Annotated in this window: 123 protein-coding genes, 1 other RNA gene, 1 riboswitch and 1 other annotated feature (2 of these 126 cut by a window edge); of the genes, 67 read left to right on the forward strand and 57 right to left on the reverse strand. The window is 40.6% G+C overall.

Translation table 11 applies throughout. The annotated features are described in order from the left end of the window. The 9 genes from argC to GPS65_RS10770 all read left to right on the forward strand — a co-directional run. Positions 1-915 carry the 3' portion of an N-acetyl-gamma-glutamyl-phosphate reductase gene (argC, locus tag GPS65_RS10730; RefSeq protein ID WP_144481831.1) on the forward strand. The gene continues 123 nt to the left of window position 1, outside the view, so only the last 915 of its 1,038 coding nucleotides appear in the window; its start codon lies beyond the left edge, outside the window; its stop codon occupies positions 913-915. Between the two features lie 20 nt (positions 916-935). After that, on the forward strand, positions 936-2,156 hold the full coding sequence (argJ, locus tag GPS65_RS10735; RefSeq protein WP_144481832.1) for a bifunctional ornithine acetyltransferase/N-acetylglutamate synthase: 1,221 nt from the start codon (positions 936-938) through the stop codon (positions 2,154-2,156). A gap of 14 nt (positions 2,157-2,170) precedes the next feature. Further along, positions 2,171-2,947 (forward strand): acetylglutamate kinase, encoded by a 777-nt coding sequence (gene argB, locus GPS65_RS10740; protein WP_088002082.1) that lies wholly within the window; start codon positions 2,171-2,173, stop codon positions 2,945-2,947. Beyond that, positions 2,944-4,095: an acetylornithine transaminase gene (locus GPS65_RS10745; protein WP_144481833.1), complete on the forward strand. Its 1,152-nt coding sequence runs from the start codon at positions 2,944-2,946 to the stop codon at positions 4,093-4,095. The genes argB and GPS65_RS10745 overlap by 4 nt, the downstream gene beginning before the upstream one ends. A gap of 69 nt (positions 4,096-4,164) precedes the next feature. Further along, positions 4,165-5,226 (forward strand): carbamoyl phosphate synthase small subunit, encoded by a 1,062-nt coding sequence (locus tag GPS65_RS10750; protein WP_144481834.1) that lies wholly within the window; start codon positions 4,165-4,167, stop codon positions 5,224-5,226. Further along, complete coding sequence (locus tag GPS65_RS10755; protein ID WP_144500195.1) at positions 5,219-8,299, forward strand: carbamoyl-phosphate synthase (glutamine-hydrolyzing) large subunit; 3,081 nt, start codon at positions 5,219-5,221, stop codon at positions 8,297-8,299. Before GPS65_RS10750 ends, GPS65_RS10755 begins: the two co-directional genes overlap by 8 nt. Beyond that, entirely contained in the window at positions 8,296-9,246 is a 951-nt protein-coding gene (gene argF, locus GPS65_RS10760; protein WP_088002074.1) for an ornithine carbamoyltransferase, read from the forward strand. The genes GPS65_RS10755 and argF overlap by 4 nt, the downstream gene beginning before the upstream one ends. A 102-nt stretch (positions 9,247-9,348) precedes the next feature. Next, on the forward strand, positions 9,349-9,528 hold the full coding sequence (locus GPS65_RS10765; protein WP_003211282.1) for a YjzC family protein: 180 nt from the start codon (positions 9,349-9,351) through the stop codon (positions 9,526-9,528). Between the two features lie 170 nt (positions 9,529-9,698). Beyond that, on the forward strand, positions 9,699-10,964 hold the full coding sequence (locus tag GPS65_RS10770; RefSeq protein ID WP_012009547.1) for an MFS transporter: 1,266 nt from the start codon (positions 9,699-9,701) through the stop codon (positions 10,962-10,964). Positions 10,965-11,079: 115 nt separating this feature from the next. Here the strand turns inward: GPS65_RS10770 and GPS65_RS10775 are convergent, their stop codons facing one another. After that, positions 11,080-11,274, reverse strand: coding sequence for a YjzD family protein (locus GPS65_RS10775; RefSeq protein ID WP_003211779.1), 195 nt, complete (start codon positions 11,272-11,274; stop codon positions 11,080-11,082). A gap of 211 nt (positions 11,275-11,485) precedes the next feature. Here GPS65_RS10775 and GPS65_RS10780 point away from each other — a divergent pair, with 211 nt between their 5' ends. The 4 genes from GPS65_RS10780 to GPS65_RS10795 all read left to right on the forward strand — a co-directional run bounded on the left by GPS65_RS10780 (position 11,486) and on the right by GPS65_RS10795 (position 14,138). Then, positions 11,486-12,226 carry an alpha/beta fold hydrolase gene (locus GPS65_RS10780; protein ID WP_144468760.1) on the forward strand — a complete coding sequence of 247 codons (741 nt, stop codon included), beginning with the start codon at positions 11,486-11,488 and terminating at the stop codon, positions 12,224-12,226. 75 nt (positions 12,227-12,301) lie between these two features. Beyond that, complete coding sequence (locus tag GPS65_RS10785; RefSeq protein WP_144468759.1) at positions 12,302-12,877, forward strand: nad binding enzyme; 576 nt, start codon at positions 12,302-12,304, stop codon at positions 12,875-12,877. Between the two features lie 90 nt (positions 12,878-12,967). Continuing rightward, the gene (locus GPS65_RS10790) at positions 12,968-13,930 is read left to right on the forward strand and encodes a BMP family ABC transporter substrate-binding protein (RefSeq protein WP_012009550.1); all 963 of its coding nucleotides are present in this window, start codon (positions 12,968-12,970) and stop codon (positions 13,928-13,930) included. Between the two features lie 10 nt (positions 13,931-13,940). Next, positions 13,941-14,138, forward strand: coding sequence for a ComZ family protein (locus GPS65_RS10795; protein ID WP_003211983.1), 198 nt, complete (start codon positions 13,941-13,943; stop codon positions 14,136-14,138). Positions 14,139-14,148: 10 nt separating this feature from the next. Here the strand turns inward: GPS65_RS10795 and GPS65_RS10800 are convergent, their stop codons facing one another. Then, entirely contained in the window at positions 14,149-14,382 is a 234-nt protein-coding gene (locus GPS65_RS10800; RefSeq protein ID WP_012009551.1) for a hypothetical protein, read from the reverse strand. A gap of 169 nt (positions 14,383-14,551) precedes the next feature. Between GPS65_RS10800 and GPS65_RS10805 the strand changes: the two genes are divergently transcribed. From GPS65_RS10805 to GPS65_RS10855, 11 genes are all read left to right on the forward strand, one after another. After that, positions 14,552-15,490, forward strand: coding sequence for a beta-ketoacyl-ACP synthase III (locus GPS65_RS10805; RefSeq protein WP_012009552.1), 939 nt, complete (start codon positions 14,552-14,554; stop codon positions 15,488-15,490). 21 nt (positions 15,491-15,511) lie between these two features. Beyond that, positions 15,512-16,753 carry a beta-ketoacyl-ACP synthase II gene (gene fabF / locus GPS65_RS10810; protein WP_012009553.1) on the forward strand — a complete coding sequence of 414 codons (1,242 nt, stop codon included), beginning with the start codon at positions 15,512-15,514 and terminating at the stop codon, positions 16,751-16,753. Between the two features lie 77 nt (positions 16,754-16,830). After that, positions 16,831-17,625 (forward strand): DUF2268 domain-containing putative Zn-dependent protease, encoded by a 795-nt coding sequence (locus GPS65_RS10815; RefSeq protein WP_144474130.1) that lies wholly within the window; start codon positions 16,831-16,833, stop codon positions 17,623-17,625. Between the two features lie 166 nt (positions 17,626-17,791). After that, positions 17,792-18,772, forward strand: coding sequence for an ABC transporter ATP-binding protein (locus tag GPS65_RS10820; RefSeq protein WP_144481835.1), 981 nt, complete (start codon positions 17,792-17,794; stop codon positions 18,770-18,772). Further along, positions 18,769-19,791, forward strand: a complete 1,023-nt coding sequence (locus GPS65_RS10825; RefSeq protein ID WP_144468756.1) for an ABC transporter ATP-binding protein — start codon at positions 18,769-18,771, stop codon at positions 19,789-19,791. Before GPS65_RS10820 ends, GPS65_RS10825 begins: the two co-directional genes overlap by 4 nt. Positions 19,792-19,874: 83 nt before the next feature. Beyond that, complete coding sequence (locus GPS65_RS10830) at positions 19,875-21,506, forward strand: peptide-binding protein (RefSeq protein ID WP_012009557.1); 1,632 nt, start codon at positions 19,875-19,877, stop codon at positions 21,504-21,506. Positions 21,507-21,734: 228 nt separating this feature from the next. Continuing rightward, complete coding sequence (locus tag GPS65_RS10835; protein ID WP_012009558.1) at positions 21,735-22,685, forward strand: ABC transporter permease; 951 nt, start codon at positions 21,735-21,737, stop codon at positions 22,683-22,685. 33 nt (positions 22,686-22,718) lie between these two features. Beyond that, a complete protein-coding gene (opp4C, locus tag GPS65_RS10840; protein WP_144468769.1) occupies positions 22,719-23,618 on the forward strand; it encodes an oligopeptide ABC transporter permease in 900 nt (299 codons plus the stop codon). A 129-nt stretch (positions 23,619-23,747) separates the two neighbouring features. Next, positions 23,748-24,488, forward strand: a complete 741-nt coding sequence (locus GPS65_RS10845; protein ID WP_225970061.1) for an SAM-dependent methyltransferase — start codon at positions 23,748-23,750, stop codon at positions 24,486-24,488. Between the two features lie 146 nt (positions 24,489-24,634). Next, positions 24,635-25,921 carry an MFS transporter gene (locus tag GPS65_RS10850; protein WP_224925151.1) on the forward strand — a complete coding sequence of 429 codons (1,287 nt, stop codon included), beginning with the start codon at positions 24,635-24,637 and terminating at the stop codon, positions 25,919-25,921. 72 nt (positions 25,922-25,993) lie between these two features. After that, positions 25,994-26,746: a YjbA family protein gene (locus GPS65_RS10855; protein ID WP_012009562.1), complete on the forward strand. Its 753-nt coding sequence runs from the start codon at positions 25,994-25,996 to the stop codon at positions 26,744-26,746. Positions 26,747-26,781: 35 nt separating this feature from the next. On the opposite strand, the gene trpS is transcribed toward GPS65_RS10855, so the two are convergent. Both trpS and GPS65_RS10865 read right to left on the reverse strand, forming a co-directional pair. Continuing rightward, positions 26,782-27,777 (reverse strand): tryptophan--tRNA ligase, encoded by a 996-nt coding sequence (trpS, locus tag GPS65_RS10860; protein ID WP_012009563.1) that lies wholly within the window; start codon positions 27,775-27,777, stop codon positions 26,782-26,784. A 53-nt stretch (positions 27,778-27,830) separates the two neighbouring features. Next, positions 27,831-28,049, reverse strand: a binding site (T-box leader). Between the two features lie 44 nt (positions 28,050-28,093). Further along, positions 28,094-28,357, reverse strand: a complete 264-nt coding sequence (locus tag GPS65_RS10865) for a DUF3899 domain-containing protein (protein ID WP_224925152.1) — start codon at positions 28,355-28,357, stop codon at positions 28,094-28,096. 449 nt (positions 28,358-28,806) lie between these two features. On the opposite strand from GPS65_RS10865, the gene GPS65_RS10870 reads away from it, so the two are divergent. The 8 genes from GPS65_RS10870 (at position 28,807) to spxA (ending at position 36,231) form a co-directional block, all read left to right on the forward strand. After that, positions 28,807-30,465 carry a peptide ABC transporter substrate-binding protein gene (locus tag GPS65_RS10870; protein WP_012009565.1) on the forward strand — a complete coding sequence of 553 codons (1,659 nt, stop codon included), beginning with the start codon at positions 28,807-28,809 and terminating at the stop codon, positions 30,463-30,465. A gap of 109 nt (positions 30,466-30,574) precedes the next feature. After that, positions 30,575-31,504, forward strand: a complete 930-nt coding sequence (gene opp3b, locus GPS65_RS10875) for an oligopeptide ABC transporter permease (protein ID WP_161985417.1) — start codon at positions 30,575-30,577, stop codon at positions 31,502-31,504. After that, positions 31,504-32,532: an oligopeptide ABC transporter permease gene (gene opp3C / locus GPS65_RS10880; protein WP_041816208.1), complete on the forward strand. Its 1,029-nt coding sequence runs from the start codon at positions 31,504-31,506 to the stop codon at positions 32,530-32,532. Before opp3b ends, opp3C begins: the two co-directional genes overlap by 1 nt. An 18-nt stretch (positions 32,533-32,550) precedes the next feature. Next, the gene (locus tag GPS65_RS10885) at positions 32,551-33,612 is read left to right on the forward strand and encodes an ABC transporter ATP-binding protein (protein ID WP_041816211.1); all 1,062 of its coding nucleotides are present in this window, start codon (positions 32,551-32,553) and stop codon (positions 33,610-33,612) included. A 10-nt stretch (positions 33,613-33,622) separates the two neighbouring features. Continuing rightward, complete coding sequence (locus tag GPS65_RS10890; protein ID WP_391509312.1) at positions 33,623-34,534, forward strand: ABC transporter ATP-binding protein; 912 nt, start codon at positions 33,623-33,625, stop codon at positions 34,532-34,534. Positions 34,535-34,639: 105 nt separating this feature from the next. After that, positions 34,640-34,927: a hypothetical protein gene (locus tag GPS65_RS10895; RefSeq protein WP_088003072.1), complete on the forward strand. Its 288-nt coding sequence runs from the start codon at positions 34,640-34,642 to the stop codon at positions 34,925-34,927. A 136-nt stretch (positions 34,928-35,063) separates the two neighbouring features. Next, the gene (locus GPS65_RS10900) at positions 35,064-35,642 is read left to right on the forward strand and encodes a GNAT family N-acetyltransferase (RefSeq protein WP_161985418.1); all 579 of its coding nucleotides are present in this window, start codon (positions 35,064-35,066) and stop codon (positions 35,640-35,642) included. A gap of 193 nt (positions 35,643-35,835) precedes the next feature. Continuing rightward, complete coding sequence (spxA, locus tag GPS65_RS10905; RefSeq protein WP_003211421.1) at positions 35,836-36,231, forward strand: transcriptional regulator SpxA; 396 nt, start codon at positions 35,836-35,838, stop codon at positions 36,229-36,231. A 40-nt stretch (positions 36,232-36,271) separates the two neighbouring features. On the opposite strand, the gene GPS65_RS10910 is transcribed toward spxA, so the two are convergent. Next, positions 36,272-36,937 carry a TerC family protein gene (locus tag GPS65_RS10910; RefSeq protein WP_012009572.1) on the reverse strand — a complete coding sequence of 222 codons (666 nt, stop codon included), beginning with the start codon at positions 36,935-36,937 and terminating at the stop codon, positions 36,272-36,274. A gap of 262 nt (positions 36,938-37,199) precedes the next feature. Between GPS65_RS10910 and mecA the strand changes: the two genes are divergently transcribed. The 4 genes from mecA (at position 37,200) to pepF (ending at position 42,836) form a co-directional block, all read left to right on the forward strand. Beyond that, the gene (gene mecA / locus GPS65_RS10915) at positions 37,200-37,865 is read left to right on the forward strand and encodes an adaptor protein MecA (RefSeq protein ID WP_012009573.1); all 666 of its coding nucleotides are present in this window, start codon (positions 37,200-37,202) and stop codon (positions 37,863-37,865) included. Positions 37,866-37,950: 85 nt separating this feature from the next. Then, a complete protein-coding gene (gene cls / locus GPS65_RS10920) occupies positions 37,951-39,471 on the forward strand; it encodes a cardiolipin synthase (protein ID WP_161985419.1) in 1,521 nt (506 codons plus the stop codon). A 163-nt stretch (positions 39,472-39,634) separates the two neighbouring features. Then, complete coding sequence (locus tag GPS65_RS10925) at positions 39,635-40,795, forward strand: competence protein CoiA (RefSeq protein ID WP_012009575.1); 1,161 nt, start codon at positions 39,635-39,637, stop codon at positions 40,793-40,795. A 214-nt stretch (positions 40,796-41,009) separates the two neighbouring features. Beyond that, positions 41,010-42,836 carry an oligoendopeptidase F gene (pepF, locus tag GPS65_RS10930; RefSeq protein WP_338014774.1) on the forward strand — a complete coding sequence of 609 codons (1,827 nt, stop codon included), beginning with the start codon at positions 41,010-41,012 and terminating at the stop codon, positions 42,834-42,836. A 103-nt stretch (positions 42,837-42,939) separates the two neighbouring features. On the opposite strand, the gene GPS65_RS19295 is transcribed toward pepF, so the two are convergent. From GPS65_RS19295 to GPS65_RS10950, 5 genes are all read right to left on the reverse strand, one after another. Further along, the gene (locus GPS65_RS19295) at positions 42,940-43,113 is read right to left on the reverse strand and encodes a hypothetical protein (protein ID WP_088003084.1); all 174 of its coding nucleotides are present in this window, start codon (positions 43,111-43,113) and stop codon (positions 42,940-42,942) included. Between the two features lie 297 nt (positions 43,114-43,410). After that, complete coding sequence (locus GPS65_RS10935) at positions 43,411-44,322, reverse strand: ClpXP adapter SpxH family protein (protein ID WP_012009578.1); 912 nt, start codon at positions 44,320-44,322, stop codon at positions 43,411-43,413. Continuing rightward, complete coding sequence (locus GPS65_RS10940; protein WP_008355333.1) at positions 44,319-44,717, reverse strand: globin domain-containing protein; 399 nt, start codon at positions 44,715-44,717, stop codon at positions 44,319-44,321. Before GPS65_RS10940 ends, GPS65_RS10935 begins: the two co-directional genes overlap by 4 nt. A gap of 276 nt (positions 44,718-44,993) precedes the next feature. Then, the gene (locus GPS65_RS10945) at positions 44,994-45,761 is read right to left on the reverse strand and encodes a lytic transglycosylase domain-containing protein (RefSeq protein WP_041815403.1); all 768 of its coding nucleotides are present in this window, start codon (positions 45,759-45,761) and stop codon (positions 44,994-44,996) included. 21 nt (positions 45,762-45,782) lie between these two features. Beyond that, positions 45,783-46,361: a CYTH domain-containing protein gene (locus tag GPS65_RS10950; RefSeq protein ID WP_161985420.1), complete on the reverse strand. Its 579-nt coding sequence runs from the start codon at positions 46,359-46,361 to the stop codon at positions 45,783-45,785. A gap of 236 nt (positions 46,362-46,597) precedes the next feature. Between GPS65_RS10950 and GPS65_RS10955 the strand changes: the two genes are divergently transcribed. From GPS65_RS10955 to GPS65_RS10970, 4 genes are all read left to right on the forward strand, one after another. Next, positions 46,598-46,963: a UPF0738 family protein gene (locus tag GPS65_RS10955; RefSeq protein WP_041815407.1), complete on the forward strand. Its 366-nt coding sequence runs from the start codon at positions 46,598-46,600 to the stop codon at positions 46,961-46,963. Between the two features lie 33 nt (positions 46,964-46,996). Next, positions 46,997-47,626, forward strand: coding sequence for a GTP diphosphokinase (gene yjbM, locus GPS65_RS10960; RefSeq protein ID WP_012009582.1), 630 nt, complete (start codon positions 46,997-46,999; stop codon positions 47,624-47,626). 65 nt (positions 47,627-47,691) lie between these two features. Then, positions 47,692-48,492: an NAD kinase gene (locus GPS65_RS10965; RefSeq protein ID WP_058014287.1), complete on the forward strand. Its 801-nt coding sequence runs from the start codon at positions 47,692-47,694 to the stop codon at positions 48,490-48,492. A gap of 44 nt (positions 48,493-48,536) precedes the next feature. Then, a complete protein-coding gene (locus GPS65_RS10970) occupies positions 48,537-49,403 on the forward strand; it encodes an RluA family pseudouridine synthase (protein ID WP_119124699.1) in 867 nt (288 codons plus the stop codon). Between the two features lie 42 nt (positions 49,404-49,445). On the opposite strand, the gene prpE is transcribed toward GPS65_RS10970, so the two are convergent. Continuing rightward, positions 49,446-50,189 carry a bis(5'-nucleosyl)-tetraphosphatase PrpE gene (prpE, locus tag GPS65_RS10975; RefSeq protein WP_012009585.1) on the reverse strand — a complete coding sequence of 248 codons (744 nt, stop codon included), beginning with the start codon at positions 50,187-50,189 and terminating at the stop codon, positions 49,446-49,448. Positions 50,190-50,351: 162 nt separating this feature from the next. Here prpE and GPS65_RS10980 point away from each other — a divergent pair, with 162 nt between their 5' ends. The 10 genes from GPS65_RS10980 to GPS65_RS11025 all read left to right on the forward strand — a co-directional run bounded on the left by GPS65_RS10980 (position 50,352) and on the right by GPS65_RS11025 (position 59,300). Next, positions 50,352-52,193, forward strand: coding sequence for a monovalent cation:proton antiporter family protein (locus GPS65_RS10980; RefSeq protein ID WP_119124700.1), 1,842 nt, complete (start codon positions 50,352-50,354; stop codon positions 52,191-52,193). A gap of 59 nt (positions 52,194-52,252) precedes the next feature. Continuing rightward, positions 52,253-52,362, forward strand: a riboswitch (TPP riboswitch). Positions 52,363-52,440: 78 nt separating this feature from the next. Beyond that, positions 52,441-53,151 (forward strand): thiaminase II, encoded by a 711-nt coding sequence (tenA, locus tag GPS65_RS10985; protein WP_012009587.1) that lies wholly within the window; start codon positions 52,441-52,443, stop codon positions 53,149-53,151. Then, complete coding sequence (gene tenI, locus GPS65_RS10990; RefSeq protein WP_041815410.1) at positions 53,126-53,743, forward strand: thiazole tautomerase TenI; 618 nt, start codon at positions 53,126-53,128, stop codon at positions 53,741-53,743. Before tenA ends, tenI begins: the two co-directional genes overlap by 26 nt. Further along, the gene (gene thiO, locus GPS65_RS10995) at positions 53,727-54,839 is read left to right on the forward strand and encodes a glycine oxidase ThiO (protein ID WP_012009589.1); all 1,113 of its coding nucleotides are present in this window, start codon (positions 53,727-53,729) and stop codon (positions 54,837-54,839) included. The genes tenI and thiO overlap by 17 nt, the downstream gene beginning before the upstream one ends. After that, entirely contained in the window at positions 54,836-55,039 is a 204-nt protein-coding gene (gene thiS, locus GPS65_RS11000; RefSeq protein ID WP_012009590.1) for a sulfur carrier protein ThiS, read from the forward strand. Before thiO ends, thiS begins: the two co-directional genes overlap by 4 nt. Positions 55,040-55,043: 4 nt before the next feature. Then, positions 55,044-55,811: a thiazole synthase gene (locus GPS65_RS11005; protein ID WP_012009591.1), complete on the forward strand. Its 768-nt coding sequence runs from the start codon at positions 55,044-55,046 to the stop codon at positions 55,809-55,811. Next, positions 55,808-56,821 (forward strand): thiazole biosynthesis adenylyltransferase ThiF, encoded by a 1,014-nt coding sequence (locus GPS65_RS11010; protein ID WP_119124701.1) that lies wholly within the window; start codon positions 55,808-55,810, stop codon positions 56,819-56,821. The genes GPS65_RS11005 and GPS65_RS11010 overlap by 4 nt, the downstream gene beginning before the upstream one ends. A gap of 16 nt (positions 56,822-56,837) precedes the next feature. After that, entirely contained in the window at positions 56,838-57,644 is an 807-nt protein-coding gene (gene thiD, locus GPS65_RS11015; protein ID WP_012009593.1) for a bifunctional hydroxymethylpyrimidine kinase/phosphomethylpyrimidine kinase, read from the forward strand. A 150-nt stretch (positions 57,645-57,794) separates the two neighbouring features. After that, positions 57,795-58,571, forward strand: a complete 777-nt coding sequence (gene fabI, locus GPS65_RS11020) for an enoyl-ACP reductase FabI (protein ID WP_003211867.1) — start codon at positions 57,795-57,797, stop codon at positions 58,569-58,571. Between the two features lie 114 nt (positions 58,572-58,685). Beyond that, positions 58,686-59,300, forward strand: a complete 615-nt coding sequence (locus GPS65_RS11025) for a spore coat CotO family protein (RefSeq protein ID WP_119124702.1) — start codon at positions 58,686-58,688, stop codon at positions 59,298-59,300. Between the two features lie 311 nt (positions 59,301-59,611). Here the strand turns inward: GPS65_RS11025 and csaA are convergent, their stop codons facing one another. Beyond that, positions 59,612-59,944, reverse strand: coding sequence for a chaperone CsaA (csaA, locus tag GPS65_RS11030; protein ID WP_003215734.1), 333 nt, complete (start codon positions 59,942-59,944; stop codon positions 59,612-59,614). A gap of 229 nt (positions 59,945-60,173) precedes the next feature. Between csaA and GPS65_RS11035 the strand changes: the two genes are divergently transcribed. After that, positions 60,174-60,653 (forward strand): site-2 protease family protein, encoded by a 480-nt coding sequence (locus GPS65_RS11035; RefSeq protein WP_012010229.1) that lies wholly within the window; start codon positions 60,174-60,176, stop codon positions 60,651-60,653. On the opposite strand, the gene GPS65_RS11040 is transcribed toward GPS65_RS11035, so the two are convergent. The 7 genes from GPS65_RS11040 to GPS65_RS11070 all read right to left on the reverse strand — a co-directional run bounded on the left by GPS65_RS11040 (position 60,643) and on the right by GPS65_RS11070 (position 66,664). Next, on the reverse strand, positions 60,643-62,274 hold the full coding sequence (locus GPS65_RS11040; RefSeq protein ID WP_144482117.1) for a YndJ family protein: 1,632 nt from the start codon (positions 62,272-62,274) through the stop codon (positions 60,643-60,645). The genes GPS65_RS11035 and GPS65_RS11040 overlap by 11 nt on opposite strands. Continuing rightward, on the reverse strand, positions 62,267-62,872 hold the full coding sequence (locus tag GPS65_RS11045) for a DUF4166 domain-containing protein (RefSeq protein WP_161985421.1): 606 nt from the start codon (positions 62,870-62,872) through the stop codon (positions 62,267-62,269). Before GPS65_RS11045 ends, GPS65_RS11040 begins: the two co-directional genes overlap by 8 nt. Continuing rightward, the gene (locus GPS65_RS11050) at positions 62,835-63,716 is read right to left on the reverse strand and encodes a hypothetical protein (RefSeq protein ID WP_012010232.1); all 882 of its coding nucleotides are present in this window, start codon (positions 63,714-63,716) and stop codon (positions 62,835-62,837) included. The genes GPS65_RS11045 and GPS65_RS11050 overlap by 38 nt, the downstream gene beginning before the upstream one ends. A 148-nt stretch (positions 63,717-63,864) precedes the next feature. Next, positions 63,865-64,437 (reverse strand): TetR/AcrR family transcriptional regulator, encoded by a 573-nt coding sequence (locus tag GPS65_RS11055; RefSeq protein ID WP_012010233.1) that lies wholly within the window; start codon positions 64,435-64,437, stop codon positions 63,865-63,867. A gap of 3 nt (positions 64,438-64,440) precedes the next feature. Continuing rightward, on the reverse strand, positions 64,441-65,160 hold the full coding sequence (locus GPS65_RS11060) for an MBL fold metallo-hydrolase (protein WP_119124993.1): 720 nt from the start codon (positions 65,158-65,160) through the stop codon (positions 64,441-64,443). A gap of 37 nt (positions 65,161-65,197) precedes the next feature. Further along, positions 65,198-65,671, reverse strand: a complete 474-nt coding sequence (locus GPS65_RS11065) for a GyrI-like domain-containing protein (protein ID WP_012010235.1) — start codon at positions 65,669-65,671, stop codon at positions 65,198-65,200. 54 nt (positions 65,672-65,725) lie between these two features. Further along, the gene (locus GPS65_RS11070) at positions 65,726-66,664 is read right to left on the reverse strand and encodes a helix-turn-helix transcriptional regulator (protein ID WP_161985422.1); all 939 of its coding nucleotides are present in this window, start codon (positions 66,662-66,664) and stop codon (positions 65,726-65,728) included. A gap of 118 nt (positions 66,665-66,782) precedes the next feature. Here GPS65_RS11070 and GPS65_RS11075 point away from each other — a divergent pair, with 118 nt between their 5' ends. Next, entirely contained in the window at positions 66,783-67,307 is a 525-nt protein-coding gene (locus tag GPS65_RS11075; RefSeq protein ID WP_012010237.1) for a CcdC protein domain-containing protein, read from the forward strand. Between the two features lie 32 nt (positions 67,308-67,339). Here GPS65_RS11075 and czrA read toward each other — a convergent pair whose 3' ends face one another. Next, positions 67,340-67,669, reverse strand: a complete 330-nt coding sequence (czrA, locus tag GPS65_RS11080) for a Zn(II)-responsive metalloregulatory transcriptional repressor CzrA (protein ID WP_119124995.1) — start codon at positions 67,667-67,669, stop codon at positions 67,340-67,342. A gap of 186 nt (positions 67,670-67,855) precedes the next feature. Between czrA and GPS65_RS11085 the strand changes: the two genes are divergently transcribed. Together GPS65_RS11085 and GPS65_RS11090 are read left to right on the forward strand one after the other, a co-directional pair. Next, entirely contained in the window at positions 67,856-69,181 is a 1,326-nt protein-coding gene (locus GPS65_RS11085; RefSeq protein WP_088004469.1) for an APC family permease, read from the forward strand. Between the two features lie 97 nt (positions 69,182-69,278). Next, positions 69,279-69,941 (forward strand): lysozyme family protein, encoded by a 663-nt coding sequence (locus tag GPS65_RS11090; RefSeq protein WP_012010239.1) that lies wholly within the window; start codon positions 69,279-69,281, stop codon positions 69,939-69,941. 233 nt (positions 69,942-70,174) lie between these two features. On the opposite strand, the gene prpB is transcribed toward GPS65_RS11090, so the two are convergent. The 4 genes from prpB to GPS65_RS11110 form a co-directional block, all read right to left on the reverse strand. Continuing rightward, positions 70,175-71,092, reverse strand: a complete 918-nt coding sequence (prpB, locus tag GPS65_RS11095) for a methylisocitrate lyase (RefSeq protein ID WP_012010240.1) — start codon at positions 71,090-71,092, stop codon at positions 70,175-70,177. A 12-nt stretch (positions 71,093-71,104) separates the two neighbouring features. Next, entirely contained in the window at positions 71,105-72,541 is a 1,437-nt protein-coding gene (locus GPS65_RS11100) for a bifunctional 2-methylcitrate dehydratase/aconitate hydratase (protein ID WP_119124997.1), read from the reverse strand. Between the two features lie 2 nt (positions 72,542-72,543). After that, the gene (mmgD, locus tag GPS65_RS11105) at positions 72,544-73,686 is read right to left on the reverse strand and encodes a citrate synthase (RefSeq protein ID WP_012010242.1); all 1,143 of its coding nucleotides are present in this window, start codon (positions 73,684-73,686) and stop codon (positions 72,544-72,546) included. Positions 73,687-73,854: 168 nt separating this feature from the next. Next, complete coding sequence (locus tag GPS65_RS11110) at positions 73,855-74,394, reverse strand: DUF420 domain-containing protein (protein ID WP_012010243.1); 540 nt, start codon at positions 74,392-74,394, stop codon at positions 73,855-73,857. A 198-nt stretch (positions 74,395-74,592) separates the two neighbouring features. Here GPS65_RS11110 and GPS65_RS11115 point away from each other — a divergent pair, with 198 nt between their 5' ends. After that, positions 74,593-75,105: a hypothetical protein gene (locus tag GPS65_RS11115; protein WP_238389092.1), complete on the forward strand. Its 513-nt coding sequence runs from the start codon at positions 74,593-74,595 to the stop codon at positions 75,103-75,105. A 153-nt stretch (positions 75,106-75,258) separates the two neighbouring features. Here the strand turns inward: GPS65_RS11115 and GPS65_RS11120 are convergent, their stop codons facing one another. From GPS65_RS11120 to GPS65_RS11155, 8 genes are all read right to left on the reverse strand, one after another. Continuing rightward, positions 75,259-76,050 (reverse strand): LysM peptidoglycan-binding and 3D domain-containing protein, encoded by a 792-nt coding sequence (locus tag GPS65_RS11120; RefSeq protein ID WP_012010245.1) that lies wholly within the window; start codon positions 76,048-76,050, stop codon positions 75,259-75,261. A 256-nt stretch (positions 76,051-76,306) separates the two neighbouring features. After that, positions 76,307-78,088 carry a DNA helicase RecQ gene (gene recQ, locus GPS65_RS11125; protein ID WP_119124998.1) on the reverse strand — a complete coding sequence of 594 codons (1,782 nt, stop codon included), beginning with the start codon at positions 78,086-78,088 and terminating at the stop codon, positions 76,307-76,309. 133 nt (positions 78,089-78,221) lie between these two features. Next, a non-coding RNA gene (gene ssrS, locus GPS65_RS11130) (6S RNA) lies at positions 78,222-78,407 on the reverse strand. A gap of 132 nt (positions 78,408-78,539) precedes the next feature. Beyond that, the gene (locus GPS65_RS11135) at positions 78,540-79,040 is read right to left on the reverse strand and encodes a TraR/DksA family transcriptional regulator (RefSeq protein ID WP_119124999.1); all 501 of its coding nucleotides are present in this window, start codon (positions 79,038-79,040) and stop codon (positions 78,540-78,542) included. Positions 79,041-79,131: 91 nt separating this feature from the next. Continuing rightward, positions 79,132-79,779 (reverse strand): SDR family oxidoreductase, encoded by a 648-nt coding sequence (locus GPS65_RS11140; RefSeq protein ID WP_119125000.1) that lies wholly within the window; start codon positions 79,777-79,779, stop codon positions 79,132-79,134. Between the two features lie 176 nt (positions 79,780-79,955). Next, on the reverse strand, positions 79,956-80,294 hold the full coding sequence (locus tag GPS65_RS11145) for a PH domain-containing protein (protein WP_012010249.1): 339 nt from the start codon (positions 80,292-80,294) through the stop codon (positions 79,956-79,958). A gap of 279 nt (positions 80,295-80,573) precedes the next feature. Further along, entirely contained in the window at positions 80,574-80,711 is a 138-nt protein-coding gene (locus GPS65_RS11150) for a DUF4025 domain-containing protein (RefSeq protein ID WP_223250615.1), read from the reverse strand. A 49-nt stretch (positions 80,712-80,760) separates the two neighbouring features. Next, positions 80,761-80,973: a DUF6501 family protein gene (locus tag GPS65_RS11155; protein ID WP_012010250.1), complete on the reverse strand. Its 213-nt coding sequence runs from the start codon at positions 80,971-80,973 to the stop codon at positions 80,761-80,763. A gap of 213 nt (positions 80,974-81,186) precedes the next feature. On the opposite strand from GPS65_RS11155, the gene GPS65_RS11160 reads away from it, so the two are divergent. From GPS65_RS11160 to GPS65_RS11175, 4 genes are all read left to right on the forward strand, one after another. After that, entirely contained in the window at positions 81,187-82,671 is a 1,485-nt protein-coding gene (locus GPS65_RS11160) for an aldehyde dehydrogenase family protein (RefSeq protein WP_012010251.1), read from the forward strand. 102 nt (positions 82,672-82,773) lie between these two features. Further along, on the forward strand, positions 82,774-84,648 hold the full coding sequence (locus tag GPS65_RS11165; RefSeq protein WP_012010252.1) for a terpene cyclase/mutase family protein: 1,875 nt from the start codon (positions 82,774-82,776) through the stop codon (positions 84,646-84,648). Next, positions 84,641-85,462, forward strand: a complete 822-nt coding sequence (locus tag GPS65_RS11170) for a superoxide dismutase (protein WP_119125001.1) — start codon at positions 84,641-84,643, stop codon at positions 85,460-85,462. Before GPS65_RS11165 ends, GPS65_RS11170 begins: the two co-directional genes overlap by 8 nt. A gap of 150 nt (positions 85,463-85,612) precedes the next feature. Beyond that, the gene (locus GPS65_RS11175) at positions 85,613-86,563 is read left to right on the forward strand and encodes a bile acid:sodium symporter family protein (RefSeq protein ID WP_119125002.1); all 951 of its coding nucleotides are present in this window, start codon (positions 85,613-85,615) and stop codon (positions 86,561-86,563) included. 34 nt (positions 86,564-86,597) lie between these two features. On the opposite strand, the gene odhB is transcribed toward GPS65_RS11175, so the two are convergent. The 7 genes from odhB to cdaS form a co-directional block, all read right to left on the reverse strand. Next, on the reverse strand, positions 86,598-87,854 hold the full coding sequence (odhB, locus tag GPS65_RS11180; RefSeq protein WP_119125003.1) for a 2-oxoglutarate dehydrogenase complex dihydrolipoyllysine-residue succinyltransferase: 1,257 nt from the start codon (positions 87,852-87,854) through the stop codon (positions 86,598-86,600). A 14-nt stretch (positions 87,855-87,868) separates the two neighbouring features. Then, entirely contained in the window at positions 87,869-90,703 is a 2,835-nt protein-coding gene (sucA, locus tag GPS65_RS11185) for a 2-oxoglutarate dehydrogenase E1 component (RefSeq protein WP_012010256.1), read from the reverse strand. 225 nt (positions 90,704-90,928) lie between these two features. Next, on the reverse strand, positions 90,929-92,845 hold the full coding sequence (locus GPS65_RS11190) for a vWA domain-containing protein (protein WP_012010257.1): 1,917 nt from the start codon (positions 92,843-92,845) through the stop codon (positions 90,929-90,931). A gap of 11 nt (positions 92,846-92,856) precedes the next feature. Next, on the reverse strand, positions 92,857-93,735 hold the full coding sequence (locus tag GPS65_RS11195) for an ATP-binding protein (RefSeq protein WP_003215912.1): 879 nt from the start codon (positions 93,733-93,735) through the stop codon (positions 92,857-92,859). A gap of 89 nt (positions 93,736-93,824) precedes the next feature. Continuing rightward, positions 93,825-94,403: a superoxide dismutase family protein gene (locus GPS65_RS11200; protein ID WP_119125004.1), complete on the reverse strand. Its 579-nt coding sequence runs from the start codon at positions 94,401-94,403 to the stop codon at positions 93,825-93,827. Between the two features lie 75 nt (positions 94,404-94,478). Continuing rightward, complete coding sequence (locus tag GPS65_RS11205) at positions 94,479-95,804, reverse strand: C40 family peptidase (protein ID WP_144468433.1); 1,326 nt, start codon at positions 95,802-95,804, stop codon at positions 94,479-94,481. A 405-nt stretch (positions 95,805-96,209) separates the two neighbouring features. Next, a complete protein-coding gene (gene cdaS, locus GPS65_RS11210; RefSeq protein ID WP_088003473.1) occupies positions 96,210-96,836 on the reverse strand; it encodes a sporulation-specific diadenylate cyclase CdaS in 627 nt (208 codons plus the stop codon). A 79-nt stretch (positions 96,837-96,915) separates the two neighbouring features. On the opposite strand from cdaS, the gene GPS65_RS19625 reads away from it, so the two are divergent. Then, on the forward strand, positions 96,916-97,041 hold the full coding sequence (locus tag GPS65_RS19625) for a hypothetical protein (RefSeq protein WP_260851547.1): 126 nt from the start codon (positions 96,916-96,918) through the stop codon (positions 97,039-97,041). Between the two features lie 58 nt (positions 97,042-97,099). Then, positions 97,100-98,461, forward strand: a complete 1,362-nt coding sequence (locus GPS65_RS11215) for an MATE family efflux transporter (protein WP_119125006.1) — start codon at positions 97,100-97,102, stop codon at positions 98,459-98,461. A gap of 44 nt (positions 98,462-98,505) precedes the next feature. Here the strand turns inward: GPS65_RS11215 and bshB2 are convergent, their stop codons facing one another. From bshB2 to rarD, 4 genes are all read right to left on the reverse strand, one after another. Beyond that, on the reverse strand, positions 98,506-99,171 hold the full coding sequence (gene bshB2 / locus GPS65_RS11220; RefSeq protein WP_119125007.1) for a bacillithiol biosynthesis deacetylase BshB2: 666 nt from the start codon (positions 99,169-99,171) through the stop codon (positions 98,506-98,508). Positions 99,172-99,189: 18 nt separating this feature from the next. Next, a complete protein-coding gene (locus tag GPS65_RS11225) occupies positions 99,190-99,540 on the reverse strand; it encodes a YojF family protein (protein WP_012010262.1) in 351 nt (116 codons plus the stop codon). Next, positions 99,537-99,818, reverse strand: coding sequence for a hypothetical protein (locus GPS65_RS11230; RefSeq protein ID WP_012010263.1), 282 nt, complete (start codon positions 99,816-99,818; stop codon positions 99,537-99,539). The genes GPS65_RS11225 and GPS65_RS11230 overlap by 4 nt, the downstream gene beginning before the upstream one ends. A 78-nt stretch (positions 99,819-99,896) precedes the next feature. After that, positions 99,897-100,802, reverse strand: a complete 906-nt coding sequence (gene rarD, locus GPS65_RS11235) for an EamA family transporter RarD (RefSeq protein ID WP_012010264.1) — start codon at positions 100,800-100,802, stop codon at positions 99,897-99,899. Between the two features lie 95 nt (positions 100,803-100,897). Between rarD and GPS65_RS11240 the strand changes: the two genes are divergently transcribed. Beyond that, positions 100,898-101,371, forward strand: a complete 474-nt coding sequence (locus tag GPS65_RS11240; RefSeq protein ID WP_012010265.1) for an Hsp20/alpha crystallin family protein — start codon at positions 100,898-100,900, stop codon at positions 101,369-101,371. Between the two features lie 40 nt (positions 101,372-101,411). Here the strand turns inward: GPS65_RS11240 and GPS65_RS11245 are convergent, their stop codons facing one another. Together GPS65_RS11245 and GPS65_RS11250 are read right to left on the reverse strand one after the other, a co-directional pair. Next, positions 101,412-101,630 carry a hypothetical protein gene (locus tag GPS65_RS11245; RefSeq protein ID WP_003215921.1) on the reverse strand — a complete coding sequence of 73 codons (219 nt, stop codon included), beginning with the start codon at positions 101,628-101,630 and terminating at the stop codon, positions 101,412-101,414. 75 nt (positions 101,631-101,705) lie between these two features. Next, positions 101,706-102,038, reverse strand: coding sequence for a winged helix-turn-helix transcriptional regulator (locus tag GPS65_RS11250; RefSeq protein WP_012010266.1), 333 nt, complete (start codon positions 102,036-102,038; stop codon positions 101,706-101,708). A gap of 139 nt (positions 102,039-102,177) precedes the next feature. Here GPS65_RS11250 and GPS65_RS11255 point away from each other — a divergent pair, with 139 nt between their 5' ends. The 3 genes from GPS65_RS11255 (at position 102,178) to GPS65_RS11265 (ending at position 104,729) form a co-directional block, all read left to right on the forward strand. Further along, a complete protein-coding gene (locus GPS65_RS11255; protein WP_012010267.1) occupies positions 102,178-102,795 on the forward strand; it encodes a nitroreductase family protein in 618 nt (205 codons plus the stop codon). 237 nt (positions 102,796-103,032) lie between these two features. After that, positions 103,033-103,236: a DUF3311 domain-containing protein gene (locus GPS65_RS11260; protein WP_003215965.1), complete on the forward strand. Its 204-nt coding sequence runs from the start codon at positions 103,033-103,035 to the stop codon at positions 103,234-103,236. Then, positions 103,236-104,729 (forward strand): sodium:solute symporter family protein, encoded by a 1,494-nt coding sequence (locus GPS65_RS11265; RefSeq protein ID WP_144482119.1) that lies wholly within the window; start codon positions 103,236-103,238, stop codon positions 104,727-104,729. Before GPS65_RS11260 ends, GPS65_RS11265 begins: the two co-directional genes overlap by 1 nt. A 194-nt stretch (positions 104,730-104,923) precedes the next feature. On the opposite strand, the gene GPS65_RS11270 is transcribed toward GPS65_RS11265, so the two are convergent. Then, complete coding sequence (locus GPS65_RS11270) at positions 104,924-105,838, reverse strand: class I SAM-dependent methyltransferase (RefSeq protein WP_119125009.1); 915 nt, start codon at positions 105,836-105,838, stop codon at positions 104,924-104,926. A 345-nt stretch (positions 105,839-106,183) separates the two neighbouring features. Next, entirely contained in the window at positions 106,184-107,569 is a 1,386-nt protein-coding gene (locus GPS65_RS11275) for a S41 family peptidase (protein WP_144482120.1), read from the reverse strand. A 151-nt stretch (positions 107,570-107,720) separates the two neighbouring features. Here GPS65_RS11275 and GPS65_RS11280 point away from each other — a divergent pair, with 151 nt between their 5' ends. Together GPS65_RS11280 and GPS65_RS11285 are read left to right on the forward strand one after the other, a co-directional pair. Further along, positions 107,721-108,419, forward strand: a complete 699-nt coding sequence (locus GPS65_RS11280; protein WP_119125011.1) for a class I SAM-dependent methyltransferase — start codon at positions 107,721-107,723, stop codon at positions 108,417-108,419. Positions 108,420-108,511: 92 nt separating this feature from the next. After that, a complete protein-coding gene (locus GPS65_RS11285) occupies positions 108,512-108,763 on the forward strand; it encodes a hypothetical protein (RefSeq protein WP_003216113.1) in 252 nt (83 codons plus the stop codon). Positions 108,764-108,813: 50 nt separating this feature from the next. Here GPS65_RS11285 and GPS65_RS11290 read toward each other — a convergent pair whose 3' ends face one another. From GPS65_RS11290 to GPS65_RS11335, 10 genes are all read right to left on the reverse strand, one after another. Continuing rightward, positions 108,814-109,644, reverse strand: coding sequence for a M15 family metallopeptidase (locus tag GPS65_RS11290; RefSeq protein ID WP_012010273.1), 831 nt, complete (start codon positions 109,642-109,644; stop codon positions 108,814-108,816). A gap of 68 nt (positions 109,645-109,712) precedes the next feature. After that, the gene (gene deoD / locus GPS65_RS11295; RefSeq protein WP_012010274.1) at positions 109,713-110,408 is read right to left on the reverse strand and encodes a purine-nucleoside phosphorylase; all 696 of its coding nucleotides are present in this window, start codon (positions 110,406-110,408) and stop codon (positions 109,713-109,715) included. Positions 110,409-110,521: 113 nt separating this feature from the next. Continuing rightward, positions 110,522-110,839: a YodL domain-containing protein gene (locus GPS65_RS11300; RefSeq protein WP_012010275.1), complete on the reverse strand. Its 318-nt coding sequence runs from the start codon at positions 110,837-110,839 to the stop codon at positions 110,522-110,524. Positions 110,840-110,893: 54 nt separating this feature from the next. Next, the gene (locus GPS65_RS11305) at positions 110,894-111,502 is read right to left on the reverse strand and encodes a phosphatase PAP2 family protein (protein ID WP_119125012.1); all 609 of its coding nucleotides are present in this window, start codon (positions 111,500-111,502) and stop codon (positions 110,894-110,896) included. Between the two features lie 48 nt (positions 111,503-111,550). After that, positions 111,551-111,721 (reverse strand): YozD family protein, encoded by a 171-nt coding sequence (locus GPS65_RS11310; protein ID WP_012010277.1) that lies wholly within the window; start codon positions 111,719-111,721, stop codon positions 111,551-111,553. Positions 111,722-111,971: 250 nt separating this feature from the next. Further along, positions 111,972-112,652: a hypothetical protein gene (locus tag GPS65_RS11315; protein ID WP_012010279.1), complete on the reverse strand. Its 681-nt coding sequence runs from the start codon at positions 112,650-112,652 to the stop codon at positions 111,972-111,974. A 144-nt stretch (positions 112,653-112,796) separates the two neighbouring features. Continuing rightward, positions 112,797-113,021: a YozE family protein gene (locus GPS65_RS11320; RefSeq protein ID WP_088001623.1), complete on the reverse strand. Its 225-nt coding sequence runs from the start codon at positions 113,019-113,021 to the stop codon at positions 112,797-112,799. Between the two features lie 78 nt (positions 113,022-113,099). Then, a complete protein-coding gene (locus GPS65_RS11325; protein ID WP_012010281.1) occupies positions 113,100-113,381 on the reverse strand; it encodes a YokU family protein in 282 nt (93 codons plus the stop codon). 2 nt (positions 113,382-113,383) lie between these two features. Beyond that, the gene (gene kamA / locus GPS65_RS11330) at positions 113,384-114,784 is read right to left on the reverse strand and encodes a lysine 2,3-aminomutase (protein WP_144482121.1); all 1,401 of its coding nucleotides are present in this window, start codon (positions 114,782-114,784) and stop codon (positions 113,384-113,386) included. Between the two features lie 117 nt (positions 114,785-114,901). Beyond that, a protein-coding gene (locus GPS65_RS11335; RefSeq protein WP_119125014.1) for a sigma-54 interaction domain-containing protein crosses the window boundary here: on the reverse strand, positions 114,902-115,343 show its final stretch. It continues 935 nt past the right edge of the window; 442 of the gene's 1,377 nt are visible here — the last part of the coding sequence; its start codon lies beyond the right edge, outside the window; its stop codon occupies positions 114,902-114,904.

Here is a 115,343-nt window from a genome sequence, read left to right on the forward strand (position 1 = left end):
AGTCAATCTTATCCGCATCTAACAACGATTACTGATCAAACATTAAAAGCCATTGATCCTGCTGCCATTGTGCGAGAAACAGATGCTGTGTTTTTAGCGACACCAGCAGGCGTATCAAGTGAACTCACACCGAAGCTCATGAACCAAGGAGTGCCTATCATTGATTTATCAGGTGATTTGCGCATTCAAGACGGTGCAACCTATGAAGCTTGGTATAAACGAAGGGCAGCTGATCAATCATCTGTTCAACAAGCTGTGTATGGGTTATCGGAATTGAATCGTGAAACGATTGAGAAGGCGGAAGTCATTGCAAACCCAGGGTGCTTCCCTACCGCAGTTCTTCTCGGCTTAGCACCACTGATGAAACAGAATCTAATTGATGAATCTATGATCATCATAGATGCAAAAACAGGAGTGTCCGGTGCAGGACGATCCGCCTCACTTGGAACGCATTTTTCAGAGCTAAACGACAACTTCAAAATTTATAAGGTAAATGAACATCAACATACACCTGAAATAGAGCAAATATTAAGAGAATGGAGTCCGCAAACGGCGAACATCACATTTTCAACACACCTTGTCCCGATGACAAGGGGGATTATGGCGACGATGTATACTCAGCTGAAATCAGATATCACAAAAGAGGAATTGATGAAGCATATGAAAGGCTTTTATGAAGATTCCTATTTTGTCAGAGTGAGAAATCACGAAGTATATCCGCAAACAAGAGAAGTATACGGCAGTAATTTCTGTGATATTGGCTTTCATTTAGATGAACGTACAGGCAGACTCACGATTGTGTCTGTGATCGACAATCTCATGAAGGGCGCAGCCGGCCAAGCGGTTCAAAACTTCAACATCATCAAAGGCTTAGATGAAGAGGCGGGCCTTACAATGACACCTCTCTATCCATAAGAACAGGGGAGACAACAAATATGATTGATTTGAATGAAAAAAGCATTGTTAAAATAAACGGTGACGTATCCTCACCAAAAGGCTTTGAAGCAAAGGGGATTCATATTGGATTACGGTATTCAAAAAAAGACCTTGGACTGATCGTCAGTGAAGTGCCGGCAGCGAGTGCGGCGGTTTACACACAAAGCCACTTTCAAGCTGCGCCTCTCCAAGTCACTCAGAAAAGCTTAAAAAAGACAGGGCAATTAAAAGGTGTCATTGTCAATAGTGCTATCGCCAATGCATGTACCGGTGAGCAAGGTTTGAAAGACGCATACGAAATGCAGGCAGCCTGTGCAGATATGTTAGGGGTAGAACCTGATTACATTGCTGTTTCTTCTACTGGTGTTATTGGAGAGTGTCTGGATATGGATAAAATCAAAAAAGGCATCACTCAGCTGAAAGAAGCAAAAGCAGGAAATGGTCATTTTGAAGAGGCCATCTTAACGACAGACACAGTCATTAAAAACACAACATACACCCTGACGATAAACGGCAAAGAGATTCTCATTTCAGGTGCAGCGAAGGGCTCTGGCATGATTCATCCGAACATGGCAACAATGCTGGGCTTCGTGACAACGGATGCAAATGTCGAACAAGAAGCTCTGCAAAACGCACTGCGTGATATTACTGATGTGACCTTTAATCAAATTACTGTCGACGGAGAAACATCGACAAACGATATGGTACTCGTGATGGCAAATGGTATGGCAGAAAATGAAGTTCTAAGTGAAGAGCATCCAGAATGGCCGTTGTTCAAAGAAGGATTAAAGCTAGCTTGTGAGGATCTTGCTAAAGAGATTGCAAGAGACGGAGAAGGTGCAACGAAATTAATTGAAGCGCAAGTTGCTGGTGCTAAAAATCATTTAGAAGCTGGTATCATAGCGAAGAAAATTGTCGGTTCAAGTCTAGTGAAAACAGCCGTATACGGTACCGACGCCAACTGGGGACGGATCATTGGAGCGATTGGGCATAGCGCAGCGTCCGTCACACCGCAAGAGGTAGAAGTGTATTTAGGCGGGCAATGTCTGTTTAAACATAATGAACCACAGCCTTTCTCAGAAGAGGAAGCAAAAGCGTATCTAGAACAGGATGAGATCACAATTTTGATTCAAATGAATGAGGGAAATGGTGAAGCAGCGGCATGGGGCTGTGACCTTACTTATGATTATGTGAAAATTAACGCGAGCTATCGCACATGATGAGGGAGATAGACATGGATAAAACGATCGTATTCAAGTGTGGAGGCAGTGTCATTCGAGAACTTTCAAATACCTTTTATGAAAATGTCCGATCACTTCAAGCAGCTGGATTTAAGCTGGCTATCGTCCATGGTGGAGGGCCTGAAATCACGAACATGCTTCAAAAATTAGATGTAAAAACAGAATTTGTTGACGGACAGCGCAAAACAACAAAGCCAGTATTAGAGGTAGCAGAAATGGTCCTTTCGGGCACGGTCAATAAATACTTTGTATCAGAGCTCGCAAAGCATGATATCTCATCTGTCGGTGTGTCTGGGAAAGATGGGCAGATGCTTGTCGCTGATTTTCTTGATCAAGACGTGTACGGGTACGTTGGTGAAATCAAAGAAGTGCATCCAGAGATGGCAGAAGCATTAATGGAAAAACAGTTTATTCCTGTGATTGCACCGTTGTCTATGACAGAAGAATGCCAAACGTTAAACGTAAACGCTGATTTAGCAGCATCAGCTGTTGCAGGAGCGATGAAAGCTGATAAGCTCATGTTTGTAACAGATGTGGAAGGCATTTTAAAAAATGGTGAATTATTAGATGTCGTCACCGAACAAGAAGCTCTCACGCTCATTGATGAAGGCATTATTTCCGGGGGAATGATTCCAAAAGTACAATCCGCTTTGAGTGCTTTATCAGGAGATGTGGATGAAGTCATGATCGTGAATGGCAAAGGCAGTATCTTTACAGGGGAAACTTTTAAAGGAACAAGAATTGTGAAGGAAAAGGAGGCGGTCCTGTGAGTCATCTCTTTCAAACATATGGACGGTGGAATGTTGAAATTAAAGAGGCAGCAGGTTCTTGGGCAGTTGATACAAATGGGAAAAAATATTTAGACTTTATCCAAGGCATAGCAGTCACAAATCTCGGTCACAATCACCCAAAGGTCAATCAAGCCATCAAGAAGCAGCTTAATCATGTCTGGCATGTATCGAATCTATTTGAAAATGGACTGCAAGAAAAAGCAGCAGAAAAACTGGCTGCAAATAGTTCAGGTGATCTCGTGTTTTTCTGTAATAGCGGAGCTGAGGCAAATGAAGGTGCGATCAAATTAGCACGTAAAGCAACAGGAAAAACAAATATCGTGACATTTTTGCACTCTTTTCATGGGCGCACGTATGCTGGTATGGCTGCTACAGGTCAAGATAAAATTAAAACGGGTTTTGGTCCTATGCTGGAAGGCTTTCATTATGTACCGTTCAATGATCCAGAAGCGATTGCCGCATGTGAAGTCGGTGATGTGGCAGCGGTGATGCTCGAAGTTGTGCAGGGGGAAGGTGGCGTCAATCCAGCAACAACAGAATTTCTAGAAGCCGTTCAAGCGTTTTGCCAAAAGCATGAAGCACTGCTGATCGTAGATGAGATTCAAACGGGTATAGGACGTACAGGAACAGCATTTGCATACGAACAAACGGGACTTGATCCTGATATTATCTCTTCTGCAAAAGGATTAGGAAATGGCTTCCCAGTTGGTGCAGTCATCGGGAAAAAGGCATTAGGAGACGCATTCTCACCAGGTTCACACGGAACAACCTTCGGTGGTAACATGCTTGCCATGGCCGCAGTGAATGCAACACTCGATGTGATTTTCAAAGATGAGTTTCTGACAGAAGTGAAAGAAAAAGGCGATTATCTACTAGAAAAGCTGCAAGATCTAAAACAACTGAATATCGTAAAAGAAGTACGCGGAAAAGGATTGATGGCAGGGGTTGAATGTCGTCAGCCAGTCGGGGATTATATCACAGCCCTAAGAGAACAAGGATTGCTAGTACTTCCAGCTGGTCCAAATGTGATTCGATTATTGCCTCCGCTGAATGTAGAAAAAGCAGAAATAGATCAAGCGATAGATGCGCTTACTCAGGTTTTAGCAAATGAAACAGTGACGGTATAAATTTTTTTACACCAAAACGCATAAAAATGCATTTATATTACTAATTATTCAATTTGGGGTGACACAAGCATGAAAGGTTATTTAAATTTAGAAGATGGAGCCTCTTTTGAAGGAGATCTGACAGGAGAAGCTGGCAAGACAGGTGAAGTGGTTTTCTTTACAGGGATGACAGGTTACCAAGAGGTACTCACAGACCCTTCCTATAAGGGGCAAATCATTGTTTTCACATATCCACTTATCGGAAATTACGGTATTAATCATGAAGACTTTGAGAGTAAAAAACCACAAGTGAAAGCTGTTGTTGTGTATGAAGCAGCCGACCATTTTTCTCACCATCTTGCAGCGGTTAGCTTAAAAGATTATTTGCAGAAGTGGAACATCCCGCTTCTGACACATACAGATACACGTGCAGTCGTGCAAAACATCCGGGCAAATGGGACGATGAACGCTGTGATCAGTTTAGATGAAAACGAAACACCGCCTGCCATGAAACAAGACAATGTGGTTGCACAGGTGACAGAGGACGAAATTTACACTCAAGGCAGCGGCGAGGAACATGTAGCGCTGATTGATTTTGGCTTTAAAAAATCAATAGCAGATTCGCTTGAAGCGCGCGGCTGTAAAGTAACCGTTATTCCGTACAAACAGCTGGAAAAGGTGTTTGAAATGAAGCCAGATGCAGTCCTGCTATCAAATGGTCCTGGAGATCCCAAAACAATGAAGCCATATTTAAAAACCATTCATGAGATCATGATGACTTTCCCGACACTTGGGATCTGCTTAGGTCATCAATTAATCGCTCTTGCACTTGGCGGGGATACGTATAAACTACCATTTGGCCACCGCGGGGCGAATCACCCTGTACAAGATACAGAATCCAAACGTGTTTTCATGACGAGTCAGAATCACAGCTATGTAGTGAATGAAAAAAGCATGAATGACAAAGAAGTGGACGTGAAATTCCTTCATGTCAATGATGGATCTGTCGAAGGGTTCATTCATAAAGAGAAGCTCATTATGTCAGTTCAATTTCACCCAGAAGCACACCCAGGGCCTGCTGAAAGTGAATGGGTATTCGATGATTTTATTGAGAAAGTGAAACAAGCAAGGAGAGAAGTCGCACATGCCTAAAGATCAAAGCATACAAACCATTCTAGTCATCGGGTCTGGTCCAATCATCATTGGTCAGGCAGCAGAATTTGATTACTCAGGAACACAAGGATGTATGGCCCTAAAAGAAGAGGGCTACAAAGTGATTTTAGTGAATAACAATCCAGCAACCATTATGACAGACGAATCATTTGCTGATGAAATCTATTTTGAACCGCTTTCAGTTGATTCAGTGACAAGAATCATCGAAAAGGAAAAACCAGATGGGCTTTTAGCCAACCTTGGTGGACAGACCGCTTTAAACCTTGCTGTCGAACTAGAAAAAGCTGGTGTGCTGAAAAAGCACGGGGTAACCCTGCTTGGAACGTCAGTTGAAACAATTGAAAACGGTGAAGATCGAGAGAAATTCCGTGCTCTCATGAAGCAGTTGAACGAACCTGTGCCAGATAGTGAAATTGTGGATAATGCACAGGATGCCCTTCAATTTGCAAAAGAAGTAGGCTTCCCAGTCATTCTAAGACCTGCCTATACACTTGGCGGTAAGGGCGGCGGAATCGCTTTAACAGAAGAAGCGTTTAAACCTCTTATTGAAGGAGCCCTTTTAGCGAGCCCAATTCATCAGTGTTTAGTTGAAAAAAGCATCGCAGGCTTTAAAGAAGTCGAATATGAGGTCATGAGAGACCGTCAAAATACGTGTATTACGGTTTGTAATATGGAAAATATCGATCCAGTTGGTGTGCATACAGGAGACTCGATTGTCGTTGCCCCTTCGCAAACATTAACGGATCAGGATTATCAAATGCTTCGTTCAGCGAGCCTGAAAATCATTTCTGCACTGGATGTAGTCGGGGGATGTAATATCCAATTCGCCCTTGATCCACTCAGTAAAGAATACTTTGTCATTGAGGTAAACCCGCGGGTTAGCCGTTCGTCCGCTCTTGCCTCAAAAGCAACAGGCTATCCGATTGCTAAAATGGCAGCAAAGCTTGCGGTAGGCTATACACTAGACGAACTCAAAAACCCGCTCACAGGCACAACTTATGCTAGTTTTGAGCCGGCACTCGATTATGTCGTCGTGAAATTCCCGCGCTGGCCGTTTGATAAATTTAAACAGGCAGATCGTCAATTAGGTACAAAAATGAAGGCGACTGGCGAAGTCATGGCGATTGATCGTAATTTAGAATCAGCCATCCAAAAAGCCGTTGCCTCCCTTGAAATTAAAACAAAGGGCTTCCACCTGCCAGAATTGAAAGATCAATCGACTGAACAACTGTTTGAGCTAGTCAAAACACCAGACGATCGACGTTTCTTCGCTGTCATGGAGCTACTTTCAAGACAGGAAACAGTTGAAGCGATCCATCAAGCGACGAAAATCGATCGATTCTTCTTACATGTGTTCAACAATATGATCACGCTAGTACAAGAATTAAAGAACCATGAGGGAACGCTCTCCAAAGACACCTTGAAAAAGGTAAAGGAAAAGGGCTTCCTTGATGAAACGATTGCTCTTCTAACAGGCAATAGTGAAGGAGCGATTAGGCAGCTTCGTCAAGAATATGGCATTACGGCTTCATTTAAAATTGTCGACACATGTGCAGCGGAATTTGATGCAAAAACGAACTATTTCTATTCCACATACTTTGGCAAAAGTGATGGAGAGCATCAAGAGAAAACAAAACAGCGTGCACTCATCATTGGCTCTGGTCCAATTCGAATTGGGCAAGGAGTCGAGTTTGACTATAGTGCGGTGCATGGCGTTCTTACCCTGCAAAAGCTTGGTTTTGAAACGATCATGATGAACAACAATCCAGAGACGGTCAGTACGGATTATGAAATCGCCGATCGTTTATATTTTGAGCCTATTACATTAGAGCACATCTTAAACGTTGTGGAAGCAGAGCAAATTGATTTTGTCATCGTGCAATTTGGCGGACAGACGGCGATCAATGTAGCAGAAGGCTTGGAAAAAGCGGGCATTACGTTGTTAGGTACATCCTTTGACACGCTAGATGCGCTAGAAGATCGTGATTTGTTCTATCAGCTTCTTGATGAACTGAACCTTCCTCATGCAAAAGGAGATACAGCTCATTCAAAAGAAGAAGCGCTCACGCATGCTAAAAGCATCGGTTATCCTGTGTTAATTCGCCCATCGTATGTCATTGGTGGAATGGGAATGATGGTTGTCCAGTCAGAAGCGCATTTGACGTCACTACTTGATCAGCCAGATCATTTGCCATACCCCATTTTAATTGATGAGTATGTCACTGGAAAAGAAGTCGAAGTGGATCTAATTTCTGACGGTAAAACGACCTTCATCCCAACGATCGTGGAGCATATTGAGAAAGCGGGTGTCCATTCAGGTGACAGCTTTGCCATCTTGCCAAGTGTCTCCATCAGTGAAGACATCAAACAGCAGGTGCATATTGCGTCCGAACAAATAGCGAAGAAATTAGCGTTTAAGGGCATTATGAATATCCAATTTGTGATCAAAGGGGATCAGGCGCTTGTACTAGAAGTGAATCCGCGGGCAAGCCGGACCGTTCCAGTTGTCAGCAAAGTAATGGGCATTGACATGATTCCGCTTGCGACTCAATTATTAGCGGGTGCGACGCTTGACGAACTGAACCCAGTAACGAAAAACAAAGGGGGAACAGCGGTCAAATTCCCAGTCTTCTCATCACATGCTATTCAAGATATTGACTTAAAGCTGACACCTGAAATGAAAGCGACAGGAGAAGGAATGTGTGTAGGCAAGAACGCCGAAAGCGCCTTGAAAAAAGTGTTTGCGTCGATCTGGCATCAGAAAGGCAGCTTATTTATAAAAGGCAATGAACAATTGGTAGATGAAGCAAAACATGCAGGCTTTGACGTCTGGACGGATAGCTTTGACACTTGGCTGCAAAACGAAGATAAAACCCTTCATATCCATTTAGGCGAAGATGAAGAGGCAAAAGAGCAACGCGTAAAAGCACTCACACATGGGGTCCAGGTCCTTACCGAATATGAAACAGTTCAAGCATTCCTGCAAGGGAAAAATGGAGATGTATCACCAGTATCGCTCCAAGAATTATACAAAAAGGAAGTGACGGCATGAGTCAAGTTGACCTGCAACCGACATTATACGGAAAAGACTTTTTATCATTAAAAGATTTCTCAATCAATGACATTGCTTATTTAATTGAAAAAGCAGAAGAAATGAAACAAAACCCATACCAAGATTTATTCAAAGGGAAAACGTTAGCGATGATTTTTGAAAAATCGTCAACGAGAACCCGTGTATCATTTGAAGCGGGAATGACGCAGCTGGGGGGACATGCGCTTTTCCTCAGCTCAAATGATTTGCAAATCGGCAGAGGAGAAACAATCAGTGATACAGCGCAGGTGCTATCTGGCTATGTAGACGGCATTATGATTCGAACCTTTGAACATGAGAAGGTCGAGGAATTGGCACAATATGCGTCCATTCCTGTCATCAATGGACTGACTGACTACTCCCACCCATGCCAGGCACTTGCAGATTTATTGACGATAAAAGAAGCAAAAGGAACATTAAAAGGAATCAAAGTCGCTTACATCGGTGACGGAAATAATGTAGCTCACTCCTTGATGGTTGGCTGTGCACAGTTAGGCTGTGATATTGCAGTTGCATCACCAAAAGGCTATGAACCACTTCAAGAAGTAACAGACACAGCACATGAGTTTGCAAAACAATCAGGCGCAGAAGTTATCGTTACAACAGACCCTGTTGCTGCTGTTCAAAATGCAGATGTCATTTATTCCGATGTATTTACAAGTATGGGGCAGGAAGCAGAAACAGAGAAACGCCTTGCTGAATTTAAAGAATATCAAGTCAATGATGAACTAATGCATCATGCAGCAAAAGATTATATTTTCCTTCATTGTCTCCCAGCACACCGCGGAGAAGAAGTGACAGCAGACATTATTGACGGACCGCACTCAAAAGTATTTCAACAGGCAGAAAACCGCCTGCATGTACAAAAAGCATTAATCAAAGAGCTCATGTATCAACCATCTAAATAAATATAAAAAGTCCCTGACTCATATGAGCAGGGACTTTTTGCATAAAGGATTGGAGAGGTAAGTCACGGGACATAATAAGATCAATGAGAAAGGAGGATGAAAATGGGTCAGCAGCATCAGTTTAAATCAGGGAATAAAGCACCAAATAATGGTGTGTACGTCGAGATCGGTGAAACCGGCAGTATGGTGAAAGATCCTTTAAAGATTAAGCTTCAAGCAGGCGATGTCTTTCCGGATAACTCGAACCATAACCGTGTTTGGACCTATCAGAGAAAGCCATAAGCAATTGACTAAGAGTCGGTTGGAATAAGTCTTTAGAGGCATGTGTCATGCCTCTTTTTTCTTTATAATAAAAAACAATTAAGTTCAAATTTTCAAATAAATAGTATGAATAAAAGAGTGTTTAAGGTAAAATATGTAAATAAGATTAAATTGTTGAAAGGATTTGTGTGATGGAAAAGACGAATCTCAGTGATAGTGTTTGGAATAAACGCTTCACCTCATTATTCATATCAAGACTCATCAAAAACACAGGAGAAAGTTTTGCTTTTACATCCGTCCTTTGGCTATTGATTTTGAGAGGGGATGGAGCGCTCGGTACAGGACTTCTCCTAGCAGTAACCGTACTTCCTTCATCTTTGCTAGCCCCTATACTAGGACCTCTTATGAAAAAGCACCATTTGTCTAAATGGATGTTCGCTTCAGATGTCGTTCGAGCAACCATTGTACTCATTATTCCGATACTGCATTTTTCGCATCTATTGCCATTATGGTTATTGATCTCATTAATGGTTATTCAATCGGCAACAGGTGCAGCGTATAACCCAGCCTCGGTGGCGATTTTACCGCAGATTGTACCGAAGCATCTCATTCAAAAAGCAAATGCCATTCTGCAATCTTCTTTTGAAATTGTCGCACTTGCAGCAGTCATGGTGGCTGGTCTCTTGGTCAAATTAATCGGACCTGCAGATACTCTGCTCATCACCACTGCCTTATTTATCATATCTGGCCTGTTTATTATCGGTGTGAAATTAAAGAAAACCGATGAGGGCAAAGCAGCAGGCATTAAACAAGCAAAGAATACATATTTGTATAACTTAAAAAGAGGGTTTCTCGTCGTCAAAAATCATCACATTTTATTTGCGTTGACGTTGTATTGTATTTTAATGAATGTCGCCGCAGCTCCGTGGCAGGCACTTTCTGCTGTATACGTAGCAGAAGCACTGCAAAGCGATTCCATGGTGTATTCCATTTTAAGAGGTGTTGCTGCAGTCGGCGCGTTTATGATGGGCTTTGCTCTAGCGAAAGTGAAAATTAAGAGATTTGGTTTGTTCTTTATTGTCGCTGGTATGATTGAAGGGGCTGCATTCTTTATTACAGGGATGAGTACATGGCTGCCGGTTGTTCTACTTGCTTCCTTTATATTCGGTGCCGCCGTTAGTGCGATCAATGTACCGGAAATGGTCATTATTCAAACGTCTGTTGACCAAGATGATCAGCCGCAAGTATACGCGGTGATCAATGCTTCATCAAATGTTTTCCTCCCACTTGCAGCTGTCGCATCAGGCGTCCTGGCAGAAAGATTTGGAGCGGGACCTGTCATTGCTGGCGGTGGGGTCCTTGAAATCTTATCAGGTATCGCAATCTTCCTGTTTACAGGGCTTGCGAAAAGCCATTTGACAGCAGACAAACAGAAGTCCGAAACCGTCGAAGTGTAAGCAATAAAAAAAACCCCCTGTGGCTACAGGGGGTTTTAGCGTACCGCATTTCAAGGAAAAAGAAAAAGAGCTAAAATCAAGATCATTTTAGCTCTTTCTCACATTCTCTTACGTATTAAGAGTGTTTTGTTGAACTTTCCGTTTCTTTCATTGGACTTACTTCAGCAAAGATGAATAAAATAACCGTAAACACCACTGCAAGAATAGAAGTCAAAGTAAAGTCATAAGCAGCGCCATTCATCGAAGCAACGATGTAACCAGCCATATGTGTCAGCAGAAAAGTCCAAATGAGGGTGATAATATAATGCATAATCCCACCGTCCTTTATGTAACAATCTATTGATTATCATACCATAGATACGAGTGAGGGGAAAAGACTGTTTTAGCCTTTATGTGACCATTTTTAGACCTTCTGCTATAAAAATAAAAAGAATTCTTCTGTCATTAGGGGATTTCCTTATTCCTACAAGAGTTGTTGTTCATATCATAGAAAGCAGAATCACTGAAAGGAGGCTGGCCATATGGGTGTAAGCGAACGGTTTTTCCAGCTTGGTTCCCAGTGGAACGTCATTCACCTTCCTCAAAAACCAAATGGCTTTGGCATTCTTATCCTCGGTGACCGAAATCACTTTGTGCAGGAAAATACATCATTCTGGCTTCAGCACTATGGAAGAAACCAGCTTTTAACTGCCTTAAAGGATGAAGGATATACATTGTTTAATAGTCATCTTCATGGGAATCACTGGGGATGCGAAGATGCTGTTTTTAGTGCAAAGCAGCTCGTTCATCACACATTAAAACAAGAAATATTAAACCGGGAAATTCATGTGCTAGCAGAGGGGATGGGGGCACTCGTTGCTATGAGCCTTGCGGAAGAGATGCCAGAAGTGCTAAGATCCATTGCACTCGTGAATCCATGCTTGCATCTCCATGCACAACGAGAAAGAGAAAAGGAACACAAATTCTTTTATAAACAGCTGATCAAAGAATTGGCGAAGAGCTACGGTTGTTCTGAAAAGGAAGCGGAAACGTATCCGCTCCCAGCTTGCCCTGATCATTCTGCTCATGTACCAATTCACATATGGCAAAGACTAAACGGTGCACCTTATGCATATGAACTGCATGCAAAGCCTTTTATTGATCAGCACATGAAGAATCCAGAGCATTGTCAGATCGATCTCACCTTGCATATGTTTGATCATCCGAGAAGAATCTTTCAATCCATTCACAAGTTTTATAAATCGCATGAAAGAGAATTGTGATGAATAGGATAATAACAGCCCTTCATGGAAAGGGCTCTTCTTTTTATTCGATAAGCTAAAAAAGGGGACATGAACATGGAAACAGGACTGATCATAGGGGCAGATGAATTTTTTGGCCTAGCACTGTGTGAATATATGATGAAAGAGGGCATGCAAGTGGATATCACATGTCCTCATCACCAAACAAAAGAGCAAAAGATGTTATTAGAAGAACGAATGATGTGGCTTGGCAGAAATGATCTTTTCCGTGTTATTGACCTGCAGGATGGGAAAGACACGTACGATCTGATCTTTATTCAATCAGAAGAACCAGAAAAAAGACAAGAAGGCTTGAAAGCGACGCATGGCATATACCGTGTTCTTTATGAAAAAACTGAAGATAAATCATCCAATCAGAATGTGCCGGTAGTTATTCTACCTCGCATGTTTGGACCATGGACACTTGATGAAGAAAGAAGGAAGCGTGAAGAAGCATTTTTTGTAGAAGATGTCGCAAGGGATTTGTTCAATTGGGCATCAGGCGCTGAACAAAGACAGGAAATAACACATGAATTGAAGGTGGAGAGACAAACAGATGACAAACAAGCAGAAGAAATGATAGCAGAATGGAAAAGACAAAACTCAACATTTTTCGACAAAAAGCAAGAATGATCTTCCATCTTATCTTTTTTCAGTATAAAATAAACCTATATTTAACATACAGGTTCATGCCTGCATGTGGCAAAGGGAGTTGAACATGGCATGAAGTATCAGCGGCTTGTCATGATCTTTTCGTTCCTTCTCCTATTATCTGCCTGCTCACAGGCACCTTTAAAAGGACAGATTGAGAAGGTGGGTTTACTCGTCCCCGATACAATTAATGATCAAGTTTGGGGAACGAAAGGTTATAAAGGCTTATTAAATATTCAATCGACATTTGGTGTAGATGTTTATTATAAGGAAGGAATGGTCGACAAAGAGAAAATCGTTGATGCCATTGAAGAATTTCACAAAAAAGGAGTCAATTTGATTATTGGCCATGGCAGTGAATACAGCGAAATTTTCAACTTAATTAGTGAAGATTATCCGAAAACACAATTTATCACGGTAAATGGAAACAAGCCTCAGGCGGATAATGTTGCGAATGTGACATTTAAAGGTGAAGCGATGGGCTTTTTTGGAGGCATGACAGCAGCACATATGTCAAAAACAAAAAAGATTGGTATTCTTGCTACATATGATTGGCAAAGCGAAGTAGACGGCTTTATCAAAGGTGCAAAATATCAAGATGAACATGTACAAGTGCTTGCCGAGTTTGTCGAAAACTGGGATGATGCGGACAAAGCCGTGGAGCTCTATCAAAAATTGAAAAAACAGGGCGTAGATGTTGTATATCCAGCAGGTGATGGTTATAATATCCCTGTCATTGAACAAATCAAAGCCGATAATTTATCAGCGATCGGATATGTCACCGATCAATCCAACCTCGGTAGCCATACCGTCTTAACAAGCACCGTTCAGCATGTGGATAAAGCGTACAGTATTATTGCGAAGAAATTTAATGAAGGCAAGCTAAATGAACAAGGTGAGTACTCCTTTGACTTTAAAGAAGGAGTGATCGAAATGGGGAAATTTAGTTCCACCATTGACCGTGCTTTTTTGAAAGACATTGAAAGTGATATTGCGACTTACAAAAAAACTGGCAAACTGCCAAATGAAAAGTGAGGATACGATGATGCAGCACGAAAAATCGATGGAATTTTTACAAATTGCCATGAAGTATTTTCCGCAAGCAAAAGAAGAATTAGATAAAGCAGGTATTCAGCTTGAGCCTGAAGCTCTTCAGCCGCTTTTATCATTGTTTACATCTGTTATGCAAGAGGCATATGAGCTTGGAAAAGCAGATGCAGAATCAGAAAAAGCCACAGAATAGTGGCTTTTTTTTATGATAATTTTTTCTTGAAGGCACTAATCATAGGGCCAACATCTTTAAACACAGGCTTCAGCTCATCAATGGAGTTCATAATGTTCCCAATTTGATTCATGACATGCATGTAGTCAATGGAGTCTTCACTTGAAGTTGTCTCCACGCGTTCCTCCTTTGTTTCTGTCTTGCTTTTCTCCTTTTCAAGCGGCTGACCAAACATCATCGCCGAAAAAATATCTTTTTGCGCCATATCAAATGCTCCTTTCTACTACTGGTATATCAATAATCTATGAAAAAAGTGAGTGGAAAGGTTAGACGTTTGTATTGCCAAGGAGAAAAAAATAAGGTAAAATTAGTACCAGATACTAATATAAGATCACAATATCACATGCTCGTATGAGTAAAAGGAGTCTTATTCAATGAATGCTGGAATTATTGGCCTTGGCCGCTATATACCTGAAAAAGTGTTAACAAATCTTGATTTAGAAAAAATGGTTGAAACTTCTGACGAATGGATTCGTACTAGAACAGGTATAGAAGAAAGAAGAATTGCTTCTGATGATGTCAATACATCACATATGGCGCTTGCTGCTGCAAAAAAAGCATTAGCTGACGCAGATGTAGCTGCAGAAGATATCGATATGATTCTTGTGGCGACAGTCACGCCAGATCAAGCATTTCCGACAGTCGCTTGTATGATTCAAGAGCAGCTCGGTGCACATAAAGCATGTGCAATGGATATTAGCGCTGCGTGTGCTGGCTTTATGTATGGGCTTGTTACTGGAAAACAATTTATCGAATCAGGTACGTTCAAGCACGTGCTCGTCGTTGGCGTTGAAAAACTTTCTCGCATAACCGACTGGGATGACCGCAATACTGCTGTTCTGTTTGGAGATGGAGCAGGGGCTGCTGTGTTAGGAGAGGTCAGCGAAGGGAAAGGAATTCTCTCATTTGAGCTTGGAGCCGATGGAAGAGGCGGTAAGCACTTGTACTTAGATGAAAAAGATCATACAATCATGAATGGACGAGAAGTATTTAAATTTGCTGTAAGACAAATGGGCGAGTCAAGCGTAAACGTTATCGAAAAAGCTGGACTATCAAAAGAAGACGTTGACTTCTTGATCCCGCATCAAGCAAACATTCGCATTATGGAAGCAGCCCGCGAACGCCTAGAGCTGCCAGTTGAAAAAATGTCGAAAACAGTCCATAAATATGGAAACACATCAGCAGCATCCATTCCAATTTCACTATGTGAAGAAATTGAAGCCGGAAAAATTCATGACGGCGATGTGATTGTAATGGTAGGCTTTGGTGGCGGATTAACGTGGGGCGCAATCGCTATGCGATGGGGCCGATAAAAGAGTGAGGTGCACAAATTAATGGATAAAAAACGAGTAGTTGTTACAGGATTGGGTGCTTTGACACCTCTTGGCAACGATGTAGAATCAACATGGAAAAATGCTTTAGCAGGTGTATCAGGAGTTGGACCAATCACACGTGTCGACTCAAGTGAATATACAGCAAAAGTGGCTGCAGAATTAAAAGATTTTAACATTGAAGATTACATGGAGAAAAAAGAAGCACGAAAAATGGCACGCTTCACGCAATATGCAGTTGTTGCTGCTCAAAAGGCGCTAGAAGACTCACGTCTTGAAATCACAGATGAAATCGCACCACGTGTTGGTGTATGGGTTGGATCTGGTATTGGCGGACTTGAAACATTTGAAGAGCAGTTTGAAGTGTATTCAAATAAAGGAGCAAGACGCGTAAGCCCGTTCTTCGTTCCAATGATGATTCCAGATATGGCAACAGGTCAAATTTCAATTGCACTTGGCGCAAAAGGGGTTAACTCTTGTACTGTAACAGCATGTGCAACAGGTACAAACTCAATTGGTGATGCATTTAAAGTCATTCAGCGCGGAGATGCAGATGCGATGATCACAGGCGGAACAGAAGCGCCGTTAACAAAAATGTCGTTTGCTGGCTTCTGTGCGAACAAAGCTCTTTCGACAAATCCTGATCCAGAGACAGCAAGCCGTCCATTTGACAAAAACCGTGACGGATTTGTTATGGGTGAGGGTGCAGGAATTGTCGTCCTTGAAGAACTTGAGCATGCATTAAAACGTGGCGCGACGATTTATGCAGAAATCGTTGGATATGGATCAACTGGTGATGCGTATCATATTACAGCACCGGCTCCAAACGGAGAAGGCGGCGTCCGCGCAATGAAAGAAGCAATTCGAGATGCTGGTTTGTCTGTGGAAGAAATTGATTATATCAATGCCCACGGAACAAGCACACCGTACAACGATAAATTTGAAACAATGGCGATTAAAGAAGTGTTCGGAGAGCATGCAAATCAGCTTGCGATCAGTTCGACAAAATCGATGACAGGTCACTTACTTGGCGCAGCAGGCGGAGTAGAAGCTATTTTCTCTGTACTTGCGATTAAAGACAGCGTCATTCCTCCAACCATTAACCTTGAAACACCGGATGAAGAATGTGATCTTGATTATGTGGCAAATGAAGCACGTTCAAAAGAAGTACAAGTGGCTCTAAGTAACTCACTTGGCTTTGGCGGACATAATGCGACAATTATCTTTAAAAAATACGAAGCATAATATTTCCTAAGAAGGCGGCGATCTATAATCAGATTGCCGCTTTTTTGCATATGATGAAAATGGAGGTGTTTAGCAGTATGGGTCTAGTCAATACACAATATCTCATTCATCAATCTTCATCATTTCAGGAGCTTGCGTCGCGCTTTGTTCCTTATTTTAAAGGGGCGGAGGAAAAAGAATGGTCCTCTATTCTCTCCCACCTGCAGCATCACGGCATGATTCGGTCTTTTAAATCATGCAAAGACATGATCGACCAGCTCAAAGAAAAAGGGTACTTCCAGCTCGTTATGAAAGAATACAGGGCGCTGCAAAAGCAGTGGAAAGGCCCTGACATTCCAGTCTTTATTTTGCCAGTCAATGAGAGCAGCAGAGAAATTAGAGAGCAATTTTATTATCAATCCGGCATGGCATTTGACGACAAGGTCTTTCTGTTTTTGTCGCCAAATACCCCGAAGGAACGCATCGGTACATTGCTGACTCATGAATATCACCATGTATGCAGGTTACATTTTCTCACGAAAGAAGAAAAAGATTTTACATTCCTTGATACAATCATGATGGAGGGACTCGCTGAATATGCTGTGTATCATAGATACGGAGAAAGCTATACAGCCAAATGGACCACTCTCTATGACGAATCGCAGCTTCAGCGTATGTATCAGAAATGGGTATCCAGTCATCTTGATCAAAAAGTGCAGGACGACGAAAGACTGATACAGAACCTCCTTTATGGAAAAGGGAACTACCCCAAAATGCTTGGTTACGCCACTGGGTATTATATTGTGAAAAAGTATTTCAATGAGCACAGATTCAGCGAGGAGTCTATGATTGCAGAGCCGTCCGAAACTTTTTTAAAGGCGATAGACTCATAAAGTGAATGATTCACATAAAAAGAGACATATTACAAATTTACTAAATTCTTCTTGATTTCGTCATAACAATGTAATAATATACAAATATAAATTTTGATAATTCTTTTTATTCAAAAAAGGCGCAATTTTTAGATCGATCTTGATTGATGGTGAAAGGGGCGAATACATGACCACGCTGCTTGAAGTGCAGAACTTAAAAACCTATTTTTTTCGAAAAAAAGAAGCGATACCTGCTGTAGACGGCGTTGATTTCAGCATCAACAGAGGAGAAACTGTCGCATTAGTCGGTGAGTCTGGATCTGGTAAAAGCATTACGTCCTTATCCATTATGGGCTTGATTAACGGCACTGGTGGAAGAATTATGGACGGTTCCATCAAGCTTGATGGCAAGGATCTCGTTACATATGGTGAAAAGGAATTATGCAACATTCGTGGTAATGACGTATCGATGATCTTTCAGGAACCCATGACCTCACTTAATCCCGTCCTAACCATCGGGGAACAAATAACAGAAATCCTCATCTATCACAAAAAACTTTCAAAAAAAGAAGCGACGAAAAAAGCGATTGATCTGCTGAAGCTTGTTGGTTTTTCCAGACCGGAACAAATCATCAAAGATTATCCGCACCGTTTATCAGGCGGCATGCGGCAAAGAGTGATGATTGCCATTGCGCTAAGCTGTGATCCGAAGCTTCTCATTGCAGACGAGCCGACAACTGCCCTAGATGTTACGATTCAAGCCCAGGTGCTCACATTGATGAAAGACTTATGCACGACATTTGGTACATCGATTCTCCTCATTACGCATGATCTAGGTGTCGTGTCTGAAGTGGCAGATCGAGTGATTGTCATGTATTGCGGACAGGTTGTTGAAAATGGGACCGTCGAAGAATTATTTGATCAGCCGCTTCATCCTTACACAGAAGGACTACTTGAATCAATTCCTGTCATTGACGGAGACATACAGCCGCTAGCGGCGATAAAAGGGAATGTCCCAGCACCAGATCAACTCCCAGCCGGCTGCCGCTTTGCTCCTAGATGCCCGCAAGTGAAGGAGCGCTGCCTAGGCGAGCTACCTAAGCTGAGGACTTTTGAAAATGGCAGAAGCGTCAGATGCTTCTTATATGAGGAGGCAGCCCAAACATGACCCTTGCTCAAAATCAACCACATGCAACAGATCTAATAGAGAAAGAAACCATTCTTGAACTGAGACAGATTAAAAAATATTTTCCGATTAAAGCAGGCGTCTTTCAGAAGAAAGTCGGTGCAGTCAAAGCTGTTGACGGCATAGATTTGAAGATTTATAAAGGTGAAACGTTAGGCATAGTGGGGGAATCAGGATGCGGTAAATCAACATTAGGCCGGACCATGATTCGTTTATATGAACCAACTGACGGTCAAATCCTTTTTAAAGGGCAAGACATCTCCCGTATATCGGAATCAAAGTTAAGACAATCAACACGAAAAAACATTCAAATGGTTTTTCAAGATCCCTTTGCATCACTCAACCCTAGAAAAACACTTCGAAGCATCATCAAAGAACCCTACAAAACACATCACTTATACTCCTTAAAAGAAAGAAATGAAAAAGTAGAACAGCTTCTATCAAAGGTGGGCCTTCATCCAAGCTTTGCAAATCGCTATCCCCATGAATTTTCTGGCGGGCAGAGGCAGCGAATCGGCATTGCTCGTGCGCTTGCCATGAATCCCGAAATGATTATCGCAGATGAGCCGGTATCAGCACTTGATGTATCCATTCAGGCACAGGTGATTAATCTGATGGAGGAGCTTCAGGAGGAATTTGACCTGACCTATCTGTTTATCTCTCACGACTTAAGTGTGGTCAGGCACATTAGTGATCGAGTCGGCGTGATGTATCTCGGCAAAATGATGGAGCTTGCTGATAAGCACAGCCTGTACGATGAACCGCTCCACCCATATACACAGGCACTGCTTTCTTCAGTCCCTGTTACCCGTAAAAAGGGTCAGGTCAAAAGAGAGCGGATCATGCTTCAAGGCGATCTGCCAAGTCCTGCGAATCCGCCAAAAGGGTGCGTATTCCACACAAGATGTCCGCATGCGAAACAAATCTGTAAAGAAAAAATACCATCATTTCAAGAATTAAAACCAAACCACTTCGTTGCCTGTCACCTTTACGACGCTTAATCGACTTGCATGATTTCATCTTTGAGAGGGGGGATGAAGCGGCATCTGTCGTCATTTTTAAAAAAGGATAGGGGGAATTGTATATGAATAGAAATAGAAAATCCATATTGATCAGTTTATTGCTGATCTTCACGCTCATGCTTGCGGCTTGCTCTAGTGGAAATAAAACCTCTGGAGACAATGAAAAGAAATCCACCGGTAAACCTGTACAGGGCGGAGATCTTGTCATCGGTTCCATTGCAGAACCAACTTTATTTAACTCGCTTTATTCAACAGATGTGGCGAGCTCTGATATTGAAGAAAGAATCTACAGTTTTTTACTTCAGACTGACGGAAAGTTGAACCCTCAGCTATCACTCGCAGAAGATATTAAAGAATCTGATGACGGGAAGCAGTTTGATGTGACCATTAAAAAAGGCGTAAAGTTTCATGATGGTGAGGAACTGACAGCTGATGATGTTGTGTTTACATACAGCATTCCGATCAATAAGGACTACAACGGGGAGCGCGGATCAGGCTTTGAAGTATTAGATTCTGTTAAAAAGACAGGAGATTACTCAATCGAATTCAAGCTCAACAAAAAAGATCCTTATTTCTATAATGTCACACTAGGAAGCTACGGCATTTTGCCCAAGCATATTTTAGGTGATGTGCCTGTAAAGGATCTCGGTGAAAATGAATTTAACCGAAAAAAACCAATCGGTTCAGGTCCATTTAAATTTGCCGAGTGGAAAGAAGGCGACTACGTGAAACTAGAAGCCTTTGACGATTATTGGGATGGACGTCCATACCTTGATACCGTCACAATTAAAACCATTCCTGATCAGAATGCAGCAATTGCCCAGCTTTCAGCAGGTGATATTGATTTCTTTGCTGTTCCGGGAGCAGAGCTGCAAACGGCTGAAAAAATCAGCAACATTAAAATTGAATCTGATCTAGGGCTCAATTATTCATACATTGGCTGGAATCAGAAAAATGAACTCTTTAAAAGTAAAAAAGTGCGCCAGGCGCTCACACATGCCATTGACCGCCAAACGATTGTCGATCAAGTGTTGGATGGAGACGGCAAAGTAGCCAACATTCCAGAGAGCCCGCTGTCATGGAACTATCCAAAGAATGATCGTGTTCCAGTGTTTGAGTTTGATCAAGAAAAAGCGAAAAAAATGCTGAAAGAAGAGGGCTGGGAGGATACAGATGGGGATGGCTATCTTGATAAGGATGGTAAAAAATTCTCCTTTGTCATAAAGACCAACCAAGGAAACAAAGTCCGTGAAGACATTGCTGTCGTTGTCCAGCAGCAGCTCAAGGAAATTGGTGTGGAAGCGAAGCCACAAATTGTGGAATTCAGCGCACTTATTGAACAGACGACACCGCCTAAATGGGATTATGATGCGCTACTGCTCGGCTGGAGCCTTGCGACATTCCCTGACCAATACAGCATCTTCCACTCAAGCCAGTCAGAAAAAGGCTTGAATAACATCTGGTATAAAAATAAAGAGGTCGATAAGCTGTTAGTGGATGCCAAGAATTTAAGTGATCGAAAAGAATATTCAAAGGCATATGAAAAAATTTATGAACTGATTGCAGAAGATCAACCATATACGTTCCTTTACTATGCTAACTCACATCGCGCGATGCCATCTAATCTCCAAGGCTACTCATACCACCCGAAAGATGAGTATTACAAAATCGAGAAATGGTGGATTGAACAGTAGGCTGTTAGTGAAAGAAGAGGAAAGTTCTCTCCTTTAACGTGAAGATAATCCCTTTCATTCCATGTCAGTCAGGCACGTTGGTGCTCACGATGATTACATTCACTGAGCACCAGTTAGATTGAAAGGGTTCCGATATCAAATTGTAATGAAGACAGAGGGCTAAAAGAAAGATCATTTTAGCCCTTTTTCATCACAGTATGGCGATCCGATGAAAAAGGAGTTGTGCATATGGTTACATATATCATTAGAAGGACATTGCTTTCCATTCCCATCTTATTTGGGATTACCATTTTGTCCTTCGCCATTATGAAAGCAGCACCAGGCGATCCAATGTCACTTATGATGGACCCAACCATTAGTGCGGCAGACCGGGAAGCTTTTATTGATAAGTACGGCTTGAACGATCCTGAATATGTGCAGTATATGAAATGGCTTGGCAATATGCTTCAAGGTGACTTTGGCACCTCCATTGTGAAAAAGGGAACGCCCGTGGCTGATTTGATTTTTGCTAGGCTGCCAAATACCCTCATCCTCATGATTTTTTCTACATTAGTCGCCCTGATTATCGCCATCCCATTCGGTGTTCTTTCAGCAAAACGTCCATATACAAAGCTAGACTACGGCATTACAGTTACATCTTTTATCGGACTGGCTATTCCGAATTTTTGGTTTGGACTCATTCTAATTATGGTGTTATCTGTGAATTTAGGATGGTTCCCGACAGGCGGCGTGTCTACCTTAAACACCGATTTTAATCTATTTGACCGGCTCCATCACATCATTTTACCAGCCTTTGTTTTAGCAACCGCTGATATGGCGGGGCTCACGCGGTACACAAGGTCGAGCATGCTTGATGTCATGAGGCAGGATTACATTCGGACCGCAAGAGCGAAAGGCTTTCGAGAAAACAAAGTCATTTTCAAACACGGATTAAGAAATGGTCTTATGCCTGTCATTACAATTTTCGGATTGATGATTCCATCCTTTATTGGCGGCGCAGTCGTGGTGGAACAAATCTTCACTTGGCCAGGATTAGGGAAGTTGTTTATTGATTCTGCCTTTTCGAGAGATTATCCGGTCATTATGGCGATGACTGTTATTTCCGCAGTGCTCGTGGTGGTTGGAAATTTAATTGCGGATATTCTCTATGCGATCGTTGATCCGCGTATTGAATATTAGAAGGGAGCTGAAGCACAATTGGCACAGCCTAATATGGGAACGCCTCCTGTTGATCTCAAATTAAAAGAGGGACTTCCGCCAAAGCCAGAGACGATGCTGCGTTTATTTTGTGAGAAATTTTTCAAAAATAAATTGGCGGTTGCCGGCTCCGTGATCTTATTGATCATTATCTTTTCAGCCATTTTCGCTCCTGTGATTGCCCCTTACGCACCAGAGCAGCAAGATTTATTAAAACGGCTCCAACCGCCAAGTGCAGAGCATTTGATGGGAACTGACAAGTTTGGCCGAGATATTTTCTCAAGGGTGCTTTATGGAGCGAGAGTCTCTTTATTAGTCGGTTTCGTCTCGGTGGTCGGTGCGATTACCATTGGCACTGTGGTCGGAGCGGTAGCGGGGTATTTCAAAGGATTTGTTGATTCCTTGTTAATGAGATTTGTGGATGTTGTGTTGTCGATCCCTGACATTTTTCTCTTAATCACGCTCGTCACCATTTTCAAGCCGGGCATTGATAAATTGATTTTCATCTTTGCTTTGACCGGCTGGACCACAACCGCGAGACTGATCCGCAGTGAATTTTTATCACTACGAACAAGAGAATTCGTACTCGCAGCAAGAACCATTGGAACGAAAAACCATGTCATCATCTTTTCACATATTTTACCGAACTGTATCGGTCCTATTATTGTGTCAGCTACCCTTAAAGTAGGTTCCGTCATTTTAGCTGAATCAACGCTGAGCTATCTAGGATTTGGCATACAGCCGCCAACCGCGAGCTGGGGCAACATGCTACAAGATGCACAAAACTTCTCGATTATGGTGCAAGCGTGGTGGTATCCGCTCTTCCCAGGTTTACTCATATTGCTGACCGTTTTATGCTTTAACTTCTTAGGTGATGGACTAAGAGATGCCCTTGATCCTAAAAAATTAAAGTAAATTGACGTACTTAAGTAACAAAAAAATGTATTTTAATATCAAAAGTGGTTGAAAAAGGAAATTTGATATAGTACCATAGATTTACAGTGAATAAGAGATTGAGAGGGGGGCTCCTGATTGTCTGTTAAAGTGGAAACACCAATTTCAGATGATGGTACAAACTTTTTTGGTTTCCAGTATAAAGAGATTTACTCACGTCTTTTATCTCAAAATGTGGATATGGAAATTGACTTTATTCAAAGAAAAATTCTTCAAAACTATGATCATCCGCACATTTTAGATTTTTGTTGTGGACATGGAAGACACCTGCTTAAACTTTGGCAGGCAGGTTTTCAAATAGATGGACTGGATATTAATCAGGATTTTTTGGCGCATATTGAAAAAGAGTCAAATCACCAAGTGACAACATTTTTAGAAGATGGAAGAGATTTTCATCCCCCTCGAACGTATGATGTTGTGCTTAATATGGAAACATCGATTGTCTATATGTCAGATGAGGAGAACATGAAAATGCTGAGGTCCATGTATTCATGTTTAAATGAAGGTGGAACATTACTACTTCACCTTGCAAATCGAGAATTTCTTATTAAGTATTTCCATCCACTTATCTGGTTTGGAGATGAAAAGACAGGCTATGCCTTAGAAAAAAGACAGTTAGATATAGTAAACAGCACTATTAAAATAGAACAAACAAGGATAGTGAATTACAAAACAACCAACCATGTCATCACAATGCGGTTATATAGTGTAGCTGAAATCACAAATATGCTAAAAGATGCTGGTTTTATCGTCAAACATATTTATGGAGATTTTGAAAGTAATTCATATAACGTAGAAGCTCACAACACGATACTTTTATGCACAAAATGAAGCATTAAAGGGGGTGAGTCATATGAAAACAAACGTTATTATCATCATCACAAAATAAGTGACTTTTATATTCATTCTGAGAAGTGCGTGTTCAATCACACGCACTTTCTTACGTAAATAAATAGTTCAGACGAGAAGATTAGAGGTTGATTTTATTGATCGCTATCCTGAAGCAGCCACAATTCCTTATGTTTTGTATGGGACAATTATTTTCCCGTTTTGGGGACGGTCTTACAACTATTGTCATCCTTTATGTGGTTGGAACTACATCGAATGATCCGTTATTAATTGGATTTGTGTTATTTTGTCAATATTCACCCATGTTTTTCTTTGGCTTATTTGGTGGTGTTGCGGCAGACCGATTCAAAAAACATCATATTATGATTGCAGCCGATTTATTTCGGTCTTTCATATTAATAGGAATGATCTTTAGTTTACATCATCCAGTGTATGTCATTATCCTCGTTTTTTTATCAGGTATAGGAAGTGCTTTTTTTTATCCAGCGCGCTCCTCGTATATTCCGGTTGTAGTGGGAGAAAAAAATATTACAGAAGCGATGGGGGTTTCTCAAAGTATTTATTCCGTTATGCAGATTGCGGGTCCTGGTATTGCAGGCCTACTTCTTCTTTTCTTTTCACCGACAGCTCTACTCATTATCGATATTTTTACTTATAGTCTATCCGCATGTTTTATCTTGCTGACGGCTGTACTTGTGAAAAAGAACAATAAGGAAGGGGAAGCGAGCCTTTCAACGTCTAAAGAAAAACAGTGGACGGCGATCAAGCAAGGATTGAAGGTCGTATTTCAATCAGCACCACTTGCCTTTTTAATCCTTTTATTAACACAAGTCATGTTTATCGCAGGAATTTTTAATACTACATCCAACTCTATTTTGCTGCACGAGTTTCAAGTATCAGGTTTTCATTTTGGGATGATTGAAGCATTTTCGGGTATCGGAGCCGTCATCGGTTCCATTTTAGGTCCTTACTTGCTTGGGAAATTCAAACCTGGTTATATATTAATGACAACGACGATCTTTATGGGAATTTGGATGATGGTCATCATACCGGTTGAGTTTCTAGAAGCACTGTTTGGGTTACCACCAGTCTACCTTTGGGTGTTTGGTATCGGCTTAATGAATGCTTTCTTGAATGTGCCGATTAGCAGTTTATTTCTAGGGCTTACTCCAAATGCTTATAGAGGACGTGCAATGTCCATCTTACAAATGTTCTCTAACTTCGGTATCATTCTTGGATTAATCATCGCCGGTATGTTTTCAAAATATATTGGTGTCATTTGGATTACAGCCATCTCTGGCTTAGTACTGCTCGCTATCAGTTTATTCTCAATGCGGATGAAAGGTTTTTCCGCCTTATTAACTGTCACGAAAAAAAATAAAGACAAACCGTCAGTTGCCCAGCTTGAAGTTTAATAAAGTTGGAATAATTTCTCTATCCCTTGCCCATACTGTGGACAACAGTTTTTATAAAGTGAGGGATTGGTTATGTTATTTCTTCATGACGTATGGGTGAATTGGTTTGAAGGGGAAGAAAATGGCTACAATGTGTGTCATTTTCATGAGTGGCGTAAGGAGGACAGTGTGGAGCTGTTAGATCAAGTACCTTTACTTAAGGTGCAGAGTCCTTTGTATGATTATATAGAGAATGATCTTTCAGAACTACCGAAGACGCTGCTAGAATCTGTATTTGAGAAATCATATATTCGAAAAAATCATGAACGGCGTAAACTAGAATATTGCTTTGTGGTCACGGACGGTATCCGAATTATTGCGGTGGATACGATTGGGTATTCCATTCCTGTGAGGAAAAGCCGCTTAATCCCAAGGCAGGAGCAATTGGTGTATGAAATGGTGAAAGATGTGAAGGCTGAGGAATATGAATTTTCTCAGGACAGTCTTGAGTCGTCGAAGGAGTATCATATTTTGTCTTTACCGCCGCAGCACATCAGCGGACTAACAAGAAAAGAAAGACAGTTGAAGCAGCTCATGTTTATGGCGCTCGATCAATTAAAAGGTCTTCAAAACAGGGCGGAGATTGCGTATTGGTATACGGAATGGAACCCGCGTATGTACAATCAAATTAAGCGAATGTCATTCGAAGAGATTTGGAACATGCTTTACAATGAAACCATCGATGGATGGTCAGAGAATCATTTAGCCTTCTGTGAAAAAATGATTAAGGGACAGCCGTTTTTTGAAAAGCTTTGGGAAATGGAAAATGAATCAAAGGTGAATTAGAAAAAGCTTGCAGCACATCACGCTGCAAGCTTTTTTTATTTGCGTTTTCTACCTAGACCCATTGCATTCTCCATTTTTTTCAGCATTTTATTTGCTGCGCGATTTGCTTTTTCAGCACCTTCGTCAAGAATGCGGTCAAGCTCATCTGACTCAATGAGTTCATAGTATCGATCTTGAATTGGTTTTAAAGCATCAACGACGACGTTCGCAAGATCTCCCTTAAATTCACCATACCCTTTGCCTTCATATTTTTGCTCAAGCTCTGCAATCGATATGTTGCCTAACACAGAATAAATCGTCAGTAAGTTCGCAATACCGGGCTTGTTCTCTTTGTCGTACTTAACGATGCCTTCTGAATCCGTCACAGCACTTTTGATTTTCTTTTCAAGCTGTTTTGGTTCATCTAATAAAGTAATGAAGGATTTTTGGTTCGGATCGGATTTGCTCATCTTTTTCGTTGGATCTGCTAACGACATAATCCGAGCGCCTTCTTTTGGAATCTTCACTTCAGGTACAGTGAAAATGTCATTGTATTTGCGGTTAAAACGTTCAGCAAGCGTTCTAGTCAATTCAAGATGCTGCTTTTGATCTTCTCCGACAGGGACTAAATCAGTACCATATAATAAGATATCACCAGCCATTAATGGAGGATACGTTAATAGTCCTGAAACAACCGCTTCCTTACCAGCGGATTTGTCCTTAAATTGGGTCATTCTCTCTAATTCCCCAATATAAGCAACACATTGAAGCATCCATCCTGCCTGGGCGTGGGCAGGTACCTCTGATTGGATAAACAATGTCGCCTTCTCTGGATCAAGTCCAACTGCCAAATAAAGAGCTGCTAAGCTTCTAATATTTTGGCGAAGAGCTAGCCTGTCCTGACTCACCGTAATTGCATGCTGATCGACGACACAAAAATATCCGTGATAATCATGTTGCAAATCGACAAATTGCTTCATCGCTCCGATATAGTTCCCCAATGTGACCGAACCGCTCGGCTGAATGCCTGAAAAAATTGTCTTCTTTGTCATACTAAAACCTCTTTTCCTCAATATAAAAAGGCTCACCCGTCACTTTTCAACAGAAAAGGGACGAATGAACCGTGGTACCACCCTTGTTATTTCACATGGAAATCACTCAAGACGTTGATATCGGAGACTGCTCCGTCTAAGCCTACTTACTTTCAAAAGTGTTCGGTTAGCTGCTCCAAAGCCCATTCCATATATGCCATTGACTGCTCGCACCGACCGCAGACTCTCTATAAATGGTGAATATATGTACTCTTCTTTTTCATCGCAACAGTATAATTGAATTCATTATAATGAAGCAAAAATCAAAAGTCAAAGCCTATATATAATAAATGAAGAGCAGAATAAACATTTCAATTAATAAGCTAAAACCTATTATTTTCATGAAGGGAAAATTACTTTGGAAAGATGATGATAAATGTTTGTTTAAATCATCGTCAATAGTGCCCTTTTGCTTGTTTAATGAATCAAATACCTTTCGAAAGCTGTGAGCTGTTTGATCAAAAAAACCACTTTTTAAAGTGATTAACGATAACCATATTAGCAAAGTGATCGATGCTAAATAAAAAGTGATGTTAATCATACTTAAGAGAGAGAGGTGCCCATAAAAAATGAAACTTAAAATAAATACAAGGCAATTAGAACTAATTAAAAGAATAAAAAATCTGATAACAATCACTCCTGTGCATTAAAACTTTACTGTACTAAAATAGCAATAAAAACATTTAATTCGAGACTTTCACTATATAAGAAAAACGAAACAAGGAATTAAGCAGTTGTTTTAACAAAATTCTTGATATCAGTTTACAATGAATCATGAAGATTGCCAATTGTATAGACAGGATTACTTCTGATTAGGTATTTCAGATCACAAAATTAAAGGGAAATACCCAATTTGTTTCAATTTTTTAATAAATTTATTAAAAAATCATCGAAATATGAAAATTTTCTTAAAAAAATGAATGCACAATTACTTATTTGCTAGTATAATAGTTCCTGTAGTTCATTTATGAAGGGGAGGTCAACAACTAGATGAAAAAGTCTAAATTTTCACTGCTTTTAGTTTTTTTATTGGTGCTGACTATTTTTGTATCTGCATGTTCAGGTAAACAAAGTAGCGACAAGGGCACTGCATCCAAAGATTCAAAACAAGAGGCTACAATTTTAGAATCACAGGAAATGCCTGCAATGGATACAATCCAAGCAAGCGATACAATTAGTTTCACAACTATGAATAACGTTTTTGAGGGTTTGTATCGATTCAATGATAAAGAAGAATTAGTACCTGGTATGGCAGATGGCGAACCAGTAGCTAACAAAGATAAAACAGTTTATAACATTAAACTAAAAGATGCCAAATGGTCTAATGGTGATCCAGTTAAAGCTCAAGACTTCGTTTATGCTTGGCAACGTGCTTTAGATCCAGATCAAAAGTCTGAGTATGGCCCATATATGATGGTTGGTAAAATCAAAAATGCTGATAAGGTTTACAACAAAAAAGCAAAGCCTGATGAACTAGGAATTAAAGCTGTAAGCGATAAAGAATTGCAAATCACACTTGAAAAACCAATTCCTTACTTCCAATCTCTACTTTCATTCCCAACTTTCTATCCAGTGAATGAAAAGTTCGTTAAAGAACAAGGTGATAAATATGCGAAAACTGCAAAGAACCTTGTATACAATGGACCGTATGAACTTTCTTCTTGGGATGGACCACAAGCAACAACTTGGGAATACAAAAAGAATGAAGAATATTGGGATAAAAAGAATGTCTCTATGACAAAACTTACTTTTAAAGTATCTAAAGATCCACAAGCAGCAGTTAACGCATTCGAAGCTGGAGAAGCTGATATTACACCTAAATTATCAACTCCTGCAATCATCTCTCAGTACGAAGGTGATAAGCGAATGAAAAGATTACTAGAACCTACTGTGTTCTGGTTGAAAATGAACCAAGGAAATAAATCATTAAAGAATGAAAATGTTCGTCGTGCAATTGCAACAGCAATTGACAAAGAAGCGTTTGTAAAAGATGTATTGCAGAATGGTTCAGTTGCTGCATACTATCAAATTCCAAAAGACTTTGTACATGATGAAAACGGAAAAGACTTCCGCGATGGAATGCCTAAATACTTAGAAACAAACAAAGATGAAGCTAAGAAACTTTTCGAAAAAGGTCTAAAAGAATTAGGAACGTCTAAAGTAACGCTTAATTACTTAGGTGATGATTCTGAGACTGCTAAAACAATCGGAGCTTTCATTAAAGATCAGCTTGAGAAAACTTTACCTGGCTTAGATATTAATATTCAAAGTGTTCCTTTTGCTACTCGTATTGATCGTGATAAGAAAGAGGATTACGATCTACAGATGGCTGGATGGGGCCCAGATTATCTTGACCCGATCACATTCTCTGACTTATTTATCACAGGTGGTGGGAACAACCACATGGGATACTCTAATAAGAAATATGATCAACTCTTAAAAGATGCATCTGGTAAGTTAGCTGCTAAACCTGAAGAACGCTGGAAAGCTTTACAAGAAGCTGAAAAAGTATTACTACAAGATGACGCAGGACTTTCACCAATCTATCAGAGAGCAACTAATTATCTGATTAGTAACAAAGTTAAAGGATTTGTCATTCACAAGGTTGGACCAGAATTCAGCTACAAATGGATGAAAATTGAAGGATAATTAACAATCTTATAGAAAAGAGAGTGTATTCTCTGAATATACTCTCTTTTTCACTGAAAGAAATATGTCGAAATATACAGAAAAGTCAGTTTTATCAGGAGGTGCAAGTATGCTGAAATACTTAATTAGACGGGTTGGCTTCATGGTCGTTACCCTCTTCATCATTGTTTCAATCACTTTTTTCTTAATGAAACTCATTCCGGGTTCTCCTTTTGTTAATGCTCAAAAATTGTCAGAAGCACAACAAGCTGTACTTAATGCAAAATATGGGCTAGATCAGCCTATTCCAATTCAATACTTTCACTACTTGATTAATACATTCACTGGAGATTTAGGTGTTTCATTCCAATTCAACAATACCTCCGTAACAGAACTTCTTTCATACCGAGTAGGACCATCTGCTGTCCTAGGCCTTCAAGCGATTATTATAGGAACGATTGTTGGTATCTTCTTGGGAGTAGTTGGAGCTTTAAGGCAGAACACATGGATAGATTATTCTGCTACTTTCTTGGCAGTTATCGGTAAATCAATACCGAGTTTTGTATTCGCGGGATTACTTCAGTACTTTATTGCGGTGAAATTAGGTTTACTACCAACTCAATTTTGGAATGGATTCGAGTATACAATTTTGCCCACAATAGCATTAGCTATGTTCCCTATCTCCATTTGTGCACGCTTTATGCGAACAGAAATGGTTGAAGTTCTTGAGACAGATTATATTTTACTAGCAAAGGCCAAAGGAGCAGGCTATTTCGAATTAGCATTTAAGCATGCAATGAGAAATGCGTTGATCCCTGTTGTTACAGTTCTTGGTCCACTAACTGTTAGTTTAATGACGGGATCTCTCGTAATAGAGAAAATCTTCTCAATTCCTGGAATTGGTGAGCAGTTTGTTAAAGCTATTACTGTAAATGACTATCCAGTTATTATGGGAACAACAATTTTATTCGCCGTTCTTTTTGTTGTGGTTGTATTTATTGTCGATATTCTATATGGAATTATCGATCCGAGAATTCGTGTAGCAGGGGGTAACAAATGATGAAACAGCAAGAAGAAAATATTGATAAAAGTCTATTTGAACCCGCTGGTGTTGATACATTTTCTGCTGAAAAAATTGAGAAACCTAGTCTGAATTATTGGCAAGACGCATGGCTTAGAATCAAAAAGAATAAAGCCGCAGTTGTAAGTTTAGTGATTTTATTTTTAATTGTATTCATGGCTATCGTCGGACCATTAATTAGTGGTAAAGATTTTAGTACTCAGACAACGTCTGAAGCGAACCTACCTCCTCGAATCCAAGGATTAGAGCATGTTAGCTTCCTTCCATTTACTGGGGAAAGAACGCTGAAAAGTGGTGATGTGGTCAACCCTTATGAACAAAAAGGAATTGATCATTACTACTGGTTTGGTACGGATAATCTTGGGAGAGATCTATTCACACGTGTGTGGAAAGGAACTCAAATCTCACTGCTTATTGCTGTTGTTGCAGCTGTGATCGATTTAATTATTGGTGTTGCTTATGGTGCAATTTCTGGTTATTTTGGCGGGAAAATTGATAATGCGATGCAACGTGTTCTAGAGGTTCTAATGGGTATTCCCAACTTGATCGTTGTCATATTAATGATTCTCGTCTTAAAGCCAGGGATTATTCCAATTATTATTGCTCTAAGTATTACCGGGTGGATCAGTATGGCCAGGGTTGTACGAGCCCAAGTCATGAAGCTGAAAGAACAGGAATATGTACTAGCCGCTAGAACTTTGGGATTAAGCAACTTTAAAATTATCTTTAAACACATGTTGCCTAACTTAACAGGTGTGATGATTATTAATACAATGTTCACCATTCCTAGTGCAATTTTCTTCGAAGCATTCTTAAGTTTTATTGGGTTAGGTCTCCAAGAGCCACAAGCTTCACTAGGGACGCTAATTGAAGACGGATTTAAATCAATGATTGCTTTCCCATATCAAATGGTTTATCCGGCAATTATCATTAGTGTTATCATGATCGTCTTTAACCTTGTTGCCGACGGTGTGAGAGATGCACTTGATCCAAAAATGAAAGATTAGTACGGGACGGTGATGATGATGAATAAACAAGAAACCATTCTAAAAGTAAATGATTTAAATATCTCATTTCACACGTTTGCTGGTGAAGTCAAGGCAATAAGAGGTGTGAATTTTGAATTAAAGAAAGGTGAGACGCTTGCCATTGTTGGAGAATCTGGTTCAGGAAAATCGGTTACTTCAAAATCAATCATGGGGTTGCTTCCTAAATCTAACTCTGAAGTGAAAAAAGGCGAGATTTTGTTTCAAGACAAAAACTTAACAAAACTTTCTGATAAACAAATGCAAAAAATACGTGGGAAAGATATTGCAATGGTCTTTCAAGATCCAATGACCTCATTAAATCCTACAATGACAATTGGCAAACAAATTATAGAACCAATTTTAAAACATCAAAATGCTAGTAAAGAAGAAGCTAGAAAAAGAGCACTTGAGCTACTCAGCCTTGTAGGTATTCCAAAACCTGAACAAAGGTTTAAGCAATATCCTCATCAATTTTCAGGTGGTATGAGACAAAGGGTTGTGGTGGCAATTGCTCTTGCTTGTAATCCTAAAATATTAATTGCTGATGAGCCGACAACAGCGTTAGATGTTACAATTCAAGCGCAAATTTTAGAACTGATGAAGGATCTACAAAAGAAAATTGAAACATCGATTATCTTTATTACGCATGATTTAGGGGTCGTTGCGAATGTAGCTGATCGTGTAGCGGTTATGTATGGTGGTCAAATTGTCGAGATTGGTACAGTTGATGAGATTTTCTATAACCCACAGCATCCTTATACTTGGGGATTATTAAGCTCTATGCCTAGTCTGGACGCAAAAGAGGAGAAATTATTTGCTATACCTGGTACGCCGCCAGACTTGCTAAATCCTCCAAAAGGTGACCCGTTTGCTGCTAGAAATCAATATGCGATGAAAATCGATTTTGAACAGCAGCCGCCTTTATATCAAGTGTCAGAAACGCATTATGCAGCTACATGGCTATTACATCCTAATGCGCCCAAAGTAGAACCTCCTGAATCGATTAAGCAAAGAATGCGACAATTTAAAGCGCAAAAAGGGGGGGATCACATTGAGTGAAAAAGATGTTATTTTACAGGTGAATAATCTTAAGCAATATTTTAATGTGGGCAAACCAAATGAAGTAAAAGCTGTTGATGATGTTAGCTTCGATATTTATAGAGGAGAAACTTTGGGGCTAGTAGGTGAGTCTGGTTGCGGTAAGTCGACTACTGGAAGAAGTATCATTCGTTTGTATAATGCAACAGATGGTGAGGTTATTTTTAATGGACAGAATGTTCATGATAAAAAATCGACTGCTGATCTGAAGCAATTTAATCGAAAAATGCAAATGATCTTTCAGGATCCATATGCCTCACTCAATCCAAGAATGAAAGTTGAAGACATCATTGCAGAAGGCATCGATATTCATGACCTAGCAAAAACAAAGCAAGCACGTAAAGAGCGTGTGTACCAATTGCTTGAAACTGTTGGCTTGAACAAAGAGCATGCAAACAGGTACCCGCATGAATTCTCTGGTGGTCAAAGGCAGCGTATTGGGATTGCCCGTGCATTAGCGGTTGAACCAGATTTCATTATTGCCGATGAACCAATCTCTGCATTAGATGTGTCGATCCAAGCACAGGTCGTCAACTTAATGAAAGAGCTTCAAGAAGAAAAAGGCTTAACGTACTTATTCATTGCCCATGACCTGTCTATGGTAAAATACATCAGCGATCGCATTGGCGTAATGTATTTCGGGAAATTGGTCGAGCTGGCACCAGCGAATGAATTATACGAAAACCCGCTTCATCCATATACAAAATCATTACTATCTGCGATTCCGCTTCCAGATCCAGATTATGAGCGTAACCGCAAACGAATCAAGTATGATCCATCTGTTCACAAAGGAACGAACACTGAGTTCCGTGAAGTGAAGCCAGGCCACTTTGTGAGCTGCACAGAGGAAGAATTCAAAGAGCTTCAGGCAAAACAATCATAAGAGAGAAGAAGCGCTGCTACGTCAGTGCTTCTTTTTTTATTTTACAAAAGAATGCGATAATGGTAATTTCTAGTTAACAACAAACGGGTTCTAGGAGGAAATCAGATGTCGATATGGAAGACGTTTCGCTATTCATTCTTTCACTTTCTCATTGTATTCATGCTTTTTTCAACGTCTTTTTTGAGAAAGCCAAATGGAGTGCAGTGGATGCTCATATTTATGGTGTTCATTGGCATTGCGTCTTTTTCCGTGGAATATATGCTTCACCGGAAATTAAGCAATCAGAAAGAGGAAGCACGCCGCAGAAAGTATCTTTATTTCATCATGTTTCAAACTGGGATGACACTCATCCTGTTTGTCTGTTTTCAATTACTCATGAATCGTTCGATATAAAACTTTTTTCTGTTGTTTGAAAAAAAGTGAAACTAGAGGAGACTTTTCTGCGTCTTACTAGTACAGGCGTTTAAATAGCAGGAAATCGGGAATATCTAAGGAAGTGATTCTTAACGATATCATAAGGAGCGGATCCATGAATTGGTATGAAAAGCTCAGTGAATACTTCCCGATAGAAGAAATGAAGTCAAAAGAGCATATGGAAGCTTTATTAAAGGAAAGAAGTGATGTTTATCATAAGGAGGAAGGACCTCATCATGTGATGATGTACGACGAATTTGATCATTTCATCTTTATTGATTATTTATTTGTTTCCAGAGATGCAAGAGGTGAAGGCCTCGGATCAAAGCTCATTCATAAGCTGAAGGAAAAAAAGAAACCGATCTTGCTTGAGGTTGAGCCTGTAGATGAAGATGATGCAGATACTGCAAAACGCCTAAAGTTTTACCAAAGAGAGCACTTCAAGCATGCAGAATCAATCGGTTATAAACGCAGGTCACTTGCAACAAATGAAGTGAACCGCATGGAAATCCTTTATTGGTCGCCTCTTATAGATAATGAGGAAGAAATGATGGAGGCTATGAGGAAGACCTATGAACGAATCCATACGTATAAAGACGAGGAATGGTATGGGCAGTCGTATGAAGATGTTGATGATGTATTAAAGGTCATTGAAAATAGAAAACAAAAAAATATTTTCGATCATCTCGACTAAATGAGAATGTTCAGACATCAAGCAACACTACAAAATGAATGAAATTGTCTAGTTTTTGTCACAAAAATTGCAAGAAAATCTGTTCACACTTACTTTTTTATAGTATAATCACTATAAAGATTACTTATTTAGAACAATTTTAATTTAAGAATACAGATCAATATTCATTCTACAAATTGAGGAGTGAAGATTTATGGTAACATTATACACATCACCAAGCTGTACATCATGTAGAAAAGCAAGAGCGTGGTTAGAAGAACACAATATTCCGTATCAAGAGAGAAACATCTTTTCAGAGCCTCTTTCAATCGATGAAATTAAAGAAATTCTTCGAATGACTGAAGACGGTACAGATGAAATTATCTCAACACGTTCAAAAGTATTCCAAAAGCTAAATGTGAATGTTGAGACAATGCCTCTTCAACAATTGTATAAACTAATCAATGAGCATCCAGGTCTTTTAAGACGTCCAATCATCTTGGATGAAAAAAGACTACAAGTTGGCTACAATGAAGATGAAATTAGACGTTTCCTTCCAAGAACGGTTCGTACATTCCAACTCAGAGAAGCTCAGCGACTTGCTAACTAATAGAAAAAACGAAAAGCTGCCGATCATTTGGCAGCTTTTTTTATTTGTTTTCAGCCGTTTGTTCGTAAAACAGGCTGGCTAAAATGACCATGATGACTGTTAAAAAAGGGAGCATCAATTCAAGAGTTGCGTGCTGTGCCATAAATTCATTCAATTTCACATCACGAACAATCATTTCACCGCCAGTAAAAGCCAAAAGAGCACTTCCTCCGTATAAAAGAAACGGGAATTTGGTTAAAGCCGCATGAATCAGCTTACTTCCCCAAATAATAATCGGTACTGAAATCATCAGCCCAAAGGCAGTCAGCAACATGTTGCCCTTTGCCGCTCCTGCAACAGCAATCACATTATCAAGTGACATAAAGAGGTCGGCAATCACAATGGTCTGTACCGCACGCCAAAGGGAGCCGCTGCTTTTAATACGAATCGATTCTTTTTTTTGTTCAATTAACAAATTGTATCCTATATAAAGGAGAAAAAGTCCGCCGATAAATTGCAAATAAGGGATGGTCAATAAATAAACTGCGGCACCTGTCATTGTAATTCTCATCAGCACGGCCAAAAGTGTGCCGATCCATATGGCTTTATTGCGTTTGTCATTTGACAAGCTGCGGCTAGCCATCGCAATGATCAACGCGTTATCACCGCCTAAAATCAGATCGATGCCAATAATCATCAGTAAGGATATGAGCCACTCTGTTTCCATCCATTTCACCTCATGTCTAATAGAGCTCGTACAACCAATATATGAAGACAATTCAAATATATGTTTCTGTAAGTTTTCTCTGCAAAAAATGCGTTTTTATTTCTTTTATTCATGTTTTATCATAAAATAGACAGTACGAAGCAATACCTCAATTCTTTAAAAGGTTAACATGTAGACGGAACGGGTAAAGTGTAGTAAAGTACTATTAATTGGGAGCTTGTATGTCCCTTCAACATCTTATATAGAAGGGAAGGTTGGCAAAATGGAAATCGAAAGAATAAATGAACATACAGTAAAATTTTATATTTCCTACGGTGATATTGAAGACCGCGGATTTGACCGTGAAGAGATTTGGTATAATCGCGAACGCAGTGAAGAGCTGTTTTGGGAAGTAATGGACGAAGTGCACGAAGAAGAAGAATTTGCAGTTGAGGGACCACTTTGGATTCAAGTGCAGGCACTTGACAAAGGTCTTGAAATTGTCGTGACGAAAGCCCAACTTTCTAAAGATGGACAAAAGCTCGAATTGCCGATTCCAGAAGATAAAAAAGATCAAACAGATGAAGAAAGTCTAGACGCACTACTTGATGATTTTCAAAAAGAAGAGCAGGATCAAGAAGACCATAATGAGAAGGACAAAAAACTTCAACTTCAATTTGTGTTGAAAATGGATGACTTTGAAGATTTGATTGCACTTTCTCAATTAAATATGCAGGATTTTACCACAAGTTTATATTCGTTTGAAAACCGTTATTATCTATATGTTGACTTCCACGAGGATTTGTCAGATGAGCAAGTGGAGAATAAGCTCAGCATTTTGCTTGAATATGCTCATGAATCAGTGGTCAGCATTTACAGACTGAAAGAATACGGTCAGCTGATTATCGAAGGAAATGCCCTTGAAACGATTCAACAGCACTTCTCGTAACCAACAAAAGTCGATTTCTATAGAGGAATCGGCTTTTTTATCTGAATGAATAGGTAAATAAAGAGAACGGCAAGGAGAAAATGAAATGAGAAATTTAGTCAAAGTTCTATTTTTTCTTATCATTACGATAGGTGCTTATTTAGTCATTCAATTAATTGCCGGAGATTTGGCGGTAAGTGTATTAAGTTCTGTCAGTGTTCTATTCACTTTATCGATTATCTTCATCGGGTTTGTCATATTCTTGGAAAACCGAAATCCATCTCAAACGATCACGTGGCTTGTCCTGCTTGGCAGCTTTCCGTTATTCGGTTTTTTGTTCTACATTTTCTTTGGACGCAATATCAAAAAGCGAAGGCTGTTTGAAAAGAAAGCGATTCTAGACGAACAGTTAATCCAGGAAGATGAACATATTCATAGAGAAGCAATTGAGAAGATGACGCATATGGGCGATCATCAGCAGCTCTTATTTAAGCTGGCTCACAGACTTGGACATACCCCTATTACGTATCGCACGTCCTCTAAAGTCCTGACCAACGGAGAAGAAACATTTTCTCATATATTTGAAGAAATCAAAAAAGCGACACATCACATTCATTTAGAATATTATATTCTCCGCCACGATGACCTTGGACAAGAATTAAAAGATATTCTCATTGATAAAGCGAAAAACGGCGTGATTGTCCGCTTTTTATATGACGATGTAGGAAGCTTAAAGCTTTCACGTCAATATATTGCTGACCTCGAAAAGGCTGGCGTTCAGATCGTTCCATTTTTACCTGTGAGACTACCCCTGTTAAATAATAAAATCAATTTCCGAAATCACCGAAAAATTGTCGTGATTGATGGAGAAGTTGGGTTTGTTGGCGGGCTGAACATTGGAGACGAATATCTGGGTAGAAGCAGACAATATGGATTTTGGCGTGACACGCATTTGATGATTAAAGGTGAAGCTGTTCGTGATCTGCAGCAGATTTTCATGCAGGATTGGTACTATATGACGAATGAAAGATGTGCAGGTGTGGACTACTTTAAAGATTTCAGTCACCTTGAAAGCACAACAGAAGGTGTACAAATGATCGCTGGTGGTCCTGATAAACAGTGGGAAGTCATTAAAAATCTCTTTTTCTCCATGATTATCTCTGCCAAAAAGTCTATTTGGATCGCTTCGCCATATTTTGTGCCGGATGATGATATTTTGTCTGCACTGAAAATTGCTGCATTAAGCGGAGTAGACGTACGGATTATTGCACCGAAAAATCCAGATAAACGAATCGTCTTCCATGCGTCCCGTTCATACTTCCCTGAGCTTTTAGAAGCAGGTGCAAAGGTGTATGAATATGATCAAGGCTTTATGCATAGTAAATTTATCATTGTGGATAGCGAGTTGGCTTCAATAGGAACGGCCAATATGGATATGAGAAGCTTTCATTTGAATTTTGAAGTAAATGCCTTCCTCTATAAAACGAAAAGCACTGAGAAGCTTGTAAACGACTTCTTAGGTGATTTAGATCAGTCTCACGAGATTGTCCCAGAAGAATTTGCAAAGAGACCGTTAAGGGTCAGACTCTTTGAATCAACAGCAAGATTATTATCGCCATTACTATAAAGATTGTATTTTCCCCCCTTTTTATCAAGGGGGTTTTTTCGTTTTCCTCAAGAAAACATCAGTAAAATTATATTTTCACACAACAAAAGATCATTTTGACGATTCGCTCTCTTTTAGACGAAAAAGCTATAATACGGTCATCAAAGACTAAGGGGCGAGCTGAATGAATACAGCGATTATGGATAATGGAAAGCTTATTCGTATTACACATCTTTTATCTAAAAACCGGCTGGAGCATGTCAGGGCGACGTGCAAGTTTTACTGCCCAGAATGCAGGGAAGAAGTGCAATTAAAGCTTGGTGAACAACGTGTCTATCATTTTGCACATAAACAGCTCACTGCATGTCCACTAGCCTCAGGCGAAACGGCTTATCATCAAGCGGGAAAAGAAGCCATTATGAATTGGCTTCAGCGGCTTGGGCATAAACCGGTGCTTGAAAAGTATGTGTCAAAGGTTCATCAACGTCCTGACGTGGCCGTCTCTATTGGAGGAACAAGCTATGCAATCGAATATCAATGCTCAAATATTTCACGGCAAGAGCTCCGTAAAAGGACAGCAGGACTCCGTCAAGCAGGCCACTTCCCTATATGGATCATAGGAGCAAATCGTTTAAAGCGAAAATCTGCCCAGCTCTTTTCCTTCTCCTCGATTCATTGGGGAATGTTGAGAGAATCACAGAAAGGGAGTCTGATTTTTTACTGTCCGCTACAGAATCGATTCATCCATCTTGCTCAATTCCTTGTATTTCAACCAACAAAAATATGTGCCGCTATAACTGTCAGATCGCCAACAGCATATCGCCAATTTTCAGATATCCTATCGCAGCCCTCAAGCAAGCGCCAAGTCTCTACACAATGGCTAAGATGTATACAGCAATTTAGGCAGCGACCTCCTCGTATTTTATCAAATGAAAGCAAACGATTAAGAGACGTTTTTTATGAGCATCATCAAACAGCTTTCCCTTTTTTGCCGGCTGAATTATTTATCCCACTACGCAAAGCGTACATCTTTACAAGCCCTGTTTATGTCTGGCAGGGGTGTCTATACGATTGGATGATAAGAAAAAAAGGAAGCAGTCCAGTGACGATTCAACTGTTGATGAAAGAAATCAAGCGGTGTATCGAGATGAAAGGAGTAAAGCTTCGTTATGGCGATGTTTCAATAGAAGAAATAAAAGAGGTCATCACATCATATGTTCATGCGCTTGTCAGACAAGGGTTTTTGCGCATGACGAAAGAGGGTAATTATGAAGTAGCATCAAATCAAAAGCCGATACAAACAGTAGATGAAGCGTTCAAACGAGATGCTTTCTTATTTCATTAGCATGTTTCATGCCCACTTTGATCATGATAAGAAAAAGGTGGTGCTGCGATTGAATAGAAAGAAACGCTTTTTTCTCATTTTTTTAGTCTGTTTGGTATTTATTTCTGCATATGATTTGACAAATATAGTTCAAAACAAAGAAGATAAATACAACACCAATTTCTTTCACTTTCCGAAAGGTTGGTTCAACACAACTTATGCAAGGGGGATTCATATGACTTCAGAAAGCAATAACAACCATTTACCGGACAGAAGCGAAGTAAAAGAAGAAAACAAATGGCGACTTGAAGATATTTTTGAAAGCGTCGATGCATGGAATAAGGAATTTGAAGCGGTCAAAAAAGAAATTCCTAAGCTCGCCCAATTTAAAGGCAAGCTCGCTCATTCTGCTGATGTACTGTATGAAGCCCTAACCTTTCAGGATCAGCTTTCTGAAAAGCTTGGTAAGCTTTATACATATGCGCACATGAAATACGATGAGGATACAACGAACTCATCATTTCAAGCGCTGAATGATAAAGCATCGAATTTATTTACACAGCTCTCTAGTACCTCTGCTTATATTGTTCCAGAGATTTTATCGATTCAAGAAGATAAATTGCAGCAGTTTATCTTGGAAAAAGAAGAATTAAAACTGTATTCTCATGCTCTTGAAGAAATTAATAAAGAACGTCCGCATATCCTAAGTGAGGAGCAAGAGGCCTTATTAGCTGAGGCATCTGAACCTCTCTCAACTTCATCTACTACTTTTAGTATGTTTAACAATGCTGATATTTCGTTCCCTTCTGTAAAGGATGAAAATGGGGAAGAAAAGAAAATTACCCACGGAAACTTTATCACATTTTTAAATAGTGATGACCGTGAAGTGAGAAAGAATGCCTTTAAAGTTGTGTATAAAACGTACGATCAGTATAAAAACACGCTTGCTTCGACACTGAGTGGCTCGATTAAAAAGGATAATTTTTATGCAAAAGTTCGAAATTATAAATCGGCAAGAGAATCAGCACTGTCTCGAAACAGTATTCCAGAAGAAGTATATGACAATCTCATTGATACCGTTCATCAATATTTACCGTTACTACACCGTTATATTGAATTACGTAAAAAGGTGTTAAAGCTTGATGAAGTGCACAATTATGACTTGTATACGCCACTTGTAAAAGATGCTGGAATGAAGCTAACCTACGATGAAGCAAAGGATTATATGCTAAAAGGGTTAGCGCCATTAGGAGAAGAATATGTCTCTGTGTTAAAAGAGGGGCTCAATAATCGCTGGGTAGACGTTTATGAGAATAAAGGGAAACGTAGCGGTGCTTATTCATCTGGAAGCTATGGCACAAATCCATATATCCTCATGAACTGGCAAAATAATATTGATAATTTATTTACACTGGCTCATGAATTTGGGCACTCTGTCCACAGCTACTATACAAGAAAACACCAGCCATATCCGTATGGAAACTACAGTATCTTTGTAGCTGAAGTAGCTTCCACGACAAACGAGGCGTTACTAGGTGAATATTTGTTGAATCATCTAGATGATAAAAAGCAGCGTTTGTATGTGCTAAATCATTTGTTAGAAGGATTTAGAGGAACAGTGTTCAGACAGACGATGTTTGCTGAGTTTGAGCATCTGATTCATGTGAAAGCACAAGAAGGAGAGGCTTTAACGCCAGAATTCATGACGAACCTTTATTACGACCTGAATAAGAAGTATTTTGGAGACGGCATGGTTGTGGATAAAGAAATCGGATTGGAATGGACGAGAATCCCTCACTTCTACTACAACTATTATGTCTATCAATATGCAACAGGCTATAGTGCTGCACAGGCATTAAGCAAGCAAATCTTAGAAGAAGGAAAACCTGCGGTGGAGCGCTACACAGACTTCCTTAAAGCAGGAAGCTCTGATTACCCAATTAATGTGCTGAAAAAAGCAGGTGTTGATATGGCTTCCAAAGAACCAATCGAAGCAGCATGTCAATTGTTCGAAGAAAAATTAAAAGAAATGGAAGAGCTCATCTCTAAAATGGGTGAGTAATGAAAAGACTTCTGTCAGACGTGTGAGTGCAAACTCATCTTTTGACAGGAGTTTTTTTATCATAAAAATAGACCTCTTCGTATGTAGAGGCCGCTCCTTATCATCAACCTTTAAATCCCTTAAAGGTCTTCCTGTGGTTCATTCGATAAAGTGTAAAAAGGATTGCAGCAAATAAGAGTGGTGAGGTGAGATAAAGAGGAAGCATTTTCATTAAGCCTAATATGTTTAAAAAGAAACAGAAGCCAATGGAAACAAGTCCAATGGTTGTGCTACGCATGCAGATCCCTCCATTTTTTCGTTACTTTCACTATATGAAAGTGACAACCCTCTTATGTTTTGTGACAAAAATATGAACATATAGTATATCTGTTGTCATAAGTCGACAAAATTTGATATACTACAGATGTGAAATTAATCACATACAAACATTACCCCTTTGTTTGACCGTGAAAAATTTCTCCCATCCCCTTTGTTGTCGTTAAGACATAGTGAAACCGCGCTTATCCCGGCGCGGTTTCTTCGTGGTTTCAAAAAGAACAAACGTTCCTTTTTAGAGGTAAAGAAAAAACATGGGTCAGCACCCATGTTCATTCTCACAACGATAGACATCAAGATCTGAATGATGATCATCTTCTTTATAGCGCCAAAACATTTCTTGATGCACTTGTACACGTTCGACTTTTTTAGCGAAAGCCAGCTTTTTCATTTCTCGTTCAACTTCTTCAAGTGTCAGGTCATAAACGACCGCAATTTCTTTAGCAGATGCAAATTGAAAGTAAGCAATAAACCATTCAATTGGAGGTCGTTCTGAAGGGGTTGGTTTTTCACCAATCATTTCAAAAAGGATTTCCTCGTATACATCATAAGAGTACGCACCTGAAATTTTTAATCCTTCATCTCCGTTTACTGTATTAAAAAAGGCAAAGGTCGGTAGTTCAGACACGTCCATTTCAGCGGCAATTTTCATATCACATTTTAATGCTTTGACAGCACTTTGAGAATGAATATCGCGCTGGAATTCCTCGATGTCTAGTCCAGCGCTTTTCGCATTTTCTAGTAGTACGTGTTCACTTGTGACATCTTGCTGATGGCAAAAAAGTGATTCTTGAATGAGACGCAGAAATTTCATTCCGCATTTTCTGCCTTGAAGTTCAGCCGCTTTTAATGCAAGCGAGGCGAGATAAGGTGAAGTTACAATTTGTTCAGACAGCATTTGTTCTTTTTTGGTCTGAGTTTTGGTCGCAAATTTCCCCCATGCTTCAGTTAGTAAATGCTTTTTTCGTTTTCGATTCAATGCATTAATACTAGAGCTTGTCACTGTTCGTAATGTGAAAAAACGGCCGTACTTCATTTTTAATTTTTTGATAGATGGCTCTAATAACCAGCAGTCTGGACTTAGAGGGTCAATGAATACATAGATTTCAATCGGCTTTTGAGGATGTCCGTGACAGTGTGAGAAATATTGATCATGCGTATTGCAGCTCAAGATCGTCCATCCTTTTCAGGTGTTTGATTGACCATATGACGAGCCGTTAAAGAAAGCCGCTCAAATAAAAAGTCACGAATATCGCCGGTTAATCCTACTTGATCCATTGCATCCTCCATGCATTCAAGCCATGCGTCAGCCCGCTCCTCAGTAATCGGAAAAGGGAGATGTCTCGCCCGTAGCATAGGGTGGCCATGCTCCTCTGTATAAAGCGGGGGTCCGCCTAAATATTGCGTTAAAAACTGTTTTTGTTTTCTTGCTGTTTCTTTTAAGTCATCCGGGAAAATAGGATGAAGCAAAGGATGACACTTTACATTTTCATAAAAAGTATCAACAAGTTGCGATAGAAGTTCCTCTCCAACCGCTTCGTAAGGTGCGTTAAACGATTGTACCATGTTGACTACTCCTTTTACTCGTAGTTAATAGGATGTCACACCCTATTGAAAATTCATTTATTTCAAAAGTGATATTCAGTTTGTTCTATTTGATTGTTTCTGTTCTTGTATACTTATTTTAACAACCTCAACTCAATTCCACAAACAAACCGCTTTGGGCTATTGGAAATAAGGGGAGAGGCGGGTTCCGTGATCAATTGACCATATCATAACACATTCAGTCAAAAAAGGGTGAAAAGCGACATACAAAAAACCGAAGAGGTTATTCTCTTCGGTTTAAGCGAAATATTGTGCTGTGATTTTCTTTACATAATTTTGTGTTTCTTTAAATGGTGGAATGCCGCCGTATTTATCAACATTTCCTGAGCCTGCATTGTAAGCAGCTAAGGCGAGTGAGACATTTCCATTATATTTTTGAAGCATTTGTTTTATATACTTCGTCCCGCCCTCAATGTTTTGGGCCGCATCAAAGGCATTATTCACGCCAAGTGACTTAGCTGTAGATGGCATAAGCTGCATAAGGCCAAGTGCGCCTGCATGGCTCACTGCATTCGTACGATAGCCAGATTCTTGCTTGATCACCGCATGAATCAGCTTTTCTGGAACACCATGTTTTTGAGCCATTTGTGACACAATTTGATTAATTTCTTTTGAAGATGAGCCGCTTGAAACAGCCTTTTGAAGGGGCGGCGTATAGCTGTTGTTTAAGACATTTCCAATACCATTCGCTGTATTTAATTGAGCGTCATTCGCAAATGAAGGTTGAGCTTGAAGCTCTTCACCGCCAGCGATAGCAGATAAGTATGGATTTGTACGTGCATATTGTGTGTTCGGAGCCGTTGATGGGTCCGTTCCCATAAATGCAGAAATGGATAGCGGGAGGCGTGATAATTCTGATCCGCCTAAAAAATCTTGCAACAGCGACTGAAATGAGGCCTGTGCATTCGATTCTTGGCCGCCCTGCATTTGCGTTTGTCCAGGGTCTGATTGTAACGTTTTAAGCGCTTGGAGCTGCATAAAGGATTGAAGTTGATTGACGTTCATCATGTTCCTCCTTCAAGGAATTCATCTATTCTGTGTTTTCATTTTTTCTTCATAAAAACGTACGACTTTGTTTTTCGTGTTTCGTACAGGGATTTGAAATTGTTGGAGCAATGCGGAGAATGCGGTTTGTCCGATTTCTAGGTCGCTCACTTCAAATTCAAGTTCGTAGTCCTCTACTGTTAAATATCGGCTGTGATCCAAAACAATTAAGCCTTCTTTGATCTTTTTTTCAGCTCTCGACGTTTCAAGTGAACCAAAATACACAATTTGATCCTTTTGAATGTTCAAATGGTCTAGCCTGTCAGCCACTTCACCTTTTGGCAACTGAAAATCATCAAGGTTTGAAGGAGGAGCGATCGTTTGGTGGGTTTCGAGCAAGCCTATCTCGTGTGGTTCCTTTAACGTGAGAACCCACTGACCGTTTTTTTCTCTCGTTCTTAATGCAGCGAATTGAGATTTTATATCAAATTGGGGTGTATCAAAGTAATAGTTGGTTTGCGTATGAAAATCAGAATCCTTCAATTGAAAATGTTGTTTCAACTGTTCAAATTCTTCTTTCATTAATAATTGCTTTAGTTCTATTTCAATTTCCTGTGCCATTTTGACATCAACCTTTCATTTAGAGGAAATATGATTATTGTACATGAAGTATGTTCATCATGTAAAAGACTGTTTTTATCTATTGTTTCTCTTTCCGTTTGTGCCAAAATCAAAGGGTAATGACGTGAAAGAGTCATTTATAAAAAGAAAATAGGATTTTCTCCAAAAGTTCGGTTTATCAATATTGAACTTGATATGATAAAATAAAGCTGTACTTTGTTGTAAAGGAGATCATGATGCAAAACCGAATTGAAATCGCAGAAGCAACTTTAAAAGAAGACAGGCTGATTTTGACGACCAAGTCAGAAGAGCAAATCCAAAAAGCAAAAGCATCAGGACAAATGCTTGTTGATTCTGATCACTTTGCGTTCGTTTACATACTTGAAAATGAGGAGTCCTTTTCATATCTTATCTTAGGGGAAGATACATGGGCTCCATTAAAAGAAGCAATGACACTTGACATCCCTGTCTATTTGGCAGCGGAAGGACATTCGTTAGAACTCATTCAGCTTCATCAAGAATTACATTATTTAATCGACAATATTAAAGACAATGCCAATTACGGAGATATGGAAGAGAAAGTGAAGAGCACATTCCTCTGAAATAATTAGGTATATGGAATTGGGGGAAGTTTCATGGACAAAAAACAATGGGATCAATTCCTCGCACCGTATAAACAAGCAGTCGAAGAATTAAAAGTGAAACTAAAAGGCATTCGAAAGCTGTATGAATTCGAGGATGACCATTCACCAGTAGAATTTGTCACAGGCCGAGTGAAACCCGTTGCCAGCATATTAGAAAAGGCAAAGCGTAAAGATATTCCAATGCATGAAATTGAAACGATGCAGGATATTGCTGGGCTTCGCATTATGTGCCAGTTTGTAGAAGACATACAAGTCGTGAAAAAAATGCTTCAGTCACGAAAAGACTTCGTGGTTGTTGATAAACGCGACTATATTGCAGAGCATAAAGAAAGCGGATACCGTTCGTACCACCTTGTTGTGTTATATCCGTTGCAAACGATCAACGGAGAGAAGCAGCTCCTTGTCGAAATCCAAATTCGTACACTTGCGATGAATTTTTGGGCGACGATTGAGCACTCTCTGAATTATAAATATAGCGGGAATATCCCGGAGAAAGTCAAGCTGCGCCTTCAAAGAGCTTCTGAGGCAGCGTCTCTTCTTGATGATGAGATGTCTGAAATTAGAGGGGAAATTCAAGAAGCACAAGTAGCATTTTCCCGGAAAAAGAAAAACGATAGCTGAGCCTGTGCTTGATCAAATATGAAGCTGCCCTCTCATAGCAGCAAGGTGGAAAAGGAGAAGAATTCATGAAATTTGCAGTTTCTTCAAAAGGGAATTCTGTATCTGACACACTCAAAAATAAAATTCAGACCTACTTATTAGATTTTGGGATGGAACTCAATGAAGAGGAACCAGATCTTGTCATTACGGTTGGTGGAGACGGCACCCTACTTTATGCATTTCACCGTTATAGTGACCGTCTGAATGAAACAGCTTTTGTGGGTGTTCATACAGGTCATCTTGGTTTTTATGCTGACTGGGTGCCAAGTGAAATTGAAAAACTCGTCTTAGCTATTGCGAAAACGCCTTATCACATTGTGGAATATCCGATCTTAGAAGTCATTGTCAGATACAACGACGGCGGCAGAGAAGAGAAATATTTGGCTATGAATGAATGTACGATTAAGAGTATGGAAGGGACACTAGTGGCAGATGTTGAAATTAGGGGTCAGCTGTTTGAAACATTCAGAGGTGACGGTCTTTGTCTGTCTACACCGTCTGGCAGTACAGCTTATAATAAAGCACTTGGTGGCGCTATTATTCACCCTTCCATTAGAGCCATTCAGCTGGCAGAAATGGCTTCCATCAACAACAGAGTGTTTCGAACGGTCGGTTCGCCGCTGATTTTACCGGACCATCATACTTGTGTCATTAAACCGAGGAATGATGTCGATTTTCAGGTAACCATTGATCATTTGACGCTGCTTCATAAGGACGTCAAATCCATTCAATGCCGGGTAGCAGACGAGAATGTCCGTTTTGCCCGATTTAGACCATTTCCGTTTTGGAAAAGGGTGCAAGATTCCTTTATCGGAAAAGGAGAATAAGAAAGAGGTCGTTCTCGCTGGAATACTTTACGTTAAACAAAACCATGACAGCCAAAGAAGAGGGGCTGCTTTTAAAGGATTATTTAATAGATCTTGGCATTTCGAAAAGAATGCTGACAGATATTAAATTTGATGGCGGTGATCTCCTCATTAATGGAGAGCATGTTACTGTGAGATACAAGCTGCATAATGGAGACAGGCTCACTATTTTATTCCCAAAGGAAAAAGTGAGTGAAGGGCTAAAGCCTGCTCCGATTCCGCTTGATATTTTATTCGAGGATGAGCATGTCCTTGTGCTGAATAAAAGGCCATATATCCCGTCCATTCCTTCCCGTGAGCACCCGGAGCACAGTATTGCAAATGGGTTGTTGCACCATTATGCAGAGCAGTCTGTTCGGCTGACAGTTCATTTGGTGAATCGTCTTGACCGTGATACATCTGGCGTCATGCTTGTGGCCAAGCATCGCTTTGCCCACAGCCTTTTATCAAAAGCGCAGAAAAGTGGAGCGGTTAAACGAACATACAGAGCGTTTACACATGGCATGATCAAAGAAAAGCATGGCACCATTCGAGCAAAAATTGCTCGAAAAGGAGATAGTATCATTGAGCGAATGGTCGATGATACTGGACAGGAAGCTGTGACGCATTTTACAGTTCGAGCAGTGGACGCTGAGTTGAACATGTCAGATGTGGCGCTAGCACTTGAAACGGGGAGAACCCATCAAATTCGTGTTCACATGCAGTATCTTGGTTACCCGCTCATCGGAGATACGTTATATGGCGGAACGAATGAGCGGATGAACCGGCAGGCACTGCATAGTGAGACTCTTGTCTTTCCTCATCCGATGACTGGGGAGGAAATGACATTCTCGGCTCCGCTTCCTGAAGACATGAAATCATTGCTGCTTTAAATAGAGAAACCCGGCTACCTGCAAGCGCAGGACCGGGTTTTTTTATGATGTGAAATGCTGAAACCTTGAATCGTCATAAGGCATAGAGGAAGGAACAGAAATCGTTTCAAGCTCAGGATATTTGAGGGCAGACAGCCGGTGGCCGAATACACAGCCTGTATCAATGTTGACGGTTCTGCCAACGAATCGCGGGTCTTTCACGGGTGTATGTCCGTAGACAATCCATGGTTTTCCGCGATATTCCTTTGCCCAATCCTTCCGCACCGGTCGTCCATCCGGCCACGTTTCTCCTGTGACTGCGCCAAATAATAAATAGGATCGCATCTGTTTGTTCGGCTTTCTACCAATGTCCTTTTCCTTCATCGCTGCGTGAGCAATCACCAGTTCATTAGGAATAAGTACATCGTAAAGCGGAGCCTTCTCAAATAGCTGCTTAAATTCATGTGACAATGTCGTTTGTTCATGAAGCGGCAGTTGTTTTATTTCATTTACGGTGGTTTCGATGCCATGAAGTAATTTCACAGGATTTCCTTTCAAATAGCGATAAAGCTTAAAGCAATGATTGCCAGGTACGTAGCGGATCGCGCCATGTGAGTAGGCATGAATGACAAAGCGCATGACATCTACTGACTGAGGACCTCGATCTGTTAAATCACCGACAAGTGCTAGCGTTCTCTTATCAGGATGGACGGGTAATCCATGTTTGAGTTCGTATCCTAGTTTGTGTATGAGGGTAAGCAGCTCTTCGTAGCAGCCGTGGATATCACCAATGATATCAAATTTCATAAGATTTCCTCCTGATCTTTCTCATCCATTCATCGGGGTTAAAGAAGTTTGAATTTTAGAACATATAACGAATGGCTTTCTTTTCATTTAGGCAATTGTTAGAATCAATGCTTTAACGTAAACCTTAAAAGATTAAACATCAATGTTAGGAGGCTTTAGCCAATGGAGCATACATCTGTTTCATCACTCGTTGTCGTCATTATTGTTGCCTTTTTCACCCCACTTTTATTGCACCGATTTAAGCTGACCATTCCGGTCGTTGTTGCTGAAATCATCATGGGGCTCATCATTGGAAAAAGCGGTCTTCAACTAGTAGTTGAGCATGATGCATGGTTAGATACGTTATCCATGCTCGGTTTTATTTTTCTGATGTTTTTAAGTGGACTTGAAATAGATTTTTCTTCTTTTGAGTCAAAGAAGAAAGCACGAGAACTACCAAATGGTCTAAAGGAACCAAATACGTTTAAAGCAGCCACTATTGTGTTTCTTGGCGTATTTAGTATTTCTTTTATTCTGTCCTATGCGTTTGTCCTTGCAGGGTTTATTCAAAATGCCTTTTTAATGACGCTCATTATATCGACGATCTCTTTAGGGGTTGTGGTTCCTACTTTAAAAGAGGAAAAGCTGATGCAGACAAATATCGGTCAAATCATCTTGCTTGTCGCTGTCATTGCAGATTTGGTGACGATGATTTTACTTGCTGTATTCTCCTCCATTTATGGCGATGGTACAGGGAATATGTGGCTTCTGCTCTTATTATTTGCTGCGGGCATCCTTCTTTATTTATTTGGTCGCGTATTTAAGACAAAGTCAATTTTTCAGTCCATGTCAAAAGGGACCGTGCAAATTGGGACAAGGGCGATCTTTACTCTCATTATAGTCTTAGTTGCCTTATCTGAATCACTCGGTGCTGAAAATATTCTTGGAGCGTTTTTAGCGGGCGTACTCGTGTCTCTTCTCTCGCCGAATAAAGAGCTTGTTCAGCAACTGGATTCATTTGGCTACGGATTTTTGATCCCTATCTTCTTTGTGATGGTCGGAGTGGATTTGAATATATGGGCACTATTCAAAGACCCAACCATTATGATCATGATCCCGCTGCTATTTATTGCCTTACTCATTAGTAAGCTCATCCCGATTCTTTATTTGAAAAAATGGTATGACATGAAAAAAGTGATCGGTTCTGGCTTTTTATTAACATCGACGTTATCACTCGTCATTGCAGCTGCGACGATCGGGGAGCGGCTCGGAGTCATTGACCATAAAATGTCTGGAGCGCTGATTCTAGTCGCGGTACTCACGAGTATTTTAACGCCGGTTTGGTTTAAAGCGCTGTTTAAAAAAGAACAAGCTGCGAGCCATAAAAAACGTGTGACCTTTATTGGTGCAAATCAGCTGACCTTACCTGTTACACTCGATTTACATCAGGATGAATATGATATTCGAATTTTGCATGTCTTTCAAGAAAATAAAGAAGCGCTGCTTGCAGACTCCATCTTTGAAGTTGAATCGATTGAAGAGTACAATGATGAGACGCTGCGAAAGGCAGGCGTTGGCCAGGAGGATGTCCTCGTCGTCGCAACTGGCAGTGAGACGAAAAATAAGGAAATTGCTTTATTTGCAAAGGAAGAAGGAGCGAAACAAGTCATTGCGAGTGTGAACAAAGCTGAGGCAGAGCTGGAATTGAAGGAAGCAGGAATTGATACGTTTTCTAATTTCCTATCATCTAAAACGGTGCTTAGAGCCTTGATTGAAGCACCAGATGCGATTCGATTATTAACAAATGAGGATACTTCCTTGTATCAAATTCAAATGAACAATCATCGCTATCACAATGTAATGCTGAGGGAATTTCCGTTTACTGGCGATTTGGTCTTTGTCCGTATTTTCAGAGGGATTGACAGTTTAGTCCCACACGGAGATACGACGCTTAGAAGCGGAGACCGTGTGCTTGTATCGGGCTCTCGTGAATATGTGGCAGGACTAAGAGCTCAATTAGAGTAACAATGAACCCTTGACCAATGAACAATTCCTGATTAAGATAGAAGTACAACATCATATATTTGATCCACTAGGGGAGTCCTTTAAAAGGGCTGAGATAAAAGTATTGACTTTTAGACCCTCATTACCTGAACAGGTTCATACCTGCGTAGGGAAGTGGTGCGGTTTTTGACTATGCTTTTGACAAATTCCAAGCCACTTTCCATGCGGAAAGTGGCTTTTTTATATGGAAAAACAGGAGGAGAGAAACATGACGTTTTCAACTGAATGTAAAGAAGCAGCAGCAACATGGTGGAATGGAAGCTTCACACACCCCTTTGTGAAAGGAATTGGAGATGGCACGCTGTCACTCGATCGTTTCACATATTACGTGATGCAGGATTCATATTATTTAACTCATTTTGCAAAGGTTCAAGCATATGGAGCGGCGATTAGTGAGGACTTACATACGACGGGCAGAATGGCATATCATGCGCAGGGAACGTATGAAGCGGAGCTATCGCTGCATAGAAAATTTACAGAGCTTTTAAAGATATCAGATGAAGCCATCAAGAACTTTAAGCCTTCTCCCACTGCTTATGCGTATACCTCTCATATGTACCGATCTGTGAAAAGCGGACGATTCGAAGAGATATTGGCTGCGTTATTGCCGTGCTACTGGCTTTATTATGAGGTGGGTGAAAAGCTAAAACAAACTACACCTGACCATCCGATTTATCAAGAATGGATTTTGACATATGGAGGGGATTGGTTTAAGGAGCTCGTCTTTGAACAGGTCAACCGCTTTGATGAACTAGCCGAAAAAGCACCAGAACATGTGCGGGCCAATATGAAAGAAAATTTTGTGATTTCTAGCTATTACGAATACCATTTCTGGGAGATGGCGTATCAAAAAGAAATGTGGCAAACAGCATGCTTAGATGGGGTTGGTGCAAATGGAACTCCACGCAGTGACAAATGATTCGCTTCCTGCAGAAGAGCTGATCAAACAAATAATAGCCATTGCATCTGAAGTCGATTTTATTCATATCCGGGAACGGTCTAAAACAGCAAGTGAGCTTGTTGATCTCGTGAAAAGTCTCCTTTTAGAAGGTGTTCCGAAAGAAAAGCTCATCATCAACGACAGAGTAGACGTTGCGCTACTCACTAATATTCACCGTGTACATCTCCCAGGTCATAGCTTTTCGCCAAAAGAGCTGCGGGAAAAATTCCCACACCTTCATGCGGGCGTCTCAGTTCATTCGATTGAAGAAGGGAAAGCAGCTGAGAAAAATGGAGCAGAGTATGTCATATTTGGGCACGTATATGACACCACTTGTAAACCAGGACTTCAGGCAAGAGGCGTACAGCTTGTGAAAGAACTGACATCTCTACTATCTATTCCAGTTGTAGCGATCGGTGGAGTGACACCTGAGCGCGTTCCAGAATTGAGACACGTGAATGTGAAAGGGATAGCGGTGATGTCTGGAATTTTTACTCATCATCAGCCGCGCAAAATGGCACAAGCATTTTCTAAACAAGTAAAGGAGAATCCTTATGAAGAAGCATTATGATGTGGCAATCATTGGTGGTGGAATCATAGGGATGTCCATTGCCTATCACCTTGCAAAAGCAGGAAAGCAGGTCGTCTTATTTGAAGCGAGTGAAGTAGGGAAGCAAACGACAAGTGCGGCTGCTGGAATGCTTGGTGCACATGCTGAAGGAGAGGGTTATGAGGATACTTTTTTTCAAGTAGGCAGAGCAAGCCAATCATTGTACGAGAAGTTAAAAGTCGATCTACGGCATGAATCTGGCATTGATATTCGAACATCAGCGGGCGGTATCATGAAAGTAGCTTTTACAGAAGAGGAGAAACAAGCACTTTGCCGGATGCAGCATTTGTCTACATTTGAGTGGATAGACGCAGGCAGCGTAAAAAAATGCATGCCTCAAATGGCAGAGAACATCTTAGGAGCAGGTTTGATTAAAGAAGATGTTCATGTTGAACCTTATGCCGTTTGCCGGGCATTTTGGAAAGCAGCGGTCATGTACGGTGCAGAAGTGAAAGAGTGTACACCCGTGATTGAAGTGAAGCGGGAGAAAGAAGCGTTAGCGATTAGAACAACAGTGGGAACATTCACATGTGATGACCTGACTGTTGCGAGTGGTGTGTGGTCTGGCCGTTTTTTTGAAGAGCTTGGATTATCTCATTCTCTTTATCCAGTAAAAGGAGAATGTGTGTCTGTATGGAATCAGGGTCCAGCACTCGAACACACCATTTACCATGATCATTGTTACATCGTTCAACGAGATAGCGGCAAACTGGTCGTTGGCGCAACGATGAAGCCAAACGAGTGGCAAACTGTTCCGACGCTTGGGGGCATTGAAGCTGTCATTCAAAAAGCTTCTCAGCTGATGCCCTCAATCAAGGAGATGCCGATTGATCAGTGCTGGGCTGGCCTTCGTCCGGCGACAAATGACCGGCATCCCTACATTGGTAGACATCCAGAAGATCAGCGCATCCTTTTTGCCGCAGGGCATTACAGAAATGGTATTTTACTTGCCCCGATTACTGGAGAGATCATTCGCGACCTGATAATAGGTAAACCGGTCAAAAAGGAATGGCTTCACGCATTTCGTATTGGCCGAAAGGAGGCACTATTTGTATGAAAATTCAATTGAATGGCAGAATCGTTGATTTCGATCAAGAGAATGGAACGATCTATGATCTGCTAACAGACTATCAGCTTGAAAATCGAGTAGTGATTGTAGAAAAGAACCAAGAAATTATTGATAAAGAAGCGTTTCAACAAGTGAAAATTCAACCTAATGACACGATCGAAATCGTTCACTTTGTAGGAGGAGGATGACAACATGCTACACATTGGCGGAAAAACATTCACATCTAGATTATTACTTGGTACAGGGAAATATCCATCATTTGAAGTTCAAAAAGAAGCCGTGAACGTATCAGAAGCAGAAATATTAACCTTTGCTGTGAGAAGAATGAACATTTTCGAAGCATCTCAGCCAAATTTTTTGGAGCAGCTTGATTTATCTAAATATACGCTGCTTCCGAATACAGCTGGTGCAAGTACAGCGGATGAGGCAGTTCGTATTGCTCGTTTAGCAAAGGCTTCTGGACTGTGTGACATGATCAAGGTAGAAGTCATTGGCTGCTCAAGGTCTCTTCTGCCAGATCCAGTCGAAACGTTAAAAGCATCTGAAATGTTACTCGAAGAAGGATTTATTGTGCTACCTTATACATCGGATGATGTGGTACTGGCAAGAAAATTAGAAGAGCTTGGTGTCCATGCTATTATGCCAGGTGCTTCACCGATTGGTTCAGGGCAAGGCTTACTAAACCCTCTGAATCTCTCATTCATTATCGAGCAGGCGAAAGTACCGGTGATTATTGATGCTGGTGTAGGCTCTCCAAAGGATGCGGCTTATGCGATGGAGCTAGGGGCTGATGCTGTATTATTGAACACAGCTGTCTCAGGTGCAAAAGACCCTGTGAAGATGGCTAAAGCCATGAAACTGGCGATTGAATCAGGAAGGCTAGGCTTTGAGGCAGGCCGGATTCCATTGAAAAACTACGGGACAGCAAGCAGTCCGCAGGAAGGAATGCCGGCATTTTGAGCACACGTTATTCACGCCAAGAGCTCTTTCAGCCAATTGGCACAGAGGGACAAAAGCGGTTAAATGACTCAAAGGCCGTCATTATTGGCGCAGGAGCGCTTGGAACAGCTAGTGCGGAAATGCTCGTTCGTGCTGGCGTTGGATCTGTCACCATTTTGGATCGAGATTATATTGAATGGAGTAACCTTCAGCGTCAACAGCTTTACACAGAGCAAGATGTGCAGGATCGGCTGCCAAAGGCCATAGCGGCTGAAAAAAGACTCAAACAGATAAATAGTGACGTGCAGGTCAAAGGAATCGTCGTCGATGTGACCGCTGAACAGATTGATGAACTAGTCAGCGGCGCTTCAATTATTGTCGATGCAGTGGATAATTTTGAGGTGAGAATGATCGCTAATGATGCGGCTGTCAAACATCAAATTCCATTCCTTTATGGAGCTTGCGTTGCCAGCTATGGTATTCAATTTACTGTCATTCCTGGAGAAACACCGTGTTTACACTGCCTGCTTGAACATTTACCTGCACAAGGCATGACATGTGATACAGCCGGTATCATTAGTCCAGTTGTGCAGCAGGTCGCATCATATCAAGTGGCAGATGCCCTGAAGTATTTAACCGGTCATCAAGTGACGCCGATTTTAAGATCCTTTGATTTATGGAGCAATGAGCGTTCTGACATTCGATCAGCCAGCTCCTTAAAGAAAAAACAATGTCCAAGTTGCGGAATGAAAACATATCCTTTTCTTTCCTATGACAAGAGAGCAAAGGCAGATGTACTATGCGGCCGCAATACGGTCCAAATCCGAAGTGCAGCCGAAACTCCGCCGTCATTAAAAGAAGTGGCTTTTCGATTAAAGAAAGCAGGGATGGATGTCCTTGAAAATCCGTATTTGCTTTCGTGTCAAAAGGGTGAATATAAGCTTGTCTTGTTTAAAGACGGTAGAGCACTTGTCCATGGCACAAATGATATTGCCAAAGCAAGAACCATTTATCATCAATGGATTGGCTAATGAGAGGTGTGAAGAAATGACGATCAAAAAAGCATTCACAATCGCAGGTTCTGATTCTGGCGGCGGAGCAGGCATTCAAGCTGATTTAAAAACCTTTCAGGAGCTCGGTGTGTTCGGAATGTCTGCGATCACAGCGATTACTGCACAAAACACATTAGGGGTTCACGGGGTATATCCGCTGTCAAACGAGGCGTTAGAAAGTCAAATTGATGCAGTGGCAGAGGATTTACTGCCAGATGCCGTCAAAACAGGGATGCTGTGGAGCGCAGACATGATCAAGATAGTTGCTGATAAAACGGTTCAATATGACATGAAGCTCATTGTCGATCCAGTGATGATCGCAAAAGGAGGCGCTTCTTTATTAAATGAAGATGCGGTCTCAGCGTTGAAAACACACTTGCTGCCTGTCAGCTATGCCGTAACGCCGAATTTACCTGAAGCAGAAGTACTGACAGGCATGCATATTCAGACAAAAGAAGATCGCTATCTAGCAGCGGAGCGTTTATATGAGCTAGGTACGAAACATGTCGTGATCAAAGGCGGTCACGGTCCATCTGGCGGGAAGATTACAGACCTGTTGTATGATGGAAAGGGCTTTATAGAAGTCACAAACGAACATATTGATACTCCGCATACCCATGGCACAGGCTGCACGTTTGCAGCGGCATTAACAGCTGAAATTGCGAAAGGATACTCCATGAGAGAGGCTTTTGACACAGCAGAAACCTTTGTCCATGAAGCCATCAAATTTCCTTTGAATATTGGAGCTGGACACGGACCTACCAACCATTTTGCATATCAGCAAAACCGGCTCAAACGATAAAAGAATCGAACCGTCTTCACTTGAGAGGACGGTTTTTTGATGAAAAAGAAACTTTCTTTCAGCGGAAATTGTCATTCTCTCATGATCTGTGATAATATTATGATCAGGTACTAATACTATGTCTTGAAAAAATAGGAGGCTTTATTACATATGAACTTTTCTTTAGAAGGCCGTAATATCGTGGTAATGGGTGTTGCCAACAAACGAAGCATCGCTTGGGGAATTGCTCGCTCACTTCACGAAGCTGGAGCTCGTTTGATTTTTACTTATGTTGGAGATCGTCTTGCTGAATCTGTAAAAGAACTTGCAAGCACACTTGAGCGCGATGATTCAATCATTCTTCCATGTGACGTGACAAGTGATGAAGAAATCGAAAAATGTTTCGCTACAATTAAAGAAAAAGTACAAGTCATTCATGGCGTTGCGCATGCGATTGCATTTGCAAACAAAGAAGAACTTGTCGGTGAATACTTAAATACAAATCGTGAAGGGTTCCTTTTGGCGCACAATATTAGTGCATACTCATTAACGGCTGTAGCAAAAGCAGCACGTCCATTGATGACAGAAGGCGGGAGCATCGTCACGCTTACATACCTAGGCGGAGAGCGTGTAGTTTCTAACTACAACGTAATGGGTGTAGCAAAAGCGGCACTTGAAGCAAGTGTGAAATACTTAGCAGCTGATTTAGGCGCAGAAGGTATCCGTGTGAATAGTATTTCTGCTGGCCCAATTCGTACGCTGTCTGCAAAAGGCATCAGTGGCTTCAATACCATTCTGAAGGATATTGAAGAGCGTGCACCGCTTCGCCGTACAACGACTCCTGAAGAAGTTGGCGATACAGCTCTATTCTTATTCAGCGATCTATCACGCGGCATGACAGGTGAGAATCTGCATGTTGATTCTGGCTTCCATATCATTGCTCGCTAAACAAATAAATGATTTGCAGCATACCGAATGAAGGTATGCTGTTTTTTTATTTTTCTTCTGATTTGAGGCGTCCGCTCATATATATAAGGAATGAATCATTCAGGAGGGATTAGTATGTCAAATAAAGGTGATGAGAACCAGAAGCCGCTTATGTATATTGTTCAGCCGAGCTATGATGAATCAATGCCAGCCATGCAAAATATCGTAAGAAAACGAAAGAAATCAGAAAAACCACAAGAAATGTCTAAGAGTAAAAAAGACAAGATGGAAGAAAGTACGCGCGAGGACCCCGTTGCTCAAGAAATCGAAAAGAAAAAAGAAGCCGAGCCGCCTGCGCGTCAGCAAGTGCAAGACATGATTCAAGAAACAGATCTTACCCAAGAAGAAGACATCACGAAAGAACCAGAGCTTATACAAGAACAAAAACCCGAGCGAGAAGAGGAAAAGCCGCCAGAAGGTGTATTTCATGAAACAAAAGAAGAACCTAGAAGAAAACGAGTGAAAAAGCCTTTAAGTCAGATGAGTATTGACGAAAAAGTCGATTTTCTCACAAGCCTGCCTCATAATATGCCAAGAGCCCTTTGCTTGATTGAAGCTGATGGTAAAACATATAGAGGGATTATTATGGATCGAAAAGAAGATACAGTGGTCATTCGAACAGCGGGCGGGGGAAATCCAGTTGAATTAGCAATAGATGACATTTCCTCGATTCATCCGCTTGGTTTTTAACAAATAAAAAAAGTCCCATAGAGGGACTTTCAGATTGTAGAGAAACTCATGTTTTTCTACAGGCTTTTTTATTTTCATCGTAATTATGATGGATGAGATTTAATGAAAAAGGCCTCCCACACACCTAGCCTAGCTTCGCTAGGTGTGTGGCAATCCTAAAGCCACTACTTCTAATTGATTTCTTCTTTCTTCTTCACGTTTCGATAACATGTTTATCCCCCACAGATTATTGTTATTACCCTTATTATACAAAAAAGCTTGTAGACTTTGTCTACAAGCTGAGACATCTTCTTAGGAAGATGTCTTTTTTCTTACCCTATTTTTGTTCCATTCTCAACCGGTTCATCTGTCGCTAGTAAAACCACGTCTTCTTTTGACGGCATGCCACCTAAGACAAGCACTTCTGATTTGAACCCAGCAATTCTTCTTGGCGGAAAATTCACGACCGCTACGATTTGTTTGCCAGTAAGATTCTCTGCTGTATAACGCTTTGTGAGCTGAGCACTAGATTGCTTTACACCAATTTCTTCACCAAAATCAATCTTTAGCTTCAACGCAGGCACTCTTGCCTCTGCAAAAAATTCTGCTTCTATGATCGTCCCAACGCGAATATCTAACGCCAAAAACTGTTCAATATCTGCCATCTGCCTCTCTCCCCTTCATAAAAGGTAACGTAATCTATTGATTATTCATTGTAGCACATTCATTTTGTCATCGAGGAGGTTCAAAAAGCCTACAAAGCGTTAAATCACTTTTTAGTTTACATAATAATTTTATGGTCATGTATTAAATATTTGCATCATAAAAATGATTTCGGTAGAATGGCAAATAATCCTACTGCTTCCTCTCGAATACTTTTGGGAGGGTTCACACTTGTTTACGTTATCAGATATGTGGACGTTTTGCTGGTCGTTTTTTGTTATTCTTCCTATTGTTGCCATCCTGCATCAACTTGGCCATATTTTGGTTGCGTGGATGTTTGGAGCAAAGGTTTCTTTTGCTCTTGGCAGAGGTAAAAAAGTGTTGAAAGTCGGCGTCGTTGAAATTAGACGAATCTATTTTTTAGATGCATTTTGCCACTATGAAGAAATGAGAAAAAACAACCGATTGTCTCACATTCTTGTCTACCTAGGCGGATCATTATGCAACTTGCTCAGTGTTCTCATACTGAACACAATGATCGCCAATGATTTCCTGCCAGAGCACCAATTTTTCTATCAATTTGCTTACTTCTCAGTCTACTATGTATTTTTTGCACTTCTGCCAGTCCAGTATGCAGATCATCATCCGAGTGATGGGCAAGCGATTGTGAACATTATTCGGCACGGTGAACCATGTGACATCATTGACTAACATGATGACTTTCACTGTCAATTTGATAATGAATCGTTAAAAAAGGAATACCGAAAAGCTTCATTTGATGTACCGCTGTGAGACTTTGATCCGTCTCCGGTTTCATATGAAAGCTTTCTTCCATTGGCAGTTGCATGGTGATAAAAGGCGTATGCAAATACAATCCTTCGTCACCGGTACTGCCTTTTGGACATGTACTTTTTAATATAAAATCTTCTTTCTCATTAAAAGGCCTTAAAATAGCTGTCAGTTGAGAATATGGAAGCGGCAGCGCAATATTCATATAACCCGTAGCTGCATCGTGATGAAGAGCATATAGTGCAAAAAAGACTTGCTCTCCTTTTACATTGTGCCGTATCCAAGCCCGAACATTTTTCCTTTCTTCCTTCGGATGTTGAAATCTAATCAGACGTCCCTTCATTTCATATGGATGACGAGATAACCCCAAAAAAAGCTGCCCTATTTGCTTAAATAGTGGTTGAAGTAAAAAGACGAACGGCCTTATCCACCAATGAAAGCTGACGGCCGCTTTTAATGTAAAAGCCATAGGATCTTCATAAAATCTGCGAATCACAGGTGACACCCTATCAGCTGAAAATGTCGTTCCATTTAATTCATCAAGCGAATCGACTAAACCCAGCTTCTCAGGGTTATGCACACTTTCCTCTTGAAAAGAAATCATTTGAAACCGGCCATGCACTTTCGAAATCGGAAAGTTCTTCTGCTTTAATTGATCCTTCGGCCCTTCAATCAGCCAGCCAATCAAACCTGGCAATATCACAAAAAAAGCATTGATACTGCCATGAAACCAAATCATCTGATCAATGCTAATGTAGGTCACACGCATCAGCATCCCAGCGGAATATAGAAGTGATAACACGATCGTCCCCATTAAAACTAAGCTAGAAAACACAACAAGACCTTTTGCCAAAGTTGACCGGAATCTTGTTTTCATACAAAGGATGCCATATATGTAGAGGGCCACCACATAAAGTATGACACTGAACGTATCAAATAGACGGGAAAAGCTAATCCCCACAGCAATCATTACAGGCGACAGCAAAATCACCCATCCCGCCGCTTTGTATAAAGCTCTTTCATTTGCTTGCTGCCGTCCTAAAAATCCATAAAAAAGCGGGATAAAAAAAGCAGAATAATGAAAATGAATAACGGTCAAAAGAACAATAATCGGCGAAAATGTCATCACCTGTATATCTGCTGTATAAAGCCAAAACCATAGCCCGCCTAAAGCAAGATACATCCATGCGCCATCAATCATCAGCTCATGTAGCGGGAAGATTCCTCTTTTCAGCAAACGAGAAAATCTAAATAACGCCAATAAGATTGTATATAAAAGCCATCCCGATGCGAACCAAGCAGAATGATAGATAAAAGCAGCAGTTGCACAAAGAGAAGCTAATGGAAAGGCTTTCATTAAAAACCCGATCAGCCTCTCTTCCTTGTGTTTCTTCCCTTCTTTCTCAAAAAAGTGTAAGGCGGTGGGAAGAAAAAATAGAATGGCCAAGAGAACAAAAAATTCTGCTATCAGACCTGTCATGAAACGAGTGGCGATAAAATAAGACATGAAGATCAGACTGGATGCCAAATGCCACTTATTCATCATGAGACATCCTTTCTGTAAAACGACCTTTATATGTAAAAAGAGTACCAAACAGGCGATTTTTCACGTGGACATAAATGGTATATTCACCTGCATACTCATCGTAGCCTTCTGTTACATCTGACACACCATAAAGCCATGAAGGCAGCGGACATTCTCTTCCGAACATCAAAAACTTCTGCCGGCCGGATTGGATGTGCAAGAAGCCATGCTTTGTTACTGTAAAATGAAGCTCTGACACAAGAAGTCTAGGCTTTCCAAAATAGTCTAGTACGGTATGACTCTCCTGATCAATGATCATATCTGCATCAAAGTGCCGCTCCTTCTTTGGGAAATAAAACGTTCGATACCAGTGCATCCCTTCCTCCCCCTTATTTGTCACAAAGGGCTCGTTGACAATTTGGAAAGGAATGTTTTCCCCTCTCTCTGGGAAAAAACAACGAAATAGTGGACCCATTCTGAAGATCAATCGAATGAGTCTTGACCCGCCGCCTATTTCTTCCATAGTACCTTCAGCAGTAAATGCGCGGTTGTATCTCTCTTTTAGTTTTGGATGCAGTTTATCGTAATCCTTTACTTGATGACGATGAACGACCATGTCTACCTCCCCTTTTTCGTTTGATGGAAAATACATCTACACAATCTTTTAAATTGAACATACCTGCAATCGACAAAATCAAAAATGCACTCATCACAAGCGGTTCATGAAGCGTCGTTTGCGGAGATAGAATTCCTATACAAAGCATCATGAGAAGAAACATACTTTGTAAAATGAAGAGATATTTCTTTGATAATTTGGGCATTAGCCATGCTACGCCTAAAAGCGCATAAAACAATCGAAAACTCATGCTATGATCAAAAGCCGAATGTGAAAAAGGAATGATCGCTTGGCATAGCCAGACGATGGCAAACAGCAAACAAATCCCGTAATGAGCAAGTGTTCTCTCTAGTAATAACCGGGGATGCGTTCCCTTTTCAAGCCACGTCTTTAATGCACCAAAACTAAAGGCTGTCATAAATCCAATCATTGGGCGAAAAAGAATCTTGTCTGCCCATGTCCATCCTTTTCCTTCTTTCGTTTTGTAATCAAATTGCGTTTGAAACACAATGTGGTCGCTTGTTTTTATATACTTCCAGTAACCGCTGCCTTCTTTGATAAAAGACAATGGGTGTGACGATTTGAAATTTAGTGAGGATGCCCGCTCATTCCGTTCATCCATCATTCTTGTTCGATAAGCTCCTGTCCCTGTGACACTTAAACCAAACCCAAGATGCTTTTCATACAAAAAGGATTGGGGTTGTTCGTTTTGAGGTTCATTTAATGAAATGGTTGAAAAACGCAAATCCCATTGTTCATGAAGCTTTGGATTTTGCGTATGTTCCCATACTTTCTCTATCGGTGCATGAATGGTTGTTTCCACATAAACAGGCTTTCTTTTCATCTGCCTCTACTCCTCTATGTGAATTGTTTCACATAATAATCATAACATGTTTCACAAAACTGTCAAATGTTTATTCTTTTTTTGACAAAAAATTGGTTCAAGATGGCCGCCTCTTTAACATATCGATTCACTACCAAAAAAAGACCTGTCAATAAGACAGATCTTCTTTTTGCAACACACCTGAGATATAAAGCTTGACCGCATAGCTCACACTCTCTTCAAGCTGTTCTTTTCGTTGAAATCCCTTTTTATTTGAAATATCACCAAAGCCGTGCAATAAGCTTCTTAATCCTCTGACCACATGTGTCATCTCTTCTTCTTTGACACCAAAACGGGTCATGATCGATTGGACAAATTCAACAAGGCGCTCGGCCTCACTTCTTACTTTTTTGTCCTCCATATGTGAAAAGGCTGCTTCATAAAGACCTGGATGTTCGCGGACAAATTGAACATACTGTTTGGCAAAGGCTAACACAGCTCCTTCTTTATCCAGCCCCTCTGTTACGTGTATGCCTTTTTCACGTAGCATGGTCAGTCCTTTTTCTGCGAGTGCCGCCTGAATTTCCTGAAGACCAGATACATGATTATAAAGGGAAGGTGGTCTGATGTTCAGTCTTTTAGACAATGTAGCAATGGTCAAAGCAGAAAAACCCTCTTCATCAACAAGTGCGGCTGCAGTATCAATGATTTTTTCTTGCGTGATTCCCATTCTTGGAGACACGGTTTACTGCTCCCCTTTCTTCAGCTGCTGCTGCCTTTTATGAACGGCAGCTTGAAGCTTTTCATGAGGTTCTATGATGAGATCGCCATGTCCTGCAGCAAGACAGGATAGGCGAAGTGCCAGTAATTTTTCGGCGCTTTTGAGTGCAGTTTCTGCATCCCATGTAGCAAAAGCCGGGAAAGGGAAAGTCCAGCGAAGTTCACCCGTGACCGATAAGCCGCCTTTTGTTACAAGGGCATCACCGGCTATCACAATTTTTGACCTTTCATCGTATAAAGAAATGCTACCAGGTGTGTGCCCTGGTGTCGAAATGACTTTCAGCGGTCCAATCTCATCCCCTTCTTCGACAAGCACATCCGGTTTTGTACGAATATGTTTCGAAAAACTGCCTTTGATTTTTTGATGGGGTTCGCCAGGAAGTAAGGACAAGTCACCCTCAAATAGGCGGGCATCGCGTTTTGATAAATAGACGACAGCCTCTGGAAAAACCTTTTTCACTTCATCTAATGCGCCGATATGATCCATATGACTATGAGTAAGAATAATTTTGTTAATAGGCTTGTTCTTTTGTCGAGCAAATTCGATGATCGGGTTTGCTGCCATTTTTAACGCAGCATCAATTAAGATCAGTCCATTCTCTTCCTCAAAAACATAACAGTTTACCGGGAATAATCTTGGCATTAATGTGAGCTGGTGCAGACGGTCAAAAGTTGTCAATCTCATCAAGTGTCCCCCTAAAACTAATATTGTTAGTTTTATATTAACTAATACTATTAGTTTTAGCAAGCATTTTTTCATCAACCGCAATATAAATATCAATTTGCGCTTCTTTTGGGTCTAAAGATCTTTCGTCATACCATTCAAAATCGCCTGTATATGTGCGGTAATGGCGCTCATCCCACGTCCAAATTTGCTGCCATGTTTCCAATACGACCTCTTCAATCGGTCCCTTTCTCGTTCGGAATTTTGCGTAGGTGGACGCAGGAATCTCTATAACTTGTTCTAACTGCTGATCCACGAATTGTCCAGCCGTAAATAAATAAGAGCCATGCTCATCTTTTTCATAATCTGAATACAATCCTATGACGGGCGCTTGCCCTCCGTGAAGCTGCTGCGCAAAAAATTGCTGCCAGAGTGGAGCAATCTTTCGCTCTTTTGTTTGCTCCATTTCGTTTGTTGTTCGAACAGATAACCCTTTTATCCATTTTTTCTCTAATGTCACGATATCGTACATACATTCTCATCTCCTTTTTTTCTATCATATAAAAAGAAACCTGACAACACTGTGTCAAGTTTCTAATCGTTTGAGAAATTGTTTCAACTGGAGATCAAATGCTTCTTTGACATGCTTCGGAGAAAGAATGTCGACTTCTGGACCTGAGTGGAATAGGAAACTATTTAACCAATCATCAAGAGGTACGGTGATGGTGGCAAGATAAGTGCCGTCTGAACAGACGTTCAATTCATTCTCATCTACCCATTCCTTTACTTTCCCCACTGATGCTTCTGTTAACCTGAGCGTGACAGGGCTGACTGATGGTTGTTCTTGCCAAGAGTCATTCCAAGGCTTCTCTTCGTTTTTGACTCTTTTCGGTTGAAAATACCCTGAAATGGCGACAAGACCCGTCATTCTAGTCAGCTTGAACAGGCGAAAAGCTTTTTTTACACAACAAAATGCATACAAATACCAATGCCAATGCCTCCCTTTTAAAACGAGTGTATAAGGTTCCACGTTGCGTGGAAGAGTTTCACCTTTCGCATTACGATAAGTAAACTGAATGTATTGGTGCGCTGACGCAGCTGTATGAATGAGCTGGAGCTTCTGCTCTGCCTGACTGTCTTTTCCCCAGGAGCTTAAATCAATGAAGACATGATGCTGTTTTTCGTTTTCACCTGTTTGCGTGGGAATAAGCGATTTGATTTTTTTCAGAACATGCTCACTTTCTTTAAAGGAGTACGCACTCATCATGCTTTCAAGGGCTGTTAAAATGACTTCAATGTCATCATCGGTAAATAATTTTTTCTCTAAACGATAGTCCTCAACAAGTGAAATGCCGCCACCTGCTCCTTGGGTTGTCACAACAGGGATTCCTGCTTGATTGATGGTATCAATATCACGATAAATGGTCCTCGTGCTCACTTCGTGAAGTTCAGCAAGATCTTTTGCCTGTACTTGCTTCTTGCTAATGAGCAACATCACAGTAGATAAAATACGGTCAATTTTCATGACTTTTCCTCTTTTTCATAAATGTAGGTTTTGTTTTGATAAAAAAAGAAAGAATGGTAAAGATAAGTAACAGCCAGCATTCGTTTACATCCCTGCACGTGCAGGAGGAGGTTGCATCATGACACATAACGTGTGGCAGTTGTTCATGATTGGGAGTATTATATTGATCTGCATCATGATTCGAATGAATCGAATGAGACGCTATCAGCTTGTACGCCCCATCAGGCTTTTGATGAGAATGTATCTCTTTGGTCTTTCAGCCCTTATTCTCCTATCAGAAGGATGGCAAAATCATAGTATCATCATCTATGCTGCTATTGGCATGCTTTTTGGAAGCAGCCTCGCTGTTCATGCCTATCAGACGATTCGTATGAAAGAAGAAAATGGCCGGTTGTATATGAAAACGAGTAAATGGATTGAAAGCTTCATTTTATGTTTGTTTTTATCTAGGCTTAGTTTTAAGCTGGTTGAGCTGACAAACCATTCGATCACCAAAATCAGTGTCGTTGAACTGTATCAGCACATCGTAAGCGATGATGCGATGACCATGCTCAGCTTTTTTCTTTTAGCGGCTTACTATGTTGTTTTTTCTTTTCACATGATGAAAGCAAGTAAACGATCGACACATGTGCATCATGCATAAAAACCTTCCTATTAACGTAGGAAGGTTTTTTATCAATCGTGCTGTGCATGGTGAATCATCTGTTCAAGCACTTCCATCACATGCTGATCTTCAGGGCTGTAAAAAATGGAAGTCCCTGCTCGTCTAGATTTCACGAGACGAAGATTTTTTAAAAAGCGCAGCTGATGAGAAACGGTTGATTGCATGAGATTCAGTGTTTCTGCTATATCATTAACCGAGTGTTCACCTTGAGACAGCAGGTGCAGAATTCGAATACGTGTCGGATCAGATAAAGCTTTAAAGGTTTGGGAGACAAGAAATAAACTTTCATCATCCAGCTCCATCCGTTCCTGTTCTTGATTTGTATTCAGTTCTTCCTTCATTTTGCTTCACCTTTCTTGTCCGTCAAATCACGACTTATTCTATGTATCATCATATACCAAAACGTCCGGCGTGCAAAGAGAGCACACTTTAGAAAAAAGATTTACTCAAATAGCATTGACACTTGGTAGCATTCTTTTTAAAATGAGCATTATTTATTCATTTTTTTAGAGGAGCTGATAGGCAAATTGACTGAGGAGCCAAGACTAAAACGCAGCCTGACCGTCTTTCCACTTGTGGTGATCGGGCTTGCTTATATGGATCCACTTGTCGTATTTGATTCATACGGCATTGTGGCTCAGCTGACGAAAGGACACGTCGCGGCAGCTTATATATTTACGTTACTTGCATTACTATTGACAGCGCTTAGCTATGGGAATATGGTGAAGGCTTTTCCAAAAGCAGGATCTGCTTATACATACGCGCAAAAAAGTATTCATCCTCATGTTGGCTTTCTTGTAGGTTGGACACTTTTACTGGATTATTTATTTTTGCCTATGGTGAATTTTGCGATTGGAAGTGCTTATTTAACCGCAGCCTTTCCTGATGTACCTCATTACATTTGGATCATCATACTTGCTATCGCCATAACGACTGTCAATGTAATCGGTATCCGGCTTACAGCCAACATTACGGCTCTATTTGTGACTTTTCAGGTCATTGTCGCCGTCACTTTTGTTGGATTTATTATTTATGGGCTCACGCAAAACGCAGGTAGCGGAGAATTACTATCCGCCCGGCCATTTTATTCGGCGAGCTTAGATCCAGCGCTTATTTTTTCAGGAGCAACGATTTTATGTTTTTCATTTCTAGGATTTGATGCGATTTCGACCATGTCTGAGGAAACTATTAAGCCAAAAAAGACGATCCCACTTGCCATCTTCTTAACTGTTGCCATTGGAGGCGTACTGTTTACCTTGACGTCTTATTTTTTGCAGCAAGTATTTCCAAATTTTCAGCAGTTCAACCATCCCGATGCTGCCTCACTTGAAATTGCGGAATTTGTGGGCGGCGCCTTTCTCCACTCGTTCTTTTTAGCTGGCACAATGGTTGCTGTTATCTCTTCTTCCTTATCATCACATGCAAGTGCAGCAAGGCTTTTATATGCAATGGGGAGAGATGAATCATTACCGAAGCGTTTCTTCGGATATATTCACCCGAGATTAAAAACGCCTGTTTTTAATATTTTATTAATTGGTGCTTTCTCCTTAACCGCAGTCGTTGGCGAACTTGAAGTCATATATTCCTTTATTAGCTTCGGAGCGTTGATTGGCTTCACATTTGTGAACTTATCGGTTTTTGCGTATTATTTCGTTAAACAAAAACAAAGAGGTGTACTCAATACATTGAGATACGCAGTGATTCCTCTATGCGGGACGGCCTTTTGTCTATGGCTGTTAACGAGCATCAGTACAAATGCATTAATCATTGGTATGCTTTGGCTGATTATCGGTTTTGTTTATTTCTGCTACAGACTGAAAACAAGACCCGAATTTACATTTGGATATGATTGATTATCAGGTTTTCACTTGGTATCTTGTGCAGGATATGGCATAATAAAAAGGCTGTACTTCCCTTTTAAAAGCGGGGCAAAACAGGGGTGAACTGACCTTGAAAAAGAAAAAAACAGGATGTTTTGCCATTTCAGGCTGCTTCACGATTTTTCTGTTTGTTTTCGTATTAGCAGCCATTGTCATGTCCTTTAATCAAAAGGAGTTAAAAAAGTTGCCGATTGATACGGAATCAATTGTTTTGTCGAGATTGGATGATTTCAAACCGCTTGTAGAAACAGAGTTAAGAGATCAAGATTTAGATCAATATACCGCGTTAATCCTCGGTATGATGTATCAAGAATCAAAAGGCAGAGGCGGAGATCCAATGCAGTCCTCTGAATCTCTTGGTTTGAAACGAAATGAAATCAATGACCCTCAGAAAAGCATTAAACAAGGAGTCCATCATTTTTCTACTATGTACAAGCATGGGAAGAAAAAAGGCGTTGATTTGGAAACCATTATTCAAAGCTATAATATGGGAATTGGCTATATTGATTTTGTTGCAAAAAACGGGGGAAAACATTCCGAGAAATTGGCAAAGCAATACTCTAAAAAGCAAGTGAAACGAAACCCAGAAGTCTATACGTGCGGAGGCAACAAAGATAACTTCCGCTACCCATATTGCTTCGGTGACTTCACTTATGCTGAAAAAGTAAAAGAAAAAACGAAAACAGTTGAAGAAAAGATGAAATTGGCTTCGTCATCCTCACCATCATCGTAAAAAAAGCACTTCCTAAATGGAAGTGCTTCAGATTGTTGACAAAGGGCTAAAATGATTTTTATTTTAGCCCTTTGTCTCCTTTTCAGCGTGATAGAAAACCTTTGCAGTCTAGGAAGGACGAGCACTGGCGCGGAGCGAATATAACATTCGTGAACACCAGCGCGCAGGACTGACAACGAATGCGAGGGTTTGTCTACACGCTGAGCACTTCCTAAATGGAAGTGCTTTTCATTTTATCGATGTTCTTTTCCGATTTCCGGCAGGATCGTTTTCGCTAAATGCTGATCCATCTCCTCATATTCATCATAATGAATCGTTTCATACAGCTCTTGTCTCGTTTGCATGTCCTTCAGCATTCCTTGCTGCGTCCCCTTCTCCATGATTTCTGTAAATAAACGCTCATATGATTTTGCAGCGACTCTGAGTGATGACACAGGGTATATAACCATCTGAAACCCAAACATTGAAAATTCGTCTGCATGATAATAAGGCGTTTTGCCAAACTCCGTCATGTTTGCAAGAAGCGGACCTTTAATATTGTTTGACGCATGCGTGAAGTCCTCTGCGGTGATGAGTGCCTCAGGAAAAATAGCGTCAGCTCCCGCTTCTACGTAAAGATTGGCCCGTCGAATGACATCTTCCATTCCGCTTACAGATTTTGCATCAGTTCTCGCAATCACCAAAAGCGTTGGTGCCGCTTGTTTAATGGCTTTGATTTTTGCGACCATTTCTTCTACTGGAACAAGTGATTTTCCGTTTAAATGCCCACATTTTTTCGGCATTTGCTGATCTTCAATTTGAACAGCTGCCACCTTGCTCTCTACCATTTCCTTTGCCGCCCTTGCAGCATTCAATACACCGCCATAGCCAGTATCCATATCGACCAAAAGCGGCAGCTGAGAAGCTCGAATGATTTCCTTCGCTTTTTCAGCCATTTCCGTTGAATGGATCATGCCGAGATCAGGCAACCCTTTGCTGGCACAAAAAGCGGCGCCAGATAAATAGAGCCCTTGAAAGCCCATTTTTTTTGCATAAAGCGCAGACATTCCATCGTGAACGCCTGGGATTTGAAATAAAGCTGATTTGTGCATTTGTTCTTGAAAGGCTGCGGCTAAATTTGCTTGACTTGATTCATCATTCACGATCCACACACTAGTTCCCCCTTATATGACGAATAAATCCATAAATGCTGGTACAGTCGTTGTTTTTAATTGATTTGGATTTTGACAGAGTGACACAATGTGATCCACTTGTTTTTGCGGAAATCTCGTCTTCAAATGATAGAACCATTTCTTTTCGAGCAGAGGAATACCTTCCTGCCTTCTTCTGCGATGACCAAGTGGATATTCAATTTCAATTCGGTCTGTCATCGTCCCGTCTTTAAAGAAAATCTGCACACTGTTTGCAATGGATCTCTTTTTCGGGTCTAAATAATCCGCTGTATATTGTGTATCTTCTTTGACGACCATTTGATCCCGGAGACGATCAATAGCCGGATTTTGCGCCGTTTCTTCTTCATAATGGTCAGCCGTGAGCTCCCCATAGATCAATCCAATCGCAGTAATATATTGCAAGCAATGATCACGATCTGCTGGATTATACAGCGGTCCCTTCTTATCAATAATTCGAATCGCCGATTCATGTGTTGTAATCTCTACCCGGTCAATTTCATCCAATCGATCTTTTACAGCGTCATGCAGGATCATAGCAGCTTCTGCAGCCGTTTGGGCGTGAAACTCAGCAGGATAAGCAATTTTGAAAAGCACATTTTCGATGACGTATGATCCTAGCGGCTGAGCAAGTGTGAGAGATTTTCCTTTCATCAGAACATCTTCAAAGCCCCACTTCTCTGCACTAAGCGGCGTTTGATAGCCCATTTCCCCTTTAAGTGTCATCATTGCAAGTCTCACTCCGCGGCTTGTTGCATCACCTGCTGCCCATGATTTCCTTGATCCTGTGTTCGGGGCATGACGATATGTTCTAAGCGGAGAATTGTCAACAAACGCTTGTGATAAAACGTGCTGCACGTCCTCCTTTGTTCCGCCAAGCAATGCACATACAACAGCACTTGTTGCTACTTTGACAAATAGCACATGATCCAAGCCATTGCGATTCAAACAATTTTCTAATGCCAGTACGCCTTGTATTTCATGTGCTTTGACGATCGCATGTAGCACGTCATTCATCGAAAGCGGCTCTTCTCCGTTTGCAAGCCGTGTTCTACTAATATAATCGCTTACAGCTAATATCCCGCCTAAGTTATCTGACGGATGTCCCCACTCCGCTGCAAGCCACGTGTCATTATAATCTAACCAGCGAATCATACAGCCTATATCAAAAGCGGCTTGAACAGGATCTAGCACAAAGGAAGTGCCTGGAACTCTTGCTCCGTTAGGTACAACAGTTCCAGGGACGATCGGTCCAAGATGCTTCGTACATTCAGGAAAATTGAGCGCCAGCATTCCGCAACCAAGTGTGTCTATCAGCACATAACGTGCCGTTTCAATGGCTTCTTTACTTGTAATTTCTCCGTCTACTGCGTAGGCTGCGATTTCTTCTAATAGCTGATCCGTTTGATTGGCGACTGCTGTTTTATTCATGTTCATTCCCCCTTTTTTCTATCATCATCTGAAACTTTTAATCCTCTTGGTCCTAAATACCGGACTCTCGGTCTGAAAATGCGATTATGCAAATGCTGTTCAATGACATGAGCAGCTAATCCGCTAGCTCTTGCAGCAAAGAAAATCGGTGTATAAAGTGAAATTGGAATCCCGAGCACGTAATAAATAGGTGCGGCGTAATAATCAAGGTTTGGATAGAGATTTTTCTTCTCTTTCATGTATGCCTCTCCTGCTACACACATGTCATACAGCGTTGTATCGCCCTTTGATTCGGTAAGCGTTTTCAATGATCGTTTTAAAAGAGCGGCTCTTGGGTCCATTTTTCTCATGTATACCCTATGGCCAAAGCCCATCATCTTTTCCTTTGCAGCTAATTTTCGCTCAATGAGCGCAAGGAAGCCTTCTGTTGTTTTTCCTTCGAGAAGCATATGCATGACGGCTTCATTCGCTCCCCCGTGCAAGTCACCTTTTAATGAAGAAATTGCTCCAGTAAAAGCACCATACATGTCAGAATGTGTGGAAGCAATGACTCTAGCAGCAAATGTTGAATTAGGTAGCTCATGTTCACTATATAATGTGAGTGTTTGGTCAAAAGCGGTGATTTCGTCTTGGGTTGGCGTGCGTCCGGTTAGCATGGTTAAAAAGGTTTCAGTGTAGGATTTGGTCTGATCTGGAGAAATAGCGGCGTCTTTTGTGAGAATATGATAGCTTCCAGCGACAATCGCCGGCAGCTGGCCGAGTAATCGAACAGCACGTCTTTGCTGGCACGCTTCTGATCGATCTTGTAATGCATCATCGTATCCACTAAGAGCAGATATGCACGTTCTCATGGCATCCATCGGATGGGTGGTTTTTGGCAGTTTTGTTAAAATGGTTTGAATGGTCGGATGTAAGTTGGTTTGTGAGGAAATGTCTTGCTGAAATTGATGATATTCCATGGCATCTGGTAATCTTCCATAAATAAGCAGATAGGCTGTTTCTAAATAGGTCTTTTTTTGTGCCAACTCGATGAGGTCATACCCGCGAATTACAATCTCTTCTTGCTGCACATCTAAGTATGAGATCGACGTTTCGCTTGCCACAATGTCTTCAAGCCCCGGTTTATACTGCAGTTGTTCAGTCATCATATAACCCCCGTTTCGTTCAATTGTTGTTCTCCAAACGAGCAAACGGCCAGAAATGATGTGAGTCTATAGATGGGAAGATACCGTGCAAGTCGGATACCCAATTCCCATTTTATCCAAAGCACTGCATCTTGTAAATAAAAGAACGTATGTCCAGTTGGACATACGTTAGCTGTAGTATGGAGAAATCATCATATAGACAATGACGCCAGTAAGGCTGACATAAAGCCATAGCGGCATTGTCCAGCGAGCAATTTTACGGTGGCGCTCGACTTGCATCTGTGCGCCTCTAAATAGCGTAATCAGGGCAAGCGGTACAATGACTGCTGATAAGACGATATGTGTGATTAAAATAAAGAAGTAAATTGGACGGATGATCCCTTCTCCTCCGAAATGGGTATCAGCTGCCATTGAATGATAGGTCACATACGAAATTAAAAAGACCAGTGTTGTTGAAAATGCAGCAAAGATAAATCGTCTATGCGCTTTAATGTTTTTTTGTTTAATCATGATGAGTGCTGAAAGTAAAAAGATAAACGTAAAGCTGTTCATCACGGCATTTAGTAACGGCAAAAATGTAATATCCAGATGACTAAATTTATCTGATTTTGGCATTAAAAATAATAAAGCGATTAATCCGTTTATGGCAATTGTTAAAATGATCACAATACCAGTAAAATTTTTCGGTTTTTGATTCTGTTCTTTCATGTTTGAAAACCTCTCTTTATTAGTTCCGACTAAGAGTATGTTATTTAAATTTCTCTATAAAGTCAATGAATTCGCTGTCTTCGTCGAATTTTAGACAAACTTGCAAGTTGCAGGCGTTCTAACGGCTTGAAAGATCCATTCACTTCCTTTAAAATTGGAATTTATGTGATTTTTATCATTTCTGATAGGAAAGGAGTAATGGACTTGTCAATCTTACAGGAAACAGCCAAAGATGTGAAGTCGTTAGAGCAAGAATTACAGCAATTGCAGTTCCAAATGTATCGAATGCAAGAAAACATGAAAGATATTTCGAAAAAAGCAAAAATCATTGGCATCGATCAAGCGAAAGAAGATGAATGGCTGATCGTCTCTGCCATTGAAAGTGCAGATACATGTAAAATTATGCTCAGCGATTGTGAAAAAGCTTTTCGCGGACAATCTGATTTTTCCTTAATTGCGGAATATCCTGAAGAAGGAAAGATTCATATTGCCGATATTAAAGGCCCGCCAGATAATGGGTACGGCTCCATCTGCATGAAGCATTTAAAAGAAATCGCTAGAGAGCAGAACATCCCGGTGATTACTGGTGACCTCGTCAAAAGAGACTGGGATCACGTGGATCGCTTGATTCATTTTTATGAAAAGCATCAATTTGATGTCCAGATCAATTGGAAAGAACAAAGCGGAGAAATTTATTGGGTGGACAGCTAACGACAAAAAACCAGCGTGTATCATATGATATGCGCTGCTTTTTGTCGAAAATGCAAATTTTTCAGAAAAATATGTGTATTTTTGACCAAAAAAAGGGTACAATAAAAGCATCAGGCCGCCACCTGATGCTTTCTTCCAAAAAACAATTTTTTACTAGTTAAGTACTTTTACTTTGACTGATTTTACGCCCCAATTTTTCGCTTGGGATTTGCTTGGTACATGTACATCAATTTTGTTACCTTTAATTGCGCCGCCAGTATCTGCTGCGATGGCTTCACCGTAGCCTTCAACATAAACCTTACTTCCTAATGGAATGACACTAGGATCTACTGCAATTACTTTTGCATTTGGGTTTTTGTTTAAGTTTACCCCTGTTGCAGTGATACCTGAGATGCCACCATCATTTGCTGTATAAGCCGTAGCCGTAACAGTCATTTCTTTTTGTACACTCTGACTAGCAGAAGATGATTCTGCTTTAGCTGTTTCCTTTTTAGGAGCAGCTTTTTTCGTTGTTTGCTCTTTTTGGACAGGTTCCTGTTTTTGAACAGGTTCTGAGCTTACCGGAGCCGAGCTTTGGCCAGCAACACTTAGTGTTGAACCAACCATAATTATATCTGAGTTTAAGTTATTCCAAGACTTAATATCGCTAATTGACACATTGAATTTTTGAGCGATTTTCCAGAGGCTGTCCCCCTTCTGGACTTTATACTGCTCCTGAGTTTTCTCTTTTGAAGAGATTGTCAATTTATCACCCACATAGATCATATCAGTAGATAAATTGTTCCAACCCTTTAGGTCCTTTAGAGACACATCATTTTTTTGTGAGATTCCCCAAAGTGTATCACCTTTCTGTACAGTGATTTCCTTTGCAGAAGCTTGCTGTGCTCCAAATGCTGTTGTTGAGATTGCTGCAACAGCAACCAAGGACATAATAGTCTTCTTCATAAAGTAAATCCTCCCTTGTTAGCTTTTTATGGCGGCTAACGAGTGCTATCGTAACATATGTAAATGTCAATTCAATAACAAAACGATATGTTTTAGATTACAGTTCCTTTACATGAAACATCTCTCTCCATTGGTAAATCAGACCACAAAACGGCTTGATTCCTTGCCATATCAAGGTTTTAAAAGGATCAAAAACGGCCTGATGAAAACGTGTCCAAATGCAGCGAAAAAAATTTATTTTTCTTTTTCAAACTCTTTATTTTTTCTCTTTTTCTATAAATAAACGAATTTCTTCTAAAAAAACATCTCCGTATTTCTCTCTTTTTTGAGCGCCAATCCCCTTAATTTGGAGTAATTCTTCATCTGTTTGAGGCTCTACCGCTGACATTTCCTTCAATGTTTGATCAGAAAAAACAACAAAAGGCGGAACACCTTGCTCTCTAGCTAGCTTCATTCTAAGCGATCTCAATCGCTCAAATAGTGCATCATTTTCTTGAATAGCTTCTGCTTTGATCGCCTGCTTTTTATACACTGCCTCTTGTCCAACTAGCACTTTCTTCCCTTTATGGGTCACCTTAAGTGTTGGGTAAGCCCCTTCAGACATGTGCAAATACTCTTCTGTAATTAAAAATTCAATGAAGTCACTGATTTGTTGAGCCGAATGTTGTTTCATTAAAGCATATGTAGGGAGGCGGTCAAAACCTAGCTCTAGCACTTTTTTGTTTTTAGAGCCTGCCAGTACTTGGGCGATCATCATTTTACCGAATCGCTCATTCATTCTCACTGTACAAGATAACACCATCTGCGCTTCTCTTGTGACCTCTTCACGCTCTCTTTCATCAAGGCAATTGCTGCATTTACCGCAAGGCGAACTAGCTGTTTGATCAAAATAATCCATCACAAATTGCTGCAAACATTGCTCAGTATGACAGTAATCCACCATTTGCCTTAATTTAAGCAACTCATGCTGGTAGCGCGTCTCATCTTCTATTGACTGTTCAATGAGAAAACGTTGCACCCTTACACCTTGAGGTGAAAACAGTAAAATGCATTCACTTTCAAGCCCATCTCTACCGGCACGCCCAGCTTCTTGATAGTAGCTTTCTATATCCCTTGGAATTTGATGATGGATCACAAAACGCACATTCGACTTATTGATCCCCATGCCAAATGCTGATGTGGCGACCATCACCTGGATATCATCATTTAAAAAGAGGTTTTGCTGCTCTTCTCTCGTATGATCATCCAAGCCACCATGATAAACACCAGCTTTGATCTTTTGTTTTTTTAGTCGATGATAAATTTGATCCGCTTCTTTACGAGTGGCAGTATAAATAATGCCAGACTCAAGACTGTTTTTCTTCATATATTGTGTGATAAAACGTTCACTGTTTTCTCCTTTGATCACTTGAAAGGACAAATTTTCTCTAGCAAACCCAGTAAAAATGGTTTCTTCTCCGTTTATACCAAGCTGTTCACATATATCTTGTTGGACCTTTTTCGTCGCTGTAGCTGTTAATGCGACAATCACCGGTCTTTTTGACAGCTTGTTCAAGCATTCTTGAATGAAGCGATAACTTGGCCTAAAATCATGTCCCCACTCGGATATACAGTGCGCCTCATCAATTGCAATTAAAGGAATCGTTAACCGATCTAGCAGCTGAAAAAAACGTTCATTTTGTAAGCGTTCAGGGGTGATATAAAGAAGTTCATATTCCCCTTTTTCGCATTTTTTCAGCCTTTCATTCATTTCAGATGCAGACAGGGTGCTGTTTAAAAAGGAAGAACGTATGCCCATCTCATTTAACGCATCCACCTGATCCTTCATTAAAGATATAAGCGGAGATACGACGATCGTTGTCCCTTCCATCATGAGCGCAGGGATCTGATAGCAAACTGACTTCCCTCCGCCTGTCGGCATAATGCAGACGGTATCCTTTTGTTTATTTACAATCGCTTCAATGGCTTGTTTCTGTCCATTTCTAAAGGCATCAAAGCCATAATATTGTTTCAGGAGTGCTTCTGCTTGTTCTAACATCCAATTCCCTCTCCGTCATTTGTTTTGTCTATTTTAACATAGATTCTTGCCTCTACAGGCATTCAATCCAATTTCGTCTTTTCGCAAAATAAAAAGCCATTTTCCGAAATGGAAAATGGCTTGAATCATCCTAGGAAAAGCTGCGGATGCCGTAATCTAAGTAAGAAAGTTTTAAACCACCACTCCTCAAAGTGGGTGTTTGCAGAAACGTTCCTGTCTTCCTCTCTAAGGAGGCATGACATTCCAGCTTCAATATAAAACTCCCTATTACAGCTTAAAGGTTAAAACTTAATTAACATTACGCACATCGCAGCCTTTAAACTATATTACACGAAAGTTTATTAAATTTCAAGAGATCTTTTTTCTATAAAAAACTCGTGTATACAAGAGATTTGTCCTTGCACACATAAGAAAAAATTATTCTGAAAAAATGTAAATTCCACTTATTATCCTATTTATCATCATCTATGTCAACATCCTGCTCTTCCTCTAATCGTTCATACGTATCTGAATGCATCTGATCCATTGTTTGTCTATTTGTTAAATCACGCATTTGATCAGAGAAATTACGGTCAAACTCATTTGGATCTTGAGTGGTTTCTTCGTTTTTCTTCGCATCAATTGAATAGCGTGTATAGGGAACTGCTTTTAAACGGTCATAGGGAATCTCTTTCCCTGTTTTCTCACAAATCCCATATGTTCCGTCTTCCATTCGTTTCAGTGCTGCATCAATTTCGGCTTCAAGCTGGTCATCAACTTGGTCCAGCGTTTGTTCGGTCATGCGGTCTAAATAGATGCTTCCATGATCAGCGATATGGTTCCCTACACCATTTGAAATCTCGCTCGATTCACTTAGCATAGATTCCTCTTTCTTTTTTGACCCTTTTACATCTTCCTTTAATTGATTCAATCTCTCGTATAAATCAGCTTTTTGTTCTTTCGTTAAGCCCACGGTCAATCACTCCTTTCTTAATACCTTCCCGCTACAAAGGAATTGAAAACATCAAAAAAGCCACCGCCTAATTGGCAGCAGCTTTCTTCTCTTACAAGGTGCGAAGTGCTTCTTCTACTGATTTATCGCCTTTAATCAAATCAAAGGACTTATTTTTCACATTGGATTCTGTTAAGCTTTCCACAAGAACAGTAGCTACGTCCTCTCTTGAAATCTCAATGTTTTGATCATCTGGAATATGCGCTGCAGCTTCAATCTTTCCTGTCTTTTCCTCATGCAGCAAGGCACCTGGTCGGACAATGGTATAGGAAAGCCCAGACTGTTTAAGGTGTTCATCTGCTTTTCTTTTTGCCTCATAATAAATTTCCATACTTCCTTGTCCTTTTCCTTGGTTTGGATCATCGGCATTATAGGAACTCAGCATCACAAAATGCTGAATATTTTCTTTTTTCGCTGTGTCAACAAGACGTTTTGCACCTTCTTGATCCACTGCAATCGTCTTATCTGCCCCCGTTTTTGAGCCTGAACCAGCTGCAAAGATGACAGCATCTGCTTGTTTCACAGCATCTGTCACATCCTGTTCAAGATCACCGATGACAGGTAATGCACCAAGTTCTTTTAGCGCATCCGCTTGTTTTTCATCTCGAATAAGAGCAAGCGGCTCATGTCCTTTTTCTTTTAAATAACGAATGACGAGCCTACCTGTATGTCCATTTGCTCCAGCAACTAATACTTTCATTGTTCATTCTCCTTTCTGTATCTGTTTCATCTTTATCCTTTTTTGCTATCATTCAAACACGTAAAAAAAAAGCCCTTCCCAGAAAATATGGGCAAGGGCTCAGGCAATGTGCGATCTATTAAAATAAATACGAAGAATGAGAAAAGTGCATGTGATCTATGTAATCGCAAGGTTGATCAGCAGAGATGTTTTGTTAAAATGGCTTGCACATCATTCAAATCCGTCTCTTTCGAAAAATCGAGTTCAAATACTTTTGAGCTTGTGACAAGCAACATACCTGTGTCCTGATCAAACACGCCAGCTTCTTGAATGGCAAAACTTTCAATTGATCGATACGGCAAGGAGACCCTGACTTTCTTTTTAGAAAATACGCGGTTATCGCCAAAGATCAGTCGTTTATTGGTGAAACAAATTTGGTCGTGACGCAGTCTGTAAACAGCTTCAATTCTTTCCCCTTCAATTAGTAAGGATTCGAATTTCTTATCATTTTGTTTACTGACAGAAAAAATACCCACGTAAACCCCCTCTTCCTCCATCAAATTCCTTTATGAAAAAACGGCCACACGCTCTGTGGATACGTTTTGTTCTCACTTATAGAATACGCTATAAATGGTCGTTATTCCATTACGAATAGATTAAATTTCATTTAACTTTTTCTTTTTGATTCGATGCTCTTTCCTCTACTTATTTAGACAGGTAAAGCAGGAAAAAAGTTTCAGTTCTTTTTGAGAAAATGGGTAAATTGTGACCAATAAAAAAAACAGTGATTTTTTCAAATCACTGTTTAAAAATGACTATTCGTCTTTTGGTGTTTCAATAGTTCCCTCTGCATACACATCGGAAATCTGCTCAAGTGTAATCGCCATATCAGCATCTTCGTTATCATGCCAAGCATTTTGTTGATTCTGCTCATCTGTTTGCTTCTTTTTCATCATCATCACCCTTTACTGTTTTTCTTAGTATGAGTGATGATCACCAAAATCATTCAGCAGAAATGTCTTCGAAATACTCTTTATAATACCCGCCGACTTTACCTGTATTATCAACGACAAACAGGAATTCTTCTGTTTCATTTTTCACTTCATATGTGCTGCCAACGGTTAGTGCACGGTCGACCATATATTTTTTCGCATTCGTATGTATACATTTTACTTGTTTTAACGTTTGAGCCGTTTGCCAGTTTTGATGGATCATGATTTAAAAACTCCTTTTTTCATCTATACATTTATTGTAGCCAATTTTTCATGAAATGCAATGAGTGTTATGGATTGCTTTCAAAGATGTCGTGTAATATGATGAATGTATACGTTTACATTCATGTGCGTATACTAGATCATTTGCTTCAAGTCCGCTTTTCCACCTAGAACTCGCAGAACAATCCATTTCTTTAAGGAGGTTTGTTTATTTATGAGCTCTACAACACTTCAAATTAGTTCAAAACTCGAATCTTTTCTCCAAGGGACGAAAAAACTCTACATTAATGGCCAGTTTGTCACAAGTCACGATAACAAAACCTTTTCAACTCCTAACCCAGCCACAGGTGAAACCCTTATTGATGTATATGAAGCAGGTGCAAAAGACATTGATGAGGCAGTAAAAGCAGCCAAAAAAGCCTTTCATGGTCCTTGGCGCTCCATGTCTGCCGCCGAACGCGCCCGCTTCATGTTTAAGCTTGCTGATTTAATGGAAGAAAACCAAGAAGAGCTCGCGCAGCTTGAAACTCTAGATAACGGGAAGCCAATTAATGAAACAACCAATGCAGATATCCCTCTCGCAATCGAGCATATGCGCTATTATGCGGGCTGGACAACCAAAATAAGCGGACAAACCATTCCTGTCAGCAAAGGATACTTTAACTATACCCGTCATGAACCTGTTGGCGTTGTAGGACAAATCATTCCTTGGAACTTCCCGCTACTTATGGCCATGTGGAAAATGGGTGCGGCACTTGCGACTGGCTGCACCATCGTGTTAAAACCAGCAGAACAAACACCCCTCTCTGCGCTCTATTTAGCTGAATTAGTAGATAAAGCCGGCTTCCCAGAAGGTGTGATTAACATCGTTCCTGGATTTGGTGAAACAGCTGGGAACGCTTTAACCGATCACCCTGATGTAAACAAGATTGCCTTCACGGGGTCAACAAGTGTTGGGAAACTCATTATGGAGAAAGCTGCCAAATCCATTAAGAGAGTCACATTAGAACTTGGCGGAAAATCACCAAACATTATTTTGCCAGATGCCGATTTAAAGAAAGCCATTCCTGGTGCTTTAAATGGGGTTATGTTTAACCAAGGTCAAGTATGCTGTGCAGGTTCTAGGGTCTTTGTTCACCGGAGTCAATATGATGAGGTTGTTGATCAAATGGCTGAATATGCAACATCCCTCAAACAAGGAGCCGGTCTTCATCAAGATACACAAATCGGGCCTCTTGTCAGTAAAGAACAGCATGAGCGCGTGTTAGGCTATATTGAAAAAGGTAAATCAGAAGGTGCAACAGCTGTTGTCGGTGGCGATTGCCCTTATGAGGCTGGTTATTTTGTCTCCCCTACTGTTTTTAAAGATGTAGAAGATGATATGACCATCGCAAAAGAAGAAATCTTTGGACCTGTCCTATCTGCGATTCCTTACGATTCCATTGAAGAAGTGGTCGAAAGAGCCAACCAGTCTGACTATGGATTAGCCGCAGGACTTTGGACAGAAAACTTAAAGCATGCCCATGATATTGCTGCAAGCCTTGAAGCAGGCACGATTTGGGTCAACTGCTACAACGTCTTTGATGCTGCCTCCCCGTTTGGAGGATACAAGCAATCAGGTCTTGGCAGAGAAATGGGATCATACGCCCTTAACAACTATACAGAAGTCAAAAGTGTGTGGATTAACCTCCAAGACTAATGACGCCTATTAAGCCGGTGACCAAGTCATCGGCTTTTTTGTGATTGCATGTGACAGGCAGGCTCCTGAATATAGTAATAAAGGAAAGGAGCATGGCAGAATATGCAAGATTTCAAAACGAAAGTAAACGTATATATGGATGAACTGCACATGCAAATGCAGCATAGACAACGAGAAGATGGCGCTTTTGTCTTCTGCTTTGAAGGGTCCATGATGACAAATGCTTTTTTAATTATGTTATTAAAGGCTGTCGGCGATACGGATCAGGCTTTGGTTCATCAATTGGCAGAAGCAATTCGCGAAAAGCAAAATGAGGATGGTTCTTTCTCTTTGTATCATGATCAGGCGGGACATGTAACCGCGACTGTGCAAGGCTACTGCGGAATGCTTGTGTCAGGCAGGTATCAACAAGATGAGCCGCATATGGAAAAAGCAGCACGATATATACGATCAAAAGGTGGATTAAAAGACGTTCATTTTATGACAAAGTGGATGCTTGCCGTCAATGGAATGCACCCTTGGCCATACTTCTATGCCCCACTTTCATTTTTACTCATCCCTACATACTTCCCGCTTCACTTCTATCATCTTAGTGCCTATGCAAGAATTCATTTTGTCCCAATGATGATTGCACTTAACAAACGATATACTTCCCATGAGCAGTTTCCAAGCTTATCACATCTTGATGCGAACATGTCTAAAAATCCTTTTGACTGGTTTATGGCAAGAGAAGAACGTTCCACTCACCACTTTCTAGCGTACATGCGGTCGTATACAGCACTCGACAGCAGGTTCGACTTTTTCGGGTATGAGGCAGCGAAGCGATATATGTTTGACCGTCTTGAAAAAGATGGCACGCTGTACAGCTATTTAAGTGCCAGTATTTTTATGGTCTATGCTCTCATGAGTCTTGGATACTCTCCGGGACATCATCTCATTTTAAAAGCAGTCAAAGGGATGAAACAGCTAGTCACTGACTGTGGGGGGAAGAAATACGCTGAGAATTCTACATCTACTGTTTGGGATACAGCGCTTGTCAGTTATGCTTCTCAGCGAGCGGGCAGAACACAAGATGATCCAGTTATTAAAAAGTCTTTTACGTACTTACTGAACCGGCAGCAAATGAAGAAAGCAGATTGGGCAATCCATAACCGGCATGCGGCTCCGGGAGGCTTTGGTTTTTCAGATTTGAACACAAATAACCCAGATTGTGATGATACGCAAATTGTGTTAAAAGCCATTCCTCAAACTTATGCTCCTGTTCAGTGGAAACGAGGATTTGATTGGCTTCTTTCCATGCAAAACCGGGATGGTGGCTTTTCAGCTTTTGAAAAAAATCAAGATCACTTCTTGCTTCGTCATCTCCCGCTCGAATCTGCTGAGGATGCGGCCATTGATCCTTCTACTCCTGATATTACAGGTCGTGTGCTCCACCTTATCGCTTCTGAAGAGAACGACAAGTCACCACTCATGCAAAGGCAAAAAGATCATTGTGTGAAATGGCTGCTTGATCATCAAGAGAAGGACGGATCATGGTACGGCAGATGGGGCGTTTGCTATATTTATGGTACTTGGGCTGCGTTAACTGGACTAAAGGCTAGTGGCATCCCCTCATCGCATCCTGCTGTTCAAAAAGCATGTCGATTTTTAAAAACCATTCAATTAGAAGATGGCAGCTTCGGAGAATCGTGTAAAAGTTCAGAGGTTAAAAGATATGTCCCGCTTCCATTTGGAACAGTGGTTCAAACGGCTTGGGCTGCTGAGGCACTTTTACAATACGTGCAGCCAGATGACAAATCGATTTTAAAAGCCATCTCGTTTTTGATTCAACATCAGCATTCGAGTAAAGCTTTGCACTATCCAGTAGGCATTGGTCTTCCAAAGCAATTTTACATTACCTATCATAGCTATCCATTTGTTTTTCCAATGATGGCTTGTTCCACATTTTTAGAAGAAATGAGGCGTAAAAATGAATAAGGAAGAATATCGTATGCAGCTTAAAGATTGGCTTAGCTCCATTCAAGATGCAATTCAAGATGACAACATCCGTCAAAAAGCAGAACATTTATCGTTCATCATGAATGATGAGCATTCCAGTGAAGAAGAGTGGTACACATTGGCTGAAAGTATTGCAGAGGATATAATTCCACAAGATGCAATGCGAGATGTAGCAGTTGGCGGTCATCAATTACCCCCTCTCCCTTACCGGTATGATGCACTAGAACCGTTTATTTCAAAAGAAATTATGTATTTGCATCACCAGAAGCATCACCAATCATATGTTGATGGTCTGAACCAAGCTGAGCTTGCCTTAAAAAGAGCGAGAAGAACCAATGATTTTAAGATGATCAAGCATTGGGAACGGGAGCTTGCCTTCAATGGTGCGGGACACTATTTACATTGCATTTTTTGGTTTTCCATGAGTCCTTCAGGGAAGCGAAAGCCCACTGGGCAAATGCTTCGCCAGATTGAACAATCGTTTGAAAGCTATGATGCATTCAAAGCCCAATTTTCTGCTGCAGCTAAACAAGTAGAAGGTGTCGGCTGGGCGATTCTCGTTTGGGCGCCCAGATCTCAGCGATTAGAGATTTTACAAGCAGAACGCCACCAATTTTTATCACAATGGGATGTGATCCCTCTTCTCGCTCTTGACGTATGGGAACACGCCTACTATCTGCAATATCTGAATGAAAAAGCGGCCTATGTAGATCGTTGGTGGAATGTCGTTGACTGGCATGAGCCAGAAGCACGGCTTAAGCAAGCTCAGCAAGTGAAATGGACCCCTTTTTAACAACGCTACTCCATGTAGGCATCCGCTTATATGGAGTATTTATGGTTTACATAATATAATTATAAACAACTTGATAAAGAATGGGTTGTTTTTTCAGAAAATTCATTTAAAATAAAAAAGATATGTATAGAAAGAGAGATGAAGCAATATATGAAGATTCTTTTAAGTATTAGTCAGTTTGCAGGTAGAACGTTTGCGATTTGGGTCATTGTCTTTGCATTTCTTGGATTCGCCTTTCCTGCGGAATTCTCTAAAATTGGATCTTATATTCCTTTTTTACTCGGTATTATTATGTTTGGGATGGGGCTTACTTTATCTGCTGAAGATTTTAAAGAACTGTTTCGAAAACCTCTTTATGTTCTGATCGGGGTACTGACGCAGTACACACTCATGCCGCTTCTCGCCTTTTTGTTAGCTTACGGACTAAGACTCCCGTCCGAAATCGCAGTAGGAGTTGTTCTCGTAGGCTGTTGCCCAGGCGGTACAGCATCGAACGTTATGACTTTTTTGGCGAAAGGAAATACAGCTTTATCTGTAGCTGTCACTACCATATCAACATTACTTGCGCCGTTTTTAACCCCTGTTTTCATTTTAATTTTTGCAAAATCTTGGTTACCTGTATCGCCAGAAGCACTATTTTTATCAATTGTACAAGTTGTGCTCATTCCTATTGTCTTAGGGGTCATCGTTAAATTATTTTTCAAAAAACAAGTAACCTATGCGGTTCAAGCACTACCGCTTGTGTCTGTCGCCGGAATTGTTATGATCATTGCAGCGGTTGTCAGTGCAAATAAAGAGCAGATTCTTCAATCTGGTCTGCTAATATTGGCCGTTGTGATCTTACATAATGGACTTGGTCTTTTATTTGGTTATCTTATTGCAAAGTGGTGCAAAATGGATATCCCTTCTCGAAGAGCCATCTCGATTGAAGTAGGCATGCAAAACTCTGGACTTGGTGCAGCTCTAGCAACAGCACACTTCTCTCCACTTGCAGCCGTACCAAGTGCCATTTTTAGTGTGTGGCATAATTTATCCGGTTCCTGGCTTGCGACATATTGGTCAAAAAGAGGAAATGCTGAAAGTGAAAAGAAAAAAAGCTAGCCCTTTAATAGGTGCTAGCTTTTCAAATTGAAGATTATCCTTCAAGCAATAGCTGCTCTGGATCTTCAAGCAAGTTTTTAATCGTGACAAGGAATCCAACTGCTTCTTTTCCATCGACAATCCGGTGGTCGTAAGAAAGAGCTAAATACATCATCGGACGGTTCTCAAAACGTTCTTCATCAATTGCCACAGGTCGAAGCTGAATTTTGTGCATCCCTAAAATTCCAACTTGAGGGCTGTTTAAAATTGGTGTTGAAAGCAGTGAACCGAATGTTCCGCCGTTTGTGATCGTGAATGATCCACCTTGTAGCTCATTTAGAGACAATTTGTTATCTCGTGCTTTTTTCGCAAGATGACCAATTTCCTTTTCAATCCCTGCAAACGACAATCTGTCTGCATCACGGACAACCGGTACGACAAGTCCTTCGTTAGCAGCAACAGCGATGCCGATGTCATAGAATTTCTTCAAGACAAGCTCATCACCTTGAATTTCTGCGTTAAGCAGCGGATATTTCTTCAGTGCTGCTACAACTGCTTTTGTGAAGAAGGACATGAAACCAAGCTTTACATCATTTTGTTCAAGGAAGGCATCTTTACGGCGCTTTCTTAAGTCCATCACAGCTGTCATATCTACTTCATTAAATGTCGTCAGCATTGCAGCCGTTTGCTGAACCTCAACTAAACGTTTGGCAATCGTTTGTCTGCGGCGCGACATTCTCTCACGTTCAACTGGCTTTCCTGGTTGTTCATTTTGCACCGCAGCATTTGCTTTTGGCGCGGCTTTTGGTGCACTTGCAGGTGCTTCATTCTTTTGATAAGAAGCAACATCCTGCTTTCGTACCCTGCCCAGCGGATCTACGGTTGGAATTTCAGATAAGTCTAGCCCCTTCTCTCTCGCTAGTTTTCTAGCTGCAGGAGAAGCGATGGTTCTGCCATTACCAGATTTCGGCTCTTCTTTCACTGCTTCTTCTTTTTGAGCAGCAGCCGGTTCATCTTTCGGAGCTGGTGCAGACTCTTGCTCAGGTGCTGGAGCTGCGGTCTCGCTTCCGCCAGCTTCACCCGCTGCAATTGTTCCGATGACTTCTCCAACTTGTACAGTGTCACCAGAATCTTTCAGCACTTCTTTGAGTACACCAGATTCTTCGGCTGTCAGTTCGACATTGACTTTATCTGTTTCAAGCTCTAACAGGTATTCTCCCTGTTCCACATAATCGCCCGGCTGCTTGAGCCATTGAGCTATCGTTCCTTCCGAGATCGATTCCGCTAATTCAGGTACTTTAATTTCCGCCATTTTTCATTTCCCCCTTAGTTTTTGCGAGTCAAGCTATCAGATACAATTCGTTCTTGTTCTTTTTTATGCACAGTTGGATCGCCCTCAGCCGTACTTGAACGTCTTCTTCGGCCGATGTAACGTACTTTTACTTTTTCAGGCGCAATTTCACGTAAATATGGCTCAATGTATCCCCAAGCCCCCATATTTTGTGGCTCTTCTTGCGTCCATACGATTTCTTCTAAGTTTGTTAGTTTTGATAAAATCGCTTTAATATCTTTGGCTGGGAATGGATATAGTTGTTCCACTCTCGCAATGTGAAGCCAATCTTTCGGCTCTTCCATTTGAGTAAAACGATCACTAATATCAATGGATACCTTCCCGCTAGATAGCACAAGGCGCGATACTTTTTCATGATCATGCACAAGGCCTGGTTGTTCAAGAACTGGTTGGAACTGTCCATCCGTTAATTCCTGGACTTCAGACAATGAGTTCGGGTTACGAAGCAGACTCTTCGGTGTCATGATGACAAGCGGACGAATCTCTTCGCGAAGCAGCATCTTCGCCTGTCTTCTTAGAATGTGGAAGTATTGCGCTGCACTTGTGAGGTTCGCCACTGTCCAGTTATTCTCAGCAGCTGATTGCAGGAATCGCTCTGTTCTTCCACTTGAATGCTCAGGACCTTGTCCTTCATATCCATGAGGCAAGAGCATCACTAGACCTGATTTTTGTCCCCATTTTGCACGTCCAGCCGAAATAAATTGATCGAAATACACTTGAGCCGCATTTGCGAAGTCTCCAAATTGAGCCTCCCAAATGACTAACGTTTCAGGAGAATAGACATTATAACCATATTCAAACCCGATGACTGAGCCCTCTGACAGTGGACTATTATGAACAGTAAATGATGCGTTTGCATCACTTAGCTCATGAAGAGCAATAAATTCATTTCCAGTTTGACTGTCGTGAAGAACAAGGTTTCTTTGAGCAAAAGTACCGCGCTCTGAATCCTGTCCGGTCATTCGAATTGGCGTACCGTCTTTTAATATAGATGCAAATGCAAGTGCTTCTCCAAGTGACCATTCTACTTTACGGTCATCTGTAAACACTTTTGCCCGTTTTTCAAGGATCCGTTTAAGCTTACCAAATACTTGGAAATCGTCCGGCCAGCTGATCAATTCTTCATTCAGCTTACGTAATACATCAAATTCTACCGATGTATCCACTGCTGGGAAGCCATTTGATACTGGTTCTGGCAGTTCAATTTCTTGAATCGTATGCTCTTTCTTTGAAGGCACCTTTTGATAGGCTTCTTCTATTCTCGTCGCTACAGCCTGCTCGATTTCTTCACGCTGTTCTTTCGTTAGAAGACCTTCTGAGACAAGTTTATCTGCAAAGATATTCTTGACCGTTTTGTGCTTTCTGACGGCATCGTATAGCATCGGCTGAGTCGTAGAAGGCTCATCCATTTCGTTATGACCATATCTGCGGTAACCGATCAAGTCAATTAAGAAATCCTTCTTAAAGCGTTTGCGGTATTCCACAGCTAATTGAACAGCTGCTAAACATGCTTCTGGATCATCTGCATTGACGTGAACAATTGGAATCTCAAACCCTTTTGCAAGGTCACTTGCATATTTCGTTGAGCGAGATTCATTGCTTTCCGTCGTAAATCCGATCATATTGTTTGCAATGATATGGATCGTTCCACCCACTTGATAGCCTACAAGTTGACTTAAATTTAATGTTTCTGCCACAATTCCTTCTCCAGGAAATGCTGCATCACCATGAATTAAGATGGCTAATGCCTTTTCAACGTCTTGAGCTGGATATCCCTTTTGAGTACGCAATTCCTGAGCGGCACGTGTGCTACCTTCAATGATTGGATCAATGAATTCTAGGTGACTTGGGTTATTAGCAAGCGTGACTCTCGCACTCTTTGTATCTTCGTCTTTAATTTGACGATCCGCTCCTAGATGGTACTTTACATCACCAGTCCATCCGTAGCTGATGCCAATAGAGCCTTCTGATGGAACGAGCTCTTTATTCGGCGCATGCTGGAATTCCGAGAAAATAATCTCATATGGCTTTCCTAACACATGTGCTAATACATTTAAACGGCCTCTGTGTGCCATTCCAATGTTAATATTTGAAGTCCCTTGTGTAACAGACTCTGAAATAATTTCATCAAGTACTGGGACAAGTGCGTCTAAACCTTCTATCGAGAAGCGCTTTTGCCCAACAAATGTTTTATGAAGAAACTGTTCGAACTGCTCAACTTCTGTTAATCTCTTGAATACAGAAACTAGTTTATCGGCTGGTTTTTTCTTAAATAATTCACCAGACTCGATTGATTTTGAGAGCCAGTTCCGCTCTTCGAAATCATGTACGTGATCAAACTCAAATGAAATCGTACGCTTATACGTATTTCTCAAATGGTTAATGGCTTCTATGCCGTTTGAAATGTGTTTTGGTGCGTCAGGACTAATAATAGATATTGGAATATTCTTGACGTCTTCTTCTGTTAAGCCGTACTCCTTTAAAGGAAACAGCTCTTGTAATTCCTTTTCTTTGCGAAGAGGATTGACGGAAGCATTTAAATGGCCATACGTTCTGATGTCTTCTGCCAGTTTAACGACTGATGCTATCTTTTGGATTTGTTCAGAAGTAACTACGCTATTTTCTTTTTTCCCAATTTCCTCCTTCATTTCACTCGGTGGTGCACCAAGTTCATCAAATATGCCTCTTAGATCTTCATCAACACTAGTAGGATCCTGGACATACTGATCGTAGAGCTCGAGCACATAGCCGAGGTTCGGACCATGAAATTCTTCCCAACTCAACGGTTGTTTCACATCATTTTGAAACATTTTGAACACTACCCCCAACTTTGATCATCAAGTGATTGAACACTATCTCGATATAACTTCCAGAACACAATGACCAAATTTATGTAATAAAACGCTTCCAATAATATTCTACCACTGTTTCGGATTACTTTCTACATTCTTTGTTCAATTAAAGATAAAAAATTCACAGAAAAACAAAAAATTTAAATCATTCCGAAAAATATTTTGAGGGAAAGGGGCAAAACCTTATGCCCCAATGCTTTTATGCAGTAATTTCTTCAGTAACGGATATAAAACATCTGGCAATGTATCGACATCTGGTACAAAAATGCTGAACTTGCCATACATATCTTGAATCGTTTTCATCTGCGCTTCTTCGATCGGTGAATTGGATAAAAACACATTGATGACCTCAATGCCTTTTTTCCTCGCCTCAAGAACTGCTTCATGTGTATCGACGATCCCATTTTGTTCGTAGCTGAATGCAGCCGGTTCTCCATCAGAAAATACAATGAGAAACTTTTGCTCTTCTCTTCTTTTTAATATCATTTTTGTCATTTGGCGAATCGCATAGCCATCCCGATTATCCTCTTCCGGTTCAAGAGACATGATGGAAGGGCCTGCATCAAATAAAGAATCTTTGAACGACACGACTGTGTTAAAATAGTTCGGCTGACTTGTTTCTGATGCATCGTTTGTATCTTCCCAAAACCCCACAATTTGATGTGGGACTTGAACGGACTTTAAGGCTTCATGAAATAAAACAATGCCTTTTTTCGTCTCGTCCATCTTGTCAAACATGCTGGCAGAACAATCCACTAATAAAGTGAACACAGCATCAATCTCCGTAGAAGGTGCCTGTTTTTTATAGAAGAGACGCGGATTTGACTCTGTAAAATAACGAATGAGCTTTTTACTCAGTCGTCCTGCATGAAGATCCGTTTTTGGCCATGTTTTTTTATGTTCGAGCGTTTTTTGAATCATCTGTTTTAGCCGTTTCTGATAAGGCTCAATCTCCTTGGCATGCTGTTTGTATACGTCGATTTGCTCTGGCGCGGGAGGTTCTGGTGAAATCATGACTGGAAATGCATATTTGTTCTCTTTTCCATTCTCATGAGCATCCGCCCCGCTTTCTTCGCCTTCAGCCTCTTCCAGCGCCTCAAGCTTTGAATAATCTTTTCGATGAGTCTGCTTGGCAGAGCCTTGGACAGTGCCAAGTGCTTGATCTCCGTCATCGCCTTCTCTTGCTGCATCCTTCCCGAGATCACTTTTCCCGCCGTGCTCTAAATCAAATTGAAGGAAGCTTTTTGATGGGGCCTCTGTTTCCCGGTGCCACACTTCCATATACTCTTCGTGGATGTCTTCATCACCCTCTTTTTCCCGGTCGACTTTGATGTCCTCACTTAATTTAGGTTTCCTTTTCAAGTCATGAAATAGCGGTTCTTTTGCCGCTTTTTCATAATCCAATTCGGGGAAGAAAAAGTACGTATTCAGCATATCTTTATCAAGAAGCTCATCAAAACCTTCCATTAATTCTTTGACAATGACTGCGATATCTCCGGTTGAATGCGCTTCATAAACACGCTCGAGACTTGATTCAATAAACGGAATCATTGGGTTGATTTGCTCGTGAAGAGGCGGAATTTCTTCCAGCGGCGAATCTGCTGTCAGCTTCACATACATTGCACAATAAAGTGCATCTGTTAAAATGCTCCGCTCTTGGTTAATCGTTAATTGCGTCTTAAAATGACGCCGGTACAGTTCTCTTCTTCGTTTAAATACCTTTTTTGTTCCTGGACGTTCACGTTTAATCCGCTCTTCAATCCGGATATCTTCAAAGAGCATAAATAACTGTTTACACAAATCTGGAATGGATATTGTGTGAGCATAGCGAATGATTTCTTGAAAGACACTCAGATCACTATAAACGGTACCTACTGCTCGGAGGAATACATCACTTTTCAGCCCAGCTGTCATGTCTTCTTGTTTACGGTCATCCCAAAAATGACTGATGAAAATTTTCTTTTCAAAAGGATCATAGTAGGACTGCACGCCATATTCAAGCTCGACATCATCACTTTTCGCTAACGTTTTGGCTAAATCCGTTAATTCCATAAATAAAAATGAATCGATTCTGCTGTCATTAAATTTGATGAATTTCAAAGCTCAGAACCTCACTCGAATAATGTTTGGGCAATATTTCTTACCGCTGCTTTTTCCCGGTCATCTTCTAGCTTTTCCACAATCCCTCGTTCAACTGCCCGAAGCGGCGGGATGTATTGCGCAAGATCACATGTGTCTAGCAGTGCGCGAATGGATGCTGCTTCTTCACTTACCTGCCCGTTGTGCGCCTGTGTAATGAGGTCTGATGAGAGCTGCACGAATTGATCAATCAAGCGTTCATCCTTTAATACAGATTGAGATTGCAGTACATCCTTTAAGATGCCACCGCCGATATATGGAACGTCAATGACAACAAAACGGTTTTTTAACGCTTCATTTAGTGGGACTGTGCCGACATAGCCTTCATTGATGGCCGCAATTACGCCAAAGCCTTCATCTGCTCGAACGACCTCGCCTGTAAATGGATTGGTCATCATTTTTCTGTAGTCGAGTACACCGTTTAAAATAGGCAAGGTTTCGGGCTTCGCCATGTTGATTTCATCAATATATAAAAGATGGCCTTTTTTCATTGCTTTTGTTACAGGTCCTTCTATAAATTCAATAGAAGCAACTTGACCATCATTGTGAATGGTTTTATAGCCAATCAGGCTTTCTGCATCAAGATCAACTGAGCAGTTCACACTGTGCATCGGCTGCTGAAAGAAAGCAGATAAAGTTTCTGCTAGTTTTGTTTTACCTGAACCGGTCGGCCCTTTTAAAAGAACATTTTTGCCAAGTGCCAGTGCAATCATCGCATCTTGTATGATAGACGTGTCCTGTGATTCATAGCCGCCTGTTCCAATAAGCGGACGGAATTCTTCTTCTAGTCCTTTTGCTTTTGCTTCAATCATTGCTTGAATTTCTTCTGGGAGTGATTGTTCGTTAAACATGTATGATTAATTCCTCTCTTCGATCATTTTCCTCACCAAGTATACTAAAAAAACCTTTATGCACTCAATACATAAAGGCTAGACATCTGTTATTTTACCATTTCTTTTGTGATTGCTCCGCAGGCGATGCGTTTCCCTGAGTTTCCAGAAGGGTTGCTTAAGTAATCATCTGCTTCTGCATGAATGATAAAGCTGCGCCCATTTTGATCGATTAATTGGTTCATTCCTCCCTTTAACGTCACATCTGGTACATTCACGACAACGTCAATTTGTCCATATGCCCCAACCTCTAAATTAGGCATATCTCCAGCATGGTGGCCCTTTGGGTTATCAAAGCCATGCTCCCGGTGTGTGGGATTAAAGTGAGCCCCTGCCGTTTCAAAATCTGGCGTTTCACATCTTCCTGTTTCGTGAATATGGAAGCCATGAGGACCTGGCGGCAGATTTTTTGCTTTCACATGTAAATCCAGCCCATTTTCTGAGGAGTCTCTTACTTCGATACTTCCTATTTTTTGCCCGCTTTCATTAATGAGTGGCGTGGTAACCGGTGCTTGTTTAGGTGCTGCAACTTCAATGGTTTCTTCTGTCGTTTCTTTTTTCGGCGGTGCATGACATGCTGTTGTGACAAAAACCAGACACATCATGATCAACCACACTGACTTTTTCATATGATTGCCCCCTTTTGATATCAGTATGGACAACCTGATCAATAGGCAAACAAAAAAAGCCGAAAATCGGCTTTTTTAGAAGAAACGTTTTGCACCTAAATAGGCTTTTTTCCAGTATGGATTGCTCAAGTTCGAGATCCCCACACCGCTGTCACTTGCATGAAGGAAATCTCCTCCGCCAAGGTATAGTCCCATATGAGATGGACCCGCTTTGTACGTTGTGAAATAAACAAAATCGCCAACTTGAGGTGTGCTCACAGGTGTCATCATACTCCAATAGCCTGCTGTGCTTAATCTCGAGACAGATGAAACCTTGTTAATGAGATAGTAAACAAAGCCGCTACAGTCAAATCCAGATGGTGTATTGCCGCCCCATCTGTAAGGGATGCCTGTCAGCTTTTTCCCTTCTTGAATCATCGTCGTGATTTTTGCATTCATTGGCACATTGTTTTTGTCATTGTTGACTGGAGTTGTCGAGCCGTTAGACGTCGAACCATTTGACCCAGTTGAGCCTGAAGCTGCACCATTAATTTTGAGAACTTGTCCAATTCTAAGCACATCGCTTTTTAAGCTGTTAGCTGTACGGATGGATTGAACTTGCACTTTAAATTGATTCGCAATCTTCCATAAAGAATCACCTGATTTTACAGTATAAGATGTCGCTTTCCCGCTTGAAGACTGGTTACCGTTTGAAGGTGGATTGCTTGGTTTTGCAGGTGCTTTAGGCTGACTTGGTTTTGATGTAGCCGTCCCTTTTACTTTTAAGACTTGATTCGGATAAATCGTATCAGATTTGATCCCATTCAATGTTTTGATTTCACCAATCGACATATTGAGCGAATTGGCAATTTTCCAGAGAGAATCCCCTAATTTGACCTTGTATGTACTTGATGAAGATGAACTATTTGAGTTCGTTGTCTTATTGTTTGAGCTGGAATTTGAAGAGGAGTTTGATGACTGACTCCCGCTTGTCTTTGTGCTTCCAGATACTTTTAGCTTTTGTCCAGGACGAATTAAGTCACTGTTTAAGCTGTTGAGACTTTTTAAGCTTGCGACTGACATTTTATGATTGTTTGCAATGAGCCATAAAGAATCTCCAAGCTTTACAGTGTAGCTTGATGTCGTTGAAGCATTTGATTTCGTTGCTTTTGAACCAGTTGAAGTACTTGATTTTGTGCTTTTTGCGCCAGGAATTTTCAAGCTTTGTCCTGCAAAAATCATCGTCGTTTTTAGTTGATTAAGAGATTGAAGCTCCGAAATACTTGTATTGTACTGTTCGGCAATCTTCCAAAGTGAGTCACCGCTTTTCACCTTGATCGTCTGTGCTTCTGCCGGTGCAGCAAACACAGCTGAGCCAGCGATCGCTGAAACTGTGAGGCCGGTTACTACTTTTTTCTTCATAGATAAATCTCCGCCTTTCATGATTTCATTCAATAAGACATATGTACTAGTTTTAAGTTTAGCATTTAATGATTCTGCTTCTCTTGCACTATTTTATCTTTATTTCTATTATATTACTCGACATGTAGACGTTGGGCAATAACAAATAGGCTAAAGCAGTCAACTCAAAATGCTAAAACAAAGCCATATCGTTTGTATCGGCAGATTACTGTATTTATAAACATTTTTTAAGGAATTTTTAAGTTGACGTTTAGAAATTTGTCAAAACAAGCACGTTGCTAGTTTCATAGTTCTATTCTACATGACAAATTTTTCTGTATCAAATGACTTTTTACTTAATTGCCTGTTTTTTCTCCTCGAATGAAAAAAGCATTCTTCCGAATGAAGAATGCAGCGAGTGCTTTTTTATTTTTTGATTTCAGGCTCTTTTACAGTGAGCGGATAAAGGACGCCTTCTTTCGCAAATGACATTTTCCCTGTTTCCTCTGAAACGACGAGAACAAGTGCATCGGTCATGCCAGAGAGTCCAATCGCAGCTCTGTGTCTTGTCCCGAGAGAAGGACTGACTTTTTTTGAAGTAAGCGGCAGCACATTTGCCGCAGATACGAGCGTATTTTCTTTGACTAAAAGCGCACCATCATGAAGTGGATTTCCTGGGTAGAAAATGCTTTCAATTAATGATGCACTTATTTTCGCATGAAGATTTGTCCCTCTTTGAATAAAATCCTCAACCTCATCCCGCCTTTGAATCACAATCAATGCCCCGTGTTTTTGTTTTGATAAGTTTTCAATGGCTAACGAAAATTGAGCAAATCCGGGTGTGTATTCTTCCATATACGATTGCAAATAAAACGAGGAAGCCTCTGCATGCATTTCATTAAACTCATCATGTAATGACTCAAGATCACAAAGTAGACATTGCTCAATTTCATCAAGAGAATCGATAATGTCACTTGCATCTTTCATAATTTTCATCAAGTGTGTTCTCATACCCACTTTAAATTGTGCTTCTTCATTTGTACGATTGATCATTTGATCTTTTCCCTCCTCCTTTTCGTTGTCATAAAATAACAAATGATGCGCATTCTATTGTTATGGAGGTGACTTAATAATGACCGTTCAGAAAGTGATTCAATATGCTTGCAGCATTTTAGGTGTTGTCAGTCTTTCCTTTATTTATGCCCAAATGTTTAAAAAAACGAAGCCATCAAAGAAAAATAATCCGACGGAGAATTGATTTTTTTACATAGCATGATATAATCCTCTCGTTATTTCTGTTCAGAGAGGAACTTATGATGAGAGAAACAAATAGCATTCGAGCTAAGGTGAGACTATTTTTAACTATGTTGATTCCGATTTTAATCACTCAAGCGGGTCTTTCGCTTATTACGTTTTTAGACACCGTCATGTCTGGAAAAGTGAGTGCAGAAGACCTTGCGGGTGTTGCGATCGGTTCAAGCATTTGGACACCCGTTTATACAGGACTTGCTGGTATATTAATGGCCGTTACGCCAATTGTCGCGCAGCTGATGGGCGCGGGGCATAAAAAAGATGTTCCAAAGGCTGTCTTTCAGGCGATTTATTTATCGTTTCTTTTAAGTATCTGTGTGATTACGATTGGAACAATTGGCATCCCTTACGTATTAGGGGGACTTGGACTGGAACAATCCGTAGAGGATATTGCCCGCCATTTCTTAAGTTTTCTTGCTTTTGGTATTATCCCGCTGTTTGGTTATTCGGTGTTTAGGTCATTTATTGATGCATTAGGAAAAACACGTGTAACGATGTTTATCACGTTAACAGCACTTCCGATTAACTTTGTGTTAAACTATGTATTTATTTTTGGGAATTTTGGCTTTCCAAAGCTTGGCGGTGCGGGAGCTGGCCTTGCTTCTGCGATGACGTATTGGGCAATTTTTATCATGAGTATTTGTATTGTCATGAAAGCAGAACCCTTTGCCTCATTTCATTTGTTTCAAAAACTGCCTCGAATCAATATCTCCCGTATGGGGCAAATACTGAAAATTGGTCTTCCTATTGGGTTTGCGATTTTTTTTGAAACGAGTATCTTTGCTGCTGTTACGTTATTAATGGGGCACTTTGATACTGTGACGATTGCAAGTCACCAGGCCGCGATGAACTTTGCTTCAATCTTATATATTTTACCGCTCAGTATCTCAATGGCTTTAACGATTGTCGTTGGGTTTGAAGCCGGTGCCAAGCGCTATAAAGATGCGCAAAGCTATAGCTATATCGGAATTGGAACGGCGGTATTATTCTCCTTGTTTACGGCAGCACTCATTTTATTATTTAGACCAGAAATTGCTGGTTTATATACAGCTGAATCGGCTGTTTTACAGCTGACACAGCACTTCTTGATTTATGCGATCTTTTTCCAGCTGTCAGATGCCATTGCTGCACCTATTCAAGGGGCGCTACGCGGCTATAAAGATGTGAACTATACGCTCATTGCCGCATTTGTTTCATACTGGGTGATCGGCCTTCCTTCCGGCTATCTGATTGGCACCTATACCTCGTATGGGGCATTCGGGTATTGGATTGGTCTCATTGCAGGACTTGCAGCAGGTGCTGTTGTCCTCTTTATCCGTCTCAGATTGATGGAAAAACGTTTGCTTCAGCAAGCGCCCAGTCACTAAATACAACACAAAAAAGCAGCTGATCGATGTCAGCTGCTTTTTATTTAGTCATTCCATTGGTATGTCCAGAAGATTTCTTCATCGAACCATTTTTGGACAACAGGTTCTTTGTTTTTTAGCTTTTGTTCAAGCTCTCTCAGCATGCCTTCTGTTTGCGTTCTATGTGCTCTTAAAGCATTTAATTTGATATCTGCTTCATCTGTAATGTCGATCGTAATATCTGCATTTCCGAGCACTTCTTCTCTATTTTTCGTAATCGCCATGCAGTATGTGACAGGACGATCTTCTTTTTTCTTACGGTAAAGAGCGCGGATTACTGCTTCCCCTGTCGCATCATGATCAGGGTGTACACCATGTCCAGGATAAAACGTGACAATCAGTGTAGGTTTGACTTCATCAATGATGGTTTCCATCACATCAGCTAAATACTCGTCGTCCTCAAATTCCAACGTTTTATCGCGAAGACCAAGCATACGTAAGTCTGTGATATCCATTTCTTTGCAGGCATTGATTAATTCCTGTTTTCTTAACTCAGGAAGTGTTTCCCGATTGGCATATGTTGGGCTGCCCATATTTCTACCCATTTCCCCAAGTGTCCCGCATGCATACGTGACTGGGATGCCGCGTTTTCTGCTTTGTGCAATGAGACCTGCAACCCCAAACGATTCATCATCTGGGTGAGGCAGCATCACTAGTACATGTTCATTCATGACTCGTCACCCTCTCTTCTACACCTGAAATGGTGTTTCACTAATTTGTAATGAGATCGCTAGCTTCCCGTCTGGCAAGTGCCCTGCTAACAGCAAGCGGCCTTGGTCATCAAATTCATAATCGGTTAAGCCTTCTGCGTAAATCCAACCATCTTCTGTTTTCATTCCAACACGGTACGGACCTTGTCCTTTTATTTTTGCCTGTGAATAGACGACTTTCGCATTGCGGATATAGGCAACGACCGTCATATTTTGTTCATTTACATGAGCTGAATAAGAACCAGTCGTCGTTTCAAGATGAACGAAGACTGGGCGATTTAAAAACGATTCAAGATGTGCTGTGACATCTTCCGTTTGAATTGGTTTCATGAGTGGTTCCTTCCTTCATTTTGAATTAATTCGCGCAGCTTTTTTGTATGTAAGCTGATCAGCTGCAGTTGATGATCATGCCCAAGCCCACTTTCTAATATTCTCTCTACAGCAAGTACATATTTTTGATGGAATGATTTTCTCGCCCTCGGATGAGTGCGCGCATCACTTAAATCATCACAAATTGCCTCGAGTAAAGAAGTCATATTGTCGACATCAAGCTGACGATTTTTCCATAAAGATTGATAAGCAGCTGTAAGCTCATTGGCTGATGACATGTAATCACCTCTACAGTTTTGGTAACAACTTATTATGACATGATCCGCCTTCAAAAAAAAGCAAACTGCTCGTCGAACTTAATGAGAATTCGCTGTTTTTTTCATGCGTAATTGAGAGGTCGTAAACAATAAAATCGCCACCCAGATACAAAGAAACGTCACAATTTTAGCTGAAGATAAATGCTCGTGATACACAAACAACCCCAAAAACAGCGTAATCGTTGGTGCAATGTATTGCAAAATACCCACTTGATAAAGAGGAATTCTTTTTGCCCCTTCAGAGAATAAAAGAAGCGGTACCGCAGTAAAGACCCCTGCGAAGAATAACAGACCAAGCGATCCGAAGCTGTTAGGATTCATTGTCACGACAGGTTCTTTTAAGAAGAACAATAAGTATACAAGAGCTGCCGGTGCGAGAAGCAGCGTTTCAATGGTCAAACCAATGGCACTCGTAAAGCTCATTCTTTTTTTAATCAATCCATAAAAACCGAAGCTAAAGGCAAGTAATATGGCAACAACAGGAAATGAACCGTACTGAATCGTAGAAAGAATCACTCCTGCTGCGGCAATTAAAATCGCAATGGTTTGTAATTTATTGAGCCGCTCCTTCAAGAAAATGATCCCTAGTAAAACAGAGACAAGCGGATTAATATAATACCCTAAACTAGCTTCTAGCATAAGATGATGGTTGACTGCCCAAATGTACACATACCAGTTAACCGATATTAAAATAGCAGATAGTAGTAATGAAAAAAGTGCTTTACCATCGAGCATGAGACCCTTCACTGTCTGCATGGCTGGCCGGACTTGTTTTAAATACAGAAGAATACCGCACATAAAAACAAATGACCATAAAATTCTGTGCGCTAAAATTTCGCCTGACGAAATATGTTCCATCAGTTTCCAATATAACGGGAATAACCCCCATAATGTAAAAGATGCTGCCGTATAGAGAACACCTTTTGATTGCTGTTGTTCGTTCAATCTAACCATTCCTTTCTAAACCTATCGTATATTATAGCACGCACTCAAGTGAATGGGCATATACTAATTCAGGGCATTTAGAAAGGATGATTTGCATGTTTGACTGGAACCGATTATTCCCTTTTCAAAAGCAATTTTCAAAAGAAGCCTTAAAAAATTCAGACCCTAAAGACGTCGAGCAGTACGTCAATCAAGTGATGGAAAGTGTATTCGGCTCCAATTATCCTGCTCAGTTCCCTTTTCAGGACCCACTCTCTCAACATCAAAAAACGAAAGAAACAGACGTCAAAAAAGAAAAAGAACCCGAAGTGGAAGTGTTTGAAACCACTGATCACGTGTTCGTTAAGCTTGAGCTTGCTCGGCCGAACACAGAAAAAGTAAAAATCAAACATACAGCCAACCTGCTATTTATTGATCATTTTCCTGAGGAAGGTACGCAGAAGAAAGTCGTCCTCCCTGCTGCTGTGAAAAGAAAAGGAACGAAAGCTTCATATCAGGACGGTATTTTGGAGATTATGTTTTTAAAACATGATGATCCGGGGATTTCTGAAATCGATATTCCATTATAAAAAGCCTGCTTTTGTATAGAAGCAGGCTTACTCTTTTTTCTTAATAATATGGTGGATATCCTCCGCCATAAGGTGGTGGAACAGGCGGTGGTGGTGGCGGGTAATATGGACGGGGATAATTAAAAATCGCACTTCCTAAAAATCCGCCAAGCAGTCCGCCGACTAAAGGAGCGCCAAAACCAAAAAACAAAGGGACTCTGGATTCATATGGCGGAATGCCAGGGGCGCCGCCTCGGAAATACGGAGTATGAGGGTACATGCATTTCTCCTCCTTTGTCATGTGCCTAAGATCAGCATATTCATCAGGAGTCAAAACGTTTGGGCAAACCTGAAACTAGGCTTGCTCCTTTTTTTCATGAGATGCTGTATATTCCCCTGCCCACCTAGATACCTCATGAAACACATCATGTAGCGCATTTCCTTTTTCAGTTAAACAATAAATGACTTTAACAGGCGTCTCAGGAAGTACAGTTCGCTTTATAATCCCTTCTTCCTCAAGTTCTTTTAAACGCTCTGCGAGCATTTTCTGACTGATAGATGGGATAATGTCCGTCATGTCTTTAAATCGCTTTGGACCATCAAGCAATACATGAATAATGAGACCATTCCACCTTTTGCCTAGCAGTAAAAAAGCTTGCTGAATGTGTGGACATAATTGAAATTCCATAAATTTCAGCCTTTCTTTTCATGATTGTTTGACAAACTAACGGTATACAATTTAAAATATCTCTAGTTACAATAAGTAAGTTTCTCACTTTTTTAGTTATTGTACCATACTATTTGCAAAAACGGGAGGAAATATCCATATGGCGACTGATCAAAAAACGATTGACATTTTAAAACAAAGAGCTTCAGTAAAAGAGTATGATACAACTCATGAAATGACAAAAGAAGAGCTAACAGAGCTACTTGATATCACAACAAAAGCTCCATCTGCGTGGAACCTTCAGCATTGGCATTTTACTGTGTTCCACAGTGCTGAATCCAAAGCGAAGTTACTTCCAATCGCTTATAACCAAAAACAAATCTCACAAGCATCAGCTGTTATTGCTGTACTAGGTGATCTTGAAGCCAATCAAAATGGCGAAAAAATCTACAGTGAGCTGGCAGAACAAGGGTTCATTACTGAAGACATCAAAGAAACATTGATGACTCAAATCAATGGCGCATATCAAAGCGAGCAGTATGCACGTGAAGCTGCGTATTCAAATGCTTCATTAGCTGCTATGCAATTAATGATTGCTGCAAAAGCAATGGGCTATGATACATGTGCAATGGGTGGTTTCAGTAAGGAAGCCTTCATCAAAGAATTCAATGTAAGCGGCCGTTACGAGCCAGTCATGCTGATTTCAGTTGGTAAAGCAGCGAAAGAAGCTCATAAAAGCAACCGTTTCGACATCGAAGAAGTTTCTGATTTTCTTTAAAAAATGGCAAGGCCCCAGCTTTCGTGCTGGGGCTTTTTTTATTTGCTTTAAATATTATTTTTTGCATATTTTCTTTTTACTTCCCCCCTTTTCATCTACACTTTTTCTTTTTTTAAGAATGAAAGCGTTATATTAGTATGATATTCTCCAAAATGATTGTTTTTTCTGAAAATGGTCTTGTGATCTAATCTGACAACTGCTATTATTATGAAATTACAAAAAATTCAGGAGGGAATCATGAATAAAAAATTGATACTGGCACTACTTATAGCGATTCCATTTATCGGACAGCTCGCACTGCTGCCCTTTGCGAATCGTATTCATCCATTTGTGATCGGCCTGCCTTTTTTCCATTTCTGGCTCTTACTATGGATTGTTCTCACACCAGTCTGTACATTTATCATTTATCGGATGCAACATTCAAATGGAGGAACTGACTAATGCAAGGAAATTTGACAGCTTTATTGATTACAGCAAGTATCATTTTCATCGTGGTGGTCATTGGATTTGCCGCTGGCCGTGATAAATCATCCAGACAATCAGTAGAGGAATGGTCTGTCGGCGGGAGGAAATTTGGCGGGCTGCTCGTCTGGTTCCTTGTTGGCGCCGATTTATACACAGCTTATACCTTTTTAGGGCTCACTAGTACAGCCTATACAGCTGGAAGTGTCGCTTTTTTCGCTATTCCTTATTCAGTTCTTGCGTATTTTATTGCTTATTTCTTCTTACCAAAGCTATGGACGGTTGCGAAAAATCACAACCTCACAACGCTTGCTGACTATGCACGTGAGCGCTTTGACAGCAAGCTGTTATCCAGTCTCATTGCGATTATTGGAGTACTTATGCTCATTCCTTATATTTGTCTTCAACTAAGCGGAATTCAAGATACGTTAACTGTCGCTGGAACTAGTTATATTAATGTGAATGCAGTTGTTATTATTTCATTTATTTTAGTTGCACTTTATACATTTTTCAGCGGGATAAAAGGTCCTACATATACAGCGATTATCAAAGATATTCTCGTTTGGGTCATCATGCTGTTTATGGTGGTTTCACTACCAATCATTCATTTTAACGGCTGGACTCCGATGATGAATACGTTAGCGAAGGAAGCGCCACAGCTTCTGACAATTCCTGACGGCGGCCCTAAAGGTATTTTATGGTTCATTACCGCTTCAGGCGTTTCTGCCCTTGCTTTATTTATGTGGGCACATGCGGCAACAGGGGTTTTCACAGCCAAAAGTGCAGATGCTATCCGTAAAAACAGTATGTTTTTGCCTCTTTATAACATTGTATTGATTTTGGTCATCTTCCTTGGATTTATTGCCTTCTTAGTCTTACCAGAAGATACGAATCCAAGATTTGCACTTCTTCATTTAATTCAAACGTCATATGGCGGCGTGATGCAGGGTCTTGCTTATTCAACGATTGCACTTGCTTCCCTCATTCCATGCTCGATCATGGCCATTGGTGCATCGAATTTATTTGCCAATAATTTATATCGTGATTTAATTCATCCGAATGTATCACCTAAAAGATTGACCATGATCACTCGTTCAATGGTATTTATCGTCATTGGGCTGGCTCTACTATTCGGAATGCTCTTCCCAACAGCACTTGTAACGCTTCAGCTCATTGGTGTTTCAGGAATGGTTCAAATCTTCCCTGCCATTGCGATCAGCTTGTTCTGGAAAAAACAATCGAGAGAAGCAACGATTGCGGGGTTAGTTGTTGGCATCATCGTCACCTTTACAGCCAATATCTCACAAGTCACGTTTGGTCTTTATGAAGGATTTCTTGGTTTACTAGCAAACGTTGTGGTCATCCTTCTTTTGAATCCATTCTTTCAAAAGAAGGTCACAGCCAATTCTGTCATGAATGATCTATTTGAAAAAGATCACGACAAAACAGCGACGACCCTAAACGAAGTATGAGATTAAAAAAGCAGTCCCTTATGAGGACTGCTCAGCGTGTAGACAAACCCTCGCATTCGGTGTCAGATCTGCGCTTCGGTGCTCACGAATGTTCAATTCGCTCCGCTCCGATGCTCGTCCTTCCTAGACTTCAAAGGTTTTCTATCACGCTGAAAAGAAGACAAAGTCTACTATAACACCATGTTCATTGTGTTTTATTTTTTTATAGCATGAATGTAATGAATGGTCTCAAAAGCTGACAGGTCATCTTCTCTATTGTTAAAATACAGTTCATTCACTTTTTCAGGTGATAAATGTTCATAAATGAGTAAATCTGATTTTTCTAACATCTTTTCGATTTCAAAGTACGAAAAACATGATTTCATCGGTTCTCCGCCTATTGAAGCCATTTTCACCATATTTTCAACTCTATTAGAGATTCCTTTTTCTTCGAATAGTTTTTCGTCTGCATAATCAAAAACGATCGAACTTCCTGATGGAACCTTGGTGAATAAATCATCTATTAAGCTTGAAACTTCCTCTTTCGTTAAATAGTAAGAAACACCTAAAAGACTAAAAAACGTCTTTTTGTGATCAAATCCTTTATTTTTTAGGTTTTGATAGGACAAATTTTTGGTGAAGTCCATAGAAATAAAATGAAGATTACTTGGGATTTTTAATTTAGCCTCGTCCAACCTTTGCTTTTTAAATTCCTGTGTAGCGGGATGATCAATTTCGAATATTTCTAAGCTGTTTTCCAATTCTGGATGTCGAAAACTAAAAGTATCTAATCCAGCACCAAGTACGACGTATTGTCTTAATCCTAGCGCTACCTCATGAAGTAATATTTTTTCACAATACGCAGCTCGTGACAAGGTGATTGGAGAAAGTTGGACTTGTGTAATCCATTTTAATATTTCTTCTGTATTTCCCTCAAATTTCTGTGCGATATCTTTGTTGAAGAAGTGTATGCCTTGGACCATATTTTCTTTGATTTCAGTGAATTCTTTTTCCGAAATGAATTCTTTGGCTAAATAATCATTAAAGATTTTAGGGGTATCAAATTGACTATGATAGGATCTGGCAAAAGCCGATATTAACGAAGTCACACTTGATTCATTTTTCTTCATACAGACACACTCCTTCATTTTAGAACAAAAAAATAGGATTCTCCTGGCCAGGAGAATCCTATTATATACTCAAAAAATTTAAAAGTAAATTATAGCATAACTAAATTATTTTGTCAATATAAATTATTTATCGCAGCTTTTTTTGTACAAATATTCTCACTTAGCAAGCGTTAGATGGAGCAAAAAAGAAGGAAGTATTACCTTATCCCAAAATGGTTTCAGTGCATGCTATGCATCGTAAAACACTTTAAGTTTTTATCAAAAAATATAAAAACCCCACTCTACTTAAAGTAAAGGTGGGGTTTATCTACAGTCCGAAACCAGTCATCTGATGAGACTGTTTTTTTATTTCATATCTTTTTTCAAGACTTCAATTGCTTTTTTCATTTGCGTATCATTGTTCTTTAGCTTATCTTGAATTTTTGTCATCAGTACTGTCGTTGTATCTCCCGTCAAAATTCCGTCTACTTTCAGATCGTTATCTGTTTGGAATTTTTTGACGATCGTCTGGAAGGCTTGATCGTACTCACCATTTGCTTTTGCTTTGTAGTCAAGCGCTTGGAACATTTTTTGAGCCGCTTTGACTTCATCTCCATTGTCATTCAGCTGATACGTTTTTTTCGGGCTTAAGTATGGCAGCTTTGCATAACTTGGGAGTGATGCTTTGACCTGTGGTTCAATTCCTTTTTTGTGAATCCATGAACCATCCGGCGTCAGCCACTTAGCAATGGTTAACTTGACACTAGAACCATCATTATAGCTTTGCGCATTTTGAACAGTTCCTTTACCAAACGTTTTTTCACCAATAATTTTAATACCTGAAGATTGGTGCAGAGCCGCTGCCATGATTTCTGCAGCGCTGGCTGAGCCGCCATTTACAAGGACAACTGCCGGCTGATGAACTTTACGTTCTTTTTCAGCCTTGTACTCTTCTTTCTTCCCTTTTTCTTCTACTTGCATGATGACTTTCCCTTTATCGATAAAGTCATTACTCATTTCAATCGCTTCTGTCATGATGCCGCCTGGATTATCTCTCAGGTCAATGACAAACCCTTTTGCCCCTTTTTTCTCGAGGTCATCAATGGCTTTATCTAACTCTTTCGATGTTGTTTCAGCAAAGGACGTAATTTGGATTTCTCCTATTTTGTCTTTTGTGAGTTTTGCATACACTGTTTCAACCGGAATGGTGTCTCTTGTGATGGTCACATCAACATTGCCCACTCCTTGGCGGTTAAGGTGCAGCTTCACATCGGTACCTTTTTTCCCTCTGATTAGAGAGACTGCTTGATTGACTGACATGCCTTTTGTGCTTTTTCCATCCACCTTTAAAATACGATCATGAGGTTTCAACCCGGCTTTTTCAGCAGGAGAGCCTTTTATCGGTGTGACAATTAAAATTTGTCCATCCTTCTCTTCTACTTGCGCACCAATTCCTTCAAATGATGAAGAAATGGTGTTGTTAAATCCTTCGGCTTCCTCCTGATCCATATATGTAGAGTATGGATCATCAAGTGATGCAATCATTCCTTGAATCGCACCATCTACTAGTTTTTGATCATCCGTTTTTTCGTAATACTCATCTTTTACCTTCGTATACGCAGCCATGAGTTTACTAAACTTCTCATCTCCTGAGACATTGACAGCCCCTTGTTTTGTGATCACAAATGTAATCGCTGAGGACAGTGCCGCTGTCACTAGAATGGCGATGACGAACTTAAATTGTTTTTTCAAAAAAACACCACCTTTATCTCCTTTCATTATTATCAAGGACGATGCACCATCCGTCAACCAAAGGATCGAAGTTCTCTTTGAAAAGATAAGCCATTTGACCTTACATTGCATAATCTTTAAAGAGGAACTTGATAAGGAAAGAAGGGATTTTATGAGTGATTATGTAGAAATGCTTGCCTATTTTGGCGTATCTAGTGCCCATCCTGGTGGAATAGAGCTAACAAAAACGATGCTTGAGCATATAAAATTGACGCCAGAGGCACGTATACTGGATGCAGGATGCGGAACTGGACAAACGGCGGCATATTTAGGCAATATTGGTTATCAGGTAGAGGCGATTGATACACACCCTTTGATGATTGAAAAAGCCAATCTGCGATTTGAACGAGAAGAACTGCCGATCCGCGCATTGCAAGCATCGATCGAACAGCTGCCATTCCCAGATGAAGCGTTCAATCTTCTGATTAGTGAATCTGTTTTAAGCTTTACGAACCTTTCAGCAGCACTTGCTGAGATCAAACGTGTGCTTGCTCCTGGAAGTCAAATGATTGCAAATGAAGCAGTATTAAAAGCACCCCTTACGCCGAAGGAGCTTGCGACCGTTCGAGATTTTTACGGGTTTCACGCACTCTTTTCAGTTGAAGATTGGCAGGAGCAGCTAAAAGCAGCAGGATTACAAGACGTTCGCATTCTCTCATTTGATGAACACATGGTACAAGAAGAGCCGACAGAAATGGAATTATCTGAGTATATCCCGCCTTCTCTTTACGAAACGATGCAAACACACTACGATCTGATTCAGGCGCACCGAAAGCATCTAAGCCACATTCTATTTGAATGTACTGTATAAAATGAGCGAATCTCCTATATGTTTTGTCCAAACTCTATGAGGTCTCTCGCATAGGATAAGAATGAAAAGAGTTTGTCATAAGGAGGAAAAATATGGAGCGCTATCAAAAGCTTTGTCAGCAGCATATGGGAAAAGTCGCTAGAATCACAGATCGTAATGGCAGAGTACATGTTGGACGCATTGAGCGGGTGACAAACCGTAAAGTGTATATTCGTCCAGTCGGCGGTTCTCGCGGCGGCTTTGGCTTTGGTTATTACGGTGGATATTACGGCTGGGGTGCCGCTTATGGCATCGGGCTTGGGTTCATTACAGGTTTTGCATTAGCAGGATTGTTCTTTTTTTAAAAGAAGAATAAAGAAGGCCCCCCGAATAGCTGGGAGGCCTTTTTATTTGATTAAATTTTCTTTACTTTGTTCATGTACTCTTCAAATGTTAAATCGTGATCATGCATCGCTTTTGCGGCTTCTTTTCCAACATAACGTAGATGCCACGGCTCATATTCATATTTTGTAATATCTTCTTTTCCTTTTGGATAGCGAATGATAAAACCATATTTATAGGCGTTTTTAGCCACCCATTTGCCATCAGGTGTTTCACCAAACTTTTCAGAGATGTCAAAACCGGCACTTTTTGAAGAAATGTCCATCGCAAGGCCTGTTTGATGTTCACTTTCGCCTGGTAATGCTACTGCTTCTTGCGCCTTTTCTTTGCCTTTTAACTTGACTTCACTATCAAAAATGACCTTTTGACGGTCATAGGAACGATAGCCAGATACGGCAGCCAGCTCGAAGTTTTTCTTTTTCGCATCTTTGAATAATGTCTCAAGTGCTTCTGCTGCTTCTTTACGAATATATCGTTTTTCAATATCCTCTGAAAAAGAGAATTCTACTTTTGGTACAACGAGATCAGAAGGTTTATAGGTTCCTGGTAATGCGTATTCTTTGTTGACAAGTGCTAGCACGTTTGCAGGATTTTGAATGGTTTTCAGCCCGCTTACCACCTTGATGTCATTGAAATATTCACTCTTTAACGTCAGCTCTTGATCAGATGAATCTGCTGTATTGTTTGAGTTTTGCTGGGTAGATGAATTTTCTGCGCTTTTTTGTTCGTTTGTTTTGTTCGATTCAGATGTACCGCTTTTTTGATCCAGCAACTGGCAGCCCGATAATGCGGCTGTCAAACCAAGAATCGATGCGATTGAGAGTATTTTATAGCTTTTCTTCATGACATACCTTCCTTTTGCTCTTCTAAAAAAATAAAGATGCGCTACATCGTAGCACACCCTTTATAGTATTATAAAACGGAGTCTAGCGCAATTAAGATCATTTCGTCAAATGTCGTTTGACGCTCTTCAGCCGTTGTTTCTTCTCCTGTGAGAACATGATCGCTCACTGTCAGAATAGATAACGCTTTTCGATCAAATTTTGCTGCAAGCGAATATAGAGCGGTTGTCTCCATTTCAATTGCTAGAATTCCGTATTGAGCCATGAGCTCCAGTGGTTTTTCATTATAAAACTGGTCTGCTGTAAATACATTGCCGACACGTACAGCGACATTTTTTGCTTCCGCTGTGTCGTAAGCTTTCTTAAGAAGTCCAAAATCAGCACAAGGTGCGTAATCAATCGGTCCAAACGCCACACGATTCATTTGTGAATCTGTTGAAGAGGTTTGAGCTAAAATGACATCACGTACGTTGACATCCCTTTTGATCGCCCCGCAAGATCCGACGCGGATTAAGTTTTGAACATCATAGCTTTGAATGAGTTCATTCACATAAATCGAAATAGAAGGTACGCCCATTCCAGTTCCTTGTACAGAAACGCGCTTTCCTTTGTAGGTTCCAGTATAACCATACATGCCGCGCACTTCGTTATAGCATTCGACATCTTCTAAATATGTATCTGCAATATATTTCGCACGAAGCGGATCGCCTGGCAGCAATACCGTTTCTGCAATTTGTCCTTTTTCTGCTCCAATATGTACACTCATGTTTTTAGCCTCCACTTACGTTTACTATGTGATTTGTCCTATTAAGTATAAACGATTGAGCCCAAAAAAGAAAATACCAGCTGAAGCTCAAGCTGGCATCATCAATCATCTATTTAACTCATTGTCATCAGTCGCTCACTGCGTTTCCATCCTGCCGGAAAAAGCTGATAATAGCACTTTCCTTTTTTCTTATCATCAATCACAACAATATCGCCTGTTGTCATAAACCGTGCATTGTAATCACTAGGGACTGTATCATGTACATTAAATGTCGAGAATGCTTTTTCCAGAACATCCAGGTGTGTTCTGCCGCCAATTTTTGTCCGGTACACAGGCTGATGCCCGCTTGCAGCGCCATATTCAGGTGTCTGATAAATGGTTAAGTGAAATGCTGAAGGTTTCTTTTGAAAAAATCTCAACGTCAATTGCATTCAAATCCCTCCCCTTTTATATAAAATTGGCTGGGATCTGTCAATTTCCTTCTTCTACTTTTGTCGAATGACAGACAATTTTTCGTCAATCTTTTTACAAATGAGGAATAAAGCAAGTCCTATCGCAAAACCACCTGCCACATCTGTCAAAAAATGAACGCCGATATACATTCTGCTGACCCCAATCATAAGAACACAGATCCCTGTGATCAAATAGACGATTTTTTGCCTTTCTTTCAGCCATGGAATCATTTCAACGAGTAGGTAAGCTATAAACGGATAGATGGTGGCTGCATTCATCGAATGTCCGCTCGGAAAGCTGTAATACGTTTCATTGACAAGATGATCAAAGGCTGGGCGCTCTCTAGCAAACAGCCCTTTTAGTTCATGATTAATGGTTTTTTCTGTGAGATATAATAGAAAAAGCATCATGATAGAGTAATAGCGCTTATATATGAATAAAGCGACACTGAAAATGAGCATGATGGGCACGAGCAGCGCACTAATGCCAAAGTCTGTCAAAGTCAGCATGACATCATTTAAAAAAGGGAGTCTGATGCTCTCAAACGATAAAATGATCTGGTTGTCCAATGCTTGACCCGCACCAGATACCATGAGCGCAGCAATGGCGCCAAATAAAATCAAAAGACATAAGATATACACGCGAAAGATTCTCCTCCCTCTCTTCAGAATCTCTTCAAAGTATAGTGCCTACCACGCCTCTTCTTCAACTATCATTGTTTTTTTCAGCATATATTCAAACGTAATGTCAGCCAGCTCAAACGTTTCCAGCTCCGCAGGTATGTACCCTCTTTTGATCAGCTCCATGTAGAAGAATTCCGCAATTTCCTCTGTATCAATCACCAAATCTGCTTCTTTCATTACATTCCGCCTCCTTTTTTATGATGTATGAACGTCGCCTGTTTTTTATTACAGTTTGTCATAATGGCTCATTCCATACATATAAATGCAGTAAACAAAAAGAAAAGGGGTTTGAGGCAATGAAATGGTTCAACATATTAGATGGAGAAATGTTTGATCAGGTGATGGGCCGTATCTTGAGGGGATGGTTTTATGTGATTGTTTTTTTCTGTGTGCCTTATTTTTTATTCGTGTTAGGACAAGTCTTTCTTTAACCAAAATGCTCGTGTAAACTTTCCAATATAAAATCCATCATATCTTTGTATTCTGGATCTTCGAAAAATTCGTAGAGAATTTTATAGTCATTATAAATATCAAGAAGCTCATCCACTATAGATACAGCGAGGAATTCTAGTGATGCTTCGCTTTCTTGTTTCTCTTCTAATTGTAATAGAGCCGTTTGCACCATATCTTCTTCCATTTCTTTTGAAGTTTCACCCACGTAATGCACAAAAAGAAGCTGATGAACGAACTGGTCCATCTCATATTTCCTCAGGACAAGCGTTAAGTCTTCCTCTTCTGTTTCCAGCCACTCTCCGTCCTTTAGCCTCGTGAGTTCGTAAATGACATCTTCCCAGCCATCATCAAGGTATCGCCATATTTCAGTCCGATGGCCAATAATTTTAAATAGCTCTTTTCCGTAGTCTTTTACATATACAACATCGCCAATGAGGAACTCATATTCAATGTCCAGCTTTTCTGTATCCACAATCACCCCGTCGTACTCATCGTAAAGCTGAAGTGATGTTTCAAAATAAAGCACCTCATTATGATTGACCTCATACAAATAGTGCTGGTCAATTTGATGGACTTTTGTAATCGTTCCGACTGTGCCGTACATGACAACGACGACAATATCCCCTACTTGATATTTTGGTGCTTTCGCCTTCATTCTGTCTCCCCCTTGCCCGACTTTTGGTCTTAACGTATCGTATGCCGGCGCAAGGAATTCTGCATGGGCAACCACACCATGCAAAACGCCATTTTATTTCTCATCAAAAAACCGCTTCTCCCATCTGGAAAAAGCGGTTGTGTGTTATTTTTTTTTGACTTCTACATCATATTGCTCAAACGCTTCGTCAAATGTTGTCATTGAGCTTAAATAATCGCCATTTAATTCCAAATAGGCAGACAGCTCATGATAATCAGTGGACGCTTTCGGGAAGCTGTGATCCTCATAAGCAGCATTTGCAAAATGGCTGATTTCATCTTTCGGTTTTGGATGTCTGTACTTCATTAAATAATGGTAAAACGACTTCACCTATTTTCCCTCCGCGACACTCTATTTTGTTGTTATATTATACAGCAATTTGATGACTTGTATAGGCGGAGGTACAACTTATGATGAAAAGTCAAAGTAATTTCGCTTTAATAACCGCTCCATGCTCATTAATTCTTCATATGAAATTTTTTCTGGAAGTTTTGTCTGATCCACTAAAATTAATTGATCTTCTATCTCTTTGACCGTCTCATCCTTTTGATATGTCATACCGCAATGCGTGCAGGAAATGGACGGTGTTTCGATGATTTCAATGGATTGTGTACCAGTGATCAGTTCCCAATAGACTGTTGTCTGCTCTGCGTTTGCTTTATTTTCCTCACACCAATCACATGTCAGCAAGGCTATTTCTCCTCCTTTACAGTTTGATCTTTTTTAAGCTGCGCTTGATATTTTTTCTCTTTTAATTCATCTCGTTTTTCACGTTTGTTTTTGAGTGTGTCATGCTCAGGATTTGTTTCATATGCTTCTCTTCGTTTCATCCGGCTTAAATTCTCTGGCGTAAACGATTTCGCTTCATCCTGAAATAGTGCAGTAATACCAATTGCCGGGTCTTGTTTCTCTTCATAAATTTCATTAAAATACGCATCTGCCTGGCCTGCAACGTAATGCTCTGGTTCAGGGTAAGAGGTGATGACACCTTCAAAGTTACGAAGGACGACTTTGTCAGGGCTGTGCGATAATAAATAATTTGGCTGCAAGGCGATCTTTCCCCCGCCTCCTGGTGCATCCACAACAAAGCTTGGCACGGCGTAGCCGCTCGTATGTCCTCTTAAGCCTTCAATGATTTCAAGACCTTTTGATACTGGTGTTCTAAAATGGCCAATCCCCTCAGATAAATCACACTGATAAATATAATAAGGTCTGACCCGTATCATCACGAGATCGTGCATCAGCTTTTTCATAATCGGCACACTGTCGTTAATTCCTGCAAGGATGACGGCCTGATTACCTACAGGCACGCCAGCATTTACAAGACGTTCGCACGCTTCTTTCGCTTCTTTCGTAATTTCAATGCTTGTATTGAAATGAGTATTTAGCCAAACCGGATGATATTTTTTCAAAATCTCGCACAGCTCATCTGTAATGCGTTGCGGAAAGACGACCGGTGCACGTGTACCTATCCGAATGATTTCAACGTGCGGAATGTCTCGTAAGTTTTTCAAAATGTATTCAAGCACTTGATCGTTGATCAAAAGACCATCTCCGCCGGAAATTAACACATCCCGCACCTCAGGCGTTTCCCTAATATATCCAATAGCAGCATCTAACTGCTTTTTTGGCACGCCCATACCGATCTGTCCAGAAAAACGTCTTCTCGTACAATAACGGCAGTACATGGAGCACTGATTGGTTACAAGAAAGAGCACACGATCTGGGTATCGATGCGTTAACCCCGGGACAGGTGAGTCTTCATCTTCGTGCAAAGGGTCTTCAAGATCATATTTTGTTTTATGAAGCTCTTCAGCAATTGGCACAGATTGCATACGTACTGGACATCTTGGATCGTCTGGATTCATCAATGAGGCATAGTAGGGTGTAATGTTGAGTGGAATGGTTTTGGTGGAAATCTTCACCCCTTCTCTTTCCTCTTCTGTTAAGTTTACGATTTTCTCTAAATCTTCAAGCGTTTTCACGGTATGCGTCAGCTGCCAAATCCAGTCGTTCCATTTTTCCTCAGGTACATCTTTCCAAAGCTCAATGTCCTTCCAATGACGTGCCGGTTCATATAGTTTCTGATTCATATCCATTCCCCCTATCAGCATTCATCTTATACTATGCAAGTTATGTGCCAACATGGGAAAATGCCCCTTTTCTTTATAAAAGGAGCTTTACCCTTGATATTGAATGGATGGTGGTGCCTATATTTCGGCATCTGCATATTTCTTCAGTTTATATTGCAGCGTTTGTCGAGGGATTTTTAAAGCTGCGGCAGTTTTTTTAATATTGCCTTGATGCTTGTTTAAAGCTTCCTGAATAAGTGTTTGTTCAAATGAAGAGACCTGACTTTTTAAGGAGGCATCGGGTGTTTCATCCTCAAGCTTCTGCGTACGTAAATGAGCAGGAAGATATGAAGGTGTAATGTCTTCCGCTTCCTTTGGCATCATCAATACAGCATGCTCAATGGTATGTTTTAATTCTCGAACGTTCCCCGGCCAGTGATGAGCCATAAACAATTGCTTTGTTTCTTCAGAAAGGCGTTTGACTTTTTTTGAAAACTGCTGATGATAGGTTTGAATGAAATGGCGGGAAAGTAGCAGGATGTCTTGCTTTCTCTCACGAAGCGGCGGGATATGAAAAGAT

The organism is Bacillus pumilus (assembly GCF_009937765.1).
GTDB lineage: Bacteria > Bacillota > Bacilli > Bacillales > Bacillaceae > Bacillus > Bacillus pumilus_O.

Excerpts from the sequence above, each read along its gene's own strand:
- cdaS (WP_088003473.1), bottom strand. The coding sequence starts at position 96,836 with ATGATCAATCGTACAAATGAAGAAGCACAATTTAAAGTGGGTATGAGA.
- GPS65_RS10925 (WP_012009575.1), top strand. The coding sequence starts at position 39,635 with ATGAATACAGCGATTATGGATAATGGAAAGCTTATTCGTATTACACAT.
- GPS65_RS10965 (WP_058014287.1), top strand. The coding sequence starts at position 47,692 with ATGAAATTTGCAGTTTCTTCAAAAGGGAATTCTGTATCTGACACACTC.
- csaA (WP_003215734.1), bottom strand. The coding sequence starts at position 59,944 with ATGGCAGATATTGAACAGTTTTTGGCGTTAGATATTCGCGTTGGGACG.
- GPS65_RS11045 (WP_161985421.1), bottom strand. The coding sequence starts at position 62,872 with ATGGTCGTTCATCGTCATCAAGTAAAGGATTACGATAAACTGCATCCA.
- GPS65_RS11165 (WP_012010252.1), top strand. The coding sequence starts at position 82,774 with ATGCAAGATTTCAAAACGAAAGTAAACGTATATATGGATGAACTGCAC.
- fabF (WP_012009553.1), top strand. The coding sequence starts at position 15,512 with ATGGATAAAAAACGAGTAGTTGTTACAGGATTGGGTGCTTTGACACCT.
- tenI (WP_041815410.1), top strand. The coding sequence starts at position 53,126 with ATGGAACTCCACGCAGTGACAAATGATTCGCTTCCTGCAGAAGAGCTG.
- GPS65_RS11195 (WP_003215912.1), bottom strand. The coding sequence starts at position 93,735 with ATGTTTAACGAACAATCACTCCCAGAAGAAATTCAAGCAATGATTGAA.
- fabI (WP_003211867.1), top strand. The coding sequence starts at position 57,795 with ATGAACTTTTCTTTAGAAGGCCGTAATATCGTGGTAATGGGTGTTGCC.
- GPS65_RS10940 (WP_008355333.1), bottom strand. The coding sequence starts at position 44,717 with ATGGTACAATCGTTTAACGCACCTTACGAAGCGGTTGGAGAGGAACTT.
- GPS65_RS10790 (WP_012009550.1), top strand. The coding sequence starts at position 12,968 with ATGAAGTATCAGCGGCTTGTCATGATCTTTTCGTTCCTTCTCCTATTA.
- cls (WP_161985419.1), top strand. The coding sequence starts at position 37,951 with ATGAGAAATTTAGTCAAAGTTCTATTTTTTCTTATCATTACGATAGGT.
- GPS65_RS11060 (WP_119124993.1), bottom strand. The coding sequence starts at position 65,160 with ATGAGATTGACAACTTTTGACCGTCTGCACCAGCTCACATTAATGCCA.
- GPS65_RS11245 (WP_003215921.1), bottom strand. The coding sequence starts at position 101,630 with ATGTACCCTCATACTCCGTATTTCCGAGGCGGCGCCCCTGGCATTCCG.
- GPS65_RS11270 (WP_119125009.1), bottom strand. The coding sequence starts at position 105,838 with ATGAAGAAAAATGAATCAAGTGTGACTTCGTTAATATCGGCTTTTGCC.
- GPS65_RS10820 (WP_144481835.1), top strand. The coding sequence starts at position 17,792 with ATGACCACGCTGCTTGAAGTGCAGAACTTAAAAACCTATTTTTTTCGA.
- GPS65_RS10765 (WP_003211282.1), top strand. The coding sequence starts at position 9,349 with ATGGGTCAGCAGCATCAGTTTAAATCAGGGAATAAAGCACCAAATAAT.
- GPS65_RS19295 (WP_088003084.1), bottom strand. The coding sequence starts at position 43,113 with ATGCGTAGCACAACCATTGGACTTGTTTCCATTGGCTTCTGTTTCTTT.
- GPS65_RS11100 (WP_119124997.1), bottom strand. The coding sequence starts at position 72,541 with ATGAATAAAACAGCAGTCGCCAATCAAACGGATCAGCTATTAGAAGAA.
- GPS65_RS10770 (WP_012009547.1), top strand. The coding sequence starts at position 9,699 with ATGGAAAAGACGAATCTCAGTGATAGTGTTTGGAATAAACGCTTCACC.
- thiD (WP_012009593.1), top strand. The coding sequence starts at position 56,838 with ATGACGATCAAAAAAGCATTCACAATCGCAGGTTCTGATTCTGGCGGC.
- GPS65_RS10830 (WP_012009557.1), top strand. The coding sequence starts at position 19,875 with ATGAATAGAAATAGAAAATCCATATTGATCAGTTTATTGCTGATCTTC.
- sucA (WP_012010256.1), bottom strand. The coding sequence starts at position 90,703 with ATGTTTCAAAATGATGTGAAACAACCGTTGAGTTGGGAAGAATTTCAT.
- GPS65_RS11155 (WP_012010250.1), bottom strand. The coding sequence starts at position 80,973 with ATGATCCATCAAAACTGGCAAACGGCTCAAACGTTAAAACAAGTAAAA.
- GPS65_RS11170 (WP_119125001.1), top strand. The coding sequence starts at position 84,641 with ATGAATAAGGAAGAATATCGTATGCAGCTTAAAGATTGGCTTAGCTCC.
- GPS65_RS10950 (WP_161985420.1), bottom strand. The coding sequence starts at position 46,361 with ATGGCACAGGAAATTGAAATAGAACTAAAGCAATTATTAATGAAAGAA.
- GPS65_RS10895 (WP_088003072.1), top strand. The coding sequence starts at position 34,640 with ATGTCGATATGGAAGACGTTTCGCTATTCATTCTTTCACTTTCTCATT.
- GPS65_RS11215 (WP_119125006.1), top strand. The coding sequence starts at position 97,100 with ATGAGAGAAACAAATAGCATTCGAGCTAAGGTGAGACTATTTTTAACT.
- GPS65_RS11255 (WP_012010267.1), top strand. The coding sequence starts at position 102,178 with ATGGCGACTGATCAAAAAACGATTGACATTTTAAAACAAAGAGCTTCA.
- GPS65_RS10785 (WP_144468759.1), top strand. The coding sequence starts at position 12,302 with ATGGAAACAGGACTGATCATAGGGGCAGATGAATTTTTTGGCCTAGCA.
- GPS65_RS11280 (WP_119125011.1), top strand. The coding sequence starts at position 107,721 with ATGAGTGATTATGTAGAAATGCTTGCCTATTTTGGCGTATCTAGTGCC.
- thiS (WP_012009590.1), top strand. The coding sequence starts at position 54,836 with ATGAAAATTCAATTGAATGGCAGAATCGTTGATTTCGATCAAGAGAAT.
- GPS65_RS11075 (WP_012010237.1), top strand. The coding sequence starts at position 66,783 with ATGACACATAACGTGTGGCAGTTGTTCATGATTGGGAGTATTATATTG.
- pepF (WP_338014774.1), top strand. The coding sequence starts at position 41,010 with ATGACTTCAGAAAGCAATAACAACCATTTACCGGACAGAAGCGAAGTA.
- GPS65_RS10805 (WP_012009552.1), top strand. The coding sequence starts at position 14,552 with ATGAATGCTGGAATTATTGGCCTTGGCCGCTATATACCTGAAAAAGTG.
- GPS65_RS11200 (WP_119125004.1), bottom strand. The coding sequence starts at position 94,403 with ATGAAAAAGTCAGTGTGGTTGATCATGATGTGTCTGGTTTTTGTCACA.
- GPS65_RS11290 (WP_012010273.1), bottom strand. The coding sequence starts at position 109,644 with ATGAAGAAAAGCTATAAAATACTCTCAATCGCATCGATTCTTGGTTTG.
- GPS65_RS11260 (WP_003215965.1), top strand. The coding sequence starts at position 103,033 with ATGAATAAAAAATTGATACTGGCACTACTTATAGCGATTCCATTTATC.
- GPS65_RS11240 (WP_012010265.1), top strand. The coding sequence starts at position 100,898 with ATGTTTGACTGGAACCGATTATTCCCTTTTCAAAAGCAATTTTCAAAA.
- GPS65_RS11160 (WP_012010251.1), top strand. The coding sequence starts at position 81,187 with ATGAGCTCTACAACACTTCAAATTAGTTCAAAACTCGAATCTTTTCTC.
- GPS65_RS11005 (WP_012009591.1), top strand. The coding sequence starts at position 55,044 with ATGCTACACATTGGCGGAAAAACATTCACATCTAGATTATTACTTGGT.
- GPS65_RS11310 (WP_012010277.1), bottom strand. The coding sequence starts at position 111,721 with ATGAAAGAAGCAGATTTGGTGATTGATACAGAGGAAATTGCGGAATTC.
- GPS65_RS10750 (WP_144481834.1), top strand. The coding sequence starts at position 4,165 with ATGAAAGGTTATTTAAATTTAGAAGATGGAGCCTCTTTTGAAGGAGAT.
- GPS65_RS11285 (WP_003216113.1), top strand. The coding sequence starts at position 108,512 with ATGGAGCGCTATCAAAAGCTTTGTCAGCAGCATATGGGAAAAGTCGCT.
- GPS65_RS10800 (WP_012009551.1), bottom strand. The coding sequence starts at position 14,382 with ATGGCGCAAAAAGATATTTTTTCGGCGATGATGTTTGGTCAGCCGCTT.
- GPS65_RS11040 (WP_144482117.1), bottom strand. The coding sequence starts at position 62,274 with ATGAATAAGTGGCATTTGGCATCCAGTCTGATCTTCATGTCTTATTTT.
- GPS65_RS11315 (WP_012010279.1), bottom strand. The coding sequence starts at position 112,652 with ATGAAGGCGAAAGCACCAAAATATCAAGTAGGGGATATTGTCGTCGTT.
- opp4C (WP_144468769.1), top strand. The coding sequence starts at position 22,719 with ATGGGAACGCCTCCTGTTGATCTCAAATTAAAAGAGGGACTTCCGCCA.
- GPS65_RS10980 (WP_119124700.1), top strand. The coding sequence starts at position 50,352 with ATGGAGCATACATCTGTTTCATCACTCGTTGTCGTCATTATTGTTGCC.
- deoD (WP_012010274.1), bottom strand. The coding sequence starts at position 110,408 with ATGAGTGTACATATTGGAGCAGAAAAAGGACAAATTGCAGAAACGGTA.
- GPS65_RS10825 (WP_144468756.1), top strand. The coding sequence starts at position 18,769 with ATGACCCTTGCTCAAAATCAACCACATGCAACAGATCTAATAGAGAAA.
- GPS65_RS11120 (WP_012010245.1), bottom strand. The coding sequence starts at position 76,050 with ATGAAGAAGACTATTATGTCCTTGGTTGCTGTTGCAGCAATCTCAACA.
- GPS65_RS10900 (WP_161985418.1), top strand. The coding sequence starts at position 35,064 with ATGAATTGGTATGAAAAGCTCAGTGAATACTTCCCGATAGAAGAAATG.
- argF (WP_088002074.1), top strand. The coding sequence starts at position 8,296 with ATGAGTCAAGTTGACCTGCAACCGACATTATACGGAAAAGACTTTTTA.
- GPS65_RS11205 (WP_144468433.1), bottom strand. The coding sequence starts at position 95,804 with ATGAAGAAAAAAGTAGTAACCGGCCTCACAGTTTCAGCGATCGCTGGC.
- bshB2 (WP_119125007.1), bottom strand. The coding sequence starts at position 99,171 with ATGAATGAACATGTACTAGTGATGCTGCCTCACCCAGATGATGAATCG.
- GPS65_RS10970 (WP_119124699.1), top strand. The coding sequence starts at position 48,537 with ATGACAGCCAAAGAAGAGGGGCTGCTTTTAAAGGATTATTTAATAGAT.
- GPS65_RS10955 (WP_041815407.1), top strand. The coding sequence starts at position 46,598 with ATGCAAAACCGAATTGAAATCGCAGAAGCAACTTTAAAAGAAGACAGG.
- GPS65_RS10755 (WP_144500195.1), top strand. The coding sequence starts at position 5,219 with ATGCCTAAAGATCAAAGCATACAAACCATTCTAGTCATCGGGTCTGGT.
- czrA (WP_119124995.1), bottom strand. The coding sequence starts at position 67,669 with ATGAAGGAAGAACTGAATACAAATCAAGAACAGGAACGGATGGAGCTG.
- GPS65_RS10945 (WP_041815403.1), bottom strand. The coding sequence starts at position 45,761 with ATGAACGTCAATCAACTTCAATCCTTTATGCAGCTCCAAGCGCTTAAA.
- GPS65_RS11050 (WP_012010232.1), bottom strand. The coding sequence starts at position 63,716 with ATGAAAAGAAAGCCTGTTTATGTGGAAACAACCATTCATGCACCGATA.
- mmgD (WP_012010242.1), bottom strand. The coding sequence starts at position 73,686 with ATGACTGAACAACTGCAGTATAAACCGGGGCTTGAAGACATTGTGGCA.
- GPS65_RS11140 (WP_119125000.1), bottom strand. The coding sequence starts at position 79,779 with ATGAAAGTATTAGTTGCTGGAGCAAATGGACATACAGGTAGGCTCGTC.
- GPS65_RS11065 (WP_012010235.1), bottom strand. The coding sequence starts at position 65,671 with ATGTACGATATCGTGACATTAGAGAAAAAATGGATAAAAGGGTTATCT.
- GPS65_RS10910 (WP_012009572.1), bottom strand. The coding sequence starts at position 36,937 with ATGGAAACAGAGTGGCTCATATCCTTACTGATGATTATTGGCATCGAT.
- GPS65_RS11175 (WP_119125002.1), top strand. The coding sequence starts at position 85,613 with ATGAAGATTCTTTTAAGTATTAGTCAGTTTGCAGGTAGAACGTTTGCG.
- GPS65_RS10885 (WP_041816211.1), top strand. The coding sequence starts at position 32,551 with ATGAATAAACAAGAAACCATTCTAAAAGTAAATGATTTAAATATCTCA.
- GPS65_RS10795 (WP_003211983.1), top strand. The coding sequence starts at position 13,941 with ATGCAGCACGAAAAATCGATGGAATTTTTACAAATTGCCATGAAGTAT.
- GPS65_RS10815 (WP_144474130.1), top strand. The coding sequence starts at position 16,831 with ATGGGTCTAGTCAATACACAATATCTCATTCATCAATCTTCATCATTT.
- GPS65_RS10835 (WP_012009558.1), top strand. The coding sequence starts at position 21,735 with ATGGTTACATATATCATTAGAAGGACATTGCTTTCCATTCCCATCTTA.
- argJ (WP_144481832.1), top strand. The coding sequence starts at position 936 with ATGATTGATTTGAATGAAAAAAGCATTGTTAAAATAAACGGTGACGTA.
- kamA (WP_144482121.1), bottom strand. The coding sequence starts at position 114,784 with ATGAATCAGAAACTATATGAACCGGCACGTCATTGGAAGGACATTGAG.
- odhB (WP_119125003.1), bottom strand. The coding sequence starts at position 87,854 with ATGGCGGAAATTAAAGTACCTGAATTAGCGGAATCGATCTCGGAAGGA.
- GPS65_RS11300 (WP_012010275.1), bottom strand. The coding sequence starts at position 110,839 with ATGCAATTGACGTTGAGATTTTTTCAAAAGAAACCTTCAGCATTTCAC.
- GPS65_RS10780 (WP_144468760.1), top strand. The coding sequence starts at position 11,486 with ATGGGTGTAAGCGAACGGTTTTTCCAGCTTGGTTCCCAGTGGAACGTC.
- GPS65_RS11025 (WP_119124702.1), top strand. The coding sequence starts at position 58,686 with ATGTCAAATAAAGGTGATGAGAACCAGAAGCCGCTTATGTATATTGTT.
- thiO (WP_012009589.1), top strand. The coding sequence starts at position 53,727 with ATGAAGAAGCATTATGATGTGGCAATCATTGGTGGTGGAATCATAGGG.
- GPS65_RS11230 (WP_012010263.1), bottom strand. The coding sequence starts at position 99,818 with ATGTCATCAGCCAATGAGCTTACAGCTGCTTATCAATCTTTATGGAAA.
- spxA (WP_003211421.1), top strand. The coding sequence starts at position 35,836 with ATGGTAACATTATACACATCACCAAGCTGTACATCATGTAGAAAAGCA.
- mecA (WP_012009573.1), top strand. The coding sequence starts at position 37,200 with ATGGAAATCGAAAGAATAAATGAACATACAGTAAAATTTTATATTTCC.
- GPS65_RS10775 (WP_003211779.1), bottom strand. The coding sequence starts at position 11,274 with ATGCATTATATTATCACCCTCATTTGGACTTTTCTGCTGACACATATG.
- GPS65_RS11070 (WP_161985422.1), bottom strand. The coding sequence starts at position 66,664 with ATGAAAATTGACCGTATTTTATCTACTGTGATGTTGCTCATTAGCAAG.
- GPS65_RS11265 (WP_144482119.1), top strand. The coding sequence starts at position 103,236 with ATGCAAGGAAATTTGACAGCTTTATTGATTACAGCAAGTATCATTTTC.
- GPS65_RS11250 (WP_012010266.1), bottom strand. The coding sequence starts at position 102,038 with ATGGAATTTCAATTATGTCCACACATTCAGCAAGCTTTTTTACTGCTA.
- GPS65_RS11110 (WP_012010243.1), bottom strand. The coding sequence starts at position 74,394 with ATGAAAGAACAGAATCAAAAACCGAAAAATTTTACTGGTATTGTGATC.
- GPS65_RS11115 (WP_238389092.1), top strand. The coding sequence starts at position 74,593 with ATGGACTTGTCAATCTTACAGGAAACAGCCAAAGATGTGAAGTCGTTA.
- prpE (WP_012009585.1), bottom strand. The coding sequence starts at position 50,189 with ATGAAATTTGATATCATTGGTGATATCCACGGCTGCTACGAAGAGCTG.
- opp3C (WP_041816208.1), top strand. The coding sequence starts at position 31,504 with ATGAAACAGCAAGAAGAAAATATTGATAAAAGTCTATTTGAACCCGCT.
- tenA (WP_012009587.1), top strand. The coding sequence starts at position 52,441 with ATGACGTTTTCAACTGAATGTAAAGAAGCAGCAGCAACATGGTGGAAT.
- GPS65_RS10855 (WP_012009562.1), top strand. The coding sequence starts at position 25,994 with ATGTTATTTCTTCATGACGTATGGGTGAATTGGTTTGAAGGGGAAGAA.
- GPS65_RS10870 (WP_012009565.1), top strand. The coding sequence starts at position 28,807 with ATGAAAAAGTCTAAATTTTCACTGCTTTTAGTTTTTTTATTGGTGCTG.
- argB (WP_088002082.1), top strand. The coding sequence starts at position 2,171 with ATGGATAAAACGATCGTATTCAAGTGTGGAGGCAGTGTCATTCGAGAA.
- GPS65_RS10865 (WP_224925152.1), bottom strand. The coding sequence starts at position 28,357 with ATGATTAACATCACTTTTTATTTAGCATCGATCACTTTGCTAATATGG.
- GPS65_RS11225 (WP_012010262.1), bottom strand. The coding sequence starts at position 99,540 with ATGAAACCAATTCAAACGGAAGATGTCACAGCACATCTTGAATCGTTT.
- trpS (WP_012009563.1), bottom strand. The coding sequence starts at position 27,777 with ATGACAAAGAAGACAATTTTTTCAGGCATTCAGCCGAGCGGTTCGGTC.
- opp3b (WP_161985417.1), top strand. The coding sequence starts at position 30,575 with ATGCTGAAATACTTAATTAGACGGGTTGGCTTCATGGTCGTTACCCTC.
- GPS65_RS11150 (WP_223250615.1), bottom strand. The coding sequence starts at position 80,711 with ATGAAAAAGAAGCAAACAGATGAGCAGAATCAACAAAATGCTTGGCAT.
- yjbM (WP_012009582.1), top strand. The coding sequence starts at position 46,997 with ATGGACAAAAAACAATGGGATCAATTCCTCGCACCGTATAAACAAGCA.
- recQ (WP_119124998.1), bottom strand. The coding sequence starts at position 78,088 with ATGTTAGAACAAGCAGAAGCACTCCTGAAACAATATTATGGCTTTGAT.
- GPS65_RS19625 (WP_260851547.1), top strand. The coding sequence starts at position 96,916 with ATGACCGTTCAGAAAGTGATTCAATATGCTTGCAGCATTTTAGGTGTT.